At 45.4% G+C, this 85,866-nt stretch carries 102 protein-coding genes, 2 rRNA genes, 1 pseudogene and 1 riboswitch (2 of these 106 cut by a window edge); of the genes and pseudogenes, 22 read left to right on the forward strand and 83 right to left on the reverse strand.

The window, feature by feature from the left end; translation table 11 throughout:
• The 28 genes from ACRRNK_RS14760 to ACRRNK_RS14895 all read right to left on the reverse strand — a co-directional run.
• A protein-coding gene (locus ACRRNK_RS14760) for an ArpU family phage packaging/lysis transcriptional regulator (RefSeq protein ID WP_433943478.1) crosses the window boundary here: on the reverse strand, position 1 shows a 1-nt sliver of it. Its footprint begins 443 nt before the window's first position; just 1 of its 444 coding nucleotides falls inside the window; the start codon is cut by the window's left edge — 1 of its three bases falls inside, at position 1; the stop codon falls past the left edge of the window.
• A 76-nt stretch (positions 2–77) separates the two neighbouring features.
• Positions 78–278, reverse strand: coding sequence for a hypothetical protein (locus ACRRNK_RS14765; protein ID WP_433943479.1), 201 nt, complete (start codon positions 276–278; stop codon positions 78–80).
• Positions 262–1,029 (reverse strand): sigma-70 family RNA polymerase sigma factor, encoded by a 768-nt coding sequence (locus ACRRNK_RS14770; RefSeq protein ID WP_433943480.1) that lies wholly within the window; start codon positions 1,027–1,029, stop codon positions 262–264. The genes ACRRNK_RS14765 and ACRRNK_RS14770 overlap by 17 nt, the downstream gene beginning before the upstream one ends.
• A 151-nt stretch (positions 1,030–1,180) precedes the next feature.
• The gene (locus ACRRNK_RS14775; protein ID WP_433943481.1) at positions 1,181–1,723 is read right to left on the reverse strand and encodes a hypothetical protein; all 543 of its coding nucleotides are present in this window, start codon (positions 1,721–1,723) and stop codon (positions 1,181–1,183) included.
• A complete protein-coding gene (locus ACRRNK_RS14780) occupies positions 1,716–1,961 on the reverse strand; it encodes a hypothetical protein (protein WP_433943482.1) in 246 nt (81 codons plus the stop codon). The genes ACRRNK_RS14775 and ACRRNK_RS14780 overlap by 8 nt, the downstream gene beginning before the upstream one ends.
• Positions 1,958–2,173 (reverse strand): hypothetical protein, encoded by a 216-nt coding sequence (locus ACRRNK_RS14785; protein ID WP_433943483.1) that lies wholly within the window; start codon positions 2,171–2,173, stop codon positions 1,958–1,960. The genes ACRRNK_RS14780 and ACRRNK_RS14785 overlap by 4 nt, the downstream gene beginning before the upstream one ends.
• A gap of 84 nt (positions 2,174–2,257) precedes the next feature.
• Positions 2,258–2,443, reverse strand: coding sequence for a DUF7167 family protein (locus tag ACRRNK_RS14790; RefSeq protein WP_433943484.1), 186 nt, complete (start codon positions 2,441–2,443; stop codon positions 2,258–2,260).
• A 22-nt stretch (positions 2,444–2,465) separates the two neighbouring features.
• A complete protein-coding gene (locus tag ACRRNK_RS14795; protein WP_433943485.1) occupies positions 2,466–2,771 on the reverse strand; it encodes a hypothetical protein in 306 nt (101 codons plus the stop codon).
• 101 nt (positions 2,772–2,872) lie between these two features.
• Entirely contained in the window at positions 2,873–3,235 is a 363-nt protein-coding gene (locus ACRRNK_RS14800) for a hypothetical protein (protein ID WP_433943486.1), read from the reverse strand.
• A complete protein-coding gene (locus ACRRNK_RS14805; RefSeq protein ID WP_433943487.1) occupies positions 3,232–3,546 on the reverse strand; it encodes a hypothetical protein in 315 nt (104 codons plus the stop codon). The genes ACRRNK_RS14800 and ACRRNK_RS14805 overlap by 4 nt, the downstream gene beginning before the upstream one ends.
• 69 nt (positions 3,547–3,615) lie before the next feature.
• Positions 3,616–3,774: a hypothetical protein gene (locus tag ACRRNK_RS14810; protein ID WP_433943488.1), complete on the reverse strand. Its 159-nt coding sequence runs from the start codon at positions 3,772–3,774 to the stop codon at positions 3,616–3,618.
• Positions 3,775–3,832: 58 nt separating this feature from the next.
• Positions 3,833–4,246, reverse strand: coding sequence for a hypothetical protein (locus ACRRNK_RS14815; protein WP_433943489.1), 414 nt, complete (start codon positions 4,244–4,246; stop codon positions 3,833–3,835).
• Positions 4,239–4,565, reverse strand: a complete 327-nt coding sequence (locus ACRRNK_RS14820; protein ID WP_433943490.1) for a hypothetical protein — start codon at positions 4,563–4,565, stop codon at positions 4,239–4,241. The genes ACRRNK_RS14815 and ACRRNK_RS14820 overlap by 8 nt, the downstream gene beginning before the upstream one ends.
• A 31-nt stretch (positions 4,566–4,596) precedes the next feature.
• Positions 4,597–4,833 carry a hypothetical protein gene (locus ACRRNK_RS14825; protein WP_433943491.1) on the reverse strand — a complete coding sequence of 79 codons (237 nt, stop codon included), beginning with the start codon at positions 4,831–4,833 and terminating at the stop codon, positions 4,597–4,599.
• Between the two features lie 116 nt (positions 4,834–4,949).
• Positions 4,950–5,504, reverse strand: a complete 555-nt coding sequence (locus ACRRNK_RS14830; protein ID WP_433943492.1) for a dUTP diphosphatase — start codon at positions 5,502–5,504, stop codon at positions 4,950–4,952.
• Positions 5,505–5,586: 82 nt separating this feature from the next.
• Positions 5,587–6,105: a hypothetical protein gene (locus ACRRNK_RS14835; RefSeq protein ID WP_433943493.1), complete on the reverse strand. Its 519-nt coding sequence runs from the start codon at positions 6,103–6,105 to the stop codon at positions 5,587–5,589.
• Entirely contained in the window at positions 6,086–6,490 is a 405-nt protein-coding gene (locus tag ACRRNK_RS14840; protein ID WP_433943494.1) for a hypothetical protein, read from the reverse strand. The genes ACRRNK_RS14835 and ACRRNK_RS14840 overlap by 20 nt, the downstream gene beginning before the upstream one ends.
• Positions 6,487–7,818, reverse strand: a complete 1,332-nt coding sequence (gene dnaB, locus ACRRNK_RS14845) for a replicative DNA helicase (RefSeq protein WP_433943495.1) — start codon at positions 7,816–7,818, stop codon at positions 6,487–6,489. Before dnaB ends, ACRRNK_RS14840 begins: the two co-directional genes overlap by 4 nt.
• A complete protein-coding gene (locus ACRRNK_RS14850) occupies positions 7,773–8,135 on the reverse strand; it encodes a hypothetical protein (protein ID WP_433943496.1) in 363 nt (120 codons plus the stop codon). Before ACRRNK_RS14850 ends, dnaB begins: the two co-directional genes overlap by 46 nt.
• 12 nt (positions 8,136–8,147) lie before the next feature.
• Positions 8,148–8,849: a DnaD domain protein gene (locus ACRRNK_RS14855; protein WP_433943497.1), complete on the reverse strand. Its 702-nt coding sequence runs from the start codon at positions 8,847–8,849 to the stop codon at positions 8,148–8,150.
• The gene (locus ACRRNK_RS14860; protein ID WP_433943498.1) at positions 8,842–9,177 is read right to left on the reverse strand and encodes a hypothetical protein; all 336 of its coding nucleotides are present in this window, start codon (positions 9,175–9,177) and stop codon (positions 8,842–8,844) included. Before ACRRNK_RS14860 ends, ACRRNK_RS14855 begins: the two co-directional genes overlap by 8 nt.
• Before the next feature lie 62 nt (positions 9,178–9,239).
• The gene (locus ACRRNK_RS14865) at positions 9,240–9,671 is read right to left on the reverse strand and encodes a hypothetical protein (protein ID WP_433943499.1); all 432 of its coding nucleotides are present in this window, start codon (positions 9,669–9,671) and stop codon (positions 9,240–9,242) included.
• Positions 9,672–9,677: 6 nt separating this feature from the next.
• Positions 9,678–10,088 (reverse strand): single-stranded DNA-binding protein, encoded by a 411-nt coding sequence (gene ssb, locus ACRRNK_RS14870; protein ID WP_433943500.1) that lies wholly within the window; start codon positions 10,086–10,088, stop codon positions 9,678–9,680.
• A complete protein-coding gene (locus ACRRNK_RS14875) occupies positions 10,081–10,695 on the reverse strand; it encodes an ERF family protein (RefSeq protein ID WP_433943501.1) in 615 nt (204 codons plus the stop codon). Before ACRRNK_RS14875 ends, ssb begins: the two co-directional genes overlap by 8 nt.
• A 1-nt stretch (position 10,696) precedes the next feature.
• The gene (locus tag ACRRNK_RS14880) at positions 10,697–11,248 is read right to left on the reverse strand and encodes a host-nuclease inhibitor Gam family protein (RefSeq protein ID WP_433943502.1); all 552 of its coding nucleotides are present in this window, start codon (positions 11,246–11,248) and stop codon (positions 10,697–10,699) included.
• Positions 11,249–11,414: 166 nt separating this feature from the next.
• Positions 11,415–11,666 (reverse strand): hypothetical protein, encoded by a 252-nt coding sequence (locus ACRRNK_RS14885; RefSeq protein WP_433943503.1) that lies wholly within the window; start codon positions 11,664–11,666, stop codon positions 11,415–11,417.
• Between the two features lie 86 nt (positions 11,667–11,752).
• On the reverse strand, positions 11,753–11,980 hold the full coding sequence (locus tag ACRRNK_RS14890) for a hypothetical protein (RefSeq protein ID WP_433943504.1): 228 nt from the start codon (positions 11,978–11,980) through the stop codon (positions 11,753–11,755).
• On the reverse strand, positions 11,977–12,144 hold the full coding sequence (locus tag ACRRNK_RS14895; protein ID WP_433943505.1) for a hypothetical protein: 168 nt from the start codon (positions 12,142–12,144) through the stop codon (positions 11,977–11,979). Before ACRRNK_RS14895 ends, ACRRNK_RS14890 begins: the two co-directional genes overlap by 4 nt.
• Positions 12,145–12,212: 68 nt before the next feature.
• Here ACRRNK_RS14895 and ACRRNK_RS14900 point away from each other — a divergent pair, with 68 nt between their 5' ends.
• Complete coding sequence (locus ACRRNK_RS14900; protein ID WP_433943506.1) at positions 12,213–12,632, forward strand: hypothetical protein; 420 nt, start codon at positions 12,213–12,215, stop codon at positions 12,630–12,632.
• A gap of 116 nt (positions 12,633–12,748) precedes the next feature.
• Here ACRRNK_RS14900 and ACRRNK_RS14905 read toward each other — a convergent pair whose 3' ends face one another.
• The 6 genes from ACRRNK_RS14905 to ACRRNK_RS14930 are packed head-to-tail and all read right to left on the reverse strand — an operon-like array spanning position 12,749 to position 14,443.
• Positions 12,749–12,907, reverse strand: a complete 159-nt coding sequence (locus tag ACRRNK_RS14905) for a hypothetical protein (protein ID WP_433943507.1) — start codon at positions 12,905–12,907, stop codon at positions 12,749–12,751.
• Complete coding sequence (locus tag ACRRNK_RS14910) at positions 12,894–13,091, reverse strand: hypothetical protein (RefSeq protein ID WP_433943508.1); 198 nt, start codon at positions 13,089–13,091, stop codon at positions 12,894–12,896. Before ACRRNK_RS14910 ends, ACRRNK_RS14905 begins: the two co-directional genes overlap by 14 nt.
• 13 nt (positions 13,092–13,104) lie before the next feature.
• On the reverse strand, positions 13,105–13,854 hold the full coding sequence (locus ACRRNK_RS14915; protein WP_433943509.1) for a Rha family transcriptional regulator: 750 nt from the start codon (positions 13,852–13,854) through the stop codon (positions 13,105–13,107).
• Complete coding sequence (locus tag ACRRNK_RS14920) at positions 13,851–14,027, reverse strand: helix-turn-helix domain-containing protein (RefSeq protein WP_433943510.1); 177 nt, start codon at positions 14,025–14,027, stop codon at positions 13,851–13,853. The genes ACRRNK_RS14915 and ACRRNK_RS14920 overlap by 4 nt, the downstream gene beginning before the upstream one ends.
• Positions 14,028–14,039: 12 nt before the next feature.
• The gene (locus ACRRNK_RS14925) at positions 14,040–14,213 is read right to left on the reverse strand and encodes a hypothetical protein (protein ID WP_433943511.1); all 174 of its coding nucleotides are present in this window, start codon (positions 14,211–14,213) and stop codon (positions 14,040–14,042) included.
• Positions 14,214–14,239: 26 nt separating this feature from the next.
• Entirely contained in the window at positions 14,240–14,443 is a 204-nt protein-coding gene (locus ACRRNK_RS14930; protein WP_433943512.1) for a helix-turn-helix transcriptional regulator, read from the reverse strand.
• Between the two features lie 190 nt (positions 14,444–14,633).
• Here ACRRNK_RS14930 and ACRRNK_RS14935 point away from each other — a divergent pair, with 190 nt between their 5' ends.
• Together ACRRNK_RS14935 and ACRRNK_RS14940 are read left to right on the forward strand one after the other, a co-directional pair.
• The gene (locus ACRRNK_RS14935) at positions 14,634–15,350 is read left to right on the forward strand and encodes a helix-turn-helix domain-containing protein (protein ID WP_433943513.1); all 717 of its coding nucleotides are present in this window, start codon (positions 14,634–14,636) and stop codon (positions 15,348–15,350) included.
• Between the two features lie 20 nt (positions 15,351–15,370).
• Positions 15,371–16,531: a tyrosine-type recombinase/integrase gene (locus tag ACRRNK_RS14940; RefSeq protein ID WP_433943514.1), complete on the forward strand. Its 1,161-nt coding sequence runs from the start codon at positions 15,371–15,373 to the stop codon at positions 16,529–16,531.
• Between the two features lie 297 nt (positions 16,532–16,828).
• Here ACRRNK_RS14940 and ACRRNK_RS14945 read toward each other — a convergent pair whose 3' ends face one another.
• Positions 16,829–17,491: a DUF2642 domain-containing protein gene (locus ACRRNK_RS14945; protein WP_433943515.1), complete on the reverse strand. Its 663-nt coding sequence runs from the start codon at positions 17,489–17,491 to the stop codon at positions 16,829–16,831.
• Between the two features lie 13 nt (positions 17,492–17,504).
• On the reverse strand, positions 17,505–18,848 hold the full coding sequence (locus ACRRNK_RS14950) for an arsenic transporter (RefSeq protein WP_433943516.1): 1,344 nt from the start codon (positions 18,846–18,848) through the stop codon (positions 17,505–17,507).
• 449 nt (positions 18,849–19,297) lie between these two features.
• Between ACRRNK_RS14950 and ACRRNK_RS14955 the strand changes: the two genes are divergently transcribed.
• Positions 19,298–19,498 (forward strand): hypothetical protein, encoded by a 201-nt coding sequence (locus tag ACRRNK_RS14955; RefSeq protein ID WP_433943517.1) that lies wholly within the window; start codon positions 19,298–19,300, stop codon positions 19,496–19,498.
• Between the two features lie 387 nt (positions 19,499–19,885).
• Here ACRRNK_RS14955 and ACRRNK_RS14960 read toward each other — a convergent pair whose 3' ends face one another.
• From ACRRNK_RS14960 to gpmA, 9 genes are all read right to left on the reverse strand, one after another.
• Positions 19,886–20,167: a hypothetical protein gene (locus ACRRNK_RS14960; protein ID WP_433943518.1), complete on the reverse strand. Its 282-nt coding sequence runs from the start codon at positions 20,165–20,167 to the stop codon at positions 19,886–19,888.
• A 206-nt stretch (positions 20,168–20,373) separates the two neighbouring features.
• Positions 20,374–20,505, reverse strand: a complete 132-nt coding sequence (locus ACRRNK_RS14965; RefSeq protein ID WP_433943519.1) for a hypothetical protein — start codon at positions 20,503–20,505, stop codon at positions 20,374–20,376.
• Complete coding sequence (locus ACRRNK_RS14970) at positions 20,502–21,014, reverse strand: accessory gene regulator B family protein (RefSeq protein ID WP_433943520.1); 513 nt, start codon at positions 21,012–21,014, stop codon at positions 20,502–20,504. Before ACRRNK_RS14970 ends, ACRRNK_RS14965 begins: the two co-directional genes overlap by 4 nt.
• Positions 20,977–21,675 (reverse strand): hypothetical protein, encoded by a 699-nt coding sequence (locus tag ACRRNK_RS14975; RefSeq protein ID WP_433943521.1) that lies wholly within the window; start codon positions 21,673–21,675, stop codon positions 20,977–20,979. Before ACRRNK_RS14975 ends, ACRRNK_RS14970 begins: the two co-directional genes overlap by 38 nt.
• Before the next feature lie 173 nt (positions 21,676–21,848).
• A complete protein-coding gene (gene tnpB / locus ACRRNK_RS14980; RefSeq protein WP_433943522.1) occupies positions 21,849–22,937 on the reverse strand; it encodes an IS200/IS605 family element RNA-guided endonuclease TnpB in 1,089 nt (362 codons plus the stop codon).
• 293 nt (positions 22,938–23,230) lie between these two features.
• On the reverse strand, positions 23,231–24,112 hold the full coding sequence (locus ACRRNK_RS14985) for a cation diffusion facilitator family transporter (RefSeq protein ID WP_433943523.1): 882 nt from the start codon (positions 24,110–24,112) through the stop codon (positions 23,231–23,233).
• Between the two features lie 288 nt (positions 24,113–24,400).
• Positions 24,401–25,563 (reverse strand): IS3 family transposase gene (locus ACRRNK_RS14990; protein WP_433943524.1). Its coding sequence is split into 2 segments (ribosomal slippage): positions 24,401–25,299 and positions 25,299–25,563, totalling 1,164 coding nucleotides; the frame shifts between segments, so codons are not numbered across the junction.
• A 120-nt stretch (positions 25,564–25,683) separates the two neighbouring features.
• Positions 25,684–26,502, reverse strand: coding sequence for a glycoside hydrolase family 25 protein (locus tag ACRRNK_RS14995; RefSeq protein ID WP_433943525.1), 819 nt, complete (start codon positions 26,500–26,502; stop codon positions 25,684–25,686).
• A gap of 66 nt (positions 26,503–26,568) precedes the next feature.
• Positions 26,569–27,318 carry a 2,3-diphosphoglycerate-dependent phosphoglycerate mutase gene (gpmA, locus tag ACRRNK_RS15000; RefSeq protein ID WP_433943526.1) on the reverse strand — a complete coding sequence of 250 codons (750 nt, stop codon included), beginning with the start codon at positions 27,316–27,318 and terminating at the stop codon, positions 26,569–26,571.
• Between the two features lie 135 nt (positions 27,319–27,453).
• Here gpmA and ACRRNK_RS15005 point away from each other — a divergent pair, with 135 nt between their 5' ends.
• The gene (locus ACRRNK_RS15005; protein WP_433943527.1) at positions 27,454–28,128 is read left to right on the forward strand and encodes a tetratricopeptide repeat protein; all 675 of its coding nucleotides are present in this window, start codon (positions 27,454–27,456) and stop codon (positions 28,126–28,128) included.
• 93 nt (positions 28,129–28,221) lie between these two features.
• On the opposite strand, the gene ACRRNK_RS15010 is transcribed toward ACRRNK_RS15005, so the two are convergent.
• The 7 genes from ACRRNK_RS15010 to ACRRNK_RS15040 form a co-directional block, all read right to left on the reverse strand.
• Positions 28,222–31,389, reverse strand: coding sequence for an MMPL family transporter (locus ACRRNK_RS15010; RefSeq protein WP_433943528.1), 3,168 nt, complete (start codon positions 31,387–31,389; stop codon positions 28,222–28,224).
• Positions 31,390–31,836 carry a MarR family winged helix-turn-helix transcriptional regulator gene (locus ACRRNK_RS15015; RefSeq protein WP_433943529.1) on the reverse strand — a complete coding sequence of 149 codons (447 nt, stop codon included), beginning with the start codon at positions 31,834–31,836 and terminating at the stop codon, positions 31,390–31,392. It lies immediately after the preceding gene.
• 225 nt (positions 31,837–32,061) lie between these two features.
• Positions 32,062–32,493 carry a GNAT family N-acetyltransferase gene (locus ACRRNK_RS15020; protein ID WP_433943530.1) on the reverse strand — a complete coding sequence of 144 codons (432 nt, stop codon included), beginning with the start codon at positions 32,491–32,493 and terminating at the stop codon, positions 32,062–32,064.
• Positions 32,494–32,514: 21 nt separating this feature from the next.
• Positions 32,515–33,189: a ribose-5-phosphate isomerase RpiA gene (gene rpiA, locus ACRRNK_RS15025; protein WP_433943531.1), complete on the reverse strand. Its 675-nt coding sequence runs from the start codon at positions 33,187–33,189 to the stop codon at positions 32,515–32,517.
• A 134-nt stretch (positions 33,190–33,323) separates the two neighbouring features.
• Positions 33,324–34,565, reverse strand: a complete 1,242-nt coding sequence (locus tag ACRRNK_RS15030; protein WP_433943532.1) for an MFS transporter — start codon at positions 34,563–34,565, stop codon at positions 33,324–33,326.
• A 92-nt stretch (positions 34,566–34,657) separates the two neighbouring features.
• Positions 34,658–37,003, reverse strand: a complete 2,346-nt coding sequence (helD, locus tag ACRRNK_RS15035; protein WP_433943533.1) for an RNA polymerase recycling motor HelD — start codon at positions 37,001–37,003, stop codon at positions 34,658–34,660.
• 228 nt (positions 37,004–37,231) lie between these two features.
• Positions 37,232–38,257, reverse strand: a complete 1,026-nt coding sequence (locus ACRRNK_RS15040; protein WP_433943534.1) for an aromatic acid exporter family protein — start codon at positions 38,255–38,257, stop codon at positions 37,232–37,234.
• Between the two features lie 163 nt (positions 38,258–38,420).
• Here ACRRNK_RS15040 and ACRRNK_RS15045 point away from each other — a divergent pair, with 163 nt between their 5' ends.
• The gene (locus ACRRNK_RS15045; protein ID WP_433943535.1) at positions 38,421–38,951 is read left to right on the forward strand and encodes a hypothetical protein; all 531 of its coding nucleotides are present in this window, start codon (positions 38,421–38,423) and stop codon (positions 38,949–38,951) included.
• A gap of 59 nt (positions 38,952–39,010) precedes the next feature.
• Here ACRRNK_RS15045 and ACRRNK_RS15050 read toward each other — a convergent pair whose 3' ends face one another.
• Together ACRRNK_RS15050 and ACRRNK_RS15055 are read right to left on the reverse strand one after the other, a co-directional pair.
• A complete protein-coding gene (locus ACRRNK_RS15050; protein WP_433943536.1) occupies positions 39,011–40,576 on the reverse strand; it encodes a gluconokinase in 1,566 nt (521 codons plus the stop codon).
• Between the two features lie 215 nt (positions 40,577–40,791).
• The gene (locus tag ACRRNK_RS15055) at positions 40,792–41,895 is read right to left on the reverse strand and encodes an AI-2E family transporter (protein WP_433943537.1); all 1,104 of its coding nucleotides are present in this window, start codon (positions 41,893–41,895) and stop codon (positions 40,792–40,794) included.
• 223 nt (positions 41,896–42,118) lie between these two features.
• On the opposite strand from ACRRNK_RS15055, the gene ACRRNK_RS15060 reads away from it, so the two are divergent.
• Positions 42,119–42,937: a PPK2 family polyphosphate kinase gene (locus ACRRNK_RS15060; RefSeq protein ID WP_433943538.1), complete on the forward strand. Its 819-nt coding sequence runs from the start codon at positions 42,119–42,121 to the stop codon at positions 42,935–42,937.
• A 111-nt stretch (positions 42,938–43,048) separates the two neighbouring features.
• On the opposite strand, the gene ACRRNK_RS15065 is transcribed toward ACRRNK_RS15060, so the two are convergent.
• Together ACRRNK_RS15065 and ACRRNK_RS15070 are read right to left on the reverse strand one after the other, a co-directional pair.
• Entirely contained in the window at positions 43,049–44,107 is a 1,059-nt protein-coding gene (locus ACRRNK_RS15065) for a lactonase family protein (protein ID WP_433946909.1), read from the reverse strand.
• Between the two features lie 218 nt (positions 44,108–44,325).
• Positions 44,326–45,321: a Gfo/Idh/MocA family protein gene (locus ACRRNK_RS15070; RefSeq protein ID WP_433943539.1), complete on the reverse strand. Its 996-nt coding sequence runs from the start codon at positions 45,319–45,321 to the stop codon at positions 44,326–44,328.
• Between the two features lie 191 nt (positions 45,322–45,512).
• Between ACRRNK_RS15070 and ACRRNK_RS15075 the strand changes: the two genes are divergently transcribed.
• Positions 45,513–46,622 (forward strand): Gfo/Idh/MocA family protein, encoded by a 1,110-nt coding sequence (locus ACRRNK_RS15075; protein ID WP_433943540.1) that lies wholly within the window; start codon positions 45,513–45,515, stop codon positions 46,620–46,622.
• A 187-nt stretch (positions 46,623–46,809) separates the two neighbouring features.
• Complete coding sequence (locus ACRRNK_RS15080) at positions 46,810–47,163, forward strand: LytTR family transcriptional regulator DNA-binding domain-containing protein (RefSeq protein WP_433943541.1); 354 nt, start codon at positions 46,810–46,812, stop codon at positions 47,161–47,163.
• 159 nt (positions 47,164–47,322) lie between these two features.
• Here ACRRNK_RS15080 and ACRRNK_RS15085 read toward each other — a convergent pair whose 3' ends face one another.
• On the reverse strand, positions 47,323–48,318 hold the full coding sequence (locus tag ACRRNK_RS15085; RefSeq protein ID WP_433943542.1) for an aldose 1-epimerase: 996 nt from the start codon (positions 48,316–48,318) through the stop codon (positions 47,323–47,325).
• Positions 48,319–48,513: 195 nt separating this feature from the next.
• Between ACRRNK_RS15085 and ACRRNK_RS15090 the strand changes: the two genes are divergently transcribed.
• From ACRRNK_RS15090 to ACRRNK_RS15115, 6 genes are all read left to right on the forward strand, one after another.
• A complete protein-coding gene (locus tag ACRRNK_RS15090) occupies positions 48,514–49,155 on the forward strand; it encodes a metal-dependent hydrolase (RefSeq protein WP_433943543.1) in 642 nt (213 codons plus the stop codon).
• A 216-nt stretch (positions 49,156–49,371) separates the two neighbouring features.
• Positions 49,372–50,757: a class II fumarate hydratase gene (gene fumC, locus ACRRNK_RS15095; protein ID WP_433943544.1), complete on the forward strand. Its 1,386-nt coding sequence runs from the start codon at positions 49,372–49,374 to the stop codon at positions 50,755–50,757.
• Between the two features lie 69 nt (positions 50,758–50,826).
• Positions 50,827–51,657: an alpha/beta hydrolase family protein gene (locus tag ACRRNK_RS15100; protein WP_433943545.1), complete on the forward strand. Its 831-nt coding sequence runs from the start codon at positions 50,827–50,829 to the stop codon at positions 51,655–51,657.
• A 55-nt stretch (positions 51,658–51,712) separates the two neighbouring features.
• Positions 51,713–52,051: a L,D-transpeptidase gene (locus tag ACRRNK_RS15105; protein ID WP_433943546.1), complete on the forward strand. Its 339-nt coding sequence runs from the start codon at positions 51,713–51,715 to the stop codon at positions 52,049–52,051.
• 138 nt (positions 52,052–52,189) lie between these two features.
• Complete coding sequence (locus tag ACRRNK_RS15110) at positions 52,190–52,585, forward strand: MerR family transcriptional regulator (protein ID WP_433943547.1); 396 nt, start codon at positions 52,190–52,192, stop codon at positions 52,583–52,585.
• Positions 52,582–53,352, forward strand: coding sequence for a carboxymuconolactone decarboxylase family protein (locus tag ACRRNK_RS15115; protein WP_433943548.1), 771 nt, complete (start codon positions 52,582–52,584; stop codon positions 53,350–53,352). Before ACRRNK_RS15110 ends, ACRRNK_RS15115 begins: the two co-directional genes overlap by 4 nt.
• 51 nt (positions 53,353–53,403) lie before the next feature.
• Here ACRRNK_RS15115 and ACRRNK_RS15120 read toward each other — a convergent pair whose 3' ends face one another.
• On the reverse strand, positions 53,404–54,288 hold the full coding sequence (locus ACRRNK_RS15120; protein WP_433943549.1) for an SDR family oxidoreductase: 885 nt from the start codon (positions 54,286–54,288) through the stop codon (positions 53,404–53,406).
• Between the two features lie 123 nt (positions 54,289–54,411).
• On the opposite strand from ACRRNK_RS15120, the gene ACRRNK_RS15125 reads away from it, so the two are divergent.
• From ACRRNK_RS15125 to ACRRNK_RS15135, 3 genes are all read left to right on the forward strand, one after another.
• Entirely contained in the window at positions 54,412–55,389 is a 978-nt protein-coding gene (locus tag ACRRNK_RS15125) for a helix-turn-helix transcriptional regulator (protein WP_433943550.1), read from the forward strand.
• A gap of 76 nt (positions 55,390–55,465) precedes the next feature.
• Positions 55,466–56,362 (forward strand): molecular chaperone DnaJ, encoded by an 897-nt coding sequence (locus tag ACRRNK_RS15130; RefSeq protein ID WP_433943551.1) that lies wholly within the window; start codon positions 55,466–55,468, stop codon positions 56,360–56,362.
• A 436-nt stretch (positions 56,363–56,798) separates the two neighbouring features.
• A complete protein-coding gene (locus ACRRNK_RS15135) occupies positions 56,799–58,049 on the forward strand; it encodes a methyl-accepting chemotaxis protein (protein ID WP_433943552.1) in 1,251 nt (416 codons plus the stop codon).
• Positions 58,050–58,116: 67 nt separating this feature from the next.
• Here the strand turns inward: ACRRNK_RS15135 and ACRRNK_RS15140 are convergent, their stop codons facing one another.
• Both ACRRNK_RS15140 and ACRRNK_RS15145 read right to left on the reverse strand, forming a co-directional pair.
• Entirely contained in the window at positions 58,117–59,130 is a 1,014-nt protein-coding gene (locus tag ACRRNK_RS15140; protein WP_433943553.1) for a DUF4349 domain-containing protein, read from the reverse strand.
• Between the two features lie 140 nt (positions 59,131–59,270).
• Positions 59,271–61,046: an ABC transporter ATP-binding protein gene (locus tag ACRRNK_RS15145; protein WP_433943554.1), complete on the reverse strand. Its 1,776-nt coding sequence runs from the start codon at positions 61,044–61,046 to the stop codon at positions 59,271–59,273.
• 172 nt (positions 61,047–61,218) lie between these two features.
• Between ACRRNK_RS15145 and ACRRNK_RS15150 the strand changes: the two genes are divergently transcribed.
• On the forward strand, positions 61,219–62,127 hold the full coding sequence (locus ACRRNK_RS15150) for an AraC family transcriptional regulator (protein WP_433943555.1): 909 nt from the start codon (positions 61,219–61,221) through the stop codon (positions 62,125–62,127).
• A 102-nt stretch (positions 62,128–62,229) separates the two neighbouring features.
• A riboswitch (FMN riboswitch) is annotated at positions 62,230–62,384 on the forward strand.
• Positions 62,385–62,523: 139 nt separating this feature from the next.
• The gene (locus ACRRNK_RS15155; protein ID WP_433943556.1) at positions 62,524–63,465 is read left to right on the forward strand and encodes a DMT family transporter; all 942 of its coding nucleotides are present in this window, start codon (positions 62,524–62,526) and stop codon (positions 63,463–63,465) included.
• 687 nt (positions 63,466–64,152) lie between these two features.
• Here the strand turns inward: ACRRNK_RS15155 and ACRRNK_RS15160 are convergent.
• From ACRRNK_RS15160 to ACRRNK_RS15200, 9 genes are all read right to left on the reverse strand, one after another.
• Positions 64,153–65,112 (reverse strand): IS3 family transposase, encoded by a 960-nt coding sequence (locus ACRRNK_RS15160; protein WP_433946838.1) that lies wholly within the window; start codon positions 65,110–65,112, stop codon positions 64,153–64,155.
• Positions 65,028–65,717, reverse strand: a complete 690-nt coding sequence (locus ACRRNK_RS15165) for a helix-turn-helix domain-containing protein (RefSeq protein ID WP_433943245.1) — start codon at positions 65,715–65,717, stop codon at positions 65,028–65,030. The genes ACRRNK_RS15160 and ACRRNK_RS15165 overlap by 85 nt, the downstream gene beginning before the upstream one ends.
• 104 nt (positions 65,718–65,821) lie before the next feature.
• Positions 65,822–66,274 carry a PTS sugar transporter subunit IIA gene (locus ACRRNK_RS15170; protein WP_433943557.1) on the reverse strand — a complete coding sequence of 151 codons (453 nt, stop codon included), beginning with the start codon at positions 66,272–66,274 and terminating at the stop codon, positions 65,822–65,824.
• A gap of 40 nt (positions 66,275–66,314) precedes the next feature.
• The gene (locus ACRRNK_RS15175; protein WP_433943558.1) at positions 66,315–67,682 is read right to left on the reverse strand and encodes a PTS fructose transporter subunit IIC; all 1,368 of its coding nucleotides are present in this window, start codon (positions 67,680–67,682) and stop codon (positions 66,315–66,317) included.
• Between the two features lie 30 nt (positions 67,683–67,712).
• A complete protein-coding gene (pfkB, locus tag ACRRNK_RS15180) occupies positions 67,713–68,651 on the reverse strand; it encodes a 1-phosphofructokinase (protein ID WP_433943559.1) in 939 nt (312 codons plus the stop codon).
• 11 nt (positions 68,652–68,662) lie between these two features.
• A complete protein-coding gene (locus ACRRNK_RS15185; protein ID WP_433943560.1) occupies positions 68,663–69,433 on the reverse strand; it encodes a DeoR/GlpR family DNA-binding transcription regulator in 771 nt (256 codons plus the stop codon).
• Positions 69,434–69,637: 204 nt separating this feature from the next.
• Positions 69,638–70,063, reverse strand: coding sequence for a universal stress protein (locus tag ACRRNK_RS15190; RefSeq protein WP_433943561.1), 426 nt, complete (start codon positions 70,061–70,063; stop codon positions 69,638–69,640).
• Positions 70,064–70,077: 14 nt separating this feature from the next.
• Positions 70,078–71,292, reverse strand: a complete 1,215-nt coding sequence (locus ACRRNK_RS15195) for an MFS transporter (protein ID WP_433943562.1) — start codon at positions 71,290–71,292, stop codon at positions 70,078–70,080.
• Between the two features lie 66 nt (positions 71,293–71,358).
• On the reverse strand, positions 71,359–71,820 hold the full coding sequence (locus ACRRNK_RS15200; RefSeq protein ID WP_433943563.1) for a MerR family transcriptional regulator: 462 nt from the start codon (positions 71,818–71,820) through the stop codon (positions 71,359–71,361).
• 190 nt (positions 71,821–72,010) lie between these two features.
• Here ACRRNK_RS15200 and ACRRNK_RS15205 point away from each other — a divergent pair, with 190 nt between their 5' ends.
• Complete coding sequence (locus ACRRNK_RS15205) at positions 72,011–72,661, forward strand: DsbA family oxidoreductase (RefSeq protein ID WP_433943564.1); 651 nt, start codon at positions 72,011–72,013, stop codon at positions 72,659–72,661.
• 19 nt (positions 72,662–72,680) lie between these two features.
• On the opposite strand, the gene ACRRNK_RS15210 is transcribed toward ACRRNK_RS15205, so the two are convergent.
• From ACRRNK_RS15210 to ACRRNK_RS15260, 11 genes and pseudogenes are all read right to left on the reverse strand, one after another.
• Entirely contained in the window at positions 72,681–73,001 is a 321-nt protein-coding gene (locus ACRRNK_RS15210; protein ID WP_433943565.1) for a (2Fe-2S) ferredoxin domain-containing protein, read from the reverse strand.
• Positions 73,002–73,081: 80 nt separating this feature from the next.
• Positions 73,082–74,035: pseudogene (locus ACRRNK_RS15215) on the reverse strand (metal ABC transporter substrate-binding protein).
• Between the two features lie 44 nt (positions 74,036–74,079).
• Positions 74,080–74,646, reverse strand: a complete 567-nt coding sequence (locus ACRRNK_RS15220) for a metal ABC transporter permease (protein ID WP_433943566.1) — start codon at positions 74,644–74,646, stop codon at positions 74,080–74,082.
• On the reverse strand, positions 74,643–74,753 hold the full coding sequence (locus ACRRNK_RS15225; RefSeq protein ID WP_433943567.1) for a hypothetical protein: 111 nt from the start codon (positions 74,751–74,753) through the stop codon (positions 74,643–74,645). Before ACRRNK_RS15225 ends, ACRRNK_RS15220 begins: the two co-directional genes overlap by 4 nt.
• A 124-nt stretch (positions 74,754–74,877) precedes the next feature.
• Positions 74,878–75,027: a 50S ribosomal protein L33 gene (gene rpmG, locus ACRRNK_RS15230; protein WP_433943568.1), complete on the reverse strand. Its 150-nt coding sequence runs from the start codon at positions 75,025–75,027 to the stop codon at positions 74,878–74,880.
• 43 nt (positions 75,028–75,070) lie between these two features.
• Complete coding sequence (gene rpsN / locus ACRRNK_RS15235) at positions 75,071–75,340, reverse strand: 30S ribosomal protein S14 (protein ID WP_433943569.1); 270 nt, start codon at positions 75,338–75,340, stop codon at positions 75,071–75,073.
• 113 nt (positions 75,341–75,453) lie between these two features.
• On the reverse strand, positions 75,454–76,638 hold the full coding sequence (locus tag ACRRNK_RS15240; protein WP_433943570.1) for a GTP-binding protein: 1,185 nt from the start codon (positions 76,636–76,638) through the stop codon (positions 75,454–75,456).
• Between the two features lie 145 nt (positions 76,639–76,783).
• A complete protein-coding gene (locus tag ACRRNK_RS15245) occupies positions 76,784–77,482 on the reverse strand; it encodes a DUF1361 domain-containing protein (RefSeq protein WP_433943571.1) in 699 nt (232 codons plus the stop codon).
• A gap of 181 nt (positions 77,483–77,663) precedes the next feature.
• Entirely contained in the window at positions 77,664–78,395 is a 732-nt protein-coding gene (locus ACRRNK_RS15250) for a ThuA domain-containing protein (RefSeq protein ID WP_433943572.1), read from the reverse strand.
• Between the two features lie 176 nt (positions 78,396–78,571).
• Positions 78,572–79,498: an aldo/keto reductase gene (locus ACRRNK_RS15255; RefSeq protein WP_433943573.1), complete on the reverse strand. Its 927-nt coding sequence runs from the start codon at positions 79,496–79,498 to the stop codon at positions 78,572–78,574.
• Positions 79,499–79,543: 45 nt separating this feature from the next.
• Positions 79,544–80,062: an HPP family protein gene (locus ACRRNK_RS15260; RefSeq protein ID WP_433943574.1), complete on the reverse strand. Its 519-nt coding sequence runs from the start codon at positions 80,060–80,062 to the stop codon at positions 79,544–79,546.
• 154 nt (positions 80,063–80,216) lie between these two features.
• On the opposite strand from ACRRNK_RS15260, the gene ACRRNK_RS15265 reads away from it, so the two are divergent.
• Positions 80,217–81,182: a GntR family transcriptional regulator gene (locus tag ACRRNK_RS15265; protein WP_433943575.1), complete on the forward strand. Its 966-nt coding sequence runs from the start codon at positions 80,217–80,219 to the stop codon at positions 81,180–81,182.
• A 113-nt stretch (positions 81,183–81,295) separates the two neighbouring features.
• On the opposite strand, the gene ACRRNK_RS15270 is transcribed toward ACRRNK_RS15265, so the two are convergent.
• The 3 genes from ACRRNK_RS15270 to ACRRNK_RS15280 form a co-directional block, all read right to left on the reverse strand.
• Positions 81,296–83,938, reverse strand: coding sequence for a PAS domain S-box protein (locus ACRRNK_RS15270; RefSeq protein ID WP_433943576.1), 2,643 nt, complete (start codon positions 83,936–83,938; stop codon positions 81,296–81,298).
• Between the two features lie 532 nt (positions 83,939–84,470).
• Positions 84,471–84,587 (reverse strand): 5S ribosomal RNA (rrf, locus tag ACRRNK_RS15275).
• 224 nt (positions 84,588–84,811) lie between these two features.
• Positions 84,812–85,866, reverse strand: a 23S ribosomal RNA gene (locus ACRRNK_RS15280) (it continues 1,999 nt past the right edge of the window).

Here is an 85,866-nt window from a genome sequence, read left to right on the forward strand (position 1 = left end):
TATTCATCACCCCTTATTTGTATTTATTTACTAATTATAATATATAAAGGCCTTATTTTCGACCATTCACTTGCACTTTATGACAGAAATTCAAATAAATCAGCTTGCCCGGAACGTTCAAATTCCGTTGAATCAATGATAAGTCCCCGTTCCAGCCATTCTGCAGGAGCCTTGTGCTGATAATGCGGCCATATCGGATCGCCTTCTTTTGATCGTTGCGGATTCTCCTTTTCTGCCTTGGCTGTCCACACCCAATAAGTCTTAGCCGTTTGCTGCATGCACTACAGCCTCCCTTGTTCTAAAACGTGAATCCCTCGTTCTAGCATTCTCTACCTGGTTTTTAATGCTTGGTAATTTTTCGCCTTTGCAATACATGTCAAAGTAATATCTTGCTGCATTCAATCTGTTAAATACAGTCATTTTGGAGTACCCTAACTTTACTGCAATCTCCCTTAGGCTTAAACCCTTCATAACCTCATTTACAACTTCCTTGTAAGTTGGCCTTAACTTATCCAGGAAGTCCGACACCAGTAGACCGGAGTAATCTTGGGTCATAGAAGCGAAACGGCTAAAACTATAATCTCCTTCTTGGCTGTCACTTGTTTCATTGTAATCAGTGGATAGCAGCTTACGATCCCTAATACAGTTCAGTGTTAGTTGTGCGATGAACCTGGTGCAGTTTAATTCCTCTGCTGCAGCCTCAACAGGCTCCGTTCCGGTAAATCCTAACTTTGCAAGTTTAATAGCGGCTGTTGTAATGTGGATTGGATACCTGATCGTTTTCCCGTTATTATCGACATACCTTTTTACGTGACCAGATATAACTTGTACAGCGAAAGTCGTGAAACTATATCCTTTGTTTGGGTCGAATCGTTTAGCGGCTTGTATCAACCCTATAGTACCCTCAGATACTAAATCCTCGTAGCTGAATATCCCACCCTTTACTGCTGGCCATATTTTTCTTATCGCATAATTGACGAGCTTTAGATTATCCAAAACAAGACTCTCGTCATAATCTGTTTGTGTCATACTCTTCATCCTCTCGTTTCGATCCGTTCAAACCGTTGTTTCTGCCCAGATTACTCAACGCGCAGGCGAAGGCCAAGCAGATGAATAGTGTCATCCACGGATGGGCCATCATCCAATCAACTATTGTCATGTCTTTATCTCCTCTCTTGCCTTACCTAACATAGTTAACAAACTCTTCTCCACGGTCGGAAAATTCCTTAACCATAGAACATACCAACCCATACGACATACCCGAGTGACCTTGACTCTCAATTTTCACTTTGGCTTCATCCAGCGAGCCGTTATTATTCAAGATGCTCACTATCTCCAAACAAGATCCCAGCTCCATTCCTTGGTACAAGTCATCAAGCCGAATGGGTACGATTTTATCCCATAGTTCCCATCTGTCTTCCGGAAGGACTTCTTTGCCTTTACTTCTCCAAAGCTCGGTCAGTTCAGGAATCTTTTCTTTGTGTTCCCTCTCTTGTCTTTCAAACTCCCGTGTGCGTTCGGATATTTGATTATCGAACTCGTATTTAGTTTTTCCCGTTATTTGCATATAGGCATCGTCCATAGTTACCGTGTCGGAAAATAGTGTAGTGCCATTGAAATCACAACAAGCCAACTTCCCCTGTTTTCTATACTCCAACAATTGTTTAACAGCATCTTCAATCGTGCTTCCAAGAATAAACTTGAGCTTCGTATATTTATCCACTACAAGATTCCTCCCCTATTATGTGCTCCTTGAAATCCCTTGGTACCGTAATATATACAAGTTCCATCCGTAGGCCTTCTTCGATAACCCCTTTATTTATAAGGTCCCTACCTGTTTCAAATGATATAATTTTAGTTTTATAATCACGGTTTCTAAGCTTATATCCATAAAGCGCGCCAGTGTCAGCGTAAAAAACTTGATTACAGATGACCCATTCTTTTTCTTTTGGTATGATCATTCTTCTATATCCTCCCCGACCTCAAATAGTGCCCAATCACGAAATTTCCGTTCTTCCGTCCATCTGTGTGTTCCTAAAGATAAGTCCCTTTTGATATGGACCCAATTCACATACTTGGCGCCACTGCTACGTGTCTCAATTAGGGTTACTTTTCGCTCAACTAACCGGTTCCCATTGTATCCCCAGTATGATTTCCCTTGTGTGATTTGCATGCTATATCCTCCCTTACTGACTATTACAGGGCTATACGGCCACCGCTACGCTGAGTATTTCGGTCGTCTCGATGGCCTGTCGGCCTATTCTTCTACTTCTTCCCAACCCCACTCTATTGTGTGGAGCATCCAATCACGGACCACTTCGTTCAGATAACTTTCTTTATCGTCCTCAGTTAATCCCTCGAATTTTTCATCAGGTATCTCCACCTCTTCAACCACATCTGCTCCGACATAAGGCGAATAAATCTTAAATTTGTATTTTGCCATACTCTTTATCTCTCCCTTTGGTTTATGATGGGGTAACAACTTCGTTTAGAATGAACTCTTTGACCCTCTCGAACTCGCCTTTATCAACAGTTATTCTTTCAAACGAATCTGTGGCAAAGAAGCTAATGGTCTCATGAACAAATTCAGGGATCATATCTTCTATATATTCGGTCTCCATTCCATCCCAGTCTGTCCAGCTAAGGGCTGTTTCTTTGCTGATCTTGAATTCACTATCCCTGGTTTTAGGTTCAGGTAACTTTTGATTACAGCAGGAGCAGTAGACTTTTTTGACTTGATATTTTATTGATACATTTGGATTAGTGGACAAGTTGAACACTCCTTCGTATTTTGCGGCTTGCCGCCATCGTCCCGACCGAATTACCCAGCGTTAGCGGCAGCCGTATAGGGTGGTATAAGGTTGTATAGGGGTTAATCCTCTGTAGGTAGGGAATCTTTTTCTCTCTCTGGTAAGGGGTAAAGAGCTTCTCTTAGGATCACACCTCCCTCAATTAAATCCCCTTGTCTAAGCCTACTTATTGCTTTATTTATTGCTTCACTCAGCTTATCTGCCCGTGCTTTCTCTGCTGCGTATTTTTGGAGCCAGTAGGGAAGGGCTTCATGTGCTTCGCAGAAAAATAATGCGTCTTCTGTTTTGTTGAATCTGCCAATTAAAACTTGCTCTCCACCGACCTCTACGTACTCGCTGAATACTTCTGTATCGCCAATACACATATCTGGGCTTTCTGTTGCTTCCTTGCACATGCTCATGTCCTTCTGCCAGTCTCTACTCATTCCACTACCTCCAAACTATCAAGCAATGCATGATAACGATTACCAACATAGTCTTCGATGGTAGCAAATTTTTCATCAACCTGTACTACGACTCCATTACTTTTCACCATATCTCCCGGCTTAATGGTTGGTAAGGGGATGGGGTCAGGGGTAAACGAACCTTCTTCTAATGCGTTAATAAAATGGTCATATGAACTGATACGCCCAACGCTATATAATTCAGAGTACCCCTCACTTTCTCTAATCGCTTTCTTTTGCTCTTGGGCCCATTTCTCTATCTTATCTGCATCTATCAGTCTTGGTTTATCCATGACTCTCTTGCCTCCTATTCTTACTGGCATATCTTTGTTTCCCTCCCCTGTATGGATAGATAGGCTGATTTATTGAATCCACACTGTTTCCCCGAAGCTGTTTTTGTGTGATGTTACTTTTGGGTTTGAAGTATATTCCCACTGGTTTTTATTGCCGACCGTGATCACTGAAACTTCTGCTTCTGGGTTTTTCTCCTGCAGTTTCTCAATTAGCTCTTTAACTTTCATTGTTATTCGCTCCTTTATGGATAGATAAAGCCCTTAAAGCGGCCCCCGTATACTGGGCTTATTCGGTCGTCTCGTTGGCCTGTCGGCCTTCTTTCAAGGCTGCTGCAAGAATGAATCCAGCTGTGTTAGGCTGAGCGTTACACAGACGCTCAAAAGCTTCTTCAAGGGCCTTACGTAATCTCTTGGATTCCTTTCCGCGTTCATGAGCTGCCCGGAAATTAGACATGCTTTCCTCATTCAGACTCTCTAATCTGCTTTCTTGTATCTCTACTCGCTGTAATAGGTAGGATAGGTATTCAGGGGTATGGGCGATTAATGCAGCTGGAGAGGCTTCCAAACATTGAGCAACCATAACTCCTTTGGATCCAATATTGATGCAACCGTTTGGTGATTGAGCGCCTATATACCATGGCCCAGTTCTGGCCTCTGTAGCTGCTTCCAGCACCTTTCGTATCTCTTGTAGCTTACTCATGGGTATTAGCCTCCCTAATCACCTTATTGCGATTCTCGTCAAAATCCCATCCGGCTTTTCCCGATCCGTAACAATCCGGGCAACTGTATCCCGTATCAAATGGATGATCCCGATAAACACCACCACCGCCGCACCACGGGCAATCTGGGAGCTGCATAAACCTGTAATCTTCTGAATCCATATAGTCGTCCCATTCTTGGGCTATTTCGTCCATTTCTCTTTTTACAGATTTTTTTGTTTTGCGTGAAACTGATTTATAGTCGCCGCCATTTCCTTCAAAATAATTCCAATGCTTGTGAGCGAATTTATAGCGTCTCACTGTTATCTCTCCCTTAGACCCTCTACGGGGCTTATTTTGCAGATACACCAGCGTTACCAACGATAGTCCAAACACCATCTGGGTACACATCCAGCCAATCACCTAAGCCGATGATCGTATTCTCAACCGCCAGACCTCTTACGCCAGTTTTATTCTTTGCTTGGATAACTAGAGCCATCTCTCCTGTCTCTTCGTCCTTCAGCACGTCATGCTCCTGTATTAACTTGCCTGTTGTGTCGTATCTAGGCTCAACGATGATTCTTGCCATAACCTCTCAACCTTCTTTCATAGTTTGTGATTTTTTTGCGGCGTATGCCGCCATCGTCCCGACCGAATCCGCCCAACGCAGTGGGGGCCGTATACCGGGGTTATCCCTTATAGGGGTTAATAGCCGGTAGATTGACGCTGTTGGTTAATCTCCCATTTGGTTTTATAGGCTGATTCTATTTGTTCCCAGGTGAAGCCGAGCATTTTGCCAAGGCCGAAGAAGAATTCAAGCAGCATTTGATATTCATAGGCATCGAAGTCTTCCGAAATGTAACTGACAGCCCCAAAGATACGGTTAAATATTTTAGTGATATTATCGCTTGTCACTGGTTCGAATGTCCCTACATACGTATACAAGTCATCAATTAGGCCAATCGACAATATAAAGTGCAGGCAGTCAATGTATTCTTCTAGGAGTGGGTTGTATTGTTCTCGACTGATGTATTCATCCCTGGATAAAAACCTCTTTAAGACTTTCCGATATTGCATTGTTCTAGATTCTTGGTCTTCACTCCAAAACTTGAACCCTCGCCACTCATTGGCGCATTCCCCGAGCTCCACTTGCAGAGCTAAAATCTTCTCAGGCAGCAGGTCCCGGCCCTCTAGCCCCTTCTCTTTTACGATCCGTTCATCTAGTTCACGTTGCATTTCAAATAGCTTTGTAAGGTTCATAAATACCTCCATAATTTGTATTCAAGGAAACACCAGTTCTATTCCGTGGTGTGACAAGGCCGTTACCGATCTCTTATACTCCCTATGCTCGCTTCTTTTGCTTTGCAGGAGGCTCTAGGATGGCCCGTATGACTTCCTGCTGGTATTTGGTACTTGCTGTGCCCATACGTATAGCACGGGCTATATGAGCCAGTACGAAAGCGTCACGAACGTTATCTGATTTGTGTTCGAAGCCCCATTGTTTAAAAATGTGTACGGCGAGCTCATCCTTTTTGGTATTGCCTTTGCCGCTGGCGAATTTCTTTAGTGATCCTGGCGAAACTTCCAAGTAATCAATGCCACTGTTATAAAACTCAATTCGAATGCCGAAACCTAATCCATATTGAATTCCTACAGCGTTTCCCTTGGCTCCGTAAGCAAACCCCTCAATGGCGATAACATCACCCGGCTCAACATTGCCATACACATCAGTTATAATGCTTGCCATGCGCCCCGGATCCGTCCCTTTTGCTGTTACCTCGAATCCATCAAGCAAATTACCATCCTTGTCCAAAATGACGATTCCCGTCTTAGTGCTTGGGTCAATTCCCACAAATCGCATCGATCAGATTCCTCCCCATTTTTCTTGGTCTTCGTCTTCTGCACCAGTCAATGTGCAATATCCGGACTTCGTCTATATTTCTTTCAAACAGCTCTGCAATCTCTTCAAGTGTTTTCCCGTTCTTCATGTACCTATTGAACTGGTATACCTCTTTACTACTCCAGGTAAAGTCCAATTCTTCACAGGCAATATAAATACTATTTCTCCTGAGGTTGTTTACCTTTATTTCACGGTGTTGTTCCTTTCCCATAGGAGGATCCCCCTCTCTTCTCATGATCTCTCCAGTTGCATGAATTCGAATGTCATAGTCAAATTCCTCACTATGGATGATGGCATATAGTTCGCCAACTGACTTTTTAGCCATGAATTCTGTCAGTGAATTCAATGCCGCACCTCCAAATCTAGGAATTTACCGTACTGTCTCAGATTCGCCATCTCTGCTGTGCCAACCGAACCTTCACGATTCTTAGCCACTATGCATTCAATAATGTTTTTCTTCTCAGTTTCTTGGTTGTAATAATCATCCCGGTATAAAAAGGTGATTGTATCGGCATCCTGCTCGATGTTCCCCGACTCCCGTAGATCTGACATCATCGGACGCTTGTCCTGGCGCTGCTCCACACCTCTACTAAGTTGAGCCAAAGCGATAACTGGACAATCATTTTCTCGGGCCATCTGTTTCAACGAGTTGCTGATATAACCGACTTCTTCATTCCGACCACCGGCAAACTTTTTGCCTCCATGGATCAGCTGCAGGTAATCAATGAATACGATAAGTTCAGGGTGCTTCTTTTTCAGCTTGCGGACTGCCGCCCGGATCTCTTGTATGGTCCTTCCTGGTTTGTCGTCAATATAAATTTCCAATTCAGCCAAACTTGAAAGGCCCATTGTGTACTTGCTCCACTCGTCATCCGTCAATTTGGCATCCCGGACATTTTCGCCATCAATCCGGCATTCAGCGGCTATCATCCGATCTAGCAGTTGCACTTCCGGTTGTTCTAGGCTAAATATCGCTACGGTCATGCCATCTTTGCCAGCTTCCGTGGCGTTATTGAGCATAAAAGCCGTTTTGCCGACCGATGGACGGGCCGCTATGATGTTCAAGGTTTGCTTCTTCCAGCGCCCTGTGAGCTTGTCTAAGGCCTTTCCTACCGTTTTCGCTCCTGATGCTAGTCCGTGTTCTTTCTTGCGCTCTAGCTGGTCGAAATGGTCCATTAGGCCATCCTTAATGTGCCTAAAGCCGCCTTCTGTTCGGACCTCATCGCCAATGCTCTCAGAAAGACTCATAAGCTCTGCTGCTAGCTCCCTGGGGTTGTCCGGCATGTCATTGTAAAGTTGCTTAATGGATGTCATGCCGGTACGCATTAGAAACTTTTCTTTTACGATCTGTTCATGTTTTGCGAACTGCTCCACCATTGGGAAAGTGCTGCTGAGATTCACAAGGTATTGGACACCGCCGATATCTTGAACAGCGGCCCCCATCCTTGCAACCAAGGAAACAACCTCGATCTTCTCTTGCTTCCCTTTCATCTGCAGCATGTTTTCGTATATTAGCCGATGCTCTTCTTGATAAAAATGTTCAGGATTTAACACTGATTCATAAATTAAGTCCGGCTCAATCAGGATAGATCCAAGCAAGGCCTGTTCCGTTTCAATGCTGTAATAGCTCATTTCAATTTCTCCTTGGCCTTGGCTATCTCCCGTTGCATCCATATTTTCTTGTCGATGCCTTCACGTTCCCACGGTGGCGGAACAATGACCTTTTCCCGCTCTTCCTGCTCTCGGATCCGCTTCCGTGTTTCTTCCTTCTCTCTCTCGGCTAAGACATCCGAGTTAGGTCTGACAATCTCTGAAATTGCAGGAGCGAATCTACTGACCTTGATATGCTCTTTGGTGTTGGCCCAAACGTGCTCAGCGTCTGCTTCTTGCAACTCCTCGATCCAGATTTCTGCGATATCCTTATCAACCTTCCAGTTGGGATAACTGGCTGCTAATCGTTTGAACGCCTTTACCGCTTCTTCACGAGTCATTTATTCAACTCCTTACATGTGTTCTAAAAATGACAACCGGCTTTCTTTTGGTTTATCTTGATCCCATGGTTCGTCAAATCCATCCGCTTGCCAGCTTTTCAAGATACCCTGAACGTATTTCATATTCCTTTTCCCTCTCAAAATGGCTAACTCCATCGCCTTGCATAACCAGAGGTCACCATACTCTTTCGAAAGGTCATCAATATTGTCAGAAACAACTGGGTTAATTGTTCCAAATCCATTTTCGTAAAATCTGTAAGGGTTGCAGTTGCCGCCGTCAGGTGAAATCTGTTCCCTTCCCTTCTCTTCCTTTTCAGTTCCCTTCTCTTCAGTTCCCTTCCCTTCAGAGGGAAATTCTTGGACATTCTCAGAATTTCCGGGAAGTTCCGGGAATTTAGACTTTGTTCGCTTGTGTAATCCTTGTTGGTGCTTTTCAAATTGGGTGATTTGGACAACCTTTTCTCCATCCACCTCATACCAATTGATTAGCCCTTTGTCGTTCAAACGCTGTAATGACGCCTCTATTTCGGCCTTACCCTTGTCCAGCATCGGCACAACTAATGCTTTTATTTTCGCCGGTGATCCAGCCAACCTGCCGAAGTCATCGGTATGAGGTATCATCCAGGTGAAGAGTAGCATGTCGAAGATATCAGGCAATTCGTTTACTTTCTCCGAAATTGAGATGACCTTCGAAATCATCCTTTTTTCAGCCATCGTCCTCCATCCCCTCAGTTTCCCATTCATTCTTGGTGTTTCCGGGAATTTCCCGGAATTTATCGGAACACTCGTACAAAGAGTCCCTATATTTTTCAGCCCACTCCCTGCCCTCAGCCGTATAGTCCACCCAGTTATGGCATGTCCCGGTATTGACTACTGGGCCGCAGAGCATGGCGATATCTTGTACTGTCGTTTCAGTCTCGATCTTCCAGCGCCGGATCAGGTGGGCAGCCTCTAAGTACCCACCTATCCCACAGCGCTCACAGCGTCCGCCTGAACGCTCCATAGCGGCTTTGTATACTTCTGGCTTGATTCGCCCACGCATCCTGCTTGTGGGTTTCCTACGGCGATAGTTAGGCTTTGAGACAGGGTTAAATCCAAAATCCATTAGCGCCCACCTGCCCTCAGTTCGTCATTTAGAATCTCGAGCTCTTTTTTTAGAGCGTTTGCTAATTGTTCAGTCTGGTTATATGCAGCTTCCCACCGTTTAGCGATTGCTCTGGCCAGCGCTTCAGCTTCTTGTAAGTCGAATGTATCGATTTCCGCGCGAGCTTCCTTTGATTTGATTGTTTCACCAGGTGGGTATGACTCCATCAAAGTAAGACGTTTATTTTTCAGGACCACTTTGGCATGGCCGTGCTCATATATTGACTGGGCATACATCGAGCCAATAATACCTTGAGCCATGGTGTATAAGGTGATTTTCCGGGCAAGATCGCCCGGATTATCCACATCCTCTGGTATTTCATTGATTCGCTTATACAATGACTTGAGATCCGCTTCCTTTTTACCGATTTGCTCTTTTGTATAAATGCTCATCTACACTCACCAAGGCAAATCATCGTCAGAGATATCAATAGGTGTACCCTCGTCCTGGAAGGTGTCGCCATGATTACCCCTAGCATCGCCATTGTCTTTCTTCCCTTCTAAAAACCGTACATTATCAGCGATGACCTCAGTTACATAGACTCGCTTACCTTCGTTATTCTCGTAATTCCGTACTTGAATGCGGCCTTCAACTGCGGTCAGGCGACCTTTGCGCAGGTAGTTGGCGCAAGTCTCCGCCAGCTGTCTCCATGTGACAACCGGTATAAAATCCGCTTCACGTTCCCCACCTTGCGAGGTGAACGGCCTGTCTACCGCAATGGTGAATTGGGTAACTGCCACCCCTGCTGACGTATATCTCAGTTCTGGGTCTTTTGTTAGTCTGCCGATCAGAATTACACGGTTAAGCATTGGCTTCAGCCTCCTTGGCTTTCATTTCTTCGATTTTCTTTATAAGAGCCCGCTCCATAGCCGGGTAATCATGCTTTTTCTCCAGCATTTGTACAACCCAATCGTCAAACCCATCCATACCGCCTTTAAGGAGTTTCCACTTTGATTTGAGAGAGGTTGGAGGCTTCTTTGCCTGCTCCTCCTTCTGCTTCTGATTAGAATCCAGTTCAGCACTACTTGTCTTGTCAGGGTCCTCCCCTGTTGGTATGGCGAAGGTGCGCAGGAGTAAGTATTTATAGGCGTACGTCATCGCCTTGCCTACACCTTTATCCTGCGTATCAGCCCCGGTTCCAGAGGAAACAAGAATTTCGTATTCGCCTGTCTCTGTATCAACGATCTTATATTTGACATCCACCGTCGAAAGAGTGCCCTCCCGACTGTGTATTTGCTCTATTGGTAGGATGACAAGCTTGTTTTGAATCAGGCTTTCCCGAACGGTTGAAGTAACCTTTTCTTCACTGATTGCACGATACTTGGTATTGCCGAATTCCACCCTGTCGTCTTTCTGAAGATAGTCCACATCTTGCATCACTTGGCTAATCTTTTGGTAAAGTTGGGCTTTGCTCATGTCACACCTCCGGTTTGATGACCAATTCGTCACCACGGTGTTCAACCTGGATACCTTCAACCTTTTGACCGTCCGGATCCACGACTGCACCGGAATCAGTAACGGTAAACTGCTTCTTAATATCTGTTTTAACTGGTTCCTCTTTAACCCGGATCAAATCAACTCGTTCATTCGCCTTAAGCCATTCAACCAGTTTGGCATCATCATAATTCCACTTAGGTTGCTGTTTTTTGAGAGTAAGGGAACCATACGGGGTTTTCTCCGATTTAAATTTAGGATCCGCTTCCCGGCGTTGCAGAGCATATCCAGACACCAGCCCATGGAAATACTCCTCATCGCGCTGAAGCTTGTCCAGCTCACGTTTGCGGTAATCCTCAATACGGCACAACTCAGCTGCGGCAAGTCTATTCACTTCCGTCTTCTTGGCTTCAATGGCAGCCAACTTGCGGAATACCCAGTTCAAAGACTCCAAGTCATGGACCCGGAAACCTTGTATTTCTTCCGCCTCTAACTGCTCGATTTCGTCCAGCTCTTCTTGCAACATTGGATTCATCTATTTACAACCTCCTAGAAATTGTGTTATTTTGTTCGTAGAAAATTTATTAATGCGAACTACTCAATGACTTCGGGTGCAACCGGGGTCATTTTTCATTTGGTTAAGAACTGTTTTCAGTTCATCAATAGCCGTTGCAAGATCAGAGCTTAAGAAATACCCCACATCAATCAAGGCTGCGTAAGGAGCCACGCCCGTAGTGTCGTCTTGCAACTTCTCCAGTCTTTTTATGACTCTCTTCAGGTACACTTCCATCCTTTAATTCCCCTTTCCTGATTCGTTCATATGCTTGGCGCTGCTGCTCGGTGTTAAAAGCAAACTTAGGATTCTTCCCCGGCACATACCAGCCTCCTGCTTTACTCAGAGCGAACAGGTCCGCATACTCCGTGCTTGCCTTGATCCGTATTTGCAAATTCATCAATCCTCCTTACTAAGACCATTTCTCGGCAATCTACTGCATCAAGCATGCACTCTAAGCAATGCGGTTGCTTATCCTCGTAAACCTCATAGAGAGCTGCTTTTTTGCACCCGCACTTGAGCATGAGAGTAATCCTCCACTGGGTAGGCATCGTTCAGCAAATCCCTTAGTGTGATGATGTCAAATAGGCTTTTTAATTTAGCAGCCGGAGCTTGTTCCCCACGGTTGTAGATCTGGAAGCTTTTGCGGCCTTTATCGACAATAGCGATCTCCCCGCTTTTTAATTCCACTGACAGAGCGTGTTGACGTTTCATATGGCTTGTCCCTCCTTTCTGTAGAGTTCAGTTACCAGAAGTTTGATTTCTTCATCCAGGTCAGCAGTATCAACCCCAGAATGAATGGCGATCTCTTTCAGTCTGTATACTTCGTTCAAGCGTCTACGGACTTCCATGCGTTGGTTTAGGCGTTCAATAGTCATTTTTCATGCTCCTTTCAAGGGTTTTGTCCACCATCTGTCGAATAATCAGTTTGAGGGGAGGTGGTAATATGTCAAATAACAAAGAATACGATTTTAAAACTAGTCATGTAATGGGTTTTGCTAAAATAGTAGAATCATTAAAGACGGGACAAATTGATAAAATTAGCATTCCTGAAGGTTCAAGTTTCGCAATCCTTACTCATTCTGCGATAATTACAGCTGAACTTTATAACCTTTATCCAGATACTGAAGGTGAGGATGGAGAATTTAAATTTGATTCTGATGATGCTCAGAGACTAATCGTAAAAACGATTCATGAAGGAGTGTCTGACAAAGCAAATGAAAATTCAGGGACATTTCCGATTTACTTACAGAATGCAGTTATTAAATCATTCTCGAATCCGAGTAATGAATTTAAACTAGCTTTCTTGTGTCTCTACTCCGATCAAGTTCTTGGAGTAACATTCGGGAAATTTCAGATGAACTAACTGATCCATTAACATGTATTATCGAAGTCACTGTTACAGCAGTGGCTTTTTCCTTTTGCATTCCCTCTCTTGCTATTTCACGCACACGTTGTTCTTTCATGTTCACGCTCCTTTCATTAATGATTCTGCAGACCATTCACTACAGCCAGCATTGCAGTATCTCCGGCCCATTGCTCCCGGCAACGCTCGATAAATGCTTCTAGTTGCTCTTTAGTAGCTCCTCGGGCTACACAATTACGATAAGCAGCGATTAATTGCACGTCATGACTTGGCATTGCGTGTCTCCTCCTTCGCAAATTTATTAGCTGAGTAATCCACACCAGCGCTAAAAGCAAATTCAAGCTCTTCTTTCATGATTTTCCATGCTGCTTCTGACAAGCCAGACATGCTGTTATATCTCTTAAGCCTATCTATAATCTCACTTGCATATTGTTTTCTAGCATCAAGTCTCGATCCCATGGATATGTCCCTCCTAAGCTAATGTCCCAATAGATAGTTCCTTAACAATAGTCGTATAGATTTCCTTAAGCCGAGGGTCAGCCTCGATTACATCAAGGCGGTTAGCGTCATTGATCTTTGTCTTAGTAGCTCCCGACTCTGCCAGACGTTCCTTTAAATTAGCCAGCCGGAGATTAAGGTTACAGCGGCCACGCTCTTCGAGCAGTCGATAGCTCTCCGTCCTTACTTCACGATGTCCACCCAAACGAGTAGCAGCACCGTTTAGTAAGCCAGTGATCTTTTGTCTCCAATTCTCGTCACGCTGCAGGAATGTTTCTTTGATTGTACTGAGCTGCTGTTCTGTTTCCTGTTGCCGCCGTTCAATCTGCTTTAGGTTTTGTTCCATCTGGATCATGAATTGGAGCTGTGGACTGAGTCCGGTGAGATCTATCCCCGATTGAATCTGTTGCCGCATTCGTTTGAATTCTTCCAAGAATCTCACTTTCATTTTCATAGCCGCTGGAGTCACGTATGACATGGCAACAATGGCAAAAGCTTCTTCCGTCAAATCAAATTTTGGATACCATTGTTTGTTCTGAGGATGTTGGTACTGGGTCTCCCCAAAGTTGGAGACACCCCATTCGCATTCGTTAGCTTCGTTCAGTTTGCTGATCTGTTGGCGAATGTCTCTAATTACGTGATCATGATCCTTGCCGAATTTTTCTGCTACGGTCAGACTGTCTGTAACGGCTCGTCCGTTTTCCAGGAACACCAGTTTACTCACTGTGCAACCCCCTTCTCAAGATCCATAATCCAATTATCAAGTGCGTCTGATCTAAAAAAGATTTTTTGACCAATACGAAAATGTGGGATCTGTTTCTTTCTAACCAGGTCATAGACTGTGCTTGTTGAAACTTTTAACTTCCCGGCTGTTTCAGCAACTGTAAGTGTTGTCATGTTTAATCCTCCTCATGAGTCATCCATGGCTGCATGCATAGCAGATAGGGCAAGTTCTGTATGGATCCCAACCTCTTGTGCAAGGTGTTCAGCATTTTTCAAAGGATCACATTTAAAGCCATACCTAAACTTTGCAAGTAGAATGAGCTTTTTACCGACTGTTCGTAATTTTTCATCATTGCTCACATGGCCACCTCGTTATTGTGTGTTGTTTACCCAACATCATCGACAAAAAAAATTTCTCTCGGGTCTTTTTCAAAGAACTGTGCAACCTTCAATAGTAGCGAACCGCTTATATCGCCACCTCTTTCTATGTGCGATACCGTTGACCGCGAAACCTTGAGCGCTTCGGCCAGTTGTTCTTGAGTTAGATCATACTCTTGGCTACGCCTTAAGAATTTCACGTTGTTTTGCATATACTTTACTCCTTTCTTTGTTGTTTCCCGTTTACAATTCACATACTACTCTCATAGTTTTGTGTTGTCAACAACAATTTTTATATCAAAACTCCTATTTTTGTGTTGTTTACTTTACTTTTTGTTGGATATACTATACAATACAACTTGTCGATATTGTTGCATATAGAGGAAGCGAGGGTTTTTACTAATGAGTGAGTTGTTAGGTCAATACCTGGAACGTATAAGAAAAGAAAAAAAGATTTCACTTCGAGATGCAGCGGAGAAGAGTGGCGTATCGTACTCATACATTAGGGACATTGAACTAGGAATTAATAGAAAAACCAAAAAAGAAGTATCTCCTTCTCCAGCAGCATTAAAGAAAATAGCAGACGCCTATCAAATAAATTATTATGAACTGCTTGAAAAGGCCGGAATTTTAAATGAAAACTCCGAAACAATATTAAATCAATCAAATGATAAGCTAGATGCTCTTTTGTTAAAGGAAGCTAACATTGATAATCCATGGGGTACAATTCCTGTAATTGGTGCGATTTGCGCTGGTGATGGAATAATAGCAGATTCTAATATTGAGGATTATGTTGTCTATCCAATGCTTAATAAAAAAAAGCCTGACTATGCTTTGAAAGTTCAAGGCGACAGTATGATGCAAGTTGGTATTGAAGATGGAGATATTGTTTATCTGAGAGCCAGTAATTGGGTTGAAAAAAACGGTCAAATAGCTGCTGTAATTGTTAATGGAGAAGAAGGCACTTTAAAGCGAGTTTTTTGGGATGCGGATCGGAACGTAGTTAAGCTTGTACCAGAAAACCCCAAGTATAATTCTATTGAAGTTTTTCCTAATGAAGTTCATATATGTGGAGTTTATGCCGGTCATTTCAAGCCTGAATTTCAAATGGATCTCTAAAATTCAAGGAGGAATCTCCTATGGCCTCGGCACGTAAAAGAGGGAAAGAATCTTATCTGCTGACTGTAGAATTAGGATACGATTCAACAGGCAAAAGGATCAAACGCACTAAAACAATTAAGGCGAAAACAAACAAAGAAGCCAATTTGGAGTTAGCTAAGTTTGTTGTAGAGGTTGAATCTGGCGAATTTATTGCCCCAGAAAAAATGACCTTTGAATCATTTGTTCATGAATGGAAAACTAAATTTGCCGACAAACACCTTAGCCTGAAATCAATAGAAAATTATACTACACATTTAAATAATCGTATTATTCCTTACTTTAAAGGCGTTCAAATTGACAAAATCAAAACAATGCATATTATGAGATTTTTGGATTCCATCAATATACGGCTGGACGGTAAAGAAGGAGTAGTTTCTTCGGCAACTATCGTATATATATATCGAGTGTTGAGAAGCATCTTCCAAAGAGCTGTCGAATGGAAAGTAATTAAAGAAAGCCCGATGATTGGTGTGAAGAAACCTAAGGAAATACCCGTGAAAGATATTGAGGTGTATGACGAGAAAGATGTGAAATTGCTTTTTGAAGCACTGGAAGATGAGTCATTCTTATTTCGCATGTTAATCACGTTAGCTATTTCTACAGGTATGCGCCGAGGGGAACTAATAGCGCTTGAATGGAAACATGTCGACTTGAACGAGGGCACAATAAAAGTTGCGCAATCCATTTCGATGAAAAATGAAGGAAAGCCCGTCATTAAATCCCCTAAGACAAAGAACTCAATTAGAGTGATTTCACTCCCCGCTTCCACATTGGAAATGTTAAAAAGATACAGAGTGCACTACCTTCAGGAAAAAATGAGAATACTGGATCGTTGGAAAGAACATGAACATGAGTTCGTCTTTCCGAATGCTTATGGAGGAGCTTTGTACTTTAACAGGCCGACTAAATGGTGGAGAGAGTTCCTTGATTATAATGGCCTTAAAAAGATTCGATTTCACGATCTAAGACATACCTCAGCAACACTGTTAATTAATCAAGGAGTCCATGCAAAAATTATTTCAGAACGCTTAGGACATGCAGATATTACGACTACAATGAATGTTTATGGACACGCACTCCAGACAGCAGATAAAATTGCTGCCGATAAATTAGATACGTTATTCAAATCATCGCTGTAGACCAAATGTAGACCAAATGTAGACCATTGTTTACTAAAGGACCAAAACAATTAACAGCAAATCACATTTACGATATAAAGAAAACCAAGGTTTAATAAGGTTTTCCAAAATATCTTACCTGAGTATTCTCCTCTCCCATGATGGGGATCTCGCAAGAGATCCCCGGACAAAAGCCTTTGTATCGTGCATTTGTACGAGGGCTTTTGTCCTTTTTTTATGGGAAAAACCAGAAGATTTTATTCTTTTCAAATAGAAGAAACATGCCTCTTACGAGCCATGTTCCTCTTATTAATTCATTTATGGGGAATGAATAGTCATGATATGATCACCGTGAATAACATGGATATTCCCATTAGCATCAATCATTTCAAGTATATTATTGTCTGAGGACTTTAGAAGTCCTGCGTGAGAAGGCTTCTCGCCCAAATTCACAATGATGAGCTCACCTTCCAATTTCTTGATTTGCTGGTCTAAAGTTCGGGATACAGGTAATGCAGCAGGCTGAACAGGGAAATGATCTTGACTTAGATTAAAGGGGGTTTTATTAGGAGGGTAAGGGATCAAGTATTTAACATGATTAATAGATATATATATACTTCCATGTATTGGAGAGAAGAAAACAAAATAATCATTCATTATGCCAGTCAAATAACCGTGTATCGAATGTTTGTTGCCGATGGATACTTCAGTGAATATCCCTCTGGAATTCATAAGCATCTTTCGATATGAAATTTGATCCTGCTCGGGCGAAGGACTGCTGCTCGAATCATTCAGCTGAGGATCAGCCGGAGACAAATTCATGTTCTGCAAATGGTGTATAGGGATATAAATAAATTTTGATTCCGAGAGTAACACGAGTATGTCGCTTCCCATGTCAATTAATTCGCCAATGATACGTTCGCTGCATCCAGACAACTCAAGCTCAACGGCTTGATTTAGCCATTTCTTAAAGACCTGCATTCCCATCCTCCTCTCAAAGCAGGAATTGCGTCCATATATATAATGACATCAGACTAACAATCAAACTAATAGGTATCACGATTATGGTCACTTTCATATACTGTTTCCAGGTGATGTGAATATGATTATTCTTAAGAATATACATCCAAAGTAATGTAGCGAGGGTACCTACAGGTGTCAACAATGCGCCTATATCACTTCCCATGATATTAGCCAAGTACGCGAGCTGAAGAGGCTGTTGTTCTAGCCCCATATCCGTCACCGCAAAAGTACCGATCATAACAGACGGAAGATTGTTAACCAGATTCGAGAGAAGCGTTAGCATCAGACCGGAAGCAGCTATTAAACTCGCTTCACTCTTCTCGGCAAAAGGTTGCAGTAAAGTTATGAGCCACTCTGTCATCCCCGCGCGATGAAGACTATTAACGATGACATAAATACTGAAGGCGAACAACAGAATATGCCAAGGTGTTTTGGTCACAACATCACGAAGACCCTTCTTCGTACGATACCATCTAACCGCGATCATGAGTGCAACTCCAATTAATGCAACGAGTTCTATTGGTACTCCCAAATCTTCGGCAAGAAAAAATCCTCCCCGAATAAAAACAACGATTCCTATACAAACTCTGAACAGCCACCAGTCTACTTGATTATCAATCTCATGTTTATGCAGCAATGGGTGTTTCCCTGGCTGTAATGAATATCTGATCGGATTTTTGCTGATTTTGCGGGGAATATCCTTTTGGAAATAAAGATACAAAAGAGCGGAAATACATAAGATACCCATCATCGAAGGGACAAACATCATGGCGGTATACTGGTTCAGATCCAGTCCTACGATGCGGAGTGCAATTAGATTGGCCAGATTACTTACTCCTATAGGTGCGCTTGACACCGTAGCAATCAGTGCTCCAGAGAACAAATAGGGGATTTTTTGCTTTGGTTTTAACTCTAGAATGTTACCGATCTGAATAATAATAGGTGTAGTTATAAGAATACTGCCGTCATTGTTGAAGAAGAGGGTCATTAGAAAGCAGAGGAGAAGTACTAGCCAGAAGAGCTTTACACCCGAGCCTCGAGCCCGCTCTACCAGATTAAAAGCCACCCAACGAAAGAAGCCGATACTTTCAAGTATTATGGACATGACAATAGTTGAAAGGATTGTGACCGCAGCTCCGGACACAATTCCAAATACCTCAAGGATATGCTTGTAACTGACTACGCCAACCAGGATAAGAATGAGTGCGCCCAGCGAAGTGGGGATAGATTCATTGATTCTGCCAGGACGCCACATGAGAAGAATAATGGTGCATACAAAAACTCCGAATGTGAGCCACTGTTGATAGTCTGGCATTATTGCGGCTCACCTCCCATAGGGAGAACGTCAGATGAAGGCACTAAATTTGGCGGCGGGGCCTTTTCAGTTTTAACCGGAAGAATAAGCCAATATAGCGGCACCCCTAGAAGAATACAGTACACATAGAGATACATTTCCTCGTCCTCCCTTCATGCTGTTATGGAAGTACGCTTTCCTTCAGAAAGCTTTAGGACCTCCTCCCTTTTCTTGGGAATAAGGAGGATAAGCATGAATGAAACTTTGCCGGAAGTTATATAGCGCTCCTCCATACTTGTCATTCATGTCCACCTCTAATATATTCATATGTGTCAGGGGTGTGAAAGGAACTAGCCATATATGATGTATGATCAGAATTTTTTTAATGTAGTTTTTCGTCCATACGATTTCCCGTCCATAAGCATCTATTACATTGTACAATTACAAATTATTGAAGGGAGATCAGACCTATGGATCGTTCTTTTCACAAAGCAGTACACAAATACAGAAAACATTCAAAAGAGGCACGGAAGCATTTTAAGCATGTCAAGGACAAAGCTTTAGGTGAAGGCCTGGTGGCATTAAGCAAAAGTCTAAATCAAATCAACACAAAGTTAAATGTAATCAATAAAAAACTAGATCGAATTAAAAGTACTCATCATCGGTATTAGGAACTCTAATTGATCAAAATAAATTTCTGTGAAGCTGTTAATACAGCTTCTTTTTTATCCCTTGACAGCTCCATACCTCCCATCTGATCGTATCCATACGCCCAACACAAAATCCCCGCCAGGTCTAACACACCTGGCGGGGAATCCCGTCAAATCACTTGGATTCAAATATCCTTAGTAAAGGAAAGAACGGGTGATAATCACAAGCAGTATGAACAGAACGAGAATTGCGCCTGTCGAAGTGAAACCTCCGCCACCGTAGCCGCCTCTTACTTCACTCATTTGTGAAAACCTCCTCTTTATTTAAGATACATTTCATTGTATTCGGGGGGCGTTCTAAAGGATTGGACACTTACCACTTGTAAGCAGATTAATGACTAAGGTCAATTAATACTTCGTCCAATACTCTGTACTGCCGCCTTTAACCTCCCTGGAGATTTCAGATTGATCGCGGTCCCAGCCCTCCAGAATCCGTATTGTTCTAACTTCATTCCGGTTCTCCCATACAATGTACTTCTCCTCCTCAAGCCGAAGAAGTCCGTTCTTAATATCCTCAGTACGGTGCCTACCCGTCAGGCGCTGAATATCCCGGACATCCGGTATACGCCGATATTTCAAAGAGAAGTTATACAGAATACGCAGCAGCTTGCGCTCGAAATCCGGAAGCATACACAGTTCCTCCTTATCTTCTTCTAGGCTTACAATTCCCTAACAGGATAACTCGAATTATACAAGAACATATGTTCCCTTATCAAGCATAAAGAAAGCCCATGTAATCACATGGACTTTCCTTAACAAATTATATTGTAAATCTCCTGACTGACGAAGTGGTACTAAAGCTTGTCTGGAAGATCTTAGCTGTCATTGAAATAGACTTACTTGGACTTAATATTTTGCAGTTCTTTAGGGAGCGGCTTAGCTCCAATAAAACTTTTGGTAGATACGGAGGATTTCTTCGCACTTTTATACAAAAACATAGAGATACTGCGGGCTAATTGCTGCTTCATCTTGGCTCACCTCCCTTCCAGAAAGGCAGTATAAGAAAAGCTTGTACAGCACAGGCAAGAGCTATTGCTGAGGACTGGAATATTAAGTTAGAGAGCACCAAAATTGAGGATATCATTTTCATGTAAGGTGTAAGCGGCGGCGGGTTCAATTCCTCAAGAATATTAGGGGAGTATATCAAAAATATGACTGCAGATAGAAGCGTAATTAACCTTATTTGTTCCTGTTCCAATGCTATGAAGGAAATAATAACAAAAATGGCAGCGGACACTATAGCACAAAGTGTTAGTGACTTCATATGAACGCCGCCGGAAAACCTTCTTACCACCAGGAAGGAAATCAGGGCAAGGCAAGCCCCCATTAAGTTCCCGGTTATCCATCCAGCCACAACGGTCAGCAATAGGGTGGCGATGAAATTAAGTCGTATTCCTAGCTCATACTCTAAAATTTCCAGGCTGACCGGTCCCTCGGGATCACTTTCCTTTATCCTGCTCGAGAGATGCTTCGACAATGCTTCTAACCCCTTCATAATCGCTCCTTTGAGAGAGAAAATAGGAAATACTGAAGGTTGAGAATGCCATGATGATAAGACCCAAAGAATCTACGGTGTACAGAAAAAAACTTATTAGGAAAATAGTAACTGTCGAAAGAATGGAGGCAATCAACAAGGATGTCTGGTCTTTCTGAGGAGAATGATGCTCGTCTTGTGGAATTCGAATAAATGAGAAGCCCAGTCTGAAATACTTAAGGAAGATGGCAATTCCATAAGCAGCAAGAATTGAACTAATCTGAATCAAATATACAGCACCCTCGGTTTTTAACAGATCACTCTGATAGAGCATACCTACCAGATGATACACATAGTAGATCGTAAGCTGAAGTACCACATAAGCTGTGACTCCTGCCCCAGCAACAAATGAGGAATGACTGAATTTGAGTCTGTACACATATTTGATAAAGATCAGGAAGAATAAATACTGGATCGGTAGATCAAGCTCGGGAATTTCAATTAATAGCCTCATTACAAATGAAAACAGAGCAATAAATACTACAAAAACAGCCACTTTATATCGGTGACACCAAAGCGGAAGCCTGTAAAGGGAGATCATAAGAGCAAACATGGCAAGGGCATCAAAAATCCCTAGACCAATATAAACATAAGAAGACAACAAATCCTGCACCACCCTCTACTTATTAACTAAATTATAGGGAAGTGCGGAGGAAAGTTCTAGTACTTTTTGAACACTCCCGCCACTTAAAGAAGTGGAGGATTCCTGGGTGGTTGCTTCGAAGCAAAATTAACCAGGCGATCCCTGCGGTTCCCGCAGTTCATGACCATGTTACTTTATACGGCTAGATTTTTAATATTGTGAGCGGCATTTTCATCACGATCATGCGAAGATCCGCATGAAGCACATGTCCATTGCCGCACGGATAGGTTTTTCACATCTTTATTTTTGCTCCCGCAGACATGGCACATTTGGCTTGTTGGAGCAAAGGTGTGTGCGAAATTCAACGTGCGCCCGTACCACTGAGTTTTATAAGTGAGCTGACGTTTAAACTCACTCCAGGACGCATCTGCGATGGATTTCGCTAGCTTATGATTTTTAAGCATATTTGCTACCTGTAGATCTTCAATGCTCATCGTTTGGTTTTCACAAATCAGTTTCGTAGATAACTGGTGCAAAAAGTCTTGGCGAATATTTGTAATTTTTTCATGAATACAAGCTACTTTGACTTTGGCTTTATGCCAGTTCGAGCCACCTTTAGTGCGACGACTCATTCGGCGCTGCCAGAAAGCCAACTTTTTCTCGTATTTGCGGAAAGCCTTTGGATTTGCAACTCGCATGCCATCTGAGCAGACCGCAAACTCTTTTAAGCCAAGATCAATGCCGATATGCTTATCGGTTGGAGGAAACGACTGCACATCTACTTCACAAACAAGCGATACAAAATATTTGCCCGCCGCATTTCGGCGTACTGTAGCGGAAAGAATACGTCCTTCACATGCCCTGGAGTTGGCAAATCGAATCCATCCTAGCTTCGGAAGCTTGAGCTTATCCCCTTCAATTGCAATATTGCCATTCGTATATTTGGTGGTATAGCTTTGAACAGGATTCTTGCGGCTTTTGAAGCGTGGAGCCTGATTCTGCTTCTTAAAGAAGTGATCAAAGCTATCTGCCACATGGCGAACCGCCGATTGTAAGGCAATACTATCGACTAACTTAAGCCACTCAAAAGAAGCTTTAAGTGCAGGTAGCTGTGTGGCACAGGAGTTATAAGATAACCCCTTTCCGGTTGAGGCATAAGACTCATTCCACAAGCCCAAGAAATGATTGAACACAAAACGACAACAGCCAAACATTTGATGAATGAGCTGCTGTTGCTCGGAATTTGGGTAAAATCGATATTTATAGGCTTTATGAACCAGCATGCCACACACCTCCTTGAATTGGGTTTATAGTTTATATTATAGCACATATGTTCTCTAAAAATGAGTGCTGCCGATTCATCTCCTCCCTGAAGAGGAAGAAGTGTTCTAGGCTACTTTTTGATAAAAGTATTTTTAGGAGGATCTTCCCGAATCTATGGATATTATTGTATAATTAGTTAACATTTAAACAGGGAGTGATTATTTGTGAAAAGATTGGATTCATTTGAAAGAATTCTAATTCTCTTTGCCGCAATCATTGTCCTCTTTATTATTGGTTCCTGTTTGGCCTTTCTCTACTTTTCCTCACTTATATCTCCTTGATACCAGGGATTAATATGGACCATAACCTCTTCTACGTAACTTACCTCGCTTTTTATCGAATTTCGGATCTCTTTGCTGACATCATGACCCTGCTGTACCGTCATATCGCTCGGAATACTTACTCTTACATCAACGATAATATAATTTCCCAACTCTCTTGCCCGAATCCGGTCAATTCGCTTCACATATTCAACCCGATTCACAATCTGATTAATTTGATTTAGCTGATCCGGGGAAATATTCTTTTCCATCAAAACATCTACAGATTCGCGCCCCATCTTATAGGCCAGCTTAAGCACAAAGTAAGATACTACCAACCCGGCAATTGGATCCCCGTACTTCGTAAAAGGAATATCATAATAATCTCCAAGCAGCGCAAGGCCAATTCCCGCACAAGCAGCCACAGAGGCGTAGACATCCGCAAGATGATCGTAGGCCGTTGCCATCAGACTTTTGCTATTCTCCGCCTTGCCTACCCGAATACAATACACATACAGCACTTGCTTCCATATGAGAGAAACAACCGCAGCGAATAGCGCAATGAGGCTTGCTTCCTCAGCAGGGGAGAAGAAAGCTTCGATGGACTTGACTATCATAAGAACTGCGGCAAGCGCCAGGATTAACGCTACTACTGCCGAGGCCAGAACCTCTGCTTTGCCATGTCCATAAGGATGGTCCTCATCCGCGGGCTTCTTCGATATTCGGGTGGAGGTAAGAGCAGCAAAAGAAGCCACCACATCTCCCGCGTTATGTATACCATCTGCGATGAGAACTTGGCTCTTGAACAGGAAACCAACAAAAATTTTAAGCCCTGTCAAAAACAGATTGCTGATCAAACTTATCCATACTGCCATAAATGTTTTGTTTGCTGCTTGCATTCTTGAACATACCGCCTTGTTATGATTTGTCGTTATCCCCGGCTTTGGCCGGCCAATCTATCTTAACTAAAGGACCCGGTGTGGGTCTAGAGAAACAGTGTTGTTGGTAACCTCAATCAAGGGACATTTGCAACAATTTTGTTCATACGCAATTTTATTGTCTATGCACAATAATAATATGAATTTCAAATAGCATGGAGCCAAAAAAAAGCCAGTATACCGTGGTCATACCCCTGTCAAGTAGACAGGTCTAAAAAGACATGTTTAAGCAGCAACCGTTTCTCGGTATTCAACCGGGGAACGGTTGTTTAGTTTTTTCTGGAATCTACTTTGGTTATAAAATGAAATATACTCGCGCACCTGTTTTTCTACCTCAGCTAAGGTTTGGGGCTTGCTTAAATATATCTTTTCCGTCTTCAGATGAGAAAAGAAGGATTCTATGCATGCGTTGTCCAGACAGTTTCCGCGTCTGGAATGGCTTCCGAGGATCCCAAGTCCAGTAAGTTTACGGTTAAATGGTTTGGAGGTGTATTGAAATCCCTGGTCTGAATGGAGAATAGCTCCCTCCAAATTTACATCTTTACTTAACGCGTCTAGCGTTTCGTTAACCAGAGCCAGATCGTTTCGTTCCGAAAGGTGCCATGCTACGATCTCGTTGTTATACAGATCCTGGATTGCCGAAAGGTAGACAAACCGTTCCCCAACCCGTATGTAGGTAATGTCGGTAGCGAGTTTAGATAAAGGAGTATCCGCCTGAAATTGACGATCCAGCCGATTGGGATTCACGACAGAAGCCTGTTTACCGAAAAAACGACGCTTCTTTCGAATGACCGACTGAATCCCCAATTTCTTCATAATCCGGTAGACCCTTTTGTGGTTAACTACGAGGCCTTCTTTCCGTAAAGCAACCGTCATACGCAGATAACCAAAGTAGGGATGAAGGCGGTGGAGCGACAACATATGAGCTTCCAGTAGCTTGTCCCTTTCTTTACGCTGCCTGGCTGTCTGCTGAGCCCTTCTCCATTTGTAATAGCCTGCTCGTGAAACATGGGCTAACTCTAATAGCCATTTCAGTGAATACCTCTCTCGCATTTCCTCGATGATTCCGAACCTGGTTGCTTTCTTCGTCACTCCTTGTGCAGATTTGGATACTGCTTTTTTAAATATTCAATCTCCGCTCGTAGATACGCCATTTCTTCTTCCATACTGGAAAACTTCGTTTTCGGTCGTCCTCGTCTTGGGCTAGTTGGCTCTAAAATCTCACCTGTTCGATATTTTGTTGCCCAGGTTTGTACCTGAGACTTATTACGAACGCCCAACTGTTTCGCCACTTCACGAATACTCCTCTGCTCCTCGTTCACCAACCGGACTGCCTCCATCTTTAATTCCAAGGAGTACTTCCGAAAGGTTTGCCCCTTTTTGGCCATGAAAAATCCCCTCCGCTCAACAAGAATTAAATCCATCTTACCAGATGTCTTTTTTCTCTTGTCTACTAGAAGGGGATAATACCAGTTCTTGGCTCTTTGGCTGGCATGTCTTGATTATGGTCAAGAACTCTTGGTTCTTGAGGAGAACTTAGCTAGGATAGCTCCAAGTGTCCCAATATCAACCGGATCTTCCGCTTTCCAATCGCTGCTGATCCCGGCTTGGTCAATCAGCCACTGTCTCCCGGATTCCTTCCAAGCCGGAACTTCATGGGTATTCCCAGGCGATCCAGGTCCGCTATTGCCTTTCTTGTATACTGCCATCAGCTCAGCCTCACTTCCCTTATACTCATTAAGATCGACATTGCCGCTGATCCCCGGAACCGTTCCTTCGCTCGTATACTGGAGGAATTCCCAAGACTTCCATCCCGACTTATTTACTGGCGGCACATTACTGTAATATGCGTACCACAGCGGCACATCTGCAAGGCTTGAATCCAGATAACCCTCAATAAAGCTTGGATACGTGTAGAGAAGCGGAAATTTTCCGGTCCGCCGCTTGAACTCATCAACCCAGGAACGCACGGTGGCAGTCACATTAGCCCGGGTTCCCGCCTCCTTGGTCTCTGCGTCGAGTACAAAGGGCAGATCGAAAGCATCCAATCCTCCAGCTTGATTAATTACTTCTAGAAAATGATCCACTTCCGCTTTCACATCAGCAGGCTTGGCTGCTCTGGTGAAATGGTAAGCACCCACCAAGAGCCCTGCCGACTTGGCTCCCTTTAAATAATTGAAAAATTGTTTATCCGTATATTTGCTGCTCTCCGTAGCTTTAATAAATACAAAGGATTTACCCGCAGCTCTTACCTTCTGCCAATCAATGGACTCCTGCCAGTGGGAGACATCAATACCTTGTGCATGGTTCCCGCTTCTGGTCTGCATACGATCCCTCCTTTTAGCTTAAGACAGCATATGCTAGGAAGGATGAGGCCGTATCGGCCTGTACCCTTATTCCATAATTTTTCCAGGGTCAGCTACTTTCTCAATCTTCTTCTCGGTCCGTCTTTCACTGCCCAGGTAATATTTCTCTATAGGTCTGAAATTCTCATCAAGCGTATATACCAAAGGCGTACCGGTAGGAATGTTGAGATCAATAACCTCTTCATCACTCATCTGATCCAAATACTTAACCAGAGCTCTTAGACTGTTGCCATGCGCGGAGATAATTACCCGTTTGCCTGCGGTGATCTGTGGAATGATCATATTATTCCAGTAGTCCTCAACCCGGACAATGGTCTCTTTTAGACTTTCGGTCAGAGGAATGTATTGATCCGGAACATCCCGGTATTTAACATCATTTCGCGGGTATCGGTCATCCTCTTTGGTAAGAGCGGGCGGCAGCACGTCATAGCCTCTACGCCACAGATGGACCTGATCCGCCCCATACTTGACCGCGGTTGCTTCTTTGCTCAGCCCCTGAAGAGCGCCATAATGCCTCTCATTGAGCTGCCAAGTCTTATGGACTGGAATCCACAGCAAGTCCATTTCCTCAAGTATGTAATGCAGAGTCTTGATTGCCCGCTTCAGATATGAAGTGAACGCCACATCAAAAATAAATTCATCCTGCTTCAGCAGCTTTCCGGCTTCCTTCGCCTCCGTAATTCCTTTCTCGGACAGATCCACATCCGTCCAGCCGGTGAATCGGTTCTCCAGGTTAAATATACTTTCTCCGTGTCTTACAAGAACTAATTTATACATGCGCCTATCCCTCTCTTCACCATATAAAATATATAGATAGATATACCCATATCAACGGCTCTTAGAACTAATCTGCGAGTAATCTCCCTGCTTGTGATATAATCGGAAATAATTACAAATTCTGTGGAGGTTTCGATGTCTAAATTTCTTCTATTTTCAGCATTATGGTGGCTTGTTGGAAATCCATTTCTAGCACTTATCATCCTACTGGCCATCATTTATGTGCTTGACCGGCAATTTGTCGGCGTATTTCCGAGTGTGACTAGACCAATTCGGCGAATGAGGAGCATATCCTTACTTCGTCAGCAGCTTACACTTAATCATCATGACATCTCAGCCAAACGTGATCTCGCAAGACTTCTGCTGGAGAGGAAGAAATACAGTGAAGCTTACTCCCTGCTGAAAGAAATGGAGCCTTTGTCTGAAGATTCAGCAGAATATTGGGACGATCTCGGAACAGCTGCTCTAGGACTCGGCCAAGTGGAAGAAGCCGAGGTACATATGCTTCGTGCTCTGAAGCTCAACGAACGTGTTCGTTACGGTCAGCCATATCTCAAGCTGGCAGCAGTCTATCAGAACAGAAACGCTGAGAAGTCTATATATTATGCCGAGAAATTCAGTCTTATCCACTCGTCTTCCAGTGAGGCTTATTATTTGCTCGGTAATGTATATCAATCCTTGAACCGGAAAGCCGAGGCGCGCAGCGCCTACACAGAATCCATCAGTATTTACCGTTCACTGCCTAAGTACAAGAAGCGTCAAGAACGCGGTTGGGCATTAAGAAGCTGGTTCAAACGGCAAAAATTATAACTTTCCAATATTATACCCCTATTCCTTAACACAAAGAAAACCAGCCATTAGCAGCTACTTCGCTTGCTGATGGCTGGTTTTCTTCTGTATATTTTAACTGATATGCTCAACCTTGGATGATTTAACGCTGCCCGACTCATTTTTGCTGAAGAAAGGCCACCAGTTCGCACTTCCGAACATCTTGACCATAACCGGAATGAGGAACGGAAGAATGACTAATGAATACAAGGCAAGACCTGTCAATACCACGGTAGCAATTTGCATCATAGACATGACACCTGAAGGATACATGGAGGCAAAAGTTCCGCCCAAAATAACAGCAGCGGACAGAATGACAGTCCCCATATTCTTCATGGCAGAAAGAATGGCATCTCCTACATTCCAGGCTTTATTCTCATTGAACCGGTCCATCAGGAAGATACTATAATCTATGCCCAGCGCTACGAGAATAACGAAACCAAAGAATGGAGTTGACCAGCTGATGCCAGACATGCCCAAGATCTTCACAAAGATAAGCTCTGTAACTCCCAGGGAAGTATAGAAGGTAAGAACCAGTGAAGCAATTAGATAGATCGGCATGATAATCGAACGAAGCAGCAGAACCAGAATAATGAATATACCCGCCAGCATTAATACTACGGTACGCGTGTAGTCTTCATTAGAAATGGTTCTCAAGTCATTGAATGTACTCGATACTCCTCCAAAGCCGATCTCAGCCTTGGCCAGCTTCGTGCCCTGAATCGCACGATCCACAGCAGCCTTTAGCTGATCAACCTGATTGATCGCTTTTGTACCATACGGATTCTCAGAGAAGACAACATCCAAGGTCATGATCTTGCGATCTGAAGACAGGTAGGTATCGAACAATTGATTAATATCCTTGTTGTTCAAGGCTTCATCGGGAACATAGAAGCCGCTGAGTCCGTTATCCGCGGTCCCAACTTGATTCAGATAATCCTTCGCTGTATCAAGCCCGCCGGACACCTTAGCAATCCCGTTCGCACTTTGACTGAGTCCGTCAGTAAGCTTGGAAATCTGTCCCGAGAATTGAGTGAATCCGCTTTGTACCTGCTTCTGACCATTCTCAATTTGAGAGAGCCCACTAACTACAGAAGGGATTTTATCGATAATCTGACCTTGACCCGTTGCCGCTTGACTCAGCCCCGTTTCAAGCTGGGAGATCCCGTTAATAAGCTGATCAAATCCGCCTGCTAGCGCGGACTGACCTCCAGCCACTTTAGCAAAGCCCTCATTCGCCTGCTTAAGGCCACCGGCTGCTTGATTCAGAGAAACTTGCAGCTGCTTAAGTCCGGCAGCCATTTGGGTCATGCCTTTACCCGTTTCTGTAACTGTACCCCGAATGGTCAAATAATCAGGGTCGGTCGCAAGATCAGGATACTTGCTCTCCATGCTGCTAAATTTCCCGTTAAGGCTGTTAAGCCCTTGTGCAGCCCCGTTTAACTGCTCGCTAACACCCGAGAAGCCTCCATTAATTGCGTCAAGTCCCTGGCTAATTTGCTGATAGGACTTTAGAAGCTGCTGCTGGGCAGCGGCTAACTGCTGGGCACTTTTCTTGGCCTGCTGCAGCCCTTGCTTAAGCTTCCCTGCTCCAGAAGAACCGCTTCGTATTCCCTTCTCGATCGCGGTTAACCCGTTATTCAGCTGGGAGATTCCATCCTTCAGCTTTGCCGTGCCTTCAGCAAGCTTCCCTGTGCTATCGGCTGCCTGCTTGAGCTTCGGCTCGTTCTCACTTAACGAATTACTCGCTTTAGTAAGACCATCTTGGATCGTATTCAATCCTTCGTTCCCTTTACCAAGCCCATCCCCAACTGTCTTCACTTGCTCAGTCAGCTTGAAGTCCTTCACTTCATCACCGGTTGGACGGCTTAGTCCGCGTACACTTGCAACACCTTCAACCGACTTAACCTCCCGGCTAATCTTCTCAGCCAGAGCCATATACTCTGCAGAATCCATACGTTCATTATTCTTGATCACGATCGAAGTAGGCAGGGATTCACCCGGCTCGAAGCTATCAGAGATGATGTTAAATGCTTTAACCGACTCATAGTTGCTGCCAATTTCCTCCATACTATTGAAGGATACCTTACCGCTGTAGCTGAACAGGAAAGGTACGGTGAAAATAACAACAATCAGCATGGCCGCCCAAGGACGTTTAAGTGATAAAGCACCAAACATACCCCAGAATTTATTCTCCTTGTGCTCAAGCGAGCCTTTGGCAGGCCAGAAAATCTTGGTACCCAGGACCGCCATAAAGAATGGAACCACCGTAAGAAGGGCTACCAGCATCACAGCAACCCCTACCGCTACGGCAACAGCTGATTTGTATAGGATAAATTTCGATAAACCAATTGCCGCAAAACCAACAAGCACAGCAAGACCTGAGAAGAACACCGTCTTCCCCGCGGTACGGTATGTAGCTATGATGGCTTCCCATTTATCATCCGTATGCTGTAGCTCTTCCTTAAATCGGCTTATTAGCAGAATACAATAATCTGTACCGATTCCGAACATAATCGCGACCATAAAGATCTGCGTAAATGTCGATAACGGAAAGTCAAATGAGTCAACCAGGAATGCTACCACTGACTGTGACACCACATAGCTGATTCCTACTGTGAGCAGCGGAATAAACGGAGCCACAAACGAACGGAAGCTTATGAACAGAATCAGAAGAATGAAGACGACGGTAATATACTCTGATTTCTTGAGTCCGCTCTCCGAGCTTGCAATCGTATCCTCATTAATCTGCTCTTGACCCGTCAGATAGTGCTTAACCGTAACGGAATCCAGCGTACTGCGGATATCGTTCTCGATCTCCTTGAGCGGACGTCCGTCCGTTTCAACAGAGAGGGCCGTTAGGATCGTCTTGCCGTCCTTGGAGATCATCTTATCAGCTGCGTCCGGAGTTGAAAAAGGGTCGGTTATGGATGCAATCCCAATTTTTGCTTTCGCATCATTCAATTTCTGTATGCCGCTCTTAACCGAATCCTTGGCCGCCTGATTTAAAGCATTGTCTTCGTGGAAGACGAGCGCAATCTGCGTCTCTTTCCCTCCCCCCTTCATCGCGGAAATTTCCTTCAGCAAGGCAGATGCTTCGGATGAAGAGTACCCTGAAGGCACATTCAAATTGCCTTTCTGACGGACCAAATCCGCCATGGAAGGAGCTGTGAGCATTAAGCCCACGGCTGCGGCGATCCAGAGGAGAATAATCCACCATCTGGCTTTTAATATAAATCTCATTTACTCCTTACTCCCTTCTTCAAACAGACTAGCGAGTTTCTCAAAAATAGTGATGAAAGACTCAATTTCTTCCTGATTAAAATGGGTGAGATATCTGGATACCACTTCTTGCACTTTCTCATCAGCCTTGCCTGAAATCTCATGACCAAGGTCCGTAAGTGACAGATACACCAGCCGGCGGTCCCCCTCATCCCGGGTTCTCTCAACCAAGCCCCGATCCACGAGCCGGGTAATGATCGCTGTAATCGAGCTCTTCCCCACACAAAAGGCATCCGCAAGCTCCGTAGACGTACACTCTTGCTGTGTCTTGATATGGTACATTATCTGGTACTGATCAACGGTCATCTCATCTTGAACGATCTTGGCAATTTCACTACTGAGCCGCTTGGTCACGGTAGCCGAAGCAGTGACATAACGTCTGATCAGTTCTTTGGACTGCTCCTGCAAATCTCTCCCCTCTTTCTGTTAAATGATTCAATAATCAAATAGTTCAATAATAGAACTATAAATCCCAGATATCGGAATGTCAACCGGACCTATGAATCCCCTCCAATGTTATGGTGTTTACACTATATATATGCGGCAGTGGCTTTTTTCTGGCGTTTGAAACCACAAAAATAGCCCTCCCCCATTCGCAGCGCGAATGAGAGAGAGCCAGTCTCATAATTCCAGTTATTCTTGCGGCATTTCCACTTCGTATACACATCGAAATCGCTCGATGCCGTTTGGCAATCTTCCAAGACTGATGACAATAAAGCCGATATTTCTATAGAAATCTACGGCATCCTCATCAGTCTCGGCAATAATACGCTCAGGCTTCTCTTCATATAGAACCTCGAGCACAATGGCCCGTCCGTACCCTTGATTTCGATGTTCAGGCGATATCGCCAAATGTGTGATGTTCAGTGCGTTAAGTTCATCCTTCTTATAGCCGATGAGTCCAATCCACTCACCTTCATGCTTAAGGGCAGACAGCTTAATCTCTGCATCCGCTTGGATATGCTGAATAGCTTTCGGTAGTGCTTCTTCATCGGAAAACAAGGCATACTCAAGCATCCGGCTAATCTCCGGAGCCGTTACCTGGTCTTTCACATTGACCAACATATAATCAGACCTCCAGAATTGCTATTTCCCTTCAATAACCTCGGTACGTCCATTCTCATAACCTACTACTGCCTTGGATGCCATCCCAATGAATAGACCGTGGTCGACAACCCCGGTTATCCGCTTCAATTCCTCTGCAAGCTGCTGAGGGGACTCGATCCGCCCGAATGACGCATCAACAATATAATTTCCATTATCGGTCACAACAATTTCCTGGTCCTTCATCCGAACTTCAAAAGGAACAGGGTAGCTCTCGCGAAGCGTATGCAGTGTCCACTCATAACAGAAAGGCACAACTTCAATCGGCAGCTTGAAGGCTCCTAGCCGCTTAACGACCTTGCTGCCATCCGCCACTACGATGAATTGGTCACTATGAAGAGCGACAAGCTTCTCACGAAGAAGCGCAGCACCGCCGCCTTTGATCAGACTCAGGTCTGAATCAAGCTCATCCGCGCCATCAATAGCGATATCGAGCTTATCCACCTCAGATGCATTCAATAAAGGGATGTTATATTTAAGGGCAAGTTCCTCAGAAGCCTTTGAAGTAGCAATTGCTGTAATCTTAAGGCCCCCGGCTACTCTCTCCCCTAACTTCTCAATTGTAAAATATGCAGTTGACCCGGTCCCGAGCCCCACAGTCATGCCGTCTTTAACCCATTCGGCAGCTAAATAACCCGCCGCTTGCTTTCCATTCATTTGCTGTTCCTCCCGGTATGTATTGGCTTGCCTCTATCATACCAAATGTACCCTGGGCTTGGCACCCCTCTCCTGAAATCAAAAAGAACCTGCAACCAGCAGGCTCTTGCTTATACATCATTCGTTGTCCCTCTTCATGGCTGGTGAATGGCATGCCTCCTAATTGAAGCTTCTCCTTCCGGCTCCTTAGAGGGCCTGATCGCCAGAAGTATAAGGATAACAGCAATTAGAGATACCACAGCGATAACGATGAACATGGTCATATGCGTGGTTCGAATGAGCAGGGATACGACAGGAGGTCCCAAGGATACGCCAATGAACCTCATACTGCTGTACAAGGAGGTAATCGTTCCGCGCTGCTCCTTCTCAACTCCTTCTGTGATCAATGTATCGGTACAAGGCAGTACAATCCCTACCCCAGCACCGCAGATAATCAGACAGGAAATCACGAAATAAATATTATTGAACATGCTAATTCCGAATAAGGAGCCGGTGGATAGCACCATGCCGATCACACTTGCCCATTTCATCAGCACTTTATTTTTGCCAATTTTCTTGCCCGTAATATAGGAGGCCAGGCACAGAGCCGCCAAAGGAATCGCCAGCACCAGCCCTTTCATAATCCCTTTCAGATGATGCTTTGTCTCAAGCTGCTCGGACAGGTAGAACAAGACTCCAAATAGCAAAAACATACAAATTCCGCCAATGACGAAGATCGCATACAGCCAGCGGCCCTTCTCTTTGAGAACATCCTTCACATCCCGAAGAAAGGACCGAAGCGAATTGTCTTTCTCTTTACGTTTAGGTGATTTGACCAAGAAGATAACAAGCAGCAGAGAGATTAGGCAGAGTGCGGGAATGGCCAGGAAAGGAAGGTACCATAGCCATGCTCCAAGAGCGGCTCCCAGAATAGGGCTTAGCACCTTGCCGAACGTGTTGGAGGTCTCGATCAATCCCAGACTCTTGCTCACATCCTCCTCTTTCTCGAACATGTCCCCCACAAGGGGAATTACAATTGGAAAAGCTCCTGCTGCTCCAACCCCCTGTAGAAACCGTCCAGCCAGAATGATCCAATATACGGAAATTCCTTGCCCAAACCAGGGCGCGACACCGCACAAAGCCCCTCCAAGTCCCGTAATAATCAGACTCGGGATTATCACCGCTTTCCGTCCGAATCTGTCCGACAGATAGCCGGCAATCGGAATGAGAATAATGGCTACGATAGCATATACAGTAATCAACATGCTGACTTGAAAAGAGCCAACCTTTAATTTCCGGGAAATCTCTGGGAGGATGGGAATGAGCATTGAATTACCCAGGGTCATTATTAACGGAATGGAAGCAAGCGCAATAAGATCCCCTTTTTTGCTATCCATCTTAACTTACCACCTTTCAGATAACGAGCTGGCCCGAATATCTGTTATTGTGGTTGAAAAGCAATGAGAATATTCCGCTTGCTCCGAGCGATTCAGGAAAGGCTAAGATAAGTGTCCGGATTAGCCCTAGTAATGAAAGGACTTAATTCTCCGACCGAATAAACATGAAGCAAATGCATGGCCCGGGTGCAAGCCGTGTAGAACAGCTTCCGCTCGGTCTCACGGGCATAGCAGGCCTTGGAACCGTCGTAAATAAGAACCGCATCAAATTCCACACCTTTAGCCAAATATGCGGGAATAACATGGATGCCCCGCTCGAAATTCAGGGTCGTCTTCTTAATCAGCTTAACCGAAGGGATCTCCTGAAGCACGTTATAGGCGGCAAGGCTCTCAGCTGCGGTCTTGCAAATGACCGCAATCGTCTCATACCCCTCAGCACGAAGCTTCTCAATATCCGAGATTACAGCCTGATGAAGTTCATTCCGATCAGCCACCTTATGAACTTCAGGCATTTCTCCGTCACGGTTAAATGCCTGAATTCGTTCTCCACCAGGGATCATCCCCTTGGTGAATTCAACAATCTGCCTGGTCGATCGATAGCTCCGCGTCAGAACAATCTGCTCGCTCTCCGCCTCACCGTAAAGATCGGACAGTACGGAGGACTGCTGAAGAACCGAGGCATGAGCATAAATAGCCTGGTTAAGATCACCGAGTGCCGTCATTTTGGCTCTTGGGAAGAGCCGTTTAAGGAAGAATAGCTGGAATGGCGAATAATCCTGAGCTTCATCAATAAAGACATGACGGATTGAAGTGTTGGATCGGAAGCCCAGAATAAGTTCCTTGAGATACAGCATGGGAGTTGCATCCTCGTAAGCAAGCTCGGTCTTCTTTAGCTTATTCAAAGTGAATCTGCTTATCTCGGACCAGTGATCCGGAAGAGCACCCTCATTCAGCTCCCGCATAAGGTCCGGCCGTTCAAACAGCTGGGCATACAGCTGCTTGTTATCGATGAAACGCAGAGCCTTTACCCACTTCCGAAGCGGCTTGAGTCTGCTGCTGACTACCATTTTGGCAAGGATCATCTTCTCACCCTCATAGTCATTGAAAGATTCACTCTTACGTCGATTATTCCGCCGCAACCGCTGATAGGCCTTCTGATACTCCTCGGTGTCTAACAGCTGAATTTGTTCTTCAACCCAAGGTTTATCCAGTTCACTCTTGGCAAATGCAGCGACTTCCTTCAGGAGCCATTCCTTCAATAGTTCACACCGGTTAGCCAGCCTTACCGATCGATCGAAGGCATAGAACCGGTCGTGAATGGCCGAGGCTCCCACAATCTCTTGCCCCCGGAACTGTAACGGCTTGAACCGCATCAGTTCTTGTTCCAGCTTATCCTTATAATTGTTAATCGCTTTGTAATATTGATGCGAGGATTTATAACGAATCCCTTCAATACGAGCCTCATAATCCTCCTCATCGTAGCGGGTGAGCACATATTCCAGCTGTTCAAAAGGATCCTCAAGCTGAAACTCACGGCCGATCCGGTGTTCAAGATACTCCTGAAATGTAGTCTGGCGCATATTCTCTTCTCCAAGCTCAGGAAGAACGGTTGATACATAGCTGTTGAACATGGTGTTCGGAGAGAATAGAATCACCTGCTCTGCCTTCAAATACTCCCTGTATTTATAGAGCAAATATGCAACGCGCTGAAGAGCTGCAGAAGTCTTTCCACTGCCGGCCGCACCCTGAACAATCAGCATCCGGCTCCGGTCATTACGGATAATAAGGTTCTGCTCCTTCTGAATTGTAGCCACAATACTCTTCATTTGTGCATCAGAAGAACGGCTGAGTACCTGCTGCAGCAGTTCATCTCCTATAGTCACACCTGTATCGAACATTAACTTGATCTCACGGTCACGAATGACATACTGTCTCTTGAGCTCAATAGTCCCATCAATTTGGCCAGATGGAGTCTGATACGACGCCGGACCGGGGGTACTATCGTAATATAAATTCGAGATCGGAGCCCGCCAGTCATAGACCAGAAACTGCTCATCCCTCTCGTCAAGGAGAGAAGCAATTCCAAGGTAAATAGCTTCGCTCTGCTCCCCCTCTTCCGCGAAATCGATCCTTCCGAAATAAGGAGACTGAAACAGCCGTTTCATTTTCCCCAGGGCAGCATAGGCATGAAGATGACTTCGCTCCCGATCGGACAGGATTTCGGACTGCTGGCGAAGGCTTGTGGACGTCTCACCTACGTCATCAGACTCGCTGAAGTTAATCGTAACTTCATCCCAGAAGTCCTTTCTCATTTCCACTACGTCTCCACGTACGCTGCCGACTTCCCGTTCCAGCCGTTTGATGCGCGTACCAATGAGATCCGTAACGTTACTTACCCGTGTCTGCTCTTCTTGCCAGTCCTGATCGGTTATACTCAATGTTTATTCGCCCCTTTTCCTGTGTCATTCACACCTATTGACAAACATACTCAAATGTGATAAAATTGATACAGGATTAATTTATTTAAAATTATGATTTTAGAGTCTAATTTTAATTTTAACAGTATCCCTTCCATTCTGCAAATCATTGGCGCCTGCTCGGAAGGCGCCGTATAATAAAGCCCCGCCAAACTGGCGGGACTTTTTTTTGACATTCGTCCGAATTATTCAGCCCTCCTCAGGCTTCTGCGCGGTATGATCCGATAGACGGTTCAGCCGCTCCAGCTGATGGCCGTAATCATACATCTCTGCCGAGACAATGGACAGCCTGAGCACGCCCACTCTTTTCTCTGCATAATGATCCAGCATCCGTCTAAGAAAATCATCATTCTCCTGTTCGAGCATCTCGGCTTCCAGGAAATTCGGCTTGAGCTTATCATCGAACTTAAGCAGAATGTGCTCGTGGAACCGGATTAGCCTCTCCAGATGAGCATCAAACTCCTGATTGATCGACTCAGGACGAACCGCCTGAAAGTAATGCTGTTCCACCGCATCCAGAACTTCATATCCTTTTCGCAGGGTATTCAGCATTTGCTTATAGACAACAAGCTTTCGGCTGTCACTGAACTTGGGTGTCTTCAGCTTCTTCAAGTCTTCTTCCATCAGCTTGAATTTATCCGTCAGTGAATTAATAGAGTCCTCCAGCTCCCGTTTTTCCTTACGGAATACCGTCTCTTTGATCTCATCGGAGATCACGGTCCGAAGCAGCAAAGACAGCTGATTAAAAGTCTGACTAATCTGACCTACGAACTGTACCCGAGGTTTGGGCGGGAATACTGCCATATTAATCACGAAGGCAGATACAATGCCTATAAGACTGAGTACAAACCGGTTAACAGCGAATTGCCATTGCCCAGAGGCTTCCATAACGGCGACTACAGTCACCAGTGTAATCCCAATAGTATCGCCCATATTTAACTTAAGACAAATCATAATAACGAGAATACATACCAAACCCACCGCAATCGGTTCCTTGGAGAATACACTTCCGGCCAGAAGCGCTAGTATAGCCCCCAGAGTATTGGTCTGAAGCTGGTCAATTAAATATCTCCATGACCTGTATATGGAAGGCTGCATTGCAAATATAGCTGCCACAGCGGCAATAACAGGTGATGATAAATTCAGCCACACGCTTAAATATAAAGCCAAAGTTACCGCTATGCCGGTCTTCAGCATCCTTGCTCCAAACGTCAAGGCTATCCCCTCCTGTTCTCTAAACGCCTTAACCAATCATTACCCCAAAATTTTATCTGATATTAAGCTTGCCTGGTTTATGAACTATGTATTTTGGTCCACACTTAGTAATGTCCCACTTGCAACAGCTCCCCATACTCCAACATGAAAAGGTGGAAGATCTATGCAGCAACAAAGATTATTCCGGCTTGTCCGTACACTCGCCGTTGTGTTCCTCACAGCAGGAGCCGCATGGGGTGCCTTTTCAGGCAAAGTATCCGCCCTGAGTGAACCCTATGCAGTTCGGCCGCCAGGTAGTGAGATCAGTCATGCGGACGGCAGGACCGGGAGACAACATGGCCATTTCTACGGACATTTGGTTCGCGAGACCGCAACCCTTCTCGGAATTCAATATGAAGCCGTAATCGCAGAGCTGAAAAAAGGGAAGTCCTTGCGCGAAATCGCCAAAGAAAAGAAAGGCTGGAGTGAAGCGGAATATGTCCTTAAGCTGAAAACCTCAATCTCAGCCCGAATAGATCAAAGTGTAGCATCAGGGAAATTAAGCCAGGACAAAGCGGACAAGTTCAAGACTCTTCTTCCGGATAAAATTCAAAAAGCTGTCAATCGAACCTGCAAAGGTAAGGCGGATAAGCCCCATCATGGAATGGGCATGAATCCAGTTCAGAATCAGATTAACCGCAAAATCAATTCATAAACGAAGCTGCCCGTAATGGGCAGCTTTTATTATACATACGTGAGCACAAAGATTTAATCTCAATCCAGCGTAGGGCCAAATCCTCCGCTGCGCTGGAACTCTGCCATGATGTCGAACTCATCCTTAAGCTTGGTATACAGCCGCTCATACATATAATAGAGCTGCAAGTACACCTCACTGTTCTTCAGATCCGGCTTATGTCTGTGGGTTATACGTACCCATGAACGAGTCTCGGCGAGAGAATCAAGATCACCTATGGCATACAATGCCAGGATAGCTGCCCCCATGGCAGACGCATCCGCTACTTCAGGAACCAACAGCTCCTTGCCCATCACATCCGACAGAATCTGACGCCACACTGCAGAACGGGCAAATCCGCCGGAAGCGATAATTTCTTTGGCTGGTCCTGTTAAGTCGCGAAGCGCGACACCAACAGAGAAGATACCCAGCACAACCCCTTCCAGAACGGCCCGGATAAAATGCTCCCGCTGGTGGCGGAGACTGATTCCGAAGAACGTTCCTCTAGCATTGGCATTCCAGTAAGGTGCCCTCTCACCCGTAAGGAAAGGCAGGAACAATAGCCCCTCTGAGCCCGCCGGGACCTTCTCGGCATATTGAATCATCAGATCATAAGGATCAATACCGAGCTTCTTCGCTACCTCGATCTCCGGTGAGGCGAATTGATCCCGCAGCCAGCGCAGCATAATCCCGCCGTTATTCGTTGGCCCCCCGACCACCCATTTATGATCAACAAAAGCATAACAGAACGTGCGGGCCTTCTCGTCGGTTACCGGTTTGTCTGTTACCGTTCGGATCGCCCCGCTGGTTCCAATCGTTACCGCGACCTCACCTGGCCCTGTGGCCGCAACACCGAGGTTCGCAAGAACCCCATCGCTCGCCCCCACCACAAAAGGAGTTCCCGCAGGAATCCCCATCTCCAGAGCATACGCGGACACCATCCCTGTGAGCACATGAGTTGTGGGAACAAGCTCGGGAAGCTGCTCCTTGGAGATATTCAACAGATCAAGCACATCTTGATCCCAATCCATTGTATCAAGACGCAGCAGACCGGTTGCGGAAGCCATCGAGTAGTCACTGATATATGTACCATAGAGTCTGTGCAGGATGAACTCTTTAATGCCAGCGAACATTCTCGTCTTCTCAAATAGCTCGGGCGCCTCTTCTTTCATCCATAATATTTTGGATAGGGGAGACATCGGATGGATAGGCGTGCCGGTTCGCAGATAGATCTCATGTCCGCCAAGCTCCTGATTTAGCTTCTCCGCTTGTCTCAAGCTTCGGTTATCCGTCCAGACAATTGCTTTCGTAAGCAGGTTACCATCAGAGTCCAAAGCGATCAGAGAATGCATAGCTGTACTGAGCCCGATGGCTTTGATCTTATAACCTTTGACCTTATCTTGTATTTGTACACGGCGGATGGACTCCACTACCGCTTGAAGAATCTGTTCAGGATCCTGCTCGGCATAGTCCGGTTTGGAATGACTTAGCGGATATTCAATTGCACTTGAAGCGAGAACCATCCCGCGCTGACCGAACAGAACCGCTTTCAGGCTGGTTGTTCCGATATCAAGCCCAAGTACAGCTTCGTTGTGCTGTAATGTCATAGCAACTACCCCTCATCATATATCAATTTCGAGAATCCTTAGATCAATTACCCGAAAATCGGCCTGCTGATCTATTATCCCTATCGCCGTGTACAGCTAATACATTGTACTGAAAATAAGGAGTGGATTTCAATGACATACAGAAATCGATGTGAATAAGACCCGATCATAACGGCTGTACCGCTTCACGATCGGGTCTTATCTATGGTACAGGGTTAATCTAACGGGGGATTCTGGGATCTTGACTTATCTTCCTCTATTACAGGGACCGCAGCTTGCAGCGCCGGCTGCGCGCCGACTCCCACAGGGACCTCAAGAATATCCAGGAAGAACATAAATACAGGTACACCTACGATGAGCCCCCATACTCCAAAGAAGTGCTCAGATACGAGCAGAATCGTAAAGGTATAGAATATTGGCAGATGGGTCTTGGAAGACATGAATTTAGGATTAAGAATATACGATTCAATAGCATGCAGTACCACAATCATGATGAGTACATAGATGATCTTGGTCAGACCGCCGATCTTGAAAGCAATCGCACAAAGTGGAATCAGGGACACGAATACGCCAAGTACGGGCACCAGACCAAGCAGGAAGATCATGAGCCCCAATGCAATCAGATTCGGGAACCCGAGAATCCATAGAAATACAGTTGAGAGAAGCGCGTTAGTTAATGAAATCAGGAACTGCACTTCGATAATTTTGCCAAAGGAATGAAGAAACTTCTTGCCGAAATACTGCAGCTCGTTGAAGAAGTATGAAGCCTTGCTCTCACTGAACTTGGATGTGAAGCGGACCACCTTTTCTTTCTCAAGGAGGAAGAACAAGCTGAGAATCAGAGCGATGAACAAGTTAAAGCTCCACTTCCCGATATCCGTTACCGTCTTGAGGATAAAGTCTAATCCTTTGTCTACATAACTCGCCAGATCAATTTTCTTAAGAGATTCCATAAGATAATCCACAACGACATTACTTGGAAGATCGACCGGAGGCTTGTTGTAGAAGGAGATCACCTGGTTCACGAGCTCATTAACTTCCGTAACAAGGACAGGCGAATACTTGTAAATGACGTACCCCACCAGCGAGAGGATGACCACATAAATAGAAGCGACTGTAAAGGTCTTGTTAAGCCTGACCGTCTTCTCCGTACTCTTGATAATAAACTTATGAAGCCGATTGATCAGATAGGTGAAGATAAATGTGATAAGAATTAAATTCAACATACTTCTGAAAAAATACAGTACTGCGATTAGAAACACGAGTGCAAAAAATCTCCGGATTCCCGGAACTTGAAACAGCTCCTTAAAAAAAGTCATTCAGCTATGGCTCCTTTTCCCCCATCTTTTTGTATAAATCTCCTATTCATCTTAGACAACAAAATTACATTTAATCAAGCAAACAGTCTCTTCCTATAACAATACGAACAAAATCCTTAATAGTAACATTATTTTATATAAAAAAGTTATTTTTTATGAAACCCTTGTGAGATGTTTATGAATAGGTGCGCTTGTTTATACGTATCAGTAAGGAGTGATAAGCATGGATCTGAAAAAGTATTTGATCAAACCTAAAGATAATTTCTCATTAAACAGCGCTAATCCGATGGACACTGGCACATTCAAAAGCAAAGAGGAGGCCGAGGCCGAGACGGATGGCCTTCGTAAAAGGCTGAGTGAGCTTCAGGATATACTTTATGCCGAGAAAAAGCACTCGGTCCTTATTATTCTACAAGGGATGGATACTAGCGGTAAGGACGGGACCATCAAGCACGTATTCTCAGGTGTAAATCCGCAGGGGTTTAGTGTGACGAGCTTCAAGAAGCCTACTGTGGAGGAAGTCTCTCACGATTTCCTGTGGAGAGTTCATCAGCATACGCCTGCCAAAGGCTACATTGCGGCATTCAATCGTTCCCAGTACGAGGATGTGCTCGTTCCATGGGTACATAAGACAGGGACAGAAGAGGCGCTCAGGCAGCGATTAAAGCATATTCAACACTTCGAGGACATGCTTGCGAGTGAGGGAACGAAGATCATCAAGATCTTCCTTCATATCTCAAAGGACAAACAGCTGCAAAAAATTCATGAGCGCATGGAAGAGCCACGCAAGTTCTGGAAATTCGATCCGACGGATCTGCTGGAGCGTGAATACTGGGATGAATACCAGAAGGCTTATGAGGAAGTCTTCGCATCCACAAGTACGAACCAGGTCCCTTGGTACTGGGTACCCGCCAATCAGAAATGGTTCCGAAATTATCTGGTTCTGCGAATTCTCGTACAAACACTGGAAAGTCTTAATCTCGAATACCCGCTTCTTCAGGCTACCAAGTCTGAAATTGCCCGCTATATGAACGAGAAATAACTGTCCGCCACCTAATGGAAGGAATGGGTTGCACTATATGATATCCAACTAACAAGCAGTGAGAAAGGCAGCCCACAAGGGCTGCCTTCTCTCTTATCTCATCAAATTGTCTTAACTAAACTGCACTGGCTTCACACAGACTGGCTTGGATACCTCGGCTGTCTGACCGGTGAAGGATAGCTGACCAGTCTCCTTGTTCACACGGAACACAGCCAGGTTATTGGAATCCCGATTAGCCGCAATAAGCAGGCTGCCGTCAGGAGTCAAGGCAAAGTGTCTTGGATGACCGCCTTCAGTGGATACATGTTCCACATAGGTTAGCTTTCCGCTGTCTTCATTAATTGAATAGACAACGATGCTGTCATGTCCCCGGTTGGACCCGTACAGGTATCTGCCATCCTTGGATACAGCGATTTCAGCCGTCGTATTCTCGCCTTGGAAATCTTCTGGAAGTGTAGGAACGACCTCCAGTGCCGTAAGCTTGCCTGCTTCCTCATTATAGCTGAATGCCGCAATCGTTGAGTTCACTTCATTGATCACATAGGCATACTTCGCGCTTGGATGGAAAGCCAAGTGACGAGGACCAGAGCCTGGTGGTAAATGGGTGTCTGCATGGAATTCAAGCGTACGATTTGCCTCATTAATAGTGTACGCGCGGACAATATCAATCCCGAGATCTGACACGAACAGGAAGCGTCCATCCGGACTGAAGAAGGCTGAATGCACATGCGGCTTGTCCTGACGTTCAGGGTCTGCTCCATGTCCCGTATGCTGCTTCGTATCTACGAGTTCGCCAATAGTTCCGTCTGTATTCAATGCAACGAGACCTACAGTACCTCCGTGATAACTGGATACAACCAGGTATTTATTGAGCTCGTCCCGGTTAATGTGACAAGTTGTGCTCTCCAAATTAACTTCCCGGTTCAGTTCACGAAGCTTGCCGGTAGAGGCATCAATTTGAAAGGATGCGGCAGCGCCCCCTTTGGTCCCCTTTACAGTCGCTTCAGTAAGGGAATAGAGCCTATGATTCTGCTCATCCACATTCAAAAAAGTAGGATTCTTCAGACCGGACACCTGATCCAGCTGTCTAAGCTCCCCTGTGTCTGTCTGCAGTTCATATACATAGACACCAGGACCTTCCGCCTCGGCGTACGATCCTATAAATAACATCAGTCGATTAGATGATGTAGACAATCTGTATTCCTCCTTATGTAACCGTCATTTGTACAATACAAGTGATCTAGTTCATTCCATATCATTCATATTGTTTCTCAATTTCGTATAAAAGTCCAGTCCTTACGTGTTATAGGCATCTGCCAGCATAGTTGCATTTGATATGCCCGGGGCTGCCGGCTGGATTGTCTTTTTGTATTTTTAGTACTGTATCACTATCTTAGCGCTACCCTTCTGCGTTCTCTCGCCGAGAGCCTGCACGCATCCAGCAGCTTCATGTTCTGAAGAGCGTCCTCCGGCAGGAAGAGCTGCGGCATATGGCCGAAGACCGTCCTACCGAAATCCTCGATCTGACGTACATATGCATTAATCTCTGCCTCTCGATATTCTTGCAGCTCCCCACTGGAGAACAGGTAATATCCAGACTGCTCCTTACCCGAAAAGGCATGCGGGATCTCAATCCGGCCTTCGGAGCCGACAATTTCGAGACAGCGCCGTTCCTCGGCCCACATGCCGCAGTCGAAAGTCATGGTTAACCCGTCCGCAAATTCCACAAGCCCGGTGGACATCATATCTACCCCATCATGCCTACCTGAGAAGAATGAATTCACAGTTACCGCCTCTGGCTCCATACCCGTGAAGAATCTTGCCGCACTAAGCGGATAGCCGCCAACATCATAGATGGCGCCCCCGCCCCACGCTGATTTAAACCTGATATTGTCAGCTTGATCCGGATTATTATAAGTAAAGGAGGCTCTAATTACACGCAGATCTCCGATTCCGCCCCCGGCTACCAGCTGCTGAGCGCGCCTAAGAACAGGATGATGCCTGTACATCATCGCCTCTGCAAGCAGCACCCCGGCATCCGAGCAAGCTTTAACCATAAGCTCTGCCTCCCAGGCATTCAGTGCAATGGGCTTCTCGCAGAGCACATGCTTGCCCGCCTCAGCCGCCTTTATCGTCCATTCCTTATGAAGGTGATTGGGAAGAGGAATGTACACCGCCTGCACAGCGCTGTCTTCAAGCAGCTCCTCGTAGCTGCCGTAAGCCTTTTGCACCTCAAATTGGTCAGCTAGAGCGCGACTCTTCTCTATTCCACGACTTGCCACGGCCTCTATCCTTCCATTAGAGGATTCCATAATAGCCGGCATGATACAGTCACGGGCAATGCCTGCACAGCCCATAATTCCCCAACGGAGCTGCTCATCCATTAGTTAGCCTCCACTTCTTCAGAATCACCTTGCACGTTCGGTGGTTAAATATATTTATTAGCATAAACCGACAGCACAGGGATGAAACACACACTTTAATTATGATAAGGTATCTTTATGCCAGTAACATTGCATCAAAGTTCTCTAAAATATCTAACAATCCTATTACATATTTCAGGGAGTGACAAAAGATGAGAAACATTAAAGTAGGAATCATTGGTGGTGGGGGGATTGCTGGCGCGCACGCCAAAGCCTACCGTAAGCTGCCATTTGTTGAGATCATAGCAGTCGCAGATATTACGCCTGGCCGAGCTGAACAGTTCGCCGAGAAGTATAATCTCAAGGAAACACGGGCTTTTACCGATTACATGGAAATGCTCAAGATAAGTGAATTAGACGCGGTTAGTATATGTACGCCAAATGTATCCCATCACCAGATCTCCATAGATGCCTTAAGGGCAGGCAAGCAGGTCCTTCTTGAGAAGCCAATGTCGGTCACTCTGGCCGAGGCGATTGATATGGTGAATGTGTCCAAGCAGACCGGAGGCATGCTGTCCATCGGATTCCAGCCCCGCTACGACCCCAACATGAAGCTGTTGAAAGATATCGTAAGCTCTGGCGAACTCGGCCAGATCTATTATGTCGAGACAGGCGGAGGCAGACGCCGGGGAATGCCGGGCGGTACCTTCATCAACAAGAAGCTTGCAGGGGCGGGCGCTATGGCCGATGTAGGCTGCTACTCTCTGGATCTGGTTCTGAATACGCTGAATCACCCCAGACCTTTGACAGTATCTGCCTTCACCACGAACCACTTCGGAACCAACAAACGGTATCATCCGGAAGCTGACAAATTTGAGGTCGAGGACTTCGGCGTTGCGATGATCCGGTTCGAGAATGATATGGTGCTTCAGTTCAAAATTTCGTGGGCCATGCATATGGACACCCTGGGACCAACCATGTTCCTTGGAACCGATGGCGGCTTGAAGGTAACCCCCCAGGGTATTGGACCATGGTCAGGTGTTTGGCAGGGCAAGGTAGGCTCCATGCAGCTGTTCCAGGATGATAACATGGGTCATTTGTCTAGAGACATCCTTCTCAAGGACGATGAGGTCAACCTCTTCGATGAGAAGGTGCGCGACTTTGCCGAAGCTGTCCGGGATGGCCGCCCAGCGCCGATTCCCGGAGAAGAGATTTTAATCCAGCAGGCTATTATTGACGGGGTGCTGCGTTCCTCCCAGGAACGCAAGGAGGTTAGCATTGAGCTTCCCCATCACATCACCCTCCCTTCGCAGCAAGGGTGATCACACCAAAGAAGAGCATCTCCCAAGTCCTGCTTGGAGATGCTCTTCTTTGTGCCAATCGTTTGCACTTAGCGAGTATACAAATTGCCCAAAAAAAATTGTGAAAAATGTGAAAAAACAGTTCCCGAAGAGGTCATTTTATGTTAATCTGATAACGCTTCCATAGATCTTTTAAAGGGGGATTTGGATGTTAAAAATGAGCAGCGGAGTGCCGTCGCGAAATGTGTATGAAGAATTCAATCCTAAGCTGGACGCGTACTATTTCAAAATAGGTAGCTATGGCCTGATCAGCTTTCACGGAAGGAACTATACAATCAAAAAGAGAATGTCTTCCGCTGACAAAGCCACGCTCTTATCCGACTCTTCTTTCTATCGTATTTCCTCTAACTTCTATGTCAACCTGGACAAAATCACTCATATTGAGAACCAGGCACTCTACTTCAAAGATAAAATCTCGGGTGACAAGTGCATTCCGGTATCACGCAGAACTCAGGAACAAGTACGGCGCATGATCATCAAGCTGAACCACATCGCCATCTAAGTTGGCAAATGAAGAAAGCCGTCCTCGCTTATGGAGAGACGGCTTTCAGCATGTTCTTGTGCCAAGGAGGAGCTTAATGAGCTGGTGAAGCTGATTAATAACCAGCATCAAAAATAAACGTAGAGCAGGCAGTTAATAACCGCCTGCTCTACGTTTATTTTATTTTTTGATATATAGCCGTGCAGATTCTTCCCAAATTTCACCCTTAGCCAGGCTGAACAAACCGATCTCTTCAGCCGGAAGAGTGGATTTAGGCGCATTCACAAGGTTCATTTGAGGCTCAGGACAGAAGAAACCTTCGGTAGCTCCATTATTCCAGACCATCCACTGCTTGTACGAGGTTCCCACATCATACACTAGAGTTACTCCTTGCTTCGTATCCGTCAGTTCCATCCGGTTCCGTCCGTTACGCGGTACAGCGGTATAATGGTTGTCCATGGAGGCGAAGAAAGGATTCACGCCGCCTTCTTTGAGCTTCTCCTCATCGGAAGTCAGCTTCTGATACTCCCCAGTCGGCAGCATACGTTCATTCAGCTCCCAACGCTGGCCGATCGTAATCTCAGTCTGGTAATCCTTCGCGTTACCTCCCGCAACGAACGGAGCATTGATCGCCGTATGGAATGCGATCAGACATGGCAGCGGTTCTTCTCCATCATTCTTCACACTAACCTGCTGGGACAATCCGTCTTGTCCAAGGGTATAGCGCATTTTCACCGTAAATTCAAACGGAAAAATCTTGTAGACAGGATGATCTGGATTGATGGTTACTCTAACCGTAACAAAACTTTCAAGCTCAGTCTGCCCAAATTGTTCAACCTCCCACGGAATCGTATGCAGGAATCCATGCAAATGATTGCCGGTAGCCGGCTCATTAATTGGCAGCTGATACGTCTTGCCATTCCACGGAAATTGACCATCCTCATACCGATTCGGTGGAAAAAGAATAGGTATGCCATATGTACCGGGGCCTTGTCTAAAGACCTCCATCTCATCCTCACCAGGCTCTCGCAGGATACGGTAGCCGTTCTCATGATCGCGGAATGCGATCATATTCCCTCCGACTCCAGGTACCAGCGCAGCCTCGTATTGCCCGGCTTTTAGCCAAATCGCCGGCTCGCCCTGGTATTTCCCTTCATAAGCTTTAACTTCAGCCATCAGTATGAACTCTCCCTTCATGTGTGCGCAGTTTTGAATTATAGATCTCTTGTCATTTTACCAGATTCCTTGGATGTAAGCGCAAGTAAACTAACCCTCAGTATCCGACTTGTCCCTCCCTTCATATCCATGTATAATAAGTATGCAAACATATGTTTGCATATCAAATCTACTATATTCAGTCAGGAGGAAGATATGAAAGGAACCAGTCATCTGGCTATTGGTACAGCCATCGGGGCTGCAGCCGCAGCTCATTATCCATTCTCCCCGAAGAGTGCTGTTCTCTATCTGGCGGTCTCATCTTTCTCTGCACTGAGTGCTGACCTTGATGGTCCCAGCATGCTTAGCTCCAGAATCGGCAAGCTATCGCATACCATACGGGGTCTTCTTTTGTGGTCAGGGTTTATAGCCACCTCTATACTTATCTATCAATACTTCTCCCTTGGTGCTGTCTATCCGGAATACACAGCGGCCTCATTAGCCCTCTTCATGCTGGGACTGCTGACCAGAGAAGGGATGATCCGCAATACACTCATTACCGTTATCGGCGGGGGATTTATCTATGCCGCTTTTCTGTGGCAGATGTACTGGCTTGGAGGGCTAGGCCTGTTCATTGCTATCGCCCCATGGCTCAAGCATCGGGGTATGACGCATACGGTATGGGCGGTAATCCTGTGGGGTATGATTGGGCAAGGCCTAGAGAATCAGCTCCAGCTCCCGGGAATTATGACTGTCGCCACACTTGGCTACCTGTCCCATCTTATAGCAGATACACTTACTCCGAGCGGAGTGAAGTGGCTGTATCCGATTTACAAGAAACCCTTCAAACTGCGTTAGTAATCTGGCACTCACACTCAGCTCAGGCATCCAACATTACAGCCAAAGCCGCCTGCCGTCCTCGGATAGGTCAGCTTTGGCTATTGAAGTCCTGTCAGATTCGTTACTTTACGGCTCTGTTGTGCTCCCTCGCGTCTCTTGATGTAAACGCTGTCCGTATCCACAACAAGGTGATATAATTTCAAGTAACCAAACGATTTGGAGGGATTAATGACAATGGATTACCGTATTGAGAGAGACACAATGGGTGAGATCAAGGTTCCCGCGGACAAGCTGTGGGGAGCACAGACCCAGCGAAGCAAAGAGAACTTCCCGATCGGGATTGAGCATATGCCAATTGAGGTCATTAAAGCTTTTGCCATTCTTAAGAGAAGTGCCGCACTCAGCAACCAGAAGCTTGGAAAGCTCTCTGAAGTGAAGGCTGCTGCCATCGCCAAGGCCGCAGACGAAATTGAGGCAGGCCGCTGGGATAACGAGTTCCCTCTCGTCGTTTGGCAGACAGGAAGCGGAACCCAGTCCAACATGAACGTTAATGAAGTTATCGCTCACCGCGGCAATCAGCTGCTTGAGGAACAAGGGTCTGAGGAACGCCTGCATCCTAATGACGATGTGAATATGTCTCAAAGCTCCAACGACACTTTTCCAACCGCCTTACATATTGCCGGAGTTATTGCTGTGGAGGATCAATTGCTGCCTGCGATCCTTAAGCTTGAGGATACCTTCAAGCAGAAATCCGAACAATTCAAAGATATAATCAAAATTGGCCGTACTCACCTTCAGGATGCTACACCTCTAACTCTGGGACAAGAGATTAGCGGGTGGCAGCATATGCTGGAGAAGAGCCGCCGGATGATCTCCGAAAGTGTGCAGTATATGAAAGAACTTGCAATTGGCGGAACCGCGGTAGGTACAGGAATCAATGCCCATCCTGAATTTGGCGACAGATCTGCTCAAGAGATCAGTGCTTCCACAGGCAAGTCATTTACATCAGCCGCGAACAAATTCCATGCTCTTACGAGCCATGATCAAGTGGCCTATACCCACGGAGCAATCAAAGCGCTTGCTGCAGATGTAATGAAGATTGCCAACGACATACGCTGGTTGGCCAGCGGACCTCGCAGCGGTATCGGTGAAATTACAATTCCTGAGAATGAACCGGGCAGCTCAATTATGCCTGGTAAAGTGAATCCTACGCAGTGTGAAGCGATTACGATGGTCGCAGCCCAGGTGTTCGGCAACGATGTAACGATCGGTTTTGCCGCCAGTCAGGGAAATTTCGAGCTTAACGTATTTAAGCCAGTCATTATATATAATTTCCTTCAATCCACAAGACTTCTTGCTGACTCTCTCATTGCATTCAACGATAACTGCGCAGTTGGAATTGAACCGAACTATGAGAAGCTGGAGCATAACCTGAAGAATTCTCTGATGCTGGTAACTGCCCTCAATCCATACATTGGCTATGAGAATGCAGCCAAGATCGCCAAGCTTGCCCATAAGATGAACCTTACTTTGAAGGAAGCTGCCCTGCAGACAGGTCTTCTAACCGAAGAACAGTTCGATCAATATGTTAGACCAGAGAACATGATCAATCCCAAATAATCTTCTGCCATGATGATATTTAAGATCACTTACCTATCGGGCGGCAATAAGGTTAAAGGGTACCTGTGTTTGCCTGAAGGTTTCGATGCGTCCTTAAGCGATTTAGACTCCTGGATCACTGCGTTCTATAACAATCCGAGTCTTCAAGCAGAGAGGACAGCTGAATCACTTGTTCGCGGCAATCTCAACATACTTTCGAGGCAGTGGCCTGTTCTCATCTACTGTAGAGGCGGCATGGGCAAGGTTGGAAGTGTTAAGACCTCTTGGCTTGAGCAGTTTGCAAGATATGACACGGTTGTATTTGCCCCCTGTTACAGGGGAAATGAGGGCGGAGAAGGACGCGATGAATTTGGCGGTGCGGATCAAGAGGATATATTCTCCGCTTACCAGCTTCTGCAAAGCTTCCCTTTTGTGGAGAAGTCACAAATCTCTATAATGGGATTCTCACGAGGCTCGATAAATGCAACCCAGACTGCTATCCAGATGCCGGATGTCCATAGGCTCATTATCTGGGGCGGCGTCTCCGATCTGGCCAAGACCTACGAAGAACGGATTACACTTCGGCGAATGCTGAAGCGTGTGTTAGGTGGAACACCGGCCAGGCAGCCTGAAGCATTTGCTTCCCGCTCCCCCATTGTGCTAGCTAACCGCCTCCATTGCCCGGTCCTGATTATTCATGGAACCCGGGATGAACAGGTCGATTACAGCCATGGTTCGAAGTTGTACGATCGACTTATGGAGCTCGGCTTACCTGCCGAGCTCCATACTTATCTGAATTACGGGCACCATTTCCCTGATGATATTCATCTTGAAGCGGTGAAGCGGATGTTCGACTGGATCAGAACGCCGGATCAGCACTTCTCTCCTGCCAAGTCCGAAGATACTGACACTCACCATTAATCGCTCTCTCACATAATCTGTAAAAAGATACGAAGAGATATAGGAGTGGATGAAAGTGCCACAGTATCGAATCATTGTGGACCTGTCGGAGCGGCAGCTGTATTTGCTGGACGGCAATACGGTAACTCGGGCATTCCCAGTAGGTGTTGGCAAAATGCTAACCCAAACACCGGCCGGGGAGTATACGATTGTTAATAAACAGGTTAATCCTGGAGGACCTTTTGGTGCGCTGTGGATGGGATTATCCAAGCCCCATTATGGAATTCATGGAACAAATGATCCTTCCTCAATCGGCAAATATGTGTCCCACGGTTGTATTCGAATGCAGAATGAGGATGTGATCGCCTTATCGCATCTCGTTCCCGTGGGAACCCGCGTGACCATTCGTCAATAAATTCTTTAGAGCAGCAACCTGGTATAGACAGGGATGAACAGCGTTATTGTTCATGTCCCAAGACCAGTTTGCTGCTTCTTTGTTGTTTCTTAGCTATTTAGTTGACTTAGAGCGCGCTCTAAGTTGTAGAATGACGGTATGGAACAACAACATTTAAGTATACAGACCATTTCACAGTTGACCGGCATCAGCACACATACCCTTCGTTACTATGAGAAGAATGGACTTATCCATCCCATTACAAGAGGTACTAACGGGCGCCGGCAGTATTCCGCAGGCGATTTGGAATGGATTCGCTTCCTCCTGCGTCTGAGGACAACCGGAATGTCCATTCGCCAAATGCAGCAGGCTGCACATCTTAGAAGACAAGGGCCATCCACTGCCAGAGAAAGGAGACAACTGCTCGAAGCCCACCAGGAATCAATTAAGAAGCAGATCGAAGCCCTACAAGAACATCAGGAAGCGATTGAGAACAAAATTAAGATCTACAAACAATGGGAAGAAGACTACCCACTAGAGGAGGATTCCAAATGACTAATGCCTATAAGAAAGGCGAACAACTGCTGATGGATACATACCAAGATGGCATCAAGGGCGTACTCGATAATTTGAAGGAGATTTCACCGCATATCGGAAGATATATTGTTGAATTTTTCGGACAAGTGTTTGTGAACCCTCTTTTGTCCTATACCCAGCGTGAAATGATTACGATCGCTGCGCTTACTTCACTAGGAGATTGCCCAGGCCAGCTGAAATGGCATATTCAATTCGGCATGAAGGTGGGGCTTACTCCAGAAGAAATAGTCGAGTTAATTACGCATACAGTTCCGTTTAGCGGCTTCCCTCGCGCGCTGAATGCAATCACCACCGCCAAGCAGGTGTTCGAGGAGCTTGAGATTCGTTTAACTGTTCAGGATGAGCTCTTGAACGCAGAGAATATTCACGCTGCCGGCCTTAGGAAGCTCAAGGAGGTTGACGGAGAACATGGTGAGCTGGTGATAGAATCACTAGCCGGCATCGCTCCCGTGCTTGCCGACCAGATTGTCGATTTCACTTTCGGTGAAATTTACAGCAGAACCCTTCTTAACACTAAGCAAAGACAGCTTGTTACACTGGCAGCCTTAACCGCCCAGGGAGGATGTGAGCCGCAGCTGCGCGTCCATATCCACGCGGCTCTCCGATCAGGGCTAACCGAACAAGAAGTGATTGAAGCCCTCCTTCAATGCTATCCGTACACGGGATTTCCCAAAGTACTCAATGCGGTAAGCACCGCACGCCAAATTTTCGAACTACAGACGTGAGATTTAAGACGCAGTTACAATGTTTGCATTTTGCATTTTTCTAACTGCGTCTTATCTATCCTTATAGAATCCTTGTTCTTCTGCATACCTTCCCCAATGTGGGCGTCTTCCGTCTATATCAACAAAGTTATACTCATCCGAGAGCTCCCAAGTCGTAAGTACCTTCCCGGTCTTCCGGTGAACATATGGGTCACTTGCAAGAGCTGCGACAGCCCTCCCAATATAGGCAGGGGTCTCCGACATGAGGAAATGGGGATCCTTTAGCCCCGCATCCCTCCAATTGTCCTCTGTGACTCCAAAGTGATCCAGCATCGCTTCGGAACGAAGATATCCTGGGCTGAGCGCGATCGAGGTCACCTGATATTCCCTTAACTCTTCGGCCATCGCCGCTGCCAGGTGAATAGTGGAAATCTTGGCCAGACTGTAGTATAAATTGCCTCTGTACCTGTAATCAAAACCATCTGTGATTTCGAGAATTAGTCCCCGGTTTCGCTTAATCATCAAGGGAGCTGCATAATACGAGGTTATCATATGCGTATGCACCGCAATGTTCTGCATCTTCAGCCCATTCTGCAGGGAATGCTCCCAGAAACGACTATCCCAGTCGGAGAATGGATCTCCGCCCCAAATATCATTGACGAGAATATCCAGCTGTCCGCTTTGTTCCTCCTTAACCCGCTCAAATAAAGCCTGAACCTCCTGTTCCACCGTATGATCCACCCTGACCGCTCTCCCGTCTCCCCCAAGCGAGGTAACCAGCTCGGCCGTTTCTTCGATGGTCTCTGTTCTCCCCATCTCCGATAGATTCCCTCTTACACTGCGTCCTGTTACGTAGACTGTAGCACCTGCTTCTCCCAGCATTGCGGCGATGCCGCGTCCTGCTCCGCGGGTTCCTCCCGCTACTACCGCTACTTTCCCCTGCAATGGTCTGTTCATCAAATTCACACTCCTAAGAATATTAATGACTCACATGATTAGTATAGTCCAAGATATATGACATCCTGTGTCTTATACCTGTGTTACAATACGGTTGACATGAAGCTTAGGAGGTTGATCGGATTGCGGGCTGATAGGCTGCTAAATATTGTAATGCTCCTGCAAAATAACGGCAAAATGACCTCGGCAAAACTTGCCGCGGAACTCGAAGTTAATGCAAGAACCATTGTCAGGGATATGGAATCCTTATCCGCTGCGGGGATTCCCGTCTATTCGGAAAGAGGGCCGCAAGGCGGCTGGTGCCTTTCCGAAGGGTACAGGACTAATCTGACAGGGCTGAAATCCCGTGAGGTCCTGGCACTCATGCTCTCTGCCTCCCCTGCCCTTTTCAAAGAGCTTGGTATTGAAGAAGATCATAAATCGGCTTCCCGCAAGCTATTCGCTGCCACTTCAGAACAGCTGCGACATGATGCTGATCTAGCCAGACAACGACTGCATATCGATGGGGCCGGCTGGTATCCATCCAAGGAATCTGTCCCCCTTCTCCCTACAATCCAGGAAGCGGTATGGGCTGGGCATAAACTTAGTATCAAATATATGAAAGCTACCGGGATGGAGCAACGCCTGCTGTGTCCCCTCGGTCTTATTGTGAAAGGAACGATCTGGTACCTGGCCGCTTCAGAAGGGTCGACTGAAAATAAAGTGCACACTTACCGTGTCTCCCGAATTAATAAGGTGGCAGCGGTTCATGACACCTTCTCTTATCCAGAATCCTTTAACCTGGCTGAATACTGGGAACAATCCACCCGGGAGTTTAGAAGTAATCTCCCCCGCTACCCGGCAAGCCTGAGGATCGAGGAAGAAGTCTACTCTCGATTCACCCGTGAGCGGTTCGTGAAAGTTCTTGGCTCAGAGTCCTCCCCTGATGACGCCATTCACGCCGAGGTAGAATTCAACACACTTGAGTCGGCTCTATCCATAATTCTCAGCTATGGTAGGAGCATCTGGGTGCTGGCTCCGGCTGAGCTTAGAGATGCGGTGATTCAGGAAGCGAGCACTATTCTTGCGGCATATACACATAGTCACAGCAGCCAGGAATGATTACATTTTCTTTTCAATTCTCTACACCTTATAATTGAGATTACAGAACTTTTGATTACAATAGAGGGGAATTCACATGGATATGGACAATGATTCTGATTTGAAGCACTCCTATGAAGTGCTTGATTTACCGGACAATTCGTCCCGAGAGGAAGTAGAGAAGCGGTTTGATATTCTTGTCAGGCAGTACCGCTCGAAGCCCTCTGAGGAGTTCGAACCTATTGCCAAGGCGTACCGGAATATTACGGAGACACAGGACAGGAAGAAGTTTGACGAACTAACCAAACAGAAGTATGCGAAATATAAGAGCTTTGCTGGTCCCGCTGAAAAAATTGATGATTTCTTCCGTCTGTACAAAGGCAGAGTCTTCGCCGGTCTGATAGCTCTAGTTGTGGTTATCGTCGGGATCAATGCTTATCTGAATCATAGAGCCGAGCAGGAGCGCCTTGCCAAGCTGCCTCCGGTTGATATGTCAGTTATGATTCTTGGAGACTTCTCTTCATCAGATGGTCAGGAAGACACTGCGGCGATTGAGGAATCCCTTAAGGCTCCTTTTCCCGAATGGAAAAGAGTCACCGCCCTGCTCTCCTATCTGCCCAAGCAGGGGCTGGGACAGGCCAGCATGGCTCTACAGCAGAAAGCTCTCCTGCAGCTTGGCACCGAAAGGCCTGATCTCTTCATCATGGACAAAGAATCCTATGCTTGGATTTCCAATAGCAGTGCACTTATGAACCTGGACGCTGAAGCGAAGGGCAGGCTTTCTCCATGGCTGAAGGAATCTCAGGCACTCAAGGCTAAGCAGGTAGACAATCCGGCCGAGCATATTTACGGTATCGATGTCTCGAATAGCCCTCTTGCGGCTAAGCTTAAGCTTAAGCTTACCCACAGCGAGCTCATTCTTGGAATTCGTGATGGCGCGGTGCATAAAGAGCAGGCACTTCATTTTATCGAACAATACCTCAAAGGCAAGTGAATTTAAGGTCTGCACCAGCTCAATGAATACAGGCAGAATCAATGTACGAAGCTGACAAGATATACAATATGCAAGTGGACAACAGCAGCTATGATACACCGTACTTCCCTCGGAAGGGACAATGACATTTACAGCTCCTGGACATGAAGGCAAGCGCAAACAGGACGGGGAATAGAATCCCGCGCAATTTAATCCCCGTCCATAACGCCTTCTAAATGTTCTTCCCTCACTCATAACTCTTCACACTACCATTTGTGTTCTCGATATAAGCTGCTACAACCGATAAATTATACCCGAGCCACCACACGATCCCTTGAATATTCCAAGACTTAATGACTACAAATAAATATGAATTGCCTACCTTTTACCTAGACCATTTATCCTGCGCGATGCTATAATATGGAAACGGCTCTTATAAAAGGGGGACAATTTTCCTATGTCATGGCTAAACAAGCTTCCTATGTCAACGAGAATTACAGTATCATGCTATTTAATCGCAGCATTGTTCGGAATTCCGGTTCTAGTAACTTTCCTTCTATTAGGAAATGTACTGATCGGCATTGCATTAATTGTGGTACTCGCCATCCTCACTTACCCACTTTCATGCGTAATTGAGAAAGCGCTCACATCTTCCTTTGACGAGATAACCAGTGTAACTAATCGCATCTCCAAAGGTGATTTCACTCAAAGAGCAGACGAGACCGGCGCAGCAAGCAGCTTAAGCCGTTCCTTCAATGGCATGGTGGACAAGCTGACGCAGATTCTTAGAGAAGCCTCTGGAATTACGAGTCAGGTTATGAGCTCAAGTCGCGGAATTTCTGATAAAAATCAGGAGCTTTCTACAGTCATGCATCAAGTGGCGCTTTCTGCGAATGAACTCGCTATCGGAGCTAATGAGATTTCCCAGGATGTTGCCGATATGACAACAGCCATTCAAGAGATTGAACAGAAGGTCGGTAATTATGCCAATTCAACCAAAGAAATGAATACGAGATCGGCTCATACACTCAGTCTTGTGGAACAAGGAAGTCAAGCGGTAGAGAAGCAGGCTGAAGGCATGCAGCGAAATATCGAAGCCACCAACAAAGTAAGCGCAACGATTGATACACTCTCCAGAAATGCAAAGGGAATCACCAAAATTACCAAGACGATCTCCGAAATTGCCGAACAGACGAATCTCCTCTCACTCAATGCTTCCATAGAAGCTGCCCGTGCGGGTGAACACGGTAAAGGATTTGCCGTTGTGGCTGAAGAAGTTCGTAAGTTAGCTGAGGAATCCACCCAATCCACAAGGGAAGTCTTCGAGCTAGTAAGGAACATTGAGATGGACATTATGCAGGCGATTAACCATATGTCTGTTAATGAAGAGGTAGTCCGTCTTCAGAACGAAATGATTAAGGAATCCAAAGAGATCTTCCAGCAAATCGTTCAAAGTGTCCAATTCATCACCGAGCAGATTGAAGCTTTCTCCAGGGAAAGCGATGTTATGCTTGATAGTGCCCATCAGATCTCCGGTGCGATCCAGAACATATCAGCTATCACGCAGCAGTCGGCTGCGGGAACTGAGCAGGTGTCCGCGTATATGAACGAGCAGATTTCCTCGATCAAGCTTGTCGCAGACGAAGCAGAAGCAATGAATCAAGCGGTGTTCAAGCTTCAGAAGACGATACACATTTTCAAATTCTAACCCGGATTACGTCAAGAGAACCCCTGAATCTAGGCTTAAGTGCCATAGATCAGGGGTTCTTGTTGTCTTAGGATTCGCTTTCTTCGCTGCTGACCTCTTCAATTTTTGATACCGCATGATCCTGCGCTTCTCCACTTGTGGCCTTCCTTATTGCCGCTCGGGTGACCGCCCTCCGCTCGGCCCTGACTTTACGTACTCTCCAGATCACTACAGCTAGAACTGCTCCCAGTATTAGAATAGGAAGAGCTCCTGACAATACAATAACCGTCCACTGAAGCAGCAGGTACAGCACGTGAAGCGTGCCGGATAGCGCATCCTTTGCCCGTTCTACTAGCGGTGTATTCTCTTTCCCTGAATCCACAGTCTGCGCAGTTCCCACCGACTGAGACAGGTGGATCGTCACAGTAGAATAAGCGACATTATTATCTATGAATCTCATTCGTCCCTTAGCCTGTTCGATCTCTTCCTGGATTCGTCCCAGCTCATTTGCGAATTTAACAAGCTCATCAGTCTTGGTAGCGTTCTTCATGAATGATGTATAACGCTCTTCCATGATCATTTTTGCTTTAAGCCTGGACTCCAAATCAACATATTCCTCTGTTACGTCCTGTCCCTCGATATTCTGCTCCAGAGATTCATGCTTAATCTTGCCGATTCCGTCAATGAAAGAAGTAAATCCAGCCGCAGGAATCTTGATTATAAAATTGCCTGCCAATTGCTCATCATTCTGATTCTCAGAGAATTGAACGATATACCCGCCTGCCTGACCGATTTGAGCTCTTACTTCTGTCTGAACCTTTCTGTAATCTTTGACCCTGATCGACAGTTCAGCTTTATAAATGAGCTTCTTGTCTTCCCCTGTCTTATTCCCACTATTCGTAAATCCTGATGCAGGCTGCTTTGAATCAGCGGCAGTAGCCGTTGTGGCTGTATCCACTTTAGCAGAATTATTGTCTGTAGCTGCGACTGATTTAGCTGAGGAGTGCCCCGTGCTCTCCATATCCGATGAAGACGAAGAGCACGCTCCAAGCATAAGACTAAGACCCAATACTAAAATGCATATAAACCCCCGTTTTTGCATGGTTACAGCCTCCTGTTCAAATTTAATCTCTCTCCACTCCGACGCTTACAAATGCTGGAAGGTTGCACTCATCTTACTTCACGCACAAAAGGCAGCCCGATTGAGGCTGCCTCCATGCTAATCCATTATACTTCTTTGCCTTACATATTTTTGAGCTTGAAGAATTCACCTTTCTTCTCAATCAGCTCATCATAGGTTCCGCTCTCTACGATCTTCCCTTTCTTCATAACGACGATCCGGTCAACATTCCTTACGGTAGATAGCCGGTGAGCAACGATAAACGTAGTTCTTCCTTCCATCAACTGCTCCATTGCCTGCTGTACATGCCGCTCAGATACGTTATCCAGCGCCGAGGTCGCCTCGTCAAGAATAATAATTTTGGGATCACGGACAAGCGCTCTTGCGATCGCAATTCGCTGACGCTGTCCTCCCGATAATCTTCCTCCGTGTTCCCCTACCGACGTATCAAGCCCTTGTGGAAGACTATCGATTACATCCTGGAGATTCGCCATCCAGATGGCTTTCTGTAGATGCTCTTCCGAAATATCGGGGAGACCATAGGTAATGTTCTCACGAATCGTACCCGAGAAGAGAATGTTGTTCTGCAGAACAATCGCAAGCGACTGTCTATAACGCTTCATACTGAGCTCATCCATGGGAATACCGTCAATCCAGATACGTCCCGACTGAGGTTTGTAGAAGCCGATAATTAGGTTGAGAATCGTTGACTTTCCTGAGCCGGATTCGCCTACGAAGGCAATTTTTTCACCCGGTTTGACATCCAGTGTGAAGTCACTGAGCACATGGCGATCCGATTCCTTATATTTAAATCCCATATTCTCAAATTTATAATCACCATGAATGACTTCCGGATTAGCGCGACCCTTATATTCTTCCGTCTCCTGAGACAGCAGAACCTCGGACACGGAATGGAGAGATTCAAAGCCCTTTACCAGGTTCGGGTATACATTCAAAATGGAGCTGACCGACCCGATAATCATGTTGAAAAAGCCTTGATACATCACGATGTCACCAATCTCCATCATTCCGATCCGGGCCAAATAGGCTGTGAAGAAGAGACATCCCACCTGGAACAGCTGAAAGACAACCCAGCTTGTCGAACCGAAATAGGCTTCAAGCACATCCAGCTTATATCCCCGCTCGCGGATATGCTGAAGGGCCTTATCCACCTTGCGTATCTCTACATCCTCGAGCCCGTGTGCGCGGGTTACCGGAATCATTTCAACCGTCTCTGATACGGTTCCCGACATCTTCTCAATATTCCGCCGAACCTCCCGGTTGCTGTTCGACATTTTTGTCCGGAAGAAGCGAACAAGGTAGATGGAAGTAGGGGCCATTAGGATGAAGAATAAAGCCACGATCGAGCTATGATATAAAGTAAGTCCGATAATGATAATTAAGCTGATCACCGAGGGGATAATGGTCATCATCATTTGTCTTGATAAGAAATCGATAGCTTCTACATCCCTGAGCACCTTCGATTGGAGCCTTCCCGCATTCATGTCCCCGTGATATCCCAGAGAAAGCTGCTGCAGCTTGCGCACCAAGGTACTTCGCAGTCCAGCTTCCACATGCCGCACTGCCATACTGATGTTGCTGATATGAAGGGTATGCGTGGGAATATTCTGAAGAATGATTACAATAATGACTACCAGATTAATCCAGAACTCCGATAGTGAATGCCGATCCGGATAGCTGACCAGATTGATGATGTTCGCCGTAACCACGGGAAGTACCCAGACAGGAAGTGCTTTTAGTGTATAATAAAAGGCCGACAGCGCTACCTTGCTTCCATGGTTTTTAAACAGTCTGGCCAGCAGGCTCAGCGGCTTCATTTTTGCTACCTGCTCACTCTCAAACCACTTCGTATAATCCAGTGTTTCTAACTTTGCCATTTCCTTCACCCGCTTTTTTACTTATGATATGAATAGGGACTTCCTGTTTAGATCAGCCCAAACAGCACAGAAATAAGTATAATTCCAAGGGCCCAGTTCATCTATAACATAATCGGCCCCGATTCAGACACAAGTTTAACTAAATCGGACATTCAGGGAGTTGTTGTTCATCATGAGAAAACTGCCGCCGGAACGATGGTTTCCCCATATTCGATCAGAGGTTTGTATTTATTCTACACATACTCGCACTGTGAAGAGCGGTTGGACCTGCGGTCGTCATGTTCACCATATGCTATTTGAAATTAACCTCGTGTTGGAGGGTACTCAGACAGCGATTGCCGGTTCTACTGAATTCGAGCAGCAGGCCGGGGATCTAATGCTGATCTCTCCTATGCAAATGCATGATTATCAAATCAGAAGTCAAGAGAATACGACCTTCTTTGTCATGCACTTTCAAGTAGACGATCCATTGTTCCTTAAGCTGTTCGAGATGAATAATAAGGGGCTTTATCGTCAGGGGGATCCGCTTAATACCCTGCTCGTTCCCCTTGTAGAGAATTTAATGGAAGCGTTATACGCAGACTCTAAATCGACCTCCAGATTATTTCTTCATCTCTTTACACTGATTACTGAGCTCCAGTCTTACTTCGATCATGAGAGCCATGGCAAAGAGCCCAATCTACGTTCAGAGCTTTCTTATCTAATTGCGAAGCAGGTGGAGACGCTAGTATTATCCTCAAATACGAGCACCCCGGACATGGCAGGCGACTGGCTGGAAAATATCTCACATGAGCTTGGCGTCAGCCGAAGACACTGTCACCGGGTATTCAAACAGTTCTATGGGATGTCCCCCCGGGAATACCTGATGATCCTCAAGCGTCAGGAAGCCATGCAAATGCTTGTCAGCAGCAGTGAATCTATTGAGCGCATTGCACACCGGATTGGTTATGAGAATGTCCAGAGCTTCAGCCGCCAGTTTGTAGCCTGGACCGGGTGTACCCCAGGTACTTTTCGCAAGAATCATCAAGACGAAGTTCTGCATCTAACCCCGCTTGATACCCAGCAGCAGAGATCGATATGATTCAGTTACTTTCATTTACATTTTTACCCTTTATATTTTTTAATCTGTCATATTGACAGTAAGCGTTTCCATGTAGTTAGATGAGATTACAACTAATCGAATATGGATCTTCGGGGGCAGGTGAAATTCCTGACCGGCGGTGAGGGTTCGTACGTGAACCTCAAGCCCGCGACTCGTCATGATTGCTCATGCAAAGTGACGACTGACTTGGTGTGACTCCAAGGCCGACGGTAAAGTCCGGATGGGAGAAGATCATAAAGCAAGCCGTGTTACGGTCTATTTACTGTACACAGTGGCTTGTTTGATGAGCCCCCTTGTATACTTGAACAAGTATACAAGGGGGTTTTCTACATCGAGGTCCTATATTCAGAACTATTCAGTTAGGAGTTTTTGAATATGGAAAATGTCAACACAGCATTAAATTACAGTCGTAGACGTGTAGGGACCGGATTCTGGTTCGTCGTCCTTGGAGCAGCGCTCTGGGGGGCTGATCCTCTATTCCGGATTCAGCTGCTGAAGCACCTTACATCTGCGCAAATTGTTCTTCTTGAACATGTCCTGTTATTCTTGTTCGCGGCCCCGGTGTTATGGTCACACCGCAATGAGCTTAAGGCCATTCGAATTAAGCAAGCCGCCGCGCTTCTCTTTATTTCCTGGGGAGGATCTGCGATAGCATCCATTCTGTTCACTCAGGCCCTATCTTCAGGCAGCGGCAACCTCAATGCCGTACTTCTACTCCAGAAGATGCAGCCTCTGTTCGCGATTATTATGGCTAGACTCATTCTGAGAGAAGCTCTTCCAAAATATTTCTCAGGACTCATTGTCCTTGCCATTGCCGGAACATATTTATTAACCTTTGGATGGACACTTCCGATTGGCGACTTTAGCGATTTCATTCAAATTGGAAGCTTGCTCTCCCTTGGCGCCGCCGCACTCTGGGGAGGATCCACCGTCATGGGACGCTATATGCTTCGGAGTATGAAATATGAGACGGTAACTTCCCTGCGCTTCATGCTTGCCTTGCCACTGTTGTTCCTGATCACCTCCTCCGAGGGAGCTCCTTGGACGCTGCCTTCCAGCACGGGTGAATTGACAGCTACTACGGTGAACATGTTACTTCAAGCGTTGGTTCCTGGTCTGCTTAGCCTCCTTCTCTACTACAGAGGGCTGTCAACGACGAAAGCTTCCTTCGCTACCCTTGCTGAGCTAAGCTTCCCGATGGTTGCTGTGCTTGTGAACTGGATTGTCTTCAAGCAGGTCATTACCATGCCTCAGTTCGTTGGTTTCATCTTCATTTGGTTCGCCTTGTTCGTCATATCCAGACAGCAGCAAGATTAAGATTAATTTTAGAAAGGGAACAGAATACCTTGCACCCTAAGCAACGAGTCGCCGGCAATCACCTGGCGACTCGTTTTATAATGGAATATTTCAAGTCTATCAAATCTTACCGTTGCCTGTAGTTGATGCACCAAACAAAATATGAACTAAATATAGGGGAGAAATTAATGACAATAGAACATAGATTGGAGTTATTGACTCATCAGATCAATCTTTTGAAAAGAATGATTCCTTCAGATTCCTATTCTTTCTTTATGTTTGTTCTTAATCACAATTTTGATGAGAAACAAACGGATGCTATTTTAAAAACTCTCCGCATTTAGCCCTTATTCAATTAACATAGAGAGCTTAGTAAGGGAAGAGCCTCCTACTTTAAAAGAGTTCACTGACTTGGCACATTTAATACTTGGGACAAACTTTAATATAAAACACCTATTACTTAGTTTAAAAGGCCAGCATTATATTCCCATCATTATGTGAATTCTTGTTAAAATCAACAGCCAAATTCTTGATTGCCCTTCCGATTGAGTACAAATGCCTACCGACGGCTTAGAGGCTTTCTTAATATATAATACCAATGAGCCGCCCTGACTTAATGAAGTGCTCCCTGTCAAGTGGACAGTGAATAAAACAAAAACGATTCGTTTATTTTCCTCAGCTCGTTTTAACAGAGCTGAGATTTTTTCATTATGCAGCTCTTCGGTATTCGTTAGGTGACAAACCATCCAAACACTCTGTATACCGGTAGTTGTTGTAATAACGAATATATTCGCTAACGTCTTTGAGGACATCTTCATAGGTATCATACTTTGTAAGATAATAGCTCTCTGATTTGTAAGTGCCCCAAAATCGTTCAATAGGTTGGTTGTCCAAGCATCGGCTCACACGAGACATGCTTTTCATAAATCCGTATTTTACATGGAGTCGATTATACTCATGAGACGTATACTGGAAGCCTCTGTCACTTTGAATAAGCGGGGTTACACCGGGGTTCTTCTCATAAGCCTTCTTTAGCGTATCCATGACGAGTTTATTGTTGTTGGAGGGGCTTAACACCCATGAAACGATAGAGTTATCGTATACATCAAGAATTGCACTCAGGTAGGCTTTACGGCCGTTTCCGTACTTCAATTCTGTAACGTCTGTACACCACTTCATATTAGGAGCAACTGCCTGAAATTCACGGTTCATTACATTTTGAGCTACATGCATCTCAGAGACTTTCACGTAGTTCGGCCGTTTCCTACGAATTACCGCCTTTAATCCAAGAGCACGCATAATTCGGTAATACCGCTTTTTATTGTACTTCTTCTTGAGCTTTCGGTTTAATTGGGTGCGCATTTGGCGATAGCCAAGTATCCCCTTTCGCTTGTCATAGCGAAGCTTCACTTCTTTAGCTAGCGTATAATTCTCAAGTTCTCTGGCGGATGGCATCCATTTTAACCCCTTATAATAGGCAGATCGAGCAACTCCGGCTAACGCACACAATTTCGTAATTGCATAACCTTTTTCTTTGTTCAGTTCTTGAATCGCTTGATACAAGTCTGCTTGTCGAACAAGGGTTAGCGTGTATTTCGTCGCTTGATCTCCGCCAACTTTTTTGCGAGGGCATTCTCCATTTCCAGGTATTCGTTTCGAGCTTCTAATTCCTTGATCCGTAGCTTAAGCCGTTCATGCTCATCTAGTTCCTCTGCAGGCTTTTTACGACCTCGGTTGTCCTTGAGGGCATCTTCACTACCAGCTCGGTATTTCCGAACCCATGCGTACACCTGCTGATAGGATACATCGTACTTTTCGATCGCCTTCTGATAATCCAAACCATTAGCGATTGTATATTGTGCAATTTCAATGCGTTCCTTGAAAGTTGTTTTACGTCCTTTGTTCATATGAGACAGTCCTTTTCCCTTAGGTGTAGGTTTCAATTCTATCTCATTAGTATACTTGGAAATCCATTTTCCCAAAACACTTCTACTCGAAATACGATGCTTCTTTGTTGCCTCTTCTACGGAGCAATGACCAGACAACACGTCTTTAATAGCCGCAAGCTTCAATTCCTTTGAGTATGATTTCCATGTATTCGATTCCTTTAATCCATCCAAACCATCTGCTTTATACTTTCTTATCCAATCCTTAACCGTACTCTTACAAACTCTAAGCTGTTTCGCTTCATAGTTTGGATTAGACTTATGCTCAAGACACCGCTGTACGGCATGTAATTTTACTTCTAAAGAAATAGGACTTCTTTTTGACATTAGAAAAACTCCCATCATTGTAGCAGTAGAAGTTTTTGTTTTTTCTACTGTCTACTATGATGGGAGCATATCATTAATCAAAGGCGGCTCTTTGGTATAGATCTTTAGATGTTCTTTACAATCTCAATCACTTCATCTTCGGATTTAGCATTCAGCAGCTGCTGTCTGAACTCCTCGTGAATCAATTTGCGGGATAACGCCACCAGGATCTTCAAGTGTTCGTTACCTACATTCTCTGCAGGTACTGCAATCATGAATACCATCGATACCGGCTGGTCGTCGAGTGATTCCCAATCCGCCGGCTCCGAAAGCCTTGCGAATGAGAGACTTGCTTTCTTAACCCCTGCAGATTTGCCGTGGGGAATGGCGACACCAAACCCGATTCCTGTTGAACTTTGCTGTTCGCGGGCAAGCACAGCCTGCACGTATTGCTCCAGATCGTTCACCGATCCCGATGCTTGAAGGCCATCTGCCATCTTGCGGATAATCTCTTCCCTGCTGCCGGATTCCAGTGGCAGGAAGATTGAATCTTTACTTAACAGATCATGAATATTCATAGCTGTCTGTCAGCTCCTTTTTTTACATATAACCTAATACTTAATCAGCTACTTTATTTCTTTTGAACAAATTCACGCATAGAGCAGTAACAATGGTTCCGACCGCAATGGCAAGCACATACCACAGAATATTATCGATCGCATTAGGAATAGCCAGAACGAAGATCCCACCGTGAGGTGCATGAAGGCCAACCCCGAATGCCATGGACAAGGCTCCCGCAGCACCTGAACCAATCATAAAAGCAGGAATTATACGCAGTGGGTCTGCTGCTCCGAACGGAATAGCTCCTTCGGTAATAAACGACAGTCCCAGTACAGAAGCAACTTTACCCGCCTCGCGTTCTTCCTTGGTGAATTTCTTAGGTGCGAGTACAGTGGCAAGCCAAATTCCAAGAGGAGGTGTCATTCCAGCCGCCATAACGGCAGCCATCGGACCGAACAAGCTGCTGGCAAGGAGACCTGTGGCGAACGTATAGGCCGTTTTATTGAAAGGTCCACCCATATCGATTGCCATCATGGCACCAAGCACAGCTCCAAGAATAATAGCGTTGGCAGAACCCATAGTCATTAACCATGAAGTCAATCCATCCATCAGCCATTTCAGCGGATCTCCAATTACATAGATCATAAGCAAGCCAACAATTAATACAGATAGTAAAGGAATAAGCAGCACAGGCTTGAGCCCTTCCATTATTTTAGGCAGCTTAAGATACTTGATTAAGCCTTTAGCTACATAACCTGCTAGGAACCCGGCAATAATGCCTCCGAGGAACCCCCCGCCTAACTGGGTAGAGAGCATTCCGCCGACCAAACCAGGAGCTAATCCAAGCTTACCCGCAATGGAGAAGGAGATGAATCCGGCAAGGATAGGAACCATAAGCCCCATGGCCGCTTTACCGATCGTTAGCAGTTGAAACCCGAATGTTCCCTCTGCCGGCTTGAGACCAAAAATAAAGGACAAAGCAATAATCAGACCTCCCGCTACCACCAATGGAAGCATATTGGAGACACCATTCATCAGGTTCTTGTAAATGGAATTGGCCGTACCCGCTTCCTTCTCTTGAGCCTTGGCTGTCACTGTTGAAGCCGTTGATGGGGCAGATGGCTGTTTGGCCAAAGCCTGCTCAATCAGTTCTGCTGGTCTCTTGATCCCATGGGCAACCGGCACTTTAATGACCGGCTTACCCGTGAAGCGTTCCTCCAGCACATCCGTGTCCGCTGCGATAATAATCGCGTGCGCTTCAGCAATTTCTTCTGGTGTTAATTCATTCTCTACCCCCATGGCGCCGCGTGTTTCAACCTTAATGGGAACATTTCTTTCTGCTGCGGATTTCTGTAGAGACTCTGCTGCCATATATGTGTGTGCAATTCCTGTCGGACAAGCAGTAACAGCTAATAATTTCTTCATGTTTATCTTCCCCTTTAGAAGCTGATAAAATCAATGTTTGTCGATACCTACTAGATTTAAGCTCTTAGCAACTTCATCTTTGCAGCACACTTCCGTTCCTTCTTTGGAAGCTGTAATTGATCCGGCTGCCGTGGCCCAGCGGGCAAGCTGCTCCAGATTATGTCCGGCAAGGATACTGGCAGATATGGAGGCTACCATAGAATCCCCGGCTCCAACCGTACTTTTCGGTTCAATAGAGAACGGGCTTGTCTTGATCACCTCGTTAGCGCTTACAAAAATCGCACCGTCAGCTCCCATGGACACAATAACCAGCTGAATTCCTTCCTGAAGCAAGCTCCGGCAGGCCTGAACAATATCTTGCGTTGACTCAAGCTTCCGATTCATAAGCTGCTCCAGCTCATGAATGTTCGGCTTAATTGCATAAGGCTTCCCTTTAAGCCCTAGGGCAAGCGCCTCTCCATCGGCGTCCAATATGGTCTTCACGTTCTTGCGGCTCGCCATCTCCGTCAGTGTCCGGTAAATATCTACCGATATTCCGGGGGGAAGGCTTCCTCCAAGAACCAAAACCTCAGCACCCTCAAGAATTGACTCCATCTGCTTCATGAATACCAGAACATCTGTCTCTTGGATTAATGAGCCTCGTTCATTGATCTCCGTTGTAACCGATGTGGAGGAATCCACAATCTTGAGATTCGTTCTTGTATCCCCCTCCACCTGAATAAATGCTTGCTGAACTCCGAGCTTATCCAGATCGCCAAGAAGCTGCTGTCCGTTGTAGCCTCCGACAAAACCTGCCGCTGTCACAGAGACTTGAAAATTTCTAAGTACCTTAGCCACGTTAATTCCTTTGCCGCCCGGATCTATTCTGATCTCTTGTACCCGGTTAAGACCACCAACCTGAAGTTCCTCAAGTGTCACTGTCTTATCCAGCGCAGGATTTAAGGTCACCGTAATTACTGATGGTTTCATCTCAAATTCTCCTATTCTGAAGCGAGTGTAACATCTACTTCCAACTTTTTAAGTTCATTCACGAAGTCTGTCCGAACTCCCTGATCAAATATGCACTGATGGATATCGGATATATCAGCGAACTTTGCATACGCCACTTTTCCAATCTTGCTATGATCCGTTAACAGGATGACTTCTCCTGCAATTTGCAGCATTTTGCGTTTAGTTGCGGCTTCCACCAGATTCGGTGTTGTAATGCCCATTTTTAAATCGATGCCGTTTGTTGCAATAAACGCTTTATCAACCCGAATCATATCCAGCGACTGTTCAGTCATGGGACCGACAAAGGCTTGGGTTTCGGGCCTTAGAATACCTCCTAGTAGGGTCACCTCTATATTTCTGCTGTCCTTCAGCTCATTAAGAACCAGCATGGAATTAGTAATGACACGGATGGAAGAGAACTGCTTGATCTCCCTGGCCAGATGAAGGGTGGTTGTTCCAGAATCCAACAGGATGGTATCTCCTTCCCGGATTCGCCGCGCAGCCTCACGGGCAATGCGTTCTTTCTCCGGCCTAAGCACATCTTCCTTATCCAGTATGCTGGGCTCAAACCCCGCACTTTGGAGCGCCACCGCTCCGCCATGTGTCCGCTTAAGAAGTTTGGCCTCCTCAAGCTCTTTCAAGTCCCGCCGGATTGTAGATTCAGATACTTCAAAATTCTCACTCAGTTCCTGAACCGAAGCTCTTTGGTTGCGCTCGAGATATTGAACCAGCTGTGATTTTCTCTCTTCTTCAAATAACAATTTGGAATCACCCTTTCTCAAATGAGCAATTCAATGAGCATTTGTGATTTTATTTGATCGTTTGTGCTCATTTATGATTATAATAGCGTTTTCAAACTTTGTAAATAGTTATTTTATGCTCGTTTATGATTAGTTGTACGCAAAAATATGCGCGTATACAAAAAGTCCGCCATTCTGATTTGAATGACGGACTTATTTATTATTCTACTTTACTGTCATAACAGGGCAAGGAGCATGCTGAATCACATGGTGACTGACACTCCCAAGCAGCATCTCAGATACAAGGTTAATCCCCCTGGTGCCCATAATTATAATATCCGCCCCTACCTGCTCTGCGACAGTACAGATCAGGCTTGCCGGATCCCCATGCTTTGTCATCACTTCGCACTTTACGGGAAGACCTGTAAATAATTGTTCCGCTGGCCCTACAATCTGCTCTCCTTCCTCTTCTAACCGTGCTTCCACATCCACTCCAAGTGGAGGTTCGTTATACGAAAGCTCAGGATTCACATGAAGAATCGTGATTTCTATGGTGCCTGACGCTAAGCTTTGAACGAAAGATCTCGCGGTTTCAAGCGCGCGCTTCGCATGGGTAGAGCCATCAATCGGGATTAATATATGATTAAACATCGCTCAATTCCTCCTTAATGTCCGGCACTCATATTGATATGATCCAAATGTCTGCGGCGGATAATCAGAACAATAACACCCAGCATAACCATAAAAGCGCCGAACCAGAAAGGCGACTGGGGAGTGGACCACTCGGAAAGCTTACCTGCCAGCCAAGGAGATAGTGCTCCTCCAAGAAAGCGTACGAAGCTGTAGGAGGCTGATGCCGTAGCTCGTTCTACTGGTGCCGCCTGCATAACAGCTGTCGTAATCAGTGTGTTATTGATCCCCAGGAAGATCCCTGCTACTATAACCGCAACAATTACCGTTGTCGGAGAATGATTAATGGTTCCAACGGCCATTACAGCCAAATCAACAGCAAACAGAGTGAGCATCCAGCTGATCGATTTTACAAGACTAAACCGTCTCTGAAGCTTAGGTGCCACCAGAACAGAGGTAATAGCCAGCATAATCCCCCAGCCAAAGAATACATAGCCGAGTCCATGCTCATCCAGCTTCATAACATAAGGAGAGTAAGCCATCAACGTAAAGAACCCGAAGTTATAAAGAAAAGCAACAATTGCTAAAGTGAGTAGAGCCGGATACCCTAACGCCTTGAAAGGGTCTGCAATCGAGCTCGTCTTCTTCGGTTTAGGTGTCTTGGGCAGTACAAACAAGATGAAGATAAAGCCAATTATCATCAGTGCACTAACCCCATAGAATGGCCCCCGCCAAGAAATGGAGCCGAGTTCCCCGCCAAGCAGCGGTCCCACCGAAATCCCGAGACCAAGAGCGGCTTCATACAGAATGATGGCTTTGGCGGTTCCCGATTTGGAGAATCCAACGATAGCCGATAGCGCCGTTGCAATGAATAGAGCATTACCTAGACCCCATCCTGCACGGAAGCCAACAATCTGACCAATCGTATGCGAAGCCCCGCCGAGGCCTGCAAACACAATCGTCAAAACCATCCCGGATAGAAGTGTCCATTTCACACCCAGCCTGCTCGATACAACACCAGTAATGAGCATGGCTATGCCTGTCACCAGATTATAACTGGTAAAAAGAAGAGATACCTGGCTCTTACTCGCATGCAGCTGCTCTGCAATAGCCGGCAGTATCGGGTCAACGAGACCCAGACCCATAAAAGAAATAACACAAGCGAAAGCTACAGCCCAGACGGCTTTGGGCTGAGATAATAATCCGGAAGACTTCTGAAGATCTCCGGCTAGTTTAGACTCTGATTCCATACTGTAATAACCTCCACATTAAATAAGATAACTGCACTTAATGAAACTGGGATCCCTAATTTCTTCTCATTTAGCTGGGATAGAAGAACTTGGATCGGATTCCATCCCCAGCTCTCTAAGCTTGTTATGAACCTTTTCCCTAAGATCAGTTAGCTCGCTTTGGAACTTAACAATGTTATCGATCTTCCGAGTGAGTAGCTCGAGCTGTTCTGAAAGCACATCGTCGATTTCCAGGAGCTTCTCCTTCCGCTGCTCATCCGTAAGCTTTGCCTTCTCTCCACGATACTTCTCATTCTTATCCTTGAGCAGCTCCGCAATCGTTACATACTTATGAAGTTCCTGAAGTGAGAACCCAAGCACTTCCTTAGCGCTGACAATCTTGTTCAGGAGAACAATATCCTCCTGAGTATACAGTCGTATTCCTCCTTCACTCCGCTTGGGTGAGGGAAGCAGGCCGAGCTCCTCATAATACCGGATCGTACGTTTCGTAAGTCCGGTCTCATTGGCTACTTCTTCAATTTTGAGCACATCCAAGACCTCTTTCCGGAAACGTTCAATATGTAAATATTATAATATGTTATTAACGTTAACGTCAATATTTATATATGTAATTTTTTATATAATAATACTCGGAGTTTGACACTCTTTTATAAAGTAACTATGATATTCCAAGTAATAAATTTAAAATTCTAGGCTGTAATCAATGTGGAGGTTAATGATGAAGATTGAAATATGGTCTGACTATGCTTGTCCTTTTTGCTATATGGGAAAACGCCGGTTTGAACAAGCGCTGCACAAGTTTGCTGATAAAGATAATGTTCAAGTAATCTACAGAAGCTTTGAGCTTGACCCTCATGCTAAGCGGGATGTAGATTATGATGTTCATGACATGCTGGCCGGTAAATACGGAATGACACGTGAGAGAGCCATTGCCATGAACAACGATGTAACCGAACAAGCCAAGTCACTCGGCCTTCAGTATCGCTTGGATACGTCCATCCAGACGAATACGTTCGACGCCCATCGCCTGACTCATTTCGCTGCTCAGCATGGCAAGGCTGGCGAGATGACTGAACTGCTGTTCAAAGCCTATTTTACGGACTCCAAGCACATTGGCGATCATAGCGTCTTGTCTGCACTTGCTGGCCAGGCAGGTCTTGATGAGCAAGCCGCAGCAGCCATGCTAAGCCGTGACGATTATGCAAGTGAAGTACATGGTGACGAACAAGAAGCTGCGGAACTTGAGATTCGCGCTGTTCCCTTCTTCCTGATTGATCGCAAATATGCCATCACAGGCGCTCAACCTACTGAAGTGTTCCTTGAGACACTACAAAAGGTCAGCGAGGCTCACCAAAGAGAATCGGAATGAAATCAAAAGAGGCGACCTATTAGGTCGCCTTATTTTGGCCTATATCATATGAAATATGCTTCTTCATAAGCTTACCCTTTACAAGTTTCTTGATCAGCTTGCGTCCAGATCCCGGCGTCATTTCTTTATACCATATTCCCTTAGGGTAGACGACTGCATTACAGGCGTTAGAGCACCTTTTAAGGCACCCCGTTCTGGTCACTAGAATTGAACTCGCCTTCTGGCGGTCAATCTCTTCACGGATTGCAGCTGTGACTTCCTCGGCCTGATTCCTTTTGCAGCTTGATCCATGACAAATCAGAATATGATGCTGCAATCTCTCCAGATTAAAGTTCCCCATAGCCTGCACCACCTTAAGAAGTGAACTGCTATTTCATTATATAACCAAATTCTCCGGGTTTGCCTCTCTATGCAGCATCATTATTCATTCAAAGCGCTCTTCAGCGATTCAAGATTTTGGCGCATAAGAGCAAGGTAGTCATGACCACTGGTTTTGTCTTTCTCCGTCAGTCCCTCAATTGGATTAAGTACAGCAGATTTTGCACCAATTTCCTCTGCAATGATATCCGCTACCTTGGAAGTGGCCATAGTTTCGAAGAAAATGGTTTTAACATGACGTTCTTTAGCAAATTTGACGATTTCGGCCATCTTGGCCGCTGATGGCTCTTCTTCCGGTGACAATCCGGCTATCGGCACCTGTACAAGGCCATATTCCTTCGCCAGATAACCGAATGCGGCATGTTGAGTGATGAAATCCTTACGCTTGACTTGACGCAATCCCTCCTTAAAATCCTTATCCAGCTCCTTCAGCTTGCGAATGTATGCCTCAGCATTCTTTCGAAACTCATCCTTGTATTCTGGTGCAGCTTGCGCAAGTGCGAGCTCAATATTCTGTACTTCCTTGATAGCAAGTTCTGGAGACAGCCACGCATGGGGGGCCATCTCACCATGATCATGCGCATGAACCTCCTTGTGCTCATGATCTTCTTCTAAGCCCTCCATCAGCTCAAGGCCTGAGCTGGCTTCAACTTTAACGAGCTAGGTATTAGATACACTGCCCAGGACCTGATCCAGCCATCCTTCCATATCCGCCCCATTGTAGACAAGAACATCCGATTCTTCAATGTTCTTAATGTCCTGTGGTGTAGGTTCCAAATCATGTGGTTCGACGGTTGCTGGGATCAGTGTCTCCACATCAGCCAGCTCTCCAGCTATCTGCTTCGTGAATTCATACATGGGATAAAAACTAACCTGAATCTTTAATTTTTTGGCGGGTTCCGTGGTGGTCACCTTCACTTGGGAGCCTGCAGGATCTGCTGAAGCTCCATTCTTCGCAGACGAATCAACTTTGGTACCGCAAGCTGCGGTAGCCATAACCAGACATAATGACAGAATAAATGTAAGACGTCTCCCCAATCTCACGTTGATCTCATCTCCTTTTCGTGTACTCGATTCCTGATCTGCATGACTTGCAGCCCTTTTGTTCTTCTTTTCCGGTGAAGCAACAGCTTTTGAACCATAATTCCCCCGAGCAGGAATACAAGCAGAATAAGTGAAATAGTCCCTCCCGGCGGAGTATTCATGTAGTAAGAAGCCGTTAGGCCACTAAATATTCCACACAATCTAAAGACGATTGCTATCATATTTGCTGCTGCAAAACCTGTAGATATTCGTAGAGCTAATGAAGCAGGCAGCACCATCAGTGAAGACACCAGAAGCACTCCCACAACCGGCATAGCCGAAGCTACCGTCATTCCTGTTAGCACTGCGAATGAGAAAGACAGGAGCCTAACAGGAACTCCCCCAATTTGAGCCGTCTCCTCATCATAGGTCAAGTTATACAGCGGTCTTCGCAGAATGGTGAAATAGAGGATTCCCACAACGGACACGCCGCCGATCATCCATAGTTGCTCATAACTCACGGCTACGATTGAGCCGAACAAATAAGAGCTGAAGCTCTTGCTTAAGTTACTCTGCTGGCTCATATCACGACGGCAAATGACAGACCCGCAGTCATAAGGATTGCAACAGGTACTTCGCTATAAGTACGGTATGTACGTCTTAGCTGTTCAACAAGAATGCCTCCTATCATCGCAATACTGAATCCTGAGAATACTGGATTTAGATGAAGGAAAGAACCTAAATTTCAAATTCGTAATTATTACGATTTACAAAGGGCGCAATAAGGTGATTTCTTACAAACTTCAACCCAAATCCTAACGAGTCTCTCTATGAATCGTATATTTTTTCAGCCTTGGACAATATTTTCGGAACTCCAAACGTTCCGGGTGATTTCTCTTATTCTTGGTTGTTGTATAGTTGCGGTCTCCACATTCTGTACAAGCTAAGGTTACAACTACTCGCATGATTCATCGCTCCTATAAAAGTATGATATTCGGTAAAACCCGCTTACCAGCTGGCTTTCTTAACCCCGGGTATTTGTCCCTTATGAGCAAGCTCGTGAAAGACAATCCGGGACACCTTGTACCTGGATAAGTACCCTCTTGGCCTGCCCGTGATTTCACAGCGGTTCTTCAGCCTTATAGGCGAAGCATTACGGGGAAGTTTCTGAAGCGATGCGTAATCCCCATTCAACTTCAATTCCCGCCGAAGCTCTGCATACTTCGCAACCATTTCTCTGCGCTGCTTCTCTTTCACAACTTTTGACTTTTTCGCCATGGTTCACACTCCTCCTTGATATTACAGCTCTAGGATGCCGAATAGACAGATACATCGATCAAGACTAGATTAACTCCATGTCATGACATTCTTGAAGTTTTAAGCTGATCTGTTCATATCCAGGGCAGAGGATTCGGGAACTGCGACCAATCCGAATTCATCTCCTGCTCATTTAATAGACACCGATCAAGCTCATCTTCAATTTCCTCCCGGTTCATATCGATACCGATGATAACGATCTCGTTCATCCGGTCACCCCAGACTGCATCCCATTTCCCACGAACTTCGGGTTCACTGCTAAAAACCTCAGTCTGTACCTCCTCAGACATGGAAGCAAGCCAGTATCCTGCCGGCCCGAACTGAATTGAAGGACCCGCCTGACTAAGGCTAGCCGCCATATCCTCCTTTAATGCAACCCAGGCTAGACCCTTGGCTCTCACTATAGACTCCGGCCAATAGGTCATGAATTCCGCCAATCTCTCGGGATGGAACGGAAGGCGTCTGCGGTACACAAATGAGCTGATTCCATACTCCTCGGTCTCAGGCGTATGATTACTATTCTGAAGCTCTTTAATCCAGCCCGGTGATTCACTTGTCTTAACAAAATCAAACCGGCCCGTATTGAGGATTTCCGACGGGTCAATTTCTCCATGAACGGTGCGGATCATCTTAGCCGAAGGCTGAAGCTTTCTAAGGATCCCTTCCAGCTCAAGAAGTCCCACCTCATCAACAAGATCGCATTTATTGAGCAGGAGCACGTCACAAGTCTCAATTTGGTCGATGAGCAGGTCCACGACATCCCTATTGTCCCCCTCAGAATTCGCCTCACCCCTTCCGAGCAGCGTGTCTCCCGAAGAGAAATCATGCCAAAAGCGGTTAGCATCGACAACGGTGACCATACAATCCAGCTTAGCCAGCTTGGAGAGATCAATACCAGACTCCGTATCTTCATAGGAGAAGGTCTGGGCAATCGGTACGGGCTCACTTATTCCAGTGGACTCAATCAGGATATAATCGAACTTTCCTTCTTGGACAAGCTTCTGAACCTCTTCAAGAAGATCCTCTCGCAGAGTACAGCAAATACATCCATTAGACATCTCAACCAATCTTTCATCTGTCCTTGACAGATTAGTACTCGAGCTAACCAGGGCCGCATCGATATTGACCTCACTCATATCATTTACGATCACGGCCACTCTAAGGCCATTCCGATTATTTAACACATGATTGAGCACCGTGGTCTTACCTGATCCCAAGTATCCGCTGAGAACGGTAACAGGAACTTTTTTCTTGTTCATCTTATCCTCCTCTACATTACGCAATCATTATTAGTAATTATTACGATTTATAGAATGTAATATACTCCTATTCCTTTGTCAACTGTCTAATAACAAAAAAAAACGCACCAGGATATTCACTTCCCGGTACGCCAAAACCTCAATTCTATTGTCTCATCTTGGTGAAGCCATAAACAATAAGATAGCTGAACAGCAGGATCATCATGAACATGCCGGTAAAAGGAATCATACGTCTTAATTCTTCCATGTCCGTGAACATAGACAATACTTGATGAACAATCTGCTTCGGATTCCGGATGGCATCCCAGCTGTTCCAGCGAATAAAGCGGCCGAGGTAGATTCCGAGACTCGTAAGCGCCAGAGTAACGATGGCAAATGTCCAGGATTTTGCCCTGCCTAAAGCCTTTCTTACTAACTCCTGTACAGAAAGAAGCGAATATATCCCGAGCAAGAGACCAATTACAGCTGCAGAAAAGAACAGCAGCATATGGTACCAGAATTCGATCCCATGCCAGAACCGGACACCGTTATCCATGTTGAATTTTGCAAAAGGATGAAGCTGGTCTGTAATTAAATAGGCAGAGTTAGGATAAAAAAGCAGCCAAAGTGTGCCCACTGTAATAAATAGAATAATCCTAAGCACACGATTCCCCTGTATGTATACATAGATCCAATCAAGCAGCAAAGCAAATCCTGCCGGCATCCATGCCAGGAACATATTCCAGTATAAGAGCATGTAAATGTCCCGATCTGTATATGCTCTTAGGTAATTTCCCAGCATAAGACATAGAACCGAGGCTGCGAACAAAAGCAAAAGCACACTTATTTTGGTTTTGATATTCACTTCATTTAGTCTATTCAGCATTATTCCCCCAATATTTTCTGGAAAAATATAGTTTCTCTTTCACTTTAACACAGACCTTAGCCTGTCTGCATCTTTCTCAAACCGTCTTGCTCTGATAAAAGAAAAATGGCCGTTCTGTCCGTAATAGTAACGGACAAACGGCCAAATCTCGAGGGATATATTAAACCAGAACGCCTTTGTTAATAGCTCTAACCGGCTCGCTGTTTCCAAATACCGGTTTTAAGGTATGAACCGGATTAGCCCAATTCACACCATTGGCAATAACACGAAGGATTTCTTTATTGTAGTAAGTTGGGTAAGTCTCGTGGCCCGGGCGGAAGTAGAAAATCTTTCCCTCTCCGCGGCGGAAGGTACATCCACTGCGGAATACTTCTCCGCCTTCAAAATTACTGATAAATACCAGCTCATCCGGCTCTGGAATATCGAAGAACTCTCCGTACATTTCCTCATGCTCCAGAATAATACTTGCATTAACGCCATGAGCAATAGGATGGGATGGATTTACATTCCACAGAATTTCCTGCTCTCCCACCTCACGCCATTTAAGATCACAGCTCGTGCCCATTAACGCTTTAAATGGTTTGGAGAAATGACCAGAGTGAAGTACAACCAGTCCCATACCTTGCTGAACACGCTTAGCTACCTTCTGCGTAATTTCATCACTTACCCGGTCATGTGCCATATGTCCCCACCAGATAAGGACATCTGTTGAATTTAATACTTCATCCGTGAGCCCATGCTCAGGTTCATCTAAAGTTGCAGTGCGAATGGCAAAGCCTTCTCCGGACAACCCTTCTGCCAGTGCAGCATGAATGCCTTCAGGATAAACAGCTTTTACCTCATCGTGAATTTTCTCATGAACGTACTCATTCCAGATCGTCAGGTTAATCATCGTCAGTTGTTCCCCCTGTTAATAATCCTTGATTACAGTTATATATTCTATTCCGATTCGGCGGGAATTCATATGAACAAACTGGTTGAAACATGCACAATCTGGTCAAAGTTATATCCTAAGCACATCAACGATTCCACTATAAGGTACGGAGTGCTGCTCTGATGGAATTTAGTCTAGTCACGTGGATCCAGCCTATGCTCCTGATCATAATCGGTCGATTTAGTTACCTGCTGAATTTGCTCATATCGATTGGACGACAGCGAAGAATCCTTGCCCTCCTGGACATTTTTAACAATCTGCTGCACAGAGCTGGCTCCCGGTATAATGGATGCTACAGCCGGATGATAGAGAGGATACCTGAGTGCGGTTTGATGCAGAGTAGCTTTGTTATTCAATATTTTTCTCAAGTCTTCACGTAACATCGCAAGCTGCTTTGGCGTGTAGTCCAAATATCCTTTATCTGCTTTATGCTCCCCAGCCTCCGTAAGAATACCTTTGGCAAGCGGGCCTCTGGCTATCAGACTGATTCCATGCTTTGCAAGCAGGGGCAGAATTTGTTCCTCAGGTCTTCTATCCAAAAGGCTGTATTGGCTCATCACACTGACGATCCCGGATCTATTCACATATTCAAGAATAACGTTAGGGCGAATGGAAGAAATCCCATACTGCCGAATAACCCCTTCCCGCTTAAGGTCTTCAAAAGCTTCAATCGTCTCATCAATGGGATCGTCCAGTGTTCCTCCGTGGAGCTGATACAGATCAATATAATCGGTTCCAAGCCTTCTCAGGCTTTCCTTAACTGCAGACTTTATGTAGGACTTTGATGGATCCCATACCCACCCTTCCTGCCCAGGAATTCGCCGGTTGCCGACCTTGGTTGCCAGGATGATCTCATTTCGCCGCCCTTGAATGGCTTTTCCCACAAGTTCCTCATTACGTCCCTGGTCGTAGAGATCAGCTGTATCCAGGAAATTAATGCCCTGGTCCATAGCTTCATGAATGAGACGGATGGCTGCCGGCTCTTCTGTTCCAATCGACATACACCCAAATCCAATTTCACTTACATATAGGTCTGACTGACCCAGCCTATTCTTCTTCATCTCGTAACCTCTCCTTCATGAGCTTCATGTGTATTATACTTATCCTTACCACCAGAAGGTAGGATAATTTCGGGTGCGGTCCAAATTATTAATAATAAGAGCAGCAGCCACAATAATCACAGCTCCGATCAGTACCGGGGTAAGCAGGAAAGACCAGCTGCTGCCTGCCATGATGACAACAAGCGGATCTGCTCCTGCAGGAGGATGTGTCATCCGTGCAAGCATCATGAAGCTGATCGCTGCGCCAACACCTATTGCCATAGACAGGAATCCTCCCCCAACAAGATGATAGACCAGCAGTCCTGTAAATGTTGAGATGATGTGCCCTCCGATAATATTCCGGGGCTGGGAGAGCGGGGAATCCCATACCCCAAAGGCAAGCACACAGCTGGCACCAAAGGGAGCCATAATCCATAGACCATGCCCCATTTCATTTAAGATAGCGAGCATGCCGACAGCAACAAATCCGCCTATGAAGCCGATGATCACATTCCGGCGGACCACTTTTAATGGTGTGCGGCCCCGACCTCTCATTTTACCAAAAAACAACCATAAACGGTCCATCTTTAACACTCCTTGTGTTATAATTACTATATAACTATGTATATGTGTATTTAACTTACGATGAACCTGATGTATTGTCAATCCTTATTGCAATTAAAATACGTAGGACTTAAAGTTATAATGAATATATAACTAGGAATGGGGTTATTTAAAAATGGATAAAGCCCTTAAACTCCGGGTAGATCCAAGTGTTACCTTCGGCTTGAACACCCAGCTTAAAGAACAGCTGAAATGGCTAATTGGCACGGGGCATCTTCTTCCCGGGGATATGCTTCCTCCTGCAGGCGATTTGGCCGATCTGCTCGGCCTGAACCGAAATACCATCAATTCTGTATATAATCAGTTAAAAGATGACGGACTTGTCTCCATTCAGAAGGGTCGTGGAACCCAAGTCCTTGACAACACACACGTTAAGCAGCTTCGCAAGCTTCGGGAGCCTATGCACGAGCTTTTTATGCGAATATTAGATGAGGCGAACAGCAAACATATCCCATTGAATGAATTCTTTACGGCTTCACTGGCCTACCTGATGCTTCAAGAAGGAGAACAAGCAAATAGGCGGCGCATCCTGTTTATTGAGTGTGAAGGCCATGATTTCCCTTTTTATCAGACTGAAATTGAGCGAATTACCGGTGCCGAGGTGAGAACACATATGCTCTCAGAATTGCAATCGGAGAAGATAAGAGATGAGGCTGTGGCTCGGGCAGACCTGGTCATTACTACCCTGAATCATGATGGAGAGGTTAAAGAACTGCTCCAAGGTTACAACATTCGAATATATGTGATTGGAGCAGCTGTAGCCATGCCGGTTCTACTGGAGATTGCCCAGCAGAGCTCCGCCAGTCAAGTTGGCTTCGTATGTCTGGGGAATGTTGGTGGACAATGGATGGCCAGTCGGGTACAAGAAGCGGGGATTATGAATATCACAGCCTCTCCACTTGGCATTGAGAATGCCGCTGAATTACAAGAGCTGGTTGAACAATCCGACACAGTCTATGCCTCATCAGCTGTTTTCGCTCAAGTCAATGAGCTGGCTCCTGACAAGACAAGACTTTTCCCTATGATTCTTGAGAAGAGCAGCGAGCGTCTTCTGTATGAACTGCGTCAAGCAGACAAATAAAAAAAGAGACCCGCAGCAACGGGCTGCAGGTCTAATTTTATATATTTTTAAAGGGGTAACTTCATTATAGGTTCCTTACATTAAGCGCAGATGAAATTAATATTTCAGGAAGATTACAAATGATTACTGAACTTAATTGAGCGGTACTTGTGAATAACTTTCGCCAGATCATCCATTTTGATCGGCTTGCTGATGTAATCGTCCATTCCCGCCTGCATACAGATTTCTTGATCATCTCTAAGCGCATTGGCTGTCACCGCTGTAATGTAAGGCCATTTGTCGGAAGGGAATGCCTTTCTAATCTCTCTTGTTGCGTCCAGGCCATTCATTTCTGGCATTTGAATATCCATAAATACAATGTCATAATCGGTATGCTTCAGCGCTTTTATAACCTCATTCCCGTTCTCCACCAAATTCGGCTTATACCCCATTTTCTCCAGCATTCGGGTCAGTACCATCTGGTTCACTTGATTATCTTCTGCAATCAATATACTTAGGGTCTCTAAAGTTTCTTCTTCACCTTTAGCAGAGAGCTCTGGAAGAGAACTTTCGTGTGTATTTTCCAGTTGGAAATAGGCTGTAAAAACAAATGTAGCTCCAGGTTCATCTGTTTGTACCGCGTGAATCTCTCCACCCATCATCTCCACAATTTTTTTACTGATGGCGAGTCCAAGCCCGGTCCCCTCCGACTTACGGGTCATGAAATTATCCAGCTGCGAGAAGGGTTCGAACAAATACTTCAGCTTGTCCTTAGGAATTCCAATTCCCGTATCCGATACTGTGAATTTCAAGAGGACATTCCCAAAGCCCTGCTCCAAATCTTTGACTGCAATAGACACTCCGCCGTGCTCGGTAAATTTAATCGCATTTCCTATAACATTCATTAGCACCTGTTTTAACCGATTCGAATCTCCTATCAGCATACCAGGAATGCCTGGACTGATCGTAGTCTTAACCTCCAGCTTCTTCTGTCTCGCTTTCAATTGAAAGACATCCAGTGTCTCGGAAATAAGATCTCTGATGCTAAATGGCTCTGATAACATAACCGTCCGCCCTGACTCAATCTTTGAGAAATCGAGAATATCATTTATGATAGCCAGAAGTGTGGTTCCACTTTTACTAATCACCTGGATATATTCCCTTTGCTCCTCGCTGAGATCCGTTGTCTCCAGCAGCAGATCGGTCATTCCGATGACCCCATTCATTGGAGTACGGATTTCGTGACTCATCATCGCAAGAAATTCACTCTTCGCTTTATTCGTACGTTCTGCCGCTTCTTTAGCAATTAACAGTTTCTTTTGTTCGGTAATATCCTTGGCAATTATATAATATCCCTTGGTCATATTATTAATAATAATCGGTGCAATGGTAGTCAGCACTTCGGTTGAATGTCCGTCTCTGTGCTTGATCTTATTAATATCCCGCTCGATCGAAGCATGGTTCATGGTCTCTAGTAGAATACGATTTCTATATTTAACTCCAATAAATTTGGAAATATTCAATCCTGCAACTTCTTTTACCTGATATCCAGTTAAGCGTTCGGCCATTGCATTCATATTCAGGATTTTCCCATTCAGATCCAGGGAGACAATCGCATCATGATTATATTTCTTAAGTGAAGTATATCGTTCAATTGTTTCTTGAAGTGTCAATTCCACTTTTTTTCGTTCCGAGATATCTTGGGTCGTCCCATACATTTTGAGTGGTTTTCCGTTATTATCAAAAGTCACACGGGCTCGTATATGCAAATGTTTCACGGATCCGCTTGGTTCCAGGTGACGAAATTCTCCGCTAACCGTGTGACCCTCCAAAGCCTCATTCCTCAATTCTGTGAATCGCTGCCGATCCTCTGGATGAAGAAGTTGTAAGAGGCTGGACGGAGCCTCTCCTTTTTTTTGCAGATTAAAAATCTTGTAGATTTGCTCCGAAAAAGACACTCGATCACTCTCAATATCCCATTCCCAGCTGCCAAGCAGCGCAATCTGCTGAGCTTCTGCAAAGCTCTCTTCAAATTTCTTTCTTTCCGTTATATCGCGCCCAATACCCAGAACCCTTTGTATCTCTCCGGAATCATCGCGAATGATTTTGGTTGAAGTTTCAAACCAGACGTAGTAACCGGATTTATGACGAACTCGGTAGGTCGACACATCATGATCCGCAAAAGATTTGGACTGCAATGCTTTAATATCCTCCGGATGATAGTAATTAAAATTGTTCTTACCTATCCATTCCTCGGGTTCATAGCCGAGTACATCTCGTATAGAAGGAGAACAGTACTCCGTTATTCCCTCCGGCGTCATATAGGAGATAACATCTAATGCATTTTCAGAAATAAGCTTATACATGAATTCCGCATTACGCATTTTGACTTCTATATTTTTTTTGGCCGTAATATTAATCACATGAGCAATATAGTATAAGGGCTGATTTTGAGTATCCCGTACTATGGACACGTGTTTAGAGACCCATATAAGGTTACCATTTTTATGAAAGTATCTTTTTTCCCACTGATACTTCTTACGATTTTCATACAACATCTTGGTCATGTATTCCTCATCTATCATCAAATCACCCGGAAAAGTAATATCCTGGCGCGAAAGTCTCATAAGTTCAGACTCCGTATACCCTAAGATTTCACAGAAAGCAGGATTCATTTTTATCCAATTTCCTTCGATCGATACCAGCGCGATTCCTATTGGAGCTTCAGTATAAATGTGTTCAAATAAGGCTTGGTGATCGATTGATAATTCATTCATGTAAAGAAATCCTCCAGTCTGGGATACTATAAATTAACGTTAACTAACTTATAGTCATAGTACCAGTTAAACTCGAACCTTGCATAATAATTGTAGAGAACAATAGGGCTTTCCAGTCACTAAAAAAGCCACTTTGGTCATACCCCGTAAAATTAGACAGGAGTATGACCAGGGGGTATGACCACCCCAGTGGCTTTGGTAATAATCCGAGGAACGACCTTCATTTAGCTGCTCATTTTTATACTATACCTAAACAATTAACCAAATAAGAAGCTTTTGAATCAACTAGCCTTTACGAGTAATTCACTTTTAAAATTCGCATAGCAGGTCTTGAAGTTTTTGTATTGTTGTTCCTAGATGCTGCAATCTCCTCATAAATAACAAGCTGGTATAGATTGACTCGGAATGGTGCTGATTTCACAGTGTACTATTCTCGTAATCACATTGATTATGTTACGCAATTAAATCAACCAATCTTTTTTTTAAAACAGACAAAAAAGAGCACTACCTTATGGCAGTGCTCTTACTCTTTGCTTGGCGGCGTCCTACTCTCCCAGGACCCTGCGGTCCAAGTACCATCGGCGCTGGAGGGCTTAACGGTCGTGTTCGGGATGGGTACGTGTGGAACCCCTCCGCCATCGCCACCAAACGGGATTTTTCCGGGTCAATACTCCCTGAATCACTTCAGGAAAATATCCAACCTTAGAAAACTCATCGCTGCGAGAAAATATCAGACCTTATCAAGGCATGCAGCTTAAAATCGGTTCAGGCTTGATCACCTGAAAACTAGATACGAAACGAACTTGCGTGTGCCCCATTGTTCTCGGGGTTCTTAGAATATGCTTCCGAAGTAGTTTCACTTCGTGAAACTTTGAGGATAAGCCCTCGACCGATTAGTACTGGTCAGCTCCATGCATTACTGCACTTCCACCCCCAGCCTATCTACCTCGTCGTCTTCAAGGGGTCTTACATACTGGGAAATCTCATCTTGAGGGGGGCTTCACGCTTAGATGCTTTCAGCGCTTATCCCTTCCGCACTTAGCTACCCAGCTGTGCTCCTGGCGGAACAACTGGTGCACCAGCGGTGCGTCCATCCCGGTCCTCTCGTACTAAGGACAGCTCCTCTCAAATTTCCTACGCCCACGACAGATAGGGACCGAACTGTCTCACGACGTTCTGAACCCAGCTCGCGTACCGCTTTAATGGGCGAACAGCCCAACCCTTGGGACCTACTTCAGCCCCAGGATGCGATGAGCCGACATCGAGGTGCCAAACCTCCCCGTCGATGTGGACTCTTGGGGGAGATAAGCCTGTTATCCCCAGGGTAGCTTTTATCCGTTGAGCGATGGCCCTTCCATGCGGTACCACCGGATCACTAAGCCCGACTTTCGTCCCTGCTCGACTTGTCAGTCTCGCAGTCAAGCTCCCTTATGCCTTTGCACTCTTCGAATGATTTCCAACCATTCTGAGGGAACCTTGGGGCGCCTCCGTTACTCTTTAGGAGGCGACCGCCCCAGTCAAACTGCCCACCTGACACTGTCCCCATACCGGATTACGGTACCAGGTTAGAACTCCGATACGATCAGGGTGGTATCCCAACGTTGCCTCCACAGAAGCTGGCGCTCCTGCTTCTTAGGCTCCCACCTATCCTGTACAAATCGTATCAAAGTCCAATATCAAGCTGCAGTAAAGCTCCATGGGGTCTTTCCGTCTTGTCGCGGGTAACCTGCATCTTCACAGGTATTAAAATTTCACCGGATCTCTCGTTGAGACAGCGCCCAAGTCGTTACGCCATTCGTGCGGGTCAGAATTTACCTGACAAGGAATTTCGCTACCTTAGGACCGTTATAGTTACGGCCGCCGTTTACTGGGGCTTCGGTTCATAGCTTCGGGATTACTCCCTAACCACTCCCCTTAACCTTCCAGCA

Origin of the sequence: Paenibacillus sp. SN-8-1, assembly GCF_050995535.1 — a bacterium.
Taxonomy (GTDB): domain Bacteria; phylum Bacillota; class Bacilli; order Paenibacillales; family Paenibacillaceae; genus Fontibacillus.

Bases quoted from the DNA above. Each gene is read 5' to 3' on its own strand.
- ACRRNK_RS14765 (WP_433943479.1), bottom strand. From the start codon at position 278: ATGCAGCAAACGGCTAAGACTTATTGGGTGTGGACAGCCAAGGCAGAA.
- ACRRNK_RS14770 (WP_433943480.1), bottom strand. From the start codon at position 1,029: ATGACACAAACAGATTATGACGAGAGTCTTGTTTTGGATAATCTAAAG.
- ACRRNK_RS14780 (WP_433943482.1), bottom strand. From the start codon at position 1,961: ATGATCATACCAAAAGAAAAAGAATGGGTCATCTGTAATCAAGTTTTT.
- ACRRNK_RS14785 (WP_433943483.1), bottom strand. From the start codon at position 2,173: ATGCAAATCACACAAGGGAAATCATACTGGGGATACAATGGGAACCGG.
- ACRRNK_RS14790 (WP_433943484.1), bottom strand. From the start codon at position 2,443: ATGGCAAAATACAAATTTAAGATTTATTCGCCTTATGTCGGAGCAGAT.
- ACRRNK_RS14800 (WP_433943486.1), bottom strand. From the start codon at position 3,235: ATGAGTAGAGACTGGCAGAAGGACATGAGCATGTGCAAGGAAGCAACA.
- ACRRNK_RS14805 (WP_433943487.1), bottom strand. From the start codon at position 3,546: ATGGATAAACCAAGACTGATAGATGCAGATAAGATAGAGAAATGGGCC.
- ACRRNK_RS14810 (WP_433943488.1), bottom strand. From the start codon at position 3,774: ATGAAAGTTAAAGAGCTAATTGAGAAACTGCAGGAGAAAAACCCAGAA.
- ACRRNK_RS14815 (WP_433943489.1), bottom strand. From the start codon at position 4,246: ATGAGTAAGCTACAAGAGATACGAAAGGTGCTGGAAGCAGCTACAGAG.
- ACRRNK_RS14825 (WP_433943491.1), bottom strand. From the start codon at position 4,833: ATGGCAAGAATCATCGTTGAGCCTAGATACGACACAACAGGCAAGTTA.
- ACRRNK_RS14830 (WP_433943492.1), bottom strand. From the start codon at position 5,504: ATGAACCTTACAAAGCTATTTGAAATGCAACGTGAACTAGATGAACGG.
- ACRRNK_RS14835 (WP_433943493.1), bottom strand. From the start codon at position 6,105: ATGCGATTTGTGGGAATTGACCCAAGCACTAAGACGGGAATCGTCATT.
- dnaB (WP_433943495.1), bottom strand. From the start codon at position 7,818: ATGGATGCAACGGGAGATAGCCAAGGCCAAGGAGAAATTGAAATGAGC.
- ACRRNK_RS14850 (WP_433943496.1), bottom strand. From the start codon at position 8,135: ATGACTCGTGAAGAAGCGGTAAAGGCGTTCAAACGATTAGCAGCCAGT.
- ACRRNK_RS14855 (WP_433943497.1), bottom strand. From the start codon at position 8,849: ATGGCTGAAAAAAGGATGATTTCGAAGGTCATCTCAATTTCGGAGAAA.
- ACRRNK_RS14860 (WP_433943498.1), bottom strand. From the start codon at position 9,177: ATGCGTGGGCGAATCAAGCCAGAAGTATACAAAGCCGCTATGGAGCGT.
- ACRRNK_RS14865 (WP_433943499.1), bottom strand. From the start codon at position 9,671: ATGAGCATTTATACAAAAGAGCAAATCGGTAAAAAGGAAGCGGATCTC.
- ssb (WP_433943500.1), bottom strand. From the start codon at position 10,088: ATGCTTAACCGTGTAATTCTGATCGGCAGACTAACAAAAGACCCAGAA.
- ACRRNK_RS14875 (WP_433943501.1), bottom strand. From the start codon at position 10,695: ATGAGCAAAGCCCAACTTTACCAAAAGATTAGCCAAGTGATGCAAGAT.
- ACRRNK_RS14880 (WP_433943502.1), bottom strand. From the start codon at position 11,248: ATGAATCCAATGTTGCAAGAAGAGCTGGACGAAATCGAGCAGTTAGAG.
- ACRRNK_RS14885 (WP_433943503.1), bottom strand. From the start codon at position 11,666: ATGAATTTGCAAATACGGATCAAGGCAAGCACGGAGTATGCGGACCTG.
- ACRRNK_RS14890 (WP_433943504.1), bottom strand. From the start codon at position 11,980: ATGAAACGTCAACACGCTCTGTCAGTGGAATTAAAAAGCGGGGAGATC.
- ACRRNK_RS14895 (WP_433943505.1), bottom strand. From the start codon at position 12,144: ATGACTATTGAACGCCTAAACCAACGCATGGAAGTCCGTAGACGCTTG.
- ACRRNK_RS14900 (WP_433943506.1), top strand. From the start codon at position 12,213: ATGTCAAATAACAAAGAATACGATTTTAAAACTAGTCATGTAATGGGT.
- ACRRNK_RS14905 (WP_433943507.1), bottom strand. From the start codon at position 12,907: ATGCCAAGTCATGACGTGCAATTAATCGCTGCTTATCGTAATTGTGTA.
- ACRRNK_RS14910 (WP_433943508.1), bottom strand. From the start codon at position 13,091: ATGGGATCGAGACTTGATGCTAGAAAACAATATGCAAGTGAGATTATA.
- ACRRNK_RS14920 (WP_433943510.1), bottom strand. From the start codon at position 14,027: ATGACAACACTTACAGTTGCTGAAACAGCCGGGAAGTTAAAAGTTTCA.
- ACRRNK_RS14930 (WP_433943512.1), bottom strand. From the start codon at position 14,443: ATGCAAAACAACGTGAAATTCTTAAGGCGTAGCCAAGAGTATGATCTA.
- ACRRNK_RS14935 (WP_433943513.1), top strand. From the start codon at position 14,634: ATGAGTGAGTTGTTAGGTCAATACCTGGAACGTATAAGAAAAGAAAAA.
- ACRRNK_RS14940 (WP_433943514.1), top strand. From the start codon at position 15,371: ATGGCCTCGGCACGTAAAAGAGGGAAAGAATCTTATCTGCTGACTGTA.
- ACRRNK_RS14945 (WP_433943515.1), bottom strand. From the start codon at position 17,491: ATGCAGGTCTTTAAGAAATGGCTAAATCAAGCCGTTGAGCTTGAGTTG.
- ACRRNK_RS14950 (WP_433943516.1), bottom strand. From the start codon at position 18,848: ATGCCAGACTATCAACAGTGGCTCACATTCGGAGTTTTTGTATGCACC.
- ACRRNK_RS14955 (WP_433943517.1), top strand. From the start codon at position 19,298: ATGGATCGTTCTTTTCACAAAGCAGTACACAAATACAGAAAACATTCA.
- ACRRNK_RS14960 (WP_433943518.1), bottom strand. From the start codon at position 20,167: ATGCTTCCGGATTTCGAGCGCAAGCTGCTGCGTATTCTGTATAACTTC.
- ACRRNK_RS14965 (WP_433943519.1), bottom strand. From the start codon at position 20,505: ATGAAGCAGCAATTAGCCCGCAGTATCTCTATGTTTTTGTATAAAAGT.
- tnpB (WP_433943522.1), bottom strand. From the start codon at position 22,937: ATGCTGGTTCATAAAGCCTATAAATATCGATTTTACCCAAATTCCGAG.
- ACRRNK_RS14985 (WP_433943523.1), bottom strand. From the start codon at position 24,112: ATGGCAGTATGGATAAGTTTGATCAGCAATCTGTTTTTGACAGGGCTT.
- ACRRNK_RS14995 (WP_433943525.1), bottom strand. From the start codon at position 26,502: ATGCAGACCAGAAGCGGGAACCATGCACAAGGTATTGATGTCTCCCAC.
- gpmA (WP_433943526.1), bottom strand. From the start codon at position 27,318: ATGTATAAATTAGTTCTTGTAAGACACGGAGAAAGTATATTTAACCTG.
- ACRRNK_RS15005 (WP_433943527.1), top strand. From the start codon at position 27,454: ATGTCTAAATTTCTTCTATTTTCAGCATTATGGTGGCTTGTTGGAAAT.
- ACRRNK_RS15010 (WP_433943528.1), bottom strand. From the start codon at position 31,389: ATGAGATTTATATTAAAAGCCAGATGGTGGATTATTCTCCTCTGGATC.
- ACRRNK_RS15020 (WP_433943530.1), bottom strand. From the start codon at position 32,493: ATGTTGGTCAATGTGAAAGACCAGGTAACGGCTCCGGAGATTAGCCGG.
- rpiA (WP_433943531.1), bottom strand. From the start codon at position 33,189: ATGAATGGAAAGCAAGCGGCGGGTTATTTAGCTGCCGAATGGGTTAAA.
- ACRRNK_RS15030 (WP_433943532.1), bottom strand. From the start codon at position 34,565: ATGGATAGCAAAAAAGGGGATCTTATTGCGCTTGCTTCCATTCCGTTA.
- ACRRNK_RS15045 (WP_433943535.1), top strand. From the start codon at position 38,421: ATGCAGCAACAAAGATTATTCCGGCTTGTCCGTACACTCGCCGTTGTG.
- ACRRNK_RS15050 (WP_433943536.1), bottom strand. From the start codon at position 40,576: ATGACATTACAGCACAACGAAGCTGTACTTGGGCTTGATATCGGAACA.
- ACRRNK_RS15055 (WP_433943537.1), bottom strand. From the start codon at position 41,895: ATGACTTTTTTTAAGGAGCTGTTTCAAGTTCCGGGAATCCGGAGATTT.
- ACRRNK_RS15060 (WP_433943538.1), top strand. From the start codon at position 42,119: ATGGATCTGAAAAAGTATTTGATCAAACCTAAAGATAATTTCTCATTA.
- ACRRNK_RS15065 (WP_433946909.1), bottom strand. From the start codon at position 44,107: ATGTTATTTATAGGATCGTACGCCGAGGCGGAAGGTCCTGGTGTCTAT.
- ACRRNK_RS15070 (WP_433943539.1), bottom strand. From the start codon at position 45,321: ATGGATGAGCAGCTCCGTTGGGGAATTATGGGCTGTGCAGGCATTGCC.
- ACRRNK_RS15075 (WP_433943540.1), top strand. From the start codon at position 45,513: ATGAGAAACATTAAAGTAGGAATCATTGGTGGTGGGGGGATTGCTGGC.
- ACRRNK_RS15080 (WP_433943541.1), top strand. From the start codon at position 46,810: ATGTTAAAAATGAGCAGCGGAGTGCCGTCGCGAAATGTGTATGAAGAA.
- ACRRNK_RS15085 (WP_433943542.1), bottom strand. From the start codon at position 48,318: ATGGCTGAAGTTAAAGCTTATGAAGGGAAATACCAGGGCGAGCCGGCG.
- ACRRNK_RS15090 (WP_433943543.1), top strand. From the start codon at position 48,514: ATGAAAGGAACCAGTCATCTGGCTATTGGTACAGCCATCGGGGCTGCA.
- fumC (WP_433943544.1), top strand. From the start codon at position 49,372: ATGGATTACCGTATTGAGAGAGACACAATGGGTGAGATCAAGGTTCCC.
- ACRRNK_RS15110 (WP_433943547.1), top strand. From the start codon at position 52,190: ATGGAACAACAACATTTAAGTATACAGACCATTTCACAGTTGACCGGC.
- ACRRNK_RS15115 (WP_433943548.1), top strand. From the start codon at position 52,582: ATGACTAATGCCTATAAGAAAGGCGAACAACTGCTGATGGATACATAC.
- ACRRNK_RS15120 (WP_433943549.1), bottom strand. From the start codon at position 54,288: ATGAACAGACCATTGCAGGGGAAAGTAGCGGTAGTAGCGGGAGGAACC.
- ACRRNK_RS15130 (WP_433943551.1), top strand. From the start codon at position 55,466: ATGGATATGGACAATGATTCTGATTTGAAGCACTCCTATGAAGTGCTT.
- ACRRNK_RS15135 (WP_433943552.1), top strand. From the start codon at position 56,799: ATGTCATGGCTAAACAAGCTTCCTATGTCAACGAGAATTACAGTATCA.
- ACRRNK_RS15140 (WP_433943553.1), bottom strand. From the start codon at position 59,130: ATGCAAAAACGGGGGTTTATATGCATTTTAGTATTGGGTCTTAGTCTT.
- ACRRNK_RS15145 (WP_433943554.1), bottom strand. From the start codon at position 61,046: ATGGCAAAGTTAGAAACACTGGATTATACGAAGTGGTTTGAGAGTGAG.
- ACRRNK_RS15150 (WP_433943555.1), top strand. From the start codon at position 61,219: ATGAGAAAACTGCCGCCGGAACGATGGTTTCCCCATATTCGATCAGAG.
- ACRRNK_RS15155 (WP_433943556.1), top strand. From the start codon at position 62,524: ATGGAAAATGTCAACACAGCATTAAATTACAGTCGTAGACGTGTAGGG.
- ACRRNK_RS15165 (WP_433943245.1), bottom strand. From the start codon at position 65,717: ATGTCAAAAAGAAGTCCTATTTCTTTAGAAGTAAAATTACATGCCGTA.
- ACRRNK_RS15170 (WP_433943557.1), bottom strand. From the start codon at position 66,274: ATGAATATTCATGATCTGTTAAGTAAAGATTCAATCTTCCTGCCACTG.
- ACRRNK_RS15175 (WP_433943558.1), bottom strand. From the start codon at position 67,682: ATGAAGAAATTATTAGCTGTTACTGCTTGTCCGACAGGAATTGCACAC.
- pfkB (WP_433943559.1), bottom strand. From the start codon at position 68,651: ATGAAACCATCAGTAATTACGGTGACCTTAAATCCTGCGCTGGATAAG.
- ACRRNK_RS15190 (WP_433943561.1), bottom strand. From the start codon at position 70,063: ATGTTTAATCATATATTAATCCCGATTGATGGCTCTACCCATGCGAAG.
- ACRRNK_RS15195 (WP_433943562.1), bottom strand. From the start codon at position 71,292: ATGGAATCAGAGTCTAAACTAGCCGGAGATCTTCAGAAGTCTTCCGGA.
- ACRRNK_RS15205 (WP_433943564.1), top strand. From the start codon at position 72,011: ATGAAGATTGAAATATGGTCTGACTATGCTTGTCCTTTTTGCTATATG.
- ACRRNK_RS15210 (WP_433943565.1), bottom strand. From the start codon at position 73,001: ATGGGGAACTTTAATCTGGAGAGATTGCAGCATCATATTCTGATTTGT.
- ACRRNK_RS15220 (WP_433943566.1), bottom strand. From the start codon at position 74,646: ATGAGCCAGCAGAGTAACTTAAGCAAGAGCTTCAGCTCTTATTTGTTC.
- ACRRNK_RS15225 (WP_433943567.1), bottom strand. From the start codon at position 74,753: ATGATAGGAGGCATTCTTGTTGAACAGCTAAGACGTACATACCGTACT.
- rpmG (WP_433943568.1), bottom strand. From the start codon at position 75,027: ATGCGAGTAGTTGTAACCTTAGCTTGTACAGAATGTGGAGACCGCAAC.
- rpsN (WP_433943569.1), bottom strand. From the start codon at position 75,340: ATGGCGAAAAAGTCAAAAGTTGTGAAAGAGAAGCAGCGCAGAGAAATG.
- ACRRNK_RS15240 (WP_433943570.1), bottom strand. From the start codon at position 76,638: ATGAACAAGAAAAAAGTTCCTGTTACCGTTCTCAGCGGATACTTGGGA.
- ACRRNK_RS15250 (WP_433943572.1), bottom strand. From the start codon at position 78,395: ATGATTAACCTGACGATCTGGAATGAGTACGTTCATGAGAAAATTCAC.
- ACRRNK_RS15255 (WP_433943573.1), bottom strand. From the start codon at position 79,498: ATGAAGAAGAATAGGCTGGGTCAGTCAGACCTATATGTAAGTGAAATT.
- ACRRNK_RS15260 (WP_433943574.1), bottom strand. From the start codon at position 80,062: ATGGACCGTTTATGGTTGTTTTTTGGTAAAATGAGAGGTCGGGGCCGC.
- ACRRNK_RS15265 (WP_433943575.1), top strand. From the start codon at position 80,217: ATGGATAAAGCCCTTAAACTCCGGGTAGATCCAAGTGTTACCTTCGGC.
- ACRRNK_RS15270 (WP_433943576.1), bottom strand. From the start codon at position 83,938: ATGAATGAATTATCAATCGATCACCAAGCCTTATTTGAACACATTTAT.